Genomic DNA, 115,343 nt, shown 5'->3' with positions numbered 1-115,343 from the left:
ACGATGCGGGTGCGCCGGTGCGTGATCGTGGTGGGCATGATTATTGGTATTGACGCAGGTAGGCAAGCAGGTTGGCGATCTTGCGCTCGTCGGAATAACCCCACAGGCGCATCTTCGTGCCCGGCACGACGTCGTCCGGATCGCGCAGGAACGCGGCCAGGGTCTTGTCGTTCCAGACGACCGGCGACTTCTTCATCGCGGCGGAATAGGCATATTGCGTGCTGCCGGCGCGGCGGCCGAACAGCTGGTTGAGGTGCGGGCCGAACGCGTTGCGGGCACCGGGCCCCACCTGGTGGCACGAGGCGCACACCCGGAACGCGGCCGCGCCGGCCTTCGGGTCGGCGGCGGGGGCGGCGTTGGCATTCAGGGCAGGCAGCATGGCAATCAACAGCACAGGGACATGGACAAGGCCGGATCGTTTCATGGCGCGACGTTTCATGGCCTGATTATAGACCCGCCGGGGCCGCCCGTGCGCCGTCCAGCGGGTCCGGCTGCTACAGTTGGCATTCCTTCAACGAAGCGCACCGACCATGAATACGCACCGACTTGCCGACAACATCAAGCATCTCGCCGGCTGGCTGCTGGTCACCTTCGCCGCCGCCGCGCTGGGCACCTGGGCCTCGCAGGATGCGCCGCGCTTCTACGCGCAGCTGGACAAGCCGGATTGGGCACCGCCCGCCGGCGTGTTCGGCCCGGCATGGACGGTGCTGTACCTGCTGATGGCGATCGCCGCCTTCCTGGTGTGGCGCACCCGCGGCTTTTCGACGGCACCCCGCACGCTCGGCCTGTACCTCGTGCAGCTGGCCGCCAACGCGCTGTGGAGCTGGCTGTTCTTCGGCTGGCACCTCGGCGCCGCCGCATTCGCGGAAGTGCTGGTGCTGTGGGCGCTGATCCTGGCGACCACGGTCGCGTTCTGGAAGGCGCGCCGCATCGCCGGCATCCTGCTGCTGCCTTACCTCGCCTGGGTCACGTACGCCAGCGCGCTGACGTTCGCCTGCTGGCAGCGCAACCCGCAATTGCTGGGGTAGCGCCACCCCTGGACGGATGCGCCGCCGTTGTCTATGCTCCCCGGATTACATTGGAGAAGAGACATGAGCGGACCCCTGGCTGGCATCAAGGTAATTGAAATCGGCGCACTGATCGCGGCGCCGTTCGCGGCGCGGCTGATGGCCGAATTCGGCGCCGACGTGATCAAGATCGAGGCGCCCGGCGACGGCGACCCGATCCGCAAGTGGCGCAAGCTGCACAACGGCACGTCGCTGTGGTGGTACCTGCAGTCGCGCAACAAGCGCTCGATCGCGCTGAACCTGAAGAGCGCGGACGGCATCGCCATCGTCAAGCGCCTGCTGGAGGATGCCGATGTCCTGATTGAAAACATGAAACCCGGCGCGCTGGAAAAGCTCGGTCTCGGCTGGGACGTGCTCCACGCGCTGAATCCGAAACTGACGATGGTGCGCATTTCCGGCTACGGCCAGACCGGCCCCTATAAAGACCGGCCGGGCTTTGGCGCCATTGGCGAGGCGATGGGCGGTATCCGCTACACCACCGGCGAGGCGGGCGGCGTGCCGGCCCGTGTCGGCGTCAGCCTGGGCGATTCGCTGGCGTCGCTGCATGCGGTGATGGGCGCGCTGATGTCGGTGCTGCGCGTGAAGACGGGGCAGGGCGACGGCCAGGTGGTCGACGTGTCGCTCGTGGAGAGCGTGTTCAACCTGATGGAAAGCCTGGTGCCGGAATACGACCTGCTGGGCCACGTGCGCGAGCGCAGCGGCGGCGCCTTGCCGGGCATCGCGCCATCCAATACGTATCCCACGCGCGACGGCGCCTACGTCGTCATCGCCGGCAACAGCAACCCGATCTACAAGCGGCTGATGGCCGTGATCGGGCGGCAGGACCTGGCCGACGACCCGCAATTCGCGCAAAACGACGGCCGCGCCGCGCAGGCCGCGCTGATCGATGCCGCGATCGCCGGCTGGACGTCGCGCCATCCGATCGAGCGCGTGCTGGCGGAGCTGGAAGCGGCCGACGTGCCGGCCGGCCGCATCTATTCAGTGGCCGACATCGTCGCCGATCCGCACTACCAGGCGCGCGACATGATCCTGCGCCAGACGCTGCCGGACGGTGTCGAGGTGGCCATGCCGGGGATCGTGCCGAAGCTGTCGGCAACCCCGGGCGCGGTGCGCTGGCAGGGCCCGGCGCTGGGCGAACATACCGATGCCGTGCTGGCCCAGCTGGGCATGACGGCGGCCGATATTGCCCGGTTGCGGGAGAATGGCGCGGTGCAGTAGGTTACAGGGCCGGCGCGATGCCGGCCGGTTACGCGAATGGGTGCCTGATTGAAAGCGCATGCACTCACCCCCAACGGCGAAGGGCTGGGGTCAGGAAGGAATGCTGGCCTGCATGCCAGCACCGTTCCGCAGGCGCGAAGCATGCTTCGCGAAACCCCTGCTTCACCCCGGCGGGGCGTAGCCGGGGTTTCAAGGAGCATCGCTCCTTGCCGGCGTAGCGGTACTGGCCTACCAGCCAGTACTCCCTCCTGACCCCGGAATTTGCACTTGGGGGAAGCTTATTGAAGCGGCATCAGTGTCCGACATCGAAGGACCGGTGTCCGACACCAGGCCGCGAACGCCGCCAGCCGCATTGACCACTGCGGCTGGACGGCGTGGTCGTCCCGAACCCGGCGGGGCAGCTCAGTCCAGCAAATTGAGGATGCCGTCCAGCCCGACGTAGTTCAGCGCCACCGTGGCCTGCTCGCGCACGACCGGCTTGGCGCGGAACGCCACCGACATGCCGGCGATCCCCATCATCTTCAGGTCGTTGGCGCCATCGCCCATCACGATCGCCTGGTCCGGCGAAATGCCCAGCGTGGCGCAGACCTGCTCGACGGTCGCGCGCTTGGCCTCGGCGTCGACGATATCGCCCAGCACCTTGCCGGTCAGCTTGCCGTCGACGATTTCCAGCTGGTTGGCGCGGGTGAAGTCCAGGCCCAGCATCGGCTTCAGGCGGTCGGTGAAATAGGTGAAGCCGCCGGACACCAGCAGCGTCTTCAGGCCGGCCGCCTGCACGGCCTTCAGCATGCGCTCGGCGCCGGGCGAAAGGCGCAGCCGTTCCTCGAACACGCGCTCCAGCGCCGAAGCATCGAGTCCTTCGAGCAGCGCCACGCGGCGGCGCAGGCTTTCCGAGAAATCCAGTTCGCCGCGCATGGCCGCCTCGGTGATCGCCGCCACCTGCGGTTTCAGGCCCTGCATGTCGGCGATCTCGTCGATGCATTCGATCGTGATCAGCGTGGAATCCATGTCCATCGCCACCAGTTTGAAGTCGGCCAGGCGCTGCGCGCCCATCATGTACGTGGCGTCCAGCTCGGCCGCATGGGCGGCCACCTCGATGGTCTGGCGCAGCGCGGGCGAAAAGGCGATGCCCTCGCAGCGCAGCGCCGTATCGGAAATGCGCGTGACGCGCTGCGGCGCGGTCAGCGCCGCGATGCGCTCGAGGCGCGGATAACAGTCGTCGAGCCCTTGCAGGACGAGGTTCATGGTGACGTCTTGTACTTGATTCATCGGGCTGGATTGGTCCGGCTAGGTTCAGGGGGAAGTCAATTGTTTGATGGCGGTCTTGATCTGCGCGACGCGTGCCGCCAGGTCGGGCATGCTCGCGGTGATCTTCAGCTTGTCCTGCCCGTTCAGCTTGATGTGCTTGTGCTTCTGGATCAGGGTGATGATGCGCATCGGGTCGATGGGCGGCTGCGGCATGAATTGCAGGTTCGCTGCTTCTCCGTGGGCATCGATTTTAACAATACCGACGGTCTTTGCGGCAACCCGCAGCCGGTGCGTTTCCACCAGCGCCTTGGCCGGTTCCGGCAACTTGCCGAAACGGTCGATCAATTCTTCCTGCAGGCCGTCGAGCGCTTCCTGCGATTCGCAGTTGGCCAGCCGCTTGTAGATCGACAGGCGCTCGTGCACGTCGCCGCAGAAGTCGGCCGGCAGCAGCGCCGGCACGTGCAGGTTGATCTCGGTGGTGGTGGCCAGCGGCGCCGCCAGGTCCGGCTCCTTGCCGGCCTTCAGCGCGCGCACCGCTTCGTTCAGCATGTCGGTATACAGCTGGAAGCCCACTTCGAGCATTTCGCCCGACTGGCTTTCGCCCAGCACTTCGCCGGCACCGCGGATTTCCAGGTCGTGCATGGCGAGATAAAAACCGCTGCCCAGTTCTTCCATCTGCTGGATCGCGTCGAGCCGGCGCTGCGCCTGCTTCGACAGCGACTGCACGTCGTTCACCAGCAGGTAGGCATAGGCCTGGTGGTGCGAACGGCCGACCCGGCCGCGCAACTGGTGCAGCTGGGCCAGGCCGAACTTGTCGGCGCGGTGCATGATGATGGTGTTCGCGGTGGGCACGTCGATACCGGTTTCGATGATCGTGGTGCACAGCAGGATGTTGTAGCGCTGCGCCACGAAGTCGCGCATCACCTTTTCCAGGTCGCGCTCGTGCATCTGCCCGTGGGCGACGGCGATGCGTGCCTCGGGCACCAGCTCGGTCAGTTGCGCCAGCCGGTTCTGGATGGTCTCCACTTCGTTGTGCAGGAAGTACACCTGGCCGCCGCGCTTCAGTTCGCGCAGGATCGCCTCGCGGATGATCGAGCCATCCTCGCTGCGCACGAAGGTCTTGATGGCCAGGCGCTTTTGCGGCGCCGTGGCGATCACGGAAAAGTCGCGCAAGCCTTCCAGCGCCATGCCCAGCGTGCGGGGAATCGGCGTGGCCGTCAGCGTCAGTACGTCCACTTCGGCGCGCAGCGACTTCAGCGCTTCCTTCTGGCGCACGCCGAAGCGGTGTTCCTCGTCGATGATGACAAGGCCCAGGCGGGTGAACTTCACGTCTTCCGACAGCAGCTTGTGGGTGCCGATCACGATGTCCAGCGTGCCGTCGGCCATGCCCTTGATCGCGGTGGCGATTTCCTTGCCGGTGCGGAAGCGCGACATCTCGGCGATCTTCACGGGCCAGTCGGCGAAGCGGTCGGCGAAGGTCTGCGCATGCTGCTCGGCGAGCAGCGTGGTCGGCGCCAGGATCGCCACCTGCTTGCCGCCCATCACGGCGATGAAGGCGGCGCGCAGCGCCACCTCGGTCTTTCCGAAGCCGACATCGCCGCACACCAGCCGGTCCATCGGCTTGCCGGAGGTCATGTCGCGGATCACGTTGAGGATCGCGGCCGCCTGGTCGGGCGTCTCGTCGAAGCCGAAGCTTTCGGCGAAACGCTCGTAGTCGTGCGACGAGTATTCGAAGGCATGGCCCTGGCGCGCGGCGCGCCGGGCATACAGGTTGAGCAGCTCGGCCGCCGTGTCGCGCACCTGTTCGGCGGCCTTGCGCTTGGCCTTGTCCCACTGGCCGGAGCCGAGCGCGTGCAGCGGCGCGTCTTCCGGCGCACCGCCCGAGTAGCGCGAGATCACGTGCAGCTGCGAGACCGGCACGTACAGCTTGGTGTCCTTGGCGTATTCCAGGTGCAGGAACTCGGTCTCGCCTTCGCCCAGGTCCATGCTCACCAGGCCCATGTAGCGGCCGATGCCGTGGTTGATGTGCACCACCGGGTCGCCGATCTTCAGCTCGGACAGGTCGCGCACCATCGATTCGACCTGCGTGACGGCTTCCTGCTTCTTCTTGCCGACGCGGCGGCCCGAGCCGGCATAGATCTCGGTCTCGGTGATGAACACCAGCGTCTCGGCGCCGGCGTGCAGTTCGAAACCGGCCTGCAGCGGCGCCACGCCCAGCACGATGCGGTCGTGCGAGGCCAGGAAGCCGCCGAAACCGTCGACCAGGGCCGGGTGCAGGTCGAACTCGGCGAAGTACTGCTGCAGCGTTTCGCGGCGGCCCGCCGAATCGGCGCAGATCATCACGCGCAGGTCCGGCCGCATCACGTAGGCGCGCAGGTTGGTCAGCGGATCGTCCTGGTGGCGGTTGACGGCGATGTTCGGCACCGGCGCCGACAGCTCGGACGGCTCGCCGTCCAGGCTCTTGCCGATCGTGATGCGGGCATGCCGCTTGGCGCACGTGAAGAAGGCCTCGTCGCGCAGGAAGATCGCTTCCGGCGGCAGGATCGGGCGCTCGCGGTCGGCCTTGAGGAATTTATAGCGGCTTTCGGTATCGGCCCAGAAACGGCGGATCGCGCCATCGATATCGCCCACCAGCGCCAGTGCCGCGCCGTCCGGCAGGTAGTCGAACAGCGTGGCCGTCTCCTCGAAGAACAGCGGCAGGTAGTACTCGATGCCGGCCGAGGCGATGCCGCTCTTGATGTCCTTGTAGACCACCGAGCGCGAAGGATCACCCTCGAAGGTTTCGCGCCAGCGGCTGCGGAATGTGGTGCGCGCCGCTTCGTCCATCGGGAATTCGCGGCCCGGCAGCAGCCGCACCTCTTGCACCGGATACAGCGAGCGCTGGGTGTCGGCATCGAAGGTGCGGATGGTTTCAATGGTGTCGCCGAACAGGTCGAGCCGGTAGGGCAGGGCGGAACCCATCGGGAACAGGTCGATCAGGCCGCCGCGCACCGAGTATTCGCCCGGCGACATCACCTGCGTCACGTGCGTGTAGCCGGCCAGCGTCAGCTGGGCTTTCAGCCTGCCCTCGTCGAGCGACTCGCCCTTCTTGAAGAAGAAGGTGTAGGCGGCCAGGAACGACGGCGGCGCCATGCGCACCAGTGCCGTGGTGGCGGGCACCAGCAGCACGTCGCACTGGCCGCTGCGGATCTCGTGCAGCGTGGCCAGCCGCTCGGACACCAGGTCCTGGTGCGGCGAGAAGGCGTCGTAGGGCAGGGTTTCCCAGTCCGGCAGCAGGTGGCAGCGCAAGGCGGACGCGAACCAGGGAATCTCGTCGAGCAGCCGCTGGCCATCGCTGGCGCTGGCCACGATGACGGCCAGCATGCGGCCTTCGATCTTCAGTTGCAGCGCCGCCTGTGCCAGCGCGTAGGAATCGGCGGAACCATACAGCGCGGGCAGCGCGAAGCGGTTGCCGGGTTTGGGAAGTGCTCGTGTAAAGTCGAAGGGCATGCGGCGGGAGGGCTGGCGTGACTGCTGACTGTGGTGGCTGACGATGGTTGTGGACGAAGCTTATTGACGAAGCTAATTGACAAAGATTACTGACGAAGATTGCTCACGTGGATCGTACTGACGGTGCTGGCCAATGCTGCGGCGATCGCCGGCGTCACCGCCAGACCGCCGGGCGGCAAGGCAATATTATAGTCCAAGCACGCTCGCCCAGTCGCCCGTCAGGACCGCCGATGCTCAGCCGTGGCAGCGCAGCAGCACGGCGGTGATGTTGTCGCGGCTGCCGTCGCGCTTGGCCATGTCCACGAGTTCGGCGCAGCACGCGTCGAGATTGTCTTCCCGGGCCTGCGCCATCACGGCCGCGATGGCTTCCCGGCTGGATTCGCCGTGCAGGCCGTCGCTGCACAGCAGGTAGACGTCGCCCGGCGCCAGCGACCATGCCGACACGTCCGGCTGGACCGCCGGGCCCGGGCCCAGCGCCTGCAGCAGCAGGTTGCGGGGCGGCAGCGGCGGCGGCGCACCCAGGTCGAGTGCCTGCTGGTACAGCGTGTGGTCGCGGGTCAGTTGCAGCAGCTCCCCCTGCGCACCGCCGCGCCAGCAGTACAGGCGGCTGTCGCCGACATGGAACAGGTAGGCCGGGCCGTGGCGGACGGGATGCCACAGGCCCGTCAGCGTCGTGCCCATGCCCATGCCATCGGCGTGGTCGCGCTCCACGTTCGTCGCGTACAGCTGCGCGTTGGCGTACTCGATCGCGCTGCGAAGGGTGTGCAGCGCGCCGCCCGGCACGCCGGCCCAGGTGGCATCGGGATCGGCATCCGGATCGTGCGGCGCCGCGGGCGGCGCGTCCGACAGGTGGCTGCACAGCAGTTCGACGGCGCCGGCGCTGGCGATCTCGCCCCCTTCGTGGCCGCCCATGCCATCGGCCACCGCCAGCAGGCCCAGCTCCGGGGCCACGCGGAAGGTGTCCTGGTTCGAGTGGCGCACCGTGCCCACGTCGGTGATGCCGAACGCCACGCCGAAATCCAGCGTGTGGTACCGCGGCGACGATGGCTGCGAGCTGTTCAAGGTGACTCCCGTAGTGACGCTGTAGTGACGCTGTGGTGACGCCTGCCGTACTTCCTGAATCGATTCGCGCGGTGCTCCAGCGATCCGGTGCCGCGCTGGAAGTGAGCATACCAGCTTCACCAGCCCGGCGCCGCTGCGCTCACGCCACGGCCGCCCGCCATTTTCCCGCCGGGCGGAAGAGTCTTTATCTCAGCCATGGATTGTTCGCCGGGGAGGCAGCCGCTATGCTTGCCGGACGAAACCCGACAGTGGAGGATGGATGGAACGCAGGATTTTTCACGTGGACGCCTTTACCCGCACCCCCGGGCGGGGCAACGCGGCCGGCGTGGTGCTCGATGCGGATGGCATGAACGAAACGGCGATGCTGCGCATCGCCGCGCAACTGGGCTATTCGGAAACGGCGTTCGTGCTGGCGCCGTCCGATGGCGGCCACGACGTGCACGTGCGCTTCTTCACGCCGGCGGTCGAGGTGCCGGTATGCGGCCACGCGACGGTGGCGGCCCACTATGTGCGCGCGGCCGTGCTGGGCATCGAAGGCAGCTTCGTGCAGAAGACCGGTGCCGGCCTGCAGCGCATCACCGCGGCCCGGCACGAGGGCGACTGGCGCATCGCGATCCGCCAGGGCGCGCCTACCTTCGGCGAGCCGGTTGCGGAGGCCTTGCGCGGGCGGATCGCGGCGGCGCTGGGCATCCGCGCCGGCGATCTCGCGGCCGGCCTGCCCGTGCAGGTGGTGTCGACCGGCCACTCGAAAGTGCTGGTGCCGCTGGCCGACGGTGCCTTGCTGGACGGGCTGCAGCCCGATCCCGAGGCGCTGGCGGACCTGAGCGGGGAAGTCGGCAGCAAGGGCTGGTTCCCGTTCGCGGTCGGCGGCGGCCGCACGGACGGGCGCATGTTCGCCCCCGCCATCGGCATCGCCGAAGACCCGGTCACCGGCAATGCGAATGGCCCGCTGGGCGCCTATCTGGTACGCCATGGCCTGATGCCGCACGACGGAAAACGGCTGGCGTTCGAAGGCCACCAGGGCCGCGCGCTGGGCCGCGACGGCATCGTGCATGTCGCGGTGGACATCGCCGATGGCGCGCCCGCGGTGGTCACGATCGCCGGCGACGCGGCGATCCGGCTCGACAGCGGGGCAGCCGTGCGCTGATGCCGGCTGGAGCTAACCGAAACTCACTGACGCTTGGCGCGGCCGCCCGCGGATACCGGGGACTTCCGCTCAGTTGACGTACGGCGACGGCGGCGCCTCGAGTGGGGCCGGCTCGGCGCCCTCGACCGGTTCGGCCGGTTCGACGCCTTCCAGCGCGGCCGGGTCGATGTCGATGGTGCGCACGGCCGGATCGTTGGCGTATTCCTCGAGCATCCAGTCGTCGTTCACCTGTACCACGCCCTCGGGCACCGGCCGTTCGACGATCGGCCGGCCGGCCAGCGCGCTGCGCATGTAGTCGATCCAGATCGGCAGCGCCAGCGTGGAGCCGAACTCGCGGCCGCCCAGCGACTTCGGTTCGTCGTAGCCCATCCATGCCACCGCCACGATGCCGCCGCCGTAGCCGCCGAACCAGCCATCGAAGGCGTCGCTGGTGGTGCCGGTCTTGCCGGCGATGTCCGGCCGGCCGATGCGCTGTACCGCCGCCGCTCCCGTGCCGGTGCGGGCCACTTCGTGCAGCATGCTGTCCATGATGAAGGCGTTGCGCGGATCGAGCACGCGCGCCGAGTCGTCGGGCTGCGCCGGGCGCTGCGCGGCACGCAGTACCTTGCCGTCGGCATCCTCGATGCTGGCGATCAGCCAGGGCTGCACGCGGTAGCCGCCGTTCGCGAACACGGCATACGCGCTGGCCATCTGCGCGGGCGTGACGGCGCCGGTGCCGAGCGCCATCGTCAGGTTCGCCGGATGCTTCGAGCGGTCGAGCCCGAACCGGCCCAGGAATTCATGGGCGTACGGCACCGTGATGGCGCGCAGGATGCGCACCGACGGCACGTTCTTCGACTTGGCCAGCGAGATGCGCATCGAGATCGGGCCGTCGAACACGAAGTCGTCGTTCTGCGGCCGCCATGGCTCGCCGTTGGCGCCGCCCGGCAGTTCGAGCGGCACGTCGTCGATCAGGGTTGCCGGGCCATAGCCCTTCTCGACCGCCGCCGCATAGACGAACGGCTTGATCGCGGAGCCGGGCTGGCGCCACGCCTGCGTGACGTGGTTGAGCTTTTGCACGTTGTAGTCGAAGCCGCCGACCATGGCGCGGTAGGCGCCGGTGGCCGGGTCGATCGACGCGAACGCGGCCGCCACCTTCGGCACCTGCGTGATCGCCCAGCCTTTCTTGCCGGCCCGCGTCACGCGGATCACGGCGCCGGGGCGGATGCGCAAGCTTTCCTTTGCCTTCGCCGACAGCGCGGCCGTGGCCAGCTTCAGGCCGTCGCCGGTGATGGTCACCTCCGTGCCATCGGCCATTTCGGCGCGCACGGCACGCGGGCTGGCCGACAGCACCACCGCGGCGACCAGGCCGTCGCTGGTGATCTGTGCCGACAGCGCGCGGTCGATCTCCTCTTCGCGCTCGGCTTCGTCGTCGGGCAGTGCGACGAACGCTTCCGGCCCGCGGTAGCCGTGGCGCTGGTCATACGCGATCACGTTGCGGCGCACGGCCTGGTAGGCGGCTTCCTGGTCGGCGCTGAGGATCGTGGTGCGCACCACGATGCCGCGCGTGTACGCGGCCTCCTGGTATTCGGCGACCGCGGCCTGGCGCGCCAGTTCGGCCACGTACTCGGCATGCGTGGCGAAGTCCTGGCCCTTGCTGCTGATGCGCAGCTTTTCCGCCCGGGCCTTGCGGTACTGCGCTTCGGTGATATAGCCCACATCGAGCAGGCGGCGCAGCACCACCTGCTGGCGCAAGGTCGCCCGCTTGAAGTTGGTGATCGGATTATGGCGCGCCGGATTCTTCGGCAGACCGGCCAGCATCGCGATCTCGGCGACCGACAGGTCCTTCAGCGGCTTGTCGAAGTAGGTCTGCGCGGCCGCGCCGAAACCGAAGGTGCGCTGGCCCAGGTAGATCTGGTTCATGTACAGCTCGAGGATCTGGTCCTTCGTCAGCGCGTCCTCGATCTTGTAGGCCAGCATCACTTCATTGAGCTTGCGGGAGATGACCTTCTCGCGGGTCAGGTAGAAATTGCGCGCCACCTGCATCGAGATCGTCGAGCCGCCCTGGCGGAAGCTGCCCGACAGGTTGGCCTTGACCGAGCCTGGCACGCGCAGCCAGTCGACCCCGCCGTGTTCGTAGAAACGCGTGTCCTCGATCGCCAGCACGGCCTTCTTCATCATGTCCGGCATCTGCGCCACCGGCACGAAGTCGCGGTGCTCCTCGCCGAACTCGCCGATCAGCACCTTGTCCGCCGTGTAGACGCGCAGCGGAATCTTCGGCTTGTAGTCGATGACGGCATCGAGTTCCGGCAGGCGCGGGCGCACGATCAGGAACAGGTAGGCCAGCAGGAGAAGGGCCGCCAGCACGCTCGCGCCCAGGGTGGCGATGGCGGCGATGGCGGCGTTGCGGCGGTTCAGCCAGGAAGGGAGATTGCTCAAGACTTGGGTTTCCTCTATTGCGGGGCGACGAATGCGCGGGCCATTATAGACCAGCGTAATCGCGCCCCCGGCAGTGGCGCCGGCGCCACATCGCTTGTCGAAACTGCATGCCGGCTCTTGAAAATGGCCCGGCCGGATCGACGTACGCGCCATGCTCAAATCCAAACTCCACTGGAAGCGCCCGCTGTTCTACCTGCTGTTGCCGGTATTGCTGGTGATGGTCTTCCTCGGCTTTCCGCTGCCGCTGGCGCCGCCGCCCGCCCTCAAGCCCACGCAGGAACAGTCCGAGACCGTCAGGAAGCGCAAGGGGAAGACGGCCCGGGAGTGAGCATCGGCCTGGCACCGTGGCGCGTGGTGCTTGCCCAGTCCATGTAACTGTCGTATCTTCATAGAAATTGAGTGAGCCGGGGATCCGATGGCAGCGGCAAGGCAGGACGTCGATTGCGACGTGTTGGTGGTGGGAGGCGGCATCAATGGCGTGGGCATCGCCCGCGACGTGGCGGGCCGCGGCCTGTGCGTGGCGCTGTGCGAGCGCGACGACCTGGCCGCGCACACCTCGTCGGCCTCCACAAAGCTGATCCATGGCGGCTTGCGCTACCTGGAACATTACGAGTTCGGCCTGGTGCGCAAGGCGCTGGCCGAGCGCGAAGTGCTGTTGCGCGCCGCGCCCCACGTGATACGCCCGATGCGTTTCGTGATGCCGCATACGGGACAGCGTTCGGCGGCCCTGATCCGCGCAGGGCTGTTCCTGTATGACCGGCTGGCGCGCCGCGAGCTGCTGCCGGGTTCCGCCAGCGTGCAACTGGCGGACCACCCGGCCGGCCGCGCCCTGAAGCCGGCGCTGGGCCAGGCCTTCGTGTATTCGGATGGCTGGGTCGACGATGCGCGCCTGGTGGTGCTGAACGCGGTGGACGCGGCGCAGAAAGGCGCGTGCATCCTCACGCGCACCGCCTGCACCGAAGCGCGCCGCGATAATGGTGCCTGGCGTGTCACGCTGCGCAAGGCCGACGGCACGGCCAAGCAGATCGCCGTGCGCGCCATCGTCAACGCGGCCGGCCCATGGGCCGCCGCCTTCCTCGACAGCGCGCAGGGTTCGGTGAAACAGCCCACGCGGCTGCGGCTCGTCAAGGGCAGCCACATCGTGGTGCGCCGCCTGTTCGAGCACGACGATGCCTACCTGTTCCAGCACACCGATGGCCGCATCGTCTTCGCCATTCCCTACGAGCGGGATTTCACGCTGATCGGCACCACCGATGTCGAGTACAGCGGCGATCCCGCCGCCGTGGCGATCGCCCCCGAAGAGATCCGCTACCTGTGCGCGGTGGCCAGCCACTATTTCCGCACCCCGGTCGCGCCGGCGGACGTGGTGTGGAGCTTCGCGGGTGTGCGCCCGCTGCTGGACGACGCATCGGCCCGGGCCAGCGCGGTCACCCGGGACTACCGCCTGCAGCTCGATGGCGGCGCGCAGCCCGGCGATGCGCCGCTGCTGACGGTCTTCGGCGGCAAGCTGACCACCTACCGCAAGCTGGCGGAAGAGGGCGTGGACCTGCTCTGCAAGGCGCTCGATCACCGGGCCGGCGCCTGGACGGCGGATGCCTGCCTGCCGGGCGGCGACCTGTTCGGCGCCGTGCCGCAAAGCCGGTCGGTGCTCGAGTTCGACGGCTGGCGCTCGCGCCTGCAAGTGCAGTACGACTGGCTCGACTGCCCGCTGATCGCGCGCTATGCCAGGGCTTACGGCACGCGCATCCATACGTTGCTGCAGGGCCGGGCGTCGATGGCGGACATGGGCGAACAGGTCTTGCCCGGGTTGTACAAGGCCGAGCTGGATTACCTGCGCCGGCACGAATGGGCCGTGACGGCCGAGGATATCCTGTGGCGGCGCACCAAGCTGGGCTTGCACCTGCCGGCCGGTGCGGCGGCCCAGCTGGATGCCTGGCTGACGACACACCCGGCAGCGGCGCTGGCGAAAGCGCAGGCAGAATGAAGAACGGCGGCCCGCGGGCCGCCGTTCTCATACAGGGATGGCGAAGGTCACTTCACGCCATGCATCAGCTTCTGGATCAGCGGTGCCAGCAGGAACAGCAGCACGCCGCCGATCACCAGCGACCAGAAACCGAAGTTGTAGCCGGACAGCGCCGATTCCACCGACATGCCCGACTCGCCGGAGACGTGCGAGGCGAAGATGCCGGACAGGTTGTTGCCGATGCCGGTCGACAGGAACCAGCCGCCCATGCCCAGGCCGACCAGGCGGGTCGGCGCCAGCTTCGTCACCATCGACAGGCCGATCGGCGACAGGCACAGTTCACCGATGGACTGGATCACGTAGACCATGAACAGCGTCCAGAACGGGATCTTGCCGTCGACCACCAGGGTCTTCAGCGCGAACACCAGCAGCAGGAAAGCCAGGCCGTTGAAGATCAGGCCCAGGCCGAACTTGCGCGGGATCGACGGTTCCACGTTGCGGCGGGCGGTATAGATCCAGATCGCCGCGATGACCGGTGCGCAGGTGATGATGGCGATCGAGTTCACGCTCTGGAACCAGGCGGTCGGGAAGATCCATTCGCCGAAGGAGCGGTTGACGATGTTCTCGGCCAGGAAGGTAAACGAGCTGCCGGCCTGTTCGAAGAACATCCAGAACAGGATGTTGAAGGCGAAGATGATCATCATCGCCCACACCTTGTCGCGCGCCACGGGGCCGTTGCGGTAGCCTTCCACCAGCAGCATCACCGCCAGCAGGATGAACAGCACGGTCAGCACGCCCTGCAGCTGCTGCGCGCCCACGGCCAGCAGCGCGAACACTACGGGAATCGTGGCCAGGCAGCCGGCAATCACGTACAGCACGCGGGCCGGGCTGGCCGCCTGCGCTTCCGGCATGCCGATGCCCTGCAGGCCCTTGCGGCCGATGAAGAACCACACCAGCGAAATCAGCATGCCGATGCCGGAAGCGATGAACACCACCTTGTAGTCGGGGATGTCGCCGGTATTGAAGACATACTGGGCCAGGTACTGGGTCAGGATCGGGGCGACGAACGCGCCCGCGTTGATGCCCATGTAGAAGATCGTGAAGCCGCTGTCGCGCCGCGAATCGGCAGCCGCATACAGCTTGCCGACCATCGTCGAGATGTTCGGCTTGAACAGGCCATTACCGGTGATGATGGTGGCCAGGCCCACCTTGAAGATGGTGGGATCGGGCAGGGCGATCATGAACAGGCCGGCCGCCATGAAGGCAGCACCGACGAGGATGGAACGCTGGTAGCCGAGCACGCGGTCGGCTACATAGCCGCCGAACAGCGCCGCCGCATAGACGAGCGCGAGATACGAACCATAGGTGAGGTTTGCGTCGGCCTCACCGGAAGCCGCGCCACCGTGGAATTGGGCGACGATATACAGCACCAGCGCCCAACGGATGCCGTAGAACGCGAAGCGTTCCCAGAACTCCGTCATGAACAACATCCACAGTGGAGCGGGATGCCCCAAAATCTGTTTGAATTCGGGGATGGCCGTGTCTACTGCCTTGCTTGAACCGCTCATGCGGCATCTCCTGAAAAAAAGTCGCCATTGTAATGGAGCGCCCGGAATTGTCGACGGCTTCCTGTGCTGCGACGCAGCAATATGGTTCGTTTGAAAAGATTGCAATCCTCTTGGCGCCGCGATGTCGTATATTGACGCTAATAGAGGGGCAATACGTATTAATTCAATAAAGGATGGTCGCACCATGGAACAAGGTTTTGTCGATACTCTGATTTCACCGGAAGGCAAGCTCGAAGTACTGTCGAAAGCGGAAGTGGTCAAGCTGCTCGACACCGGCAAGGGCGGGCTGTACAAGACTTTCCGCCAATGCGCGCTTGCCGTGCTCAATTGCGGCAGCACCATCGACGACGGCAAGGAACTGCTGGATCGCTACCAGTCCTTCGATATCAACATCCTGCAGCGCGAGCGCGGCATCAAGCTGGAGATAAAGGGCGCGCCGGCCATCGCATTCGTGGACGGCAAGATGATCAAGGGTATTCACGAACACCTGTTCGCGGTGCTGCGCGATATCGTCTTCGTCAGTAACGAAGTTACCGATAACCCGAAATTCGACCTGTCGCGCACGGAAGGCATTACCGATGCCGTATTCCATATCCTGCGCAATGCGAACGTGCTGCGGCCGCAGACCAACCCGAACCTGGTGGTGTGCTGGGGCGGCCACTCGATCAACCGCGCCGAATATAACTATTCAAAGGAAGTCGGTTATCAACTAGGCCTGCGCGCACTGGATATCTGCACCGGCTGCGGCCCCGGTGCGATGAAGGGCCCGATGAAGGGCGCCACCATCGGCCATGCCAAGCAGCGCTTCGTCAATGGCCGTTACCTGGGCATCACCGAGCCGGGCATCATCGCCGCCGAATCGCCGAACCCGATCGTCAACGACCTGGTGATCATGCCGGACATCGAGAAGCGTCTCGAAGCCTTCGTGCGCACCGGCCACGGCATCATCGTGTTCCCGGGCGGCGCGGGAACGGCGGAGGAGATCCTGTACATCCTGGGCATCCTGCTCCATCCGGACAACGCCGAGATCCCGTTCCCGCTGATCTTCACGGGGCCTGAATCGTCGCGCGAGTACTTCGCGCAGATCAACGAGTTCATCGGCATCACGCTGGGCGAGCAGGCGCAGAAGCGCTACAAGATCATCGTCGACGATCCGGAATCGGTGGCCCGCGAAATGCAGGAAGGAATCAAGCAGGTGCGCGAGTACCGCAAGGCGCGCAGCGATGCCTACTACTTCAACTGGGCGCTGCACATCGACGAGGAATTCCAGCGTCCGTTCGCGCCCAGCCATGAAAACATGCGCAACCTGAAGCTGCACAGGAACCAGCCGGTGCACGTGCTGGCGGCGCACCTGCGGCGCGCGTTCTCCGGCGTGGTGGCCGGCAACGTGAAAGCCGACGGCATCCGCGCCATCGAGGCACACGGCAACTTCGAGATCCACGGCGACCCGTCCATCATGGAACCGATGGACCGGCTGCTGGCATCGTTCGTGGCGCAAAGCCGGATGAAGTTGCCGGGCAAGGCTTATGTGCCGTGCTACCGGGTGGTGATGTAGTCATTCGCCCTCTGAAGCCGGTATCCGGACCGGCGTCATTCAGGCATACCCCAGGCGCAAGTTCCGGGGTCAGACCCGCCGGGTCTGACCCCAGCCCTTCGCTGTTGGGGTGAATGCACGCGATGCCAACTGTTCCAGCAAACGCGGACGTGACGGCACTGGTACTTGACACCACTTTCTCAGGTATTTCCCCTTACAACGCGCGGTACCGGAAATCGCGCAGCGTCACCGCGCCATCGCCAACGCAATAGATGCCGATCTTCAGGCTGAGGAAGCCGCCGAACACGTTGTGGTGGATGCCGGATACCTCCATGCGCAGCCCGTGCAGCAGCCAGGTCTTACCCCCATCGTACGAGTAATGGAAAGTGACCACGTTCTCCACGTTGGTCAGCCGCACCCGTACGCTCCGCGTGACGCGCTTGACCCGCATCCACGGCTGTTCCTCGGCGTATTCCCAGGTCTTGATGGCATCCGGCGCGAAGCCGACGCCGACGAACGCCTTGTGGTTGTAGAACAGCAGCAGGCCTGCTTCGGCCTGGCCGTCCAGTTCCAGTGTGACGTCGGCCTGGTATGAACGGTCGCCCACGCCGCACGTCAGTGGCGAGCTGTCGGCCGGCGACGTGCCCTTGCCCTGGATGCGCAGGCCGGGGTTCAGGTAGCGCGCGCGGTCCATGTCGTCCGGCTTCGGGTCGTGGAAGCTCCACTGGATGCCGAAGCGGTCGCGCGTGAAGTCGTCGGATAGCGGCTGGCCGTTGCGGCCCGCCTTGACGTGCAGCCCGTCCTTGCCGCGTGGTTTCGGCAGCGGCTGCGACAGGTCGCCGCCCCGGGCGCGGAACCAGCCGTCGTCCGTCCATTCGACTGGTTCCAGCAAGGTCTGGCGGCCCAGCGTGCGGTAACCGTTTTCGTAGCCATGGTAGACCATCCACCAGTCGCCGGCCGGACCTTCGACCAGCGTGGCGTGGCCGCGCGACCACCATGGCTCGCTCGTGCTGGTGGTACGCACCAGCGGGTTGCGCGGGCAGTGTTCCCAGGGACCGTGCACCGACTTCGACCGCGCGGCAATCACCATGTGGCCGGTGACCGGGCCGGCGGTGCCGCCGACCGCCGTCACCAGATAGAACCAGTCGCCACGCCGCAGCAGCTTGGGTCCCTCCGGCGCGAAGTTCTCGACCACCCAGTCTTCCGGATAGCGCCACGGTTTATAGGCTTCTTCCAGCTTGCCGTCAGTGGCCAGGCCATCGTCGGTGAGCCGGATCTTGCGGATGCCGTTGACGAACAGGTAGCGCCTGCCATCCTCGCCGAGGATGTGGCCCGGGTCGATGCAGCCGGCGATCTTCAGGTCGACCGGGTCGCTCCACGGACCCTCGATGCGGTCTGCCCAGATCGCGTAGATCGACCAGGTATTGCCATCCGGCGCGGCGGGAATGTAGATGAAATAGCGGCCGTCGTGCTTGCACAGATCCAGCGCCCAGATCGTGCCCAGCGGCTTTCGCAGCGCTGGCCCCACCGGCGCCCAGTTCACCAGGTCGGTGGAATGCCAGATCACGATGCCGGGGTACGAGAAGAACGACGAGAACGTCATGTAGTAATCGTCGCCGTCCTTCAGGATCGTGGGATCCGGATGGTCGCCGGAGACGATCGGGTTGACGTACCGGCCGTCGCCAAGGTCGGCCTTGCGCTGGCCTTCGATGCCGCGTGCCCAGGTGGCCGTGGCGGTCGCCGTGGCCGGGTCTGGCCGGGACGGTGTGGATGGCTGGCCGAGCACGTGCGCGGCGGGGAGGGCGGCGGTGCTGGCGAGGATGGTCTTGAAGGCGTTGCGGCGGGATTGGTTCGTCACGTGCTGTCTCCGGAGCGTGATTGTCGAGGCTACGGCAGGCTAGCTGAAAACGATTTCAGGAGCAATGCGAAAACAGGGAAGAGGACGAATGGTTTTTGAGGAGGGAAGCGCGCGGGAGAACCGGTGTCAGACACCAATGCCGCTTAGATAAGCCCACCCCAAGTGCAAATTCCGGGGTCAGACCCGGCGGGTCTGACCCAGGCATCTGGCTGTTGGGGTGAATGCATGCGCTTCCAACATATCGGGTAACGCTTAACTTAGCGGCATTAGTGTCAGACACCATTTTCTGGAGAATTCGCCCAGGAAATGGTATCTGACACCGTAGCTTTGATAGCCGCGCCGGAATGAAAAACGCGCGGTGAAAACCGCGCGTTCCGAGGAGCAGGAAGACTCAGTCTTCCTTGCGCAGGTGCGGGAACAGCAGCACGTCGCGGATGTTCGGCGAGTCGGTCAGCAGCATGATCAGGCGGTCGATGCCGATGCCGCAGCCGCCGGCCGGCGGCATGCCGTATTCCAGCGCGCGGATGTAGTCGGCGTCGTAGTACATCGCCTCGTCGTCGCCGGCTTCCTTGGCCGCCACCTGCGACAGGAAGCGTGCTGACTGGTCTTCCGCGTCGTTCAGCTCCGAGAAGCCGTTGGCGATCTCGCGGCCCACCATGAACAGCTCGAAGCGCTCGGTGATGCCCTTGCGGGTGTCGGAGGCGCGCGCCAGCGGCGACACTTCTTCCGGATAGTCGATGATGAACGTCGGCTCCCACAGTTGCGCTTCGGCGGTTTCCTCGAACAGCGCCAGTTGCAGCGCGCCCAGGCCGGAGTGCGCATGCGGCTTCACGCCGAACTTCTTCAGTTCGGCCTTGATGAACTCCGCGTCATCGAGCTGCTCGTTCGTGTAGTGCGGAGCGAACTTGTTGATCGCGCCGACGATCGTCAGCCGGTGGAACGGTTTCGACAGGTCCAGTTCGCGGCCGCCGTAGGTCAGCACCGCCGAGCCATGCGCATCGACGGCCGCCTGGCGGATCACGGCCTCGGTGAAGTTCATGATCCACTGGTAGTCCGTGTACGCGGCGTAGAACTCCAGCATCGTGAACTCGGGGTTGTGGCGGATCGACACGCCCTCGTTGCGGAAGTTGCGGTTGATCTCGAAGACGCGGTCGAAGCCGCCCACGACCAGGCGCTTCAGGTACAGCTCCGGCGCGATGCGCAGGTACATTTCCATGTCCAGCGCGTTGTGGTGCGTGACGAACGGCTTGGCCGCCGCGCCGCCCGGGATGGCGTGCAGCATCGGCGTTTCCACTTCCATGAACTCGTTGTCCTGCATGAAGCGGCGGATCGACGAGATGGCGGCGGTACGGGCCTTGAAGGTGCGGCGGGTTTCCTCGTTCATGATGAGGTCCACGTAGCGCTGGCGGTACTTGGTTTCCTGGTCGGCCAGGCCGTGGAACTTGTCGGGCAGCGGGCGCAGCGACTTGGTGATCAGGCGCAGCTCGGAAACCTTGACCGTCAGTTCGTCGGTCTTGGTCTTGAACAGCGTGCCCTTCACGCCCAGGATGTCGCCCAGGTCGTAGCTGCGGAACGCTTCCATCGCGGCTTCGCCCGTCGCATCCAGCGTCACGTAGATCTGGATGCGGCCGTCGCAGGCCTTGCCGGAAGAATCCTGCAGCGTGGCGAAAGCGGCTTTCTTGCCCGCTTCGCGCTTGAGCATCATGCGGCCGGCCAGCACCACGGGCACGGGTTCGGCTTCCAGCTCTTCGCGCGACTTGCCGGCATATTGCGCCTGCAGGTCGGCGGCCTTGTGCTCGGGGCGGAAGTCGTTCGGGAAGGCGATGCCCTGTTCGCGGATGGCGGCCAGCTTGGCACGGCGCTCGGCGATGATCTTGTTATCGTCCTGGCCCGGCACCTGGTCCTGGGGTTCCGCTTGGTTTTCGGTCGTCATGGTTACTGTGCTTGTTGAATGTTGTTGGTGGTCTCGAACAGGGCGTCGATGTCCAGCTCCGTGAAGTCGCGCGCAATGCGGATCACGTTGTCGAACTCGGCGAACGCCTCGGCCGGCAGCGTGGTGGTCAGCACCACGGCGCGCATGCCGGCGCGGCGCGCGGCTTCCACGCCCAGCGGGGCATCCTCGAACACGATGCAGTGCTCCGGCGCCACGCCGCAGCGTTCGGCCGCCAGCAGGAACACGTCGGGATTCGGCTTGCCGCGTGCGACATCGGCGGCGCCGACCACGGCGTCGAAGTGGCGGCGCAGGTCCAGGCCATCGAGCGTGAACACGATGTTGGCGGGCGGCGCGGCCGTGGCCACGGCCAGGCGCACGTCCTGCTCCTGCGCGGTTTCGATGAACTGGTCGAAGCCGGCCACCGTTTCCAGGTGCGGCGCGTACAGCTCGCGGTACAGCTCTTCCTTCTCGGCGTCGAGCAGCACGGTGTCTTCGGTGGTCAGCCCGGCGCCCAGGTAGGTACGCATGATTTCATGGCCCTGGCGTCCGGCCGTCGCGCGGAAGAAGTCGTCCGCGTCGATCGCATGGCCGCGCCGCTCGAAGAAGGCCACCCACGATTTCGTGTGGAAGGCCATGTTGTCGACGATCGTGCCATCCATGTCGAAGATGAACGCGCGGGGCGCTTGGCGACTCATGCGTCACACCCCTTGCTTCAGCGAGGCGGCGATGAAGTCGTCCAGGTCGCCGTCCAGCACGTTCTTCGTGTTGCCCGTCTCGAAGCCGGTGCGCAGGTCCTTGATGCGGGACTGGTCGAGCACGTAGGAGCGGATCTGGTGGCCCCAGCCCACGTCGGTCTTGGAGTCTTCCAGCTTCTGCTGCTCGCTCATGCGCTTGCGCAGTTCCTGCTCGAACAGCTTGGCCTTCAGCATTTCCATCGCTTCGGCCTTGTTGCGGTGCTGCGAGCGGTCGTTCTGGCACTGCACGACGATGCCGGACGGCGCGTGCGTCAGGCGCACCGCGGAGTCGGTCTTGTTGATGTGCTGGCCGCCGGCGCCGGATGCGCGGTACGTGTCGATGCGCAGGTCGGCCGGATTGATCTCGATCTCGATCGAGTCATCCACTTCCGGATACACGAACAGCGAGGTGAACGACGTGTGGCGGCCGTTGGCGCTGTCGAACGGCGACTTGCGCACCAGGCGGTGCACGCCGGTCTCGGTGCGCAGGTGGCCATAGGCGTAGTCGCCTTCGACCTTCAGCGTGGCGGTCTTGATGCCGGCGACTTCACCGTCGGACTGTTCCATCACCTCGACCTTGAAGCCCTTGCGTTCGCAATAGCGCAGGTACTGGCGCAGCAGCATCGAGGCCCAGTCCTGCGCTTCGGTACCGCCGGCGCCGGCCTGGATGTCGATGAAGCAGTTGTTCGGGTCCATCGGGTTGTTGAACATGCGGCGGAATTCCAGGCCTTCGATGACCTTGGCGATTTCCGCGGTATCGGCGATCACCGCTTCGAGCGTGTCGTCATCGCCTTCTTCCTTGCCCATCGCGAACAGCTCGGCCATGTCGGCCAGGTCGCTTTTCGCCTTCGTCAGCGTGTCGACGATGGCTTCCAGGCCTTTCTTTTCGCGGCCCATGTCCTGGGCTTTCTTCGGGTCGTTCCAGACCGCCGGATCTTCCAGTTCGGCGTTCAGTTGTTCCAGTTTCTCCGACTTCACATCGAAGTCAAAGATACCTCCGAAGTTCGTTCTCGCGGGCCGTCAGGTCTGCGAGCTGGGCGGCGAGGGAATTGATGCGTTCTGCTTCCATGGTTTTTCTGTCTCTTTAGAGGGCGATCAAACCTTGGATTATACCTCACGCAAGGTATGGCGGCGCCGCCCGCGGGCCCGCACGGGGCTCGCCGGACGGCACCGCACGGAACTCAGCGCCAGAGCGTGAGCAGCCGCACCACGCCCCATACGGCAATCGCGTACACCGCGATCGCCAGCAGGCAGCCGATGTCGGTCGGCATGTCGAACCACCCGCCAGTGGTCAGCCCGAACGGTTTCAGCAGCGCGGCGCTGAAGATCAGCGCCAGCATGCCGGGCATCAGGATGGCGTCGACCAGCGGTCCGGACAGGTCGGAGCGGTCGAGCCAGTACACGGCGAGGGCATAGCACGGAACCCCCGCGGCGGCGATGCGCGGCCACCAGGTCTTGTCTGACATATAACCTCCATGAATTGATCGGCAAGCCGACGGGAGGCCGATTATGGTGGCATTGCCGGGTGAGACTGCTGAGCTGGCGCATACTTCATTTCTTCGTTGCAACAACGCCACGGCACTGCCCACCACCAGGCCATCTGGCGAAATTGGTCGTCAGTGCTGCCGGCGGCGCAGCGCGATGCCCAGGATGCCCACGCCGGCCAGGAGCATGGCGTAGGTCGCCGGTTCTGGTACCGCCGAGATCGTCAGTAGGGACGCGTTGTTGCCCTGGTAATCGGTCAGCGTGTACGTGCCGGGCTCGAACGACGCGGTAAAGCCGTTGCCGGTGTAGAGTTGCGGGCCATCCGTGATCAGCAGGTATTCTCCGTTCACGCTGTCCTCCAGGCTGAGGCCACCGCCGAAACCGAGATAGAAGAACGTGACGTGCGCATAGCCGGAAACCGCACCGCTGTACAGGCCGGCGACGTCACGGTAAGTGATGCCAAGTTCTTCGATATTCACGTCGGGTTCCACGTCGCTGTCGAGTTGCCAGCTCGCGGCATAGTTACCCGTGATGTTGAACTGGTACAGCTCGGCGTTTGCCGCCCCGCTGAACAGGAAAGCCGTTGCGACCGCGGTGGTGCCCAGAAGATGCTTCAGTGTCATGATGGCCTATGGGGTGGTAGTGCTGGTGGTGGATTGTCGACATGCAGCCTTGGGTGGTTCGGCGTCCAGAGTAACATGATGTAAAGGTTTTGCTGATCGGTTTTGTAACTGTTCGTCGTCGTACCGGTCGCGCCGTCGATGCCCCGGCCAGGCGTGCGTCCGGCAACCAGCCCGGCATCGACACCCCTTGTCCGGGCGCCCATCCCTTGCGTATGATGGCTGTTTTCCTACCTGTTTCAGCAATGAAAAACCTGGTCCTGATTTCCCTGCCGCTCCTGCTGGCCGGCTGCACGGTGCTGCCTTCCGGCGTGCCCGTGGGCAGCCGCGCCACCGTGGCCATCCTCGAGACGACGGACTTGCACGGCAATGTCGCCAGCTACGATTACTACAAGCTGGCGCCCGACCCGTCGATCGGGCTGGAGCGCACCGCCACGCTGATCGCCCGGGCGCGCGCGCAATTTCCGGACAACGTGCTGCTCGATAACGGCGACACGATCCAGGGCACCGCGCTGTCGGATTACCAGGCCGTCGTGCAGCCGCTCGACTGCGCCGCCACGCTGGCCATCTATAAAGCGTTCAACGCGCTGGGCTAACGACGGCAGCGGCATCGGCAACCATGATTTCAACTATGGCCTGGCTTACCTGAACCAGGTTTCCGGCAGCCAGTTCGATGTCGAGGGTGTCACGCCCGGCAAGCGCTGCGCCGGCCCGGCGTTCCCGCAGGTGCTGGCCAACGTGGTCAGCGTGAAGTCGGGCCAGCCGCTGTTCAAGCCCTATGCGATCATCGACAAGCGCATCACCGCCACTGCGCCGGACGGGCGGCGGGTGCCCGTCACGCTGCGGGTCGGCATCATCGGCTTCACGCCGCCCACCATCCTCACCTGGGACAAGCGCTGGCTGGAAGGCAAGGTGGTCACCGAGGGCGTGCGCGAAACGGCGCAGCGCTACATTCCGGCAATGCGCAAGGAAGGGGCGGACATCGTGGTGGCGATCTCGCATGGCGGCCTGGATGCCGCGCCGTATTCGCCGACCATGGAAAACGGCAGCTGGCACCTGGCCCGCGTGCCGGGCATCGATGCCATGCTGATCGGCCACTCGCACCAGGTATTCCCGAACGCGGCCAGTACCGTGCCGCAGTTCGACCTGCCCGGCGTGGACAAGGCCAGGGGCCTGGTGCATGGCGTGCCCACCGTGATGGCGGGGCTGTGGGGCAAGCACCTGGGCGTGATCGGGCTGTCGCTGGCGTGGGACGGCAAGGCATGGGTGGTCGACCGGGAACGCACCACGGTCGAGGCGCGGCCGATCGGCACGGGCCGCGACGCGGTCGCCGGCGATCCGGCCATCGCGCCGCTGGTCGAGGCCGAGCACCAGGCCACCATCGCCTATGTGAAGACGCCGGTCGGCAAGACCGACTTCCGCATGTCGACGTATTTCGCCGACGTGGGCGACGTCAGCGCGATCCAGGTCGTCAACCAGGCGCAGGCCGCCTATCTGCGCGACTATGTGAAGGCCAACCTGCCGCAGCTGGCGCAGCTGCCGGTGCTGTCGGTGTCGTCGCCGTTCAAGAGCGGCTCGGCCGGCGTGACCGACTACACGGACGTGCCGGCCGGCGGCATCGCGCTGAACAACGCGGCCGACCTGTACCTGTATCCCAACGCGCTGTACGGCGTGCAGGTGAGCGGCACCGGCTTGCAGGCATGGCTGGAAAAGGCGGCGGGGCGCTTCAACACGATCGACCCGCGCCGGACGGCCCCGCAGGAACTGGTCGATACCGGCTTCCCCGGCTATAACTTCGACATGCCGGCCAGCGACGAGCTGCGCTACGAGATCGACATCACGCAGCCGCCCGGCAAGCGCATCCGGAACCTGCGCTTCCGCGGTGCGCCGGTGGCGCCGGGCCAGCAGTTCCTGGTGGCGACCAACAATTACCGCGCCAGCGGCGGCGGCGCGTTCCCGGGGCTGGACGGCAGCAGCACAGTGGTGGCCGCGCCGGACAACAACCGCGATGTGCTGATCGAGTACATCCGCAAGCAGGGGCAGCTGACCCGCGCCACACACGGCAGCAGCCGCAGCTGGCGTTTCGCGCCGGTGGCGACGCGCGGCCCGGTGGTCTTCCATTCGGCGCCCGGCAAGGAAGCGCTGGCCCGCGAAGCCGGCCTGACGAACGTGCGCGAACTGCGCGCCGACGATGGCGGCGGCAAGGGCTACGCGCTGTACGCGATCGACCTGGCCCGATGAGGGTGCGAAGCATGATGGCGGCGGCGCTGCTGCTGGTGGTTGCCCTGCCAGCCGGCGCGGCCGACCTGGCCGCTGCCCGGGCCGCGCTGCTTGGGCCGCCCGCCGGCTGGCCGCAGGCGCTGGCCGATTTTACCGATGCCGCGCGCGCCGGCGATCCCCGCGCGGCGTGGTCGGCCGGGCTGATGGTCCGCAACGGCAAGGGCACCGCGCCGGACAGCATCGCCGCCGCTGCCTGGTTGGAACAGGCCGCGCGGGGCGGCGTGCCCGAAGCGATGTTCGTGCTGGCCAATATGCGCATCGCGGGCGAGGGCGGCGCCGCCGATGCCGCGGCCGGCCGTGCGTGGCTGGAGCGCGCCGCCGCGCTGGGCCATGCCGCGGCGTTGCAGCAACTGGCGCAGATGGCGCGCGACCAGGGAGCCGGCGAGCGCGCCAATGCGCTGCTGAAGGAAGCGGCGCATGCGCTGAAGCATGAGCGGTAAGTTCTCGGCTGGCCGGCGCGTGCTTGCCTGGCCAGTCCAGCGGACGCGGATTTCGGGAGAATCAAAAATTCCATAAGGAAATTATTTCAATTATAATTTCCAACTCGACAATACGCGTGTTGGACATCATGTTTCACTTCCTCGGCATACTGCTTGCCGCATTGACCCTGGCCCATGGCACTTCGGCCATCGGCGCCCCCGGCAAGCCCGCCCAGCAACAGGACCGCTCGTTCAGCCGGTTCACCCCCGTGCCGGCGTGGGTTCTGCCGATGCCACCGGTTTCCGAAAAGGTGCGCAAGGATGCGGCGGTCATCAGGCTGGCCGATACCCAGGTCAGGCTGGATCGCGAAGTGTCGACCCACATCACCAGCGCGATCCAGGTCAACGACCAGCAGGCGCTGCCGGCCATCGGGCAGTTCGGGATCGATTACCTGCCCAGCTACCAGCGCCTGCAGCTGCACCAGGTGGCCATCCTGCGCGATGGCAGGCAGCTCGACCAGGCCGGCAAGGTCGACCTGCGCTTGCTGGACAGCGAGAACTTGCGGGGCCAGGGCATGTACGGCGGCGTGCGCACGCTGCAGATGCTGCTGCCCGACGTCAGGGTTGGCGATACCTTGCTGCTTCGCTATACGGTCACGGGGCACAATCCCGTGTTCGGGGCGCGCTGGTTCGATAGCTTTGCCTGGGATGCGACCGTTCCCGCGGAACATCGCCGCCTGGTGATCACCCATCCGCGCAAGCGTGCCTTGTCCTGGCGCCAGAGCGGCGATTTCCGCACCGCTGCGGTGCCGGTCCGTATCGAACACGCCGGCGACGATGAAAGGCTGGTGTTCGAGCAACGCGCTATCGACGAACTGGAGTGGGAGCCCGGCATGCCGCCGGAGTACCAGCCGGGCAGGTCACTGCAATTCAGCGAATTCCAGGACTGGCGTGCGGTGTCCGAATGGGCGGCCGCGCTGTTCCCGGTGCCTGCGGCATCGCCCGGCTTGTCGGCGCTGGCGCGCGAGCTGTCGGCGGACCCATCGAAAGCCGTGCGTGCCGCCGCCGCGCTGCGCTGGGTACAGAACGAAGTACGCTACTTCAGCGTGGCGATCGGCGAGAACAGCCATCGCCCGCGCGCGCCGGACGCAGTCCTCAAGAGCCGCTTCGGCGACTGCAAGGACAAGGCCTATCTGCTGGTCAGCCTGCTGCGCCTGCAGGGCATCGACGCCATGCCGGTGCTGGTTTCCGCCGGCAGTCCGCTGGCACCGGCCCGGCTGCTGCCTTCGCCGGGCGCCTTCGATCACGTGATCGTTCGGCTCACGCTCGATGGCAAGGAGCATTACGTGGATCCGACGGCCACCGGGCAGGTCGAGGCGCTGGAAGCATTGCCGGTGCCGCTGCCGGATGCACATGGCTTGCTGGCCGCACCCGCGGCAGCGGCCCTGGTCACGCTGCCGCCGCGCCGCGATACCGTGGACTTCCTGGTCGACGAAGCGTTCGTGGTCGAACGGTTCGACGGCCCGGCAACCCTGCGCGCCCGGCGCGAGTACCGTGGCGATGCCGCCGCGGCGATGCGCCGCCACCTTGCGGCGATGAATGCGGCGTCGCTGCGCAGGCACGTGCTGGAGCTCTACGAAAAGCGCTATCCCGGGGTGGCCCTGCTGTCGGTTCCCACCTTGAAGGAATATGGCGACCGGTACGAACTGAACGCCGAACTGACGCTGCCGAAGCCGGTCACGCTGGTGGACGGGCACTATGAGCTCGCGATCGAGAACAAGCTCATTGCCGGCACGCTGGACATTCCGGACAAGCTCGTCCGCAACTATCCGTTCGTGCCGTCGGGGCCGTCGCATGGCCGGCATACGCTGAGCGTGACGTGGCCCGCGGCGGCACGGCTCAACGACATTCCCGGGGCGTTCGCCATCGATGGCCCGTCTTTCCGCTACCGGCATGACTATCTGTTGCGTGGCAATGTGCTGCGCTACGAAGCGGATTATCGGGTGACAGGCGCCCAGGTTCCGCCTGGCGGCATGCAGGCCCTGCACGAGCAGGCAACCCGGCTCGCCGAAGCGCAGATCACCTCCTTCTCCATCGGCAAGGCCTCGCTGGTGCCGGAGCCGCTGCAGGGCCTGGCCTACCGCGCCGCGCTGTCGGCCACGGCCGCCTCGAAAGCGCCGACGAAGCGTCCGTCGCGGAACGACGCGCTGGACGATGCCACCCTCTGTGCGGCCGCGGTCTCGCAGGCGCTGGCAGGCGAATATTCCTTCGACGGACAGGCGGAGGTGGCTGCGGCCGTGCGCGCCGAACTGGCACGCCGCGGCAACAGCGAGGAGGCGCGGCGCTGCCGCGCGATACTGTCGTTCATGGATGGCGCGGGGGCGCAAATTGCTGCGGCCGGTATCGCCGACATGCTGCGTGAGCCCGATGAACCCTTGCACCTGTATCTGGCATGGGGGCTGCTGTTCGCCGGGGACAAGGCCGCCGCGGTGACGGCCGCGTCAAGGTTCGCCGACGCCCTCGAATCCGCGGGCACCGCCACCATATCCAGCCGGTTGCGCCATGCGGCGCTGCTGCGGCGGGCCGGGCTGGCGCTGCCGGAAGCGCTGCGCAACAACCTGGCGTCCCCGGTCAACACGGGGTGGCCGGCGCCGATTGGCCGGCTGCTGGCGGGGGAAACGGACGCCGCGCAGTTGCTGGCCGCCGCCGAAACGCTGACGGGGCCGCTGCGGGAAATGGCGGTGGCGGAAGCGTGGTACTACATCGGCGCCGTACGGCTTGCCGCCGCCGACAAGGCGGCTGCGCGCCGCGCATTTCGCCAGGTGCTGGCTACCGGCCCGCGCAGCAGCTTCGAATACCAGCTCGCCGCCAATGAGCTGTCCGCCATGGCGAGTACCGATGCCGATTTCCTGGCAGGGCAAACCCACCAGGCGAACGAACGCTATCGCGACGCGCTGCGGCATTACCAGCTGTGCGCGGCACGTGCCGATGCCGAGTGCCGGAATGCGCTGGGCTTGTTGTACTACCAGGGACGGGGGACGGCGCGCGACCACGCCAGGGCCTTCGAGCTGTTCCGGCTGGCCGCCCTGCAGGGCAATTCGGACGCGCAAAACTCGCTGGGCCTGATGTATGACGAGGGCGAGGGCGTCGCCAGGGACCCGGCCGAAGGCCTGCGCTGGCTGCAGGCAGCGGCGGACAATCTGGATGCGCACGGCCTGCGGAATATGGGCGATCGCTATGTGCGCGGCATTACCGTGGAACCTGCTGTCGCGCGCGGCGTGGACTACCTGCGTCAGGCAGCCGCGCTGGGCAACATCGCGGCGCAGGATCAGCTGGGCGAGGTACTTCTCGGCATGGCACCGGAGGAGGCGGCCATCTGGAACCGCCTGGGTGCCGTGCGGGGTGAATCCGCGGCACAGGTACGCCTGATCGACCAGCTACGGTACGGCAAGGGCATGCCGGCCGATGCGAAGCGCGCGTTCGCGCTGGCGACACCGCTGGCGGAACAGGGCGACGCCGGCGCGCAAGTCCAGCTGGGCATGATGTACGAGAGCGGCAACGGTGTCGCGGAAGACCGGGATGCCGCCTTGCGCTGGTTCCGGAAGGCGGCGGCAAGCGGCTTCCCCGTCGCCAAATTGCGTATCGGCTTGTTGCTCATGTACGGCGACCGTACGCCGGAAGAGCTCCGCGAGGCGCGCCGGCTGCTGGAAGAAGCGTTTGCGGCGGATGTGCACTTCGCCGGCTACCTGCTCGGCAACATGTACCGCGATGGCCGGGGCGGTGAGGCCGATTTCTCCCGCGCCGCGTCGTACTATGAGCGCGCCGCCGCAGCCGGGGTCGGCAAGGCGGCTGAAGTGCTGGGGATGTTGTATGAGTTCAAGCTCCACGATCCGGCCCGCGCCGCGGAGTGGTATCGCAAGGCCGCGGACCAGGGCTACCCCAGCGCCATCAACAACCTTGGCGACCTGTACGAGCGTGGCGCCGGCGTGGCGCAGGATCTCGACCAGGCGGTCGCCCTGTATCGCCGGGCGGCGGGCATGGAACACGATTACGGATTCTTCAGCCTCTCCAGCCTGTACGCGGCGGGCAAGGGCGTCCCGCGCGACCCGGTGCTGGCCTTCACCTATCACGCGCTCGCCGTCCGCTTCGGCTTGGACAGCGACAGGGAGGCCGAGCTCGAACGGCAGCTGACGCCCGCGCAGGCGGCGGCGGCACGGGACGTGGCCGCGAAGTGGAACAAGTCGCTGCCGTTGCCGGGCATGTAAATCGCCTAGCAGCGCAGGCGCGGCAAACCGTTGAACCGCGAATCGTTGAACCGCGAACCGTTGAACCGCGAATCGTTGAATCGTTCCACCGCTTCATCGCGATTCGTGCACGGTTCGCCGCATGCCGGTCGACTGTCGGGCGCCTGCCGTTTACCCTGGGTCTTTCGCATCCGGACTTCCCCGTGGTTCACTTTACCTTCCCGCTCTTCACCGCGGCGCCGCACGACGGCGACCGCCATCCCGCATGATGCGCCGCGATCCCATGCCTGCCCGGCTGCCCGGCCTGGACACGCTGCGCGCGCTGGCCATCGCGCTGGTGCTGATGTCCCACTATCACGGCTTCGTCAGCCATGCGCCGACCTTCGGCTTCGTGGGCAGGATCGGCTGGGCCGGGGTCGACCTGTTCTTCGTGTTGAGCGGCTACCTGATCGGCAACCAGCTGCTGGCGCCCGCCAGTCGCGGCGAACCCATGTCGCTGAAGCGCTTTTTCGCACGCCGCCTGCTGCGCACGCTGCCGAACTACTACGCCGTGCTGGCGGTCTACCTGCTGCTGCCGGACAGTCCGAACGCCGGCACCGGCATGGCACCGCTGTGGCAGTTCCTGACCTTTACCCAGAACTTCGGGCTGGCGTACGGCGAAACCTTCACCCATTCATGGTCGCTGTGCATCGAGGAGCAGTTCTACCTGGTGCTGCCGCTGGCGGTGCTGGCGCTGGCCGGCACCCGGCGCTCGCCGTGGCTGCTTTGGGGTGCGCTGTGCGCCGCCATGGCGGCCGGCATGGCAGCCCGCGGCATGGCCTTCCTGGACGGCCAGGACGCCTTTGCCGCGCCCGTCTACTACTCGAGCTTTTGCCGGTTCGACGAACTGCTGCCGGGTGTCGCCATTGCCATGCTGAAGAATTTCCATCCGGCGGCGTTCGCGCGGCTGGTGCGGCACGGGAATGCCCTGCTGGCCGCCGGACTGGCGGGGGCTGGCGCGGTGCTGTACGGGGTGCTGAACGAGGCGCCGAGCGCCTTCGCCGCGTCGACCTTCGGGTTTTCGCTGGTGGCCGCCAGCTTCGCGCTGCTGGCCTGCGCGGCACTGGGGCCCGGATCGCTGCTGAACCGTGTCCGCATTCCCGGCACGGCCAGCCTGGCGCTGTGGTCGTATGCGGTGTACCTCGTGCACAAGCCCGTGTTCATGGCGCTGCGCCCTGAACTGCTGGCCCGGGGCATCGATCCGGGCGCGCCGTCGACCATCGCCGTGGTCATGGCCGCGGGCATCCTGGGCGGCTGGCTGCTGTACCGCGCCGTCGAGCTGCCGTTCATGCGCCTGCGGAACCGCTGGTATCCGGCGGCGGGGGAAGCGGCGCGCCGGCCCGCGGCACAGGCCCCCGGCGGCACGCTCGGCGGCATGGCCTGACGGCGCGTGGCCCGTCACTCGGGCACGTGCACCCGCGCCTTCACGTGCTTCAGGTTCGCCACGATGGTGAAGGTCATGATGACCAGCAGCGACCAGGCGCTCCACTTGCCGACGTGGACCGCGGACCAGGCACCGAGCTGGTTCGGGTAGCGCCACACGCCCAGCAGCGTGCCCAGGTTCTCGGCCAGCCAGATGAAGAAGCCGGTCAGCACGAAGCCCAGCAGCAGCGGCATCCTGCGGTCGCGGTCCAGTGGCCGGAAGATCACGGTGGTGCGGGCGTACAGGCCGAGCGCGCAGGCTGCCAGGTACCAGCGGTAATCGCCGATGTAGTGGTGGGTATAGAAATTCAGGTAGATCAGGACCGCGATCGCGGCGGCCATCGGGTAGGGCGGATGGTGGCGGATGCGCAGGTCGAGCAGCCGCCAGGCCTGGATGATGTAGCTGCCGATGGCCGCATACATGAAGCCGGAGAACAGCGGCACGCCCAGCACCTTGCTGTAGGCGAAGTCCGGGTAGCTCCATGCGCCGATGCTGGTCTTGAACGCCTCGAGGGCGAAACCGACCGCGTGGAACAGGCCGATGGCCTTCACTTCATCCCAGCTCTCCAGGCGGGTGGCCAGCATCCATGCCTGGATCGCCAGGGCGACGGCGAGCAGCACGTCGTAGCGGGGAATGCCGGCCAGGCCGGCGCGCGGCACGCAGAACATCGCCAGGAAGAACAGGCCCGCGAACAGGCAGGCGCGGGCTTCCTTGACGCCGAAATACAGCAGTTCGACGAGCGGGCGATGGATCGGCCGCAGCTGGCGGGGGCGGGCGTCGGTCAGGTGGGCGTCGAGCGGGGCCAGCATGGAGTGGGGCGGCATCAAATGTGGGCGGCATCAAGCGGGTCCGGTACTGGGCGAGGCCGGCATCAATGCCCCCTGCCGCTCAATGGGGTTTCTTCTGCTGCTGGACAAGGATGAACGGGCTGACCACGCAGGCCCACAGCGAGGCATCCGTCTCCAGCCATTCCTGCGCCTGCCGGTCCGATACCTTGGCGATCTGGCCGGCGGCCATCCACTGGCCCACGCTGGCCTTGTCGTCGTGGGCGATGCGGACGGCGACCTCGACCAGGTCCATCTCATCCGCGATCCACACCACGTTGCCGGAGGCGAAGTGGCGCATCAGTTCGCTCCACGGCAGGCGGCCGGTTTCGCGGTTGACCTTCTGGCGGAGTTCGGTATCTTTCTGGGGATCGAGTTGCATCGTGCTTTTCTCTACGGGTCTTGGCTTACTGGAAGCGGGGTTCGACGACGGGCGCCGGGCTGCCCTGCCATGTTAACCGATAGGCCTGCCCTTTGCGAACGTTGCCCACCAATGCCGGGCGGAAGCAGGCCAGGTTTGTACCGCCGGCGCGCCGCACGCTGGGGTAGATGATGCCCGTGGAACCGGCTGCCAGCAGCCGTTCGGCCAGCAGTTGCGAGGTCTCGTAGCTGTCCGGCGCCAGGCAGGGGGCGAATTCCGCCAGCCCGCGGATATCGTGGAACGCCGCGGTGAAGTCGGCCACCATGGCCTGGTAGCTGACGCTGTCGTCGAAGCGGCCGATTTCCGCATACTCGACGGTCTTGTGGAAGATCACTTCGGCCAGCGCCGTCTCGGTCTCGAAGGCGCAATACCACGCGCCCCGGTCGCCATCGTTGAAACGGCTGCCTTCCGGGCGGGGATACGTGTACGCGGCATTGACGATGCGGAAATTGGGCACGTGCGACAGCAGTTCATCGATGCCGATGCCGGGCGCGCCGCCATGCTCGGCCAGCAGCCGCGCGTTGGTGGCGTTATCGAGCTCGAACAGGTCGGCCAGTTCGGCATCGCTGTCGGCCAGCGGCGCCAGGACCGAGTCCTCGATATCGGCGAAACGGGAAGGAATCAGCCGGCAGGTATCGAACTGGCGCAGCTGCCGCAAGGGCGGCACGGGCAGCACCGGCACGGCTGTCGGCGGGTTCGGCGGGGTGGACGGGATGGGCGGCGGCAATTACAGGCCTCCCCGGCGGGCATCGACCAGCTTGCGCACGGTCTGCATGGCCGGCATGCCGCCGGCCAGCATGTAGGCCAGCGGGCTGCTGCCCTTGAAGATGATGTTGCGGTTGGGGAGACTGACCCATTCATCGGCGAGCTTGTCGCCATAGATGATGTGCAGGGATTTGTAGATGCCGAGAAGATAGGAGATGCGGGTGATGCGGTCGACCTCGAGCAGGCGGTCGGGGCTGCGCTTCCATTCGTAGAAGGCGCTCTTCGAGGGGCCGCCCAGCAGTTCGCGGGCGTCGTCCTCGCGCAGCTTCCAGGCTTCGCACAGTTTGAAGAAACCCTTCAGGGCCGACTGGGACAGGCGCTCGCGGGCTTCGCGCGAGTTCAGGTCGACCGGTGGCGCCGGTTCGTAACGCGACTTGGGGTAGACGTAGGGGAAAGCGGCTGGCTGGGCAGGGGAAGATTGCATAATACCTCCTTATGTGGAGGATTTATACTCCATTTCCGGACTGGTTGCAAGCGCCGCACCGGTGCCCGGGCCGGCTGGCGCCACGCCGGGCTATCGAAGGCCCGCCTTCGGTACTACCATGCAGTTTTGACCAGAAAGGGTGCCATGAAACGTCCAGCCGCCACCATCCTGCTTGCCGCATTGGCCCTGTCCGGCTGTGCAAGCGGTCCCGCCGTCGACAATGCCGCGCTGGCGGCGCAAGTCACCGCCGCCGAGCGGGCCTTCGCCGATTCGATGGCGCGGCGCGATTTCGCCGCCTTCCAGCGCTTCCTGGCCGACGACGCCGTGTTCTACGGTCCGGCCGCGGCGCAGCGGGGCAAGGCCGAAGTGGCCGGGTTCTGGAAACAGTATTTCACGGGGCAGAAAGCGCCGTTCTCATGGGCCCCGGACCGCGTGGATGTGCTGGAGTCGGGCCTGCTCGCCTACTCGAGCGGCCCGGTGCACGACGCCGAAGGCCGGCTGATCGCGCGCTTCAATTCCGTGTGGCGCCAGGAGGCGCCCGGCCAGTGGAAGGTGGTGTTCGACAAGGGCGAGCCGGTCTGCAACCCGGCGGGGCCGGCCCGGCAGTAGGCGCGGCGGCAAGCTTGGCTTTTACGTCAAAGTCGCTTGATCAAGCCCACCCCAAGTGCAAAATCTGGGGTCAGGGAGGAATGCTGGCATGCATGCCAGCATCGTTCCGCAGGCGCGAAGCATGCCTCGCGAAACCCCTGCTTCACCCCGCCGGTCTGACCCTGGCCCTTTGCTGTTGGGGTGAATGTATGGGCCGAAGCCTGGCTCTTACGCCGGTTCGGCGTGCTCCACCATCAACTGCACGCGCGTGGTGCCGTTGTATTCGTTGGCATCGAGCCGGAACGCCACGCGGGCCCGTTCGCCCAGCGCATCCGTGCGGCCGAACCAGATCGCGTCATAGCGCGCGCCATTGCGTTCCAGTAATAGTTTCAGGTGCTTGTCCTTCAGGATGCGCTGGCTGACGACGCGGAATTCATCGCAGAACACGGGCGGCGCGAAACCCTGGCCCCACACGATGCCATCCATCAGTTCGATGAATTGCGTGGTGAAATAGGCATCTTCCAGCGGGCCGTCCGTTTCGATGACCCGCTCCAGCTGCTGTTCCGTCAGCCAGGCCTGGCCGACCGCCTCGAAGGCCTGCGAGAACGCCTCGAAGGCGTCGGCGCGGATCGACAGGCCAGCCGCCATCGCATGGCCGCCGAACTTGTCGATCAGGCTGGGTGCCCGCTTCGACACCAGGTCGAGCGCGTCGCGCAGGTGGAAGCCGGCGATCGAGCGGCCGGAACCCTTGATCCAGCCATCGCCGGCCGGCGCGAACGTGATGGTCGGCCGGTAGAACTTTTCCTTCAGGCGCGAGGCAACGATGCCGATCACGCCCTGGTGCCAGGCATCGTCGAACACGCAGATCGTCGAACTGCGCGACGGCTGGAAATCGTCCAGGTGCAGCAGCGCCGCATCCTGCATCTCGGCCTCGATCTCGCGGCGCTTCAGGTTGATCTCGTTGAGCTGCTGGGCCAGCGCCCAGGCGCGTCCTTCATCGTCCGTGACCAGGCATTCGATCCCCAGCGACATGTCTTCCAGGCGGCCCGCCGCGTTCAGCCGCGGCCCCAGCGCGAAGCCCAGGTCGAATGGCGTGGCGCAGCGCGCCTGGCGCCCGGCCACGCGGAACAGCGCGGCCACGCCGGCATGCATGCGGCCGGCGCGCATCCGCTTGAGGCCTTGCGCCACGAGGATGCGGTTGTTCGTGTCCAGCTTCACCACGTCCGCCACGGTACCCAGCGCCACCAGGTCGAGCAGCGAATCGAGCTTCGGCTGGGTTTGCGCATCGAACACCCCGCGGCGGCGCAGTTCCGCGCGCAGGGCAAGCAGCACGTAGAACACCACGCCCACGCCGGCCAGGTTCTTCGACGGGAAGCCGCAGGCCGGCTGGTTCGGGTTGACGATCACGCGCGCGTCGGGCAACCGGTCGCCCGGCAGGTGGTGGTCGGTGACGACCACTTCGATGCCGCGCCGCCTGGCTTCTTCCACGCCTTCGATGCTGGCGATGCCGTTGTCGACGGTGAGGATGATGTCCGGCGCTTTCTCGCGCGCCGTCAGCGCCACGATCTCGGGCGTCAGGCCATAGCCATATTCGAAGCGGTTCGGCACGATGAAGTCGACATTCGCGCCCATCGCGCGCAGGCCGCGCAGCGCGACGGCGCAGGCGGTGGCGCCGTCGCAATCGTAGTCGGCGACGATGACCATGCGCTTGCTGGCGGCGATCGCATCGGCCAGGAACACGGCGGCGGCATCGATGTGCAGCAGCCCCGAGGGCAGGATCAGTGCCGACAGGTCGGACGACAGGTCTTTCGGATCGGTCAGCCCGCGCGAAGCGAACAGGCGCGCCAGCACGGGGTGGATGCCTCCCTGGCGCAGCATTTCCGATTCGCGGAACGGGCAGGGGCGGTGCGTGATACGGGTCATGGATTCAACTTTATCGTGCTTGTTAACTTGCTCAGGCAAGCAGGTTTTTAAAGTTCTCGGTACGCCAGAACTTGTTCAGCGCCAGTTTCGTGGTGGCCGTGTCGGTCCAGCCCAGCCGGTTTGTCAGGATCAGGCGCACGCCGCTCGCCTGGCCGGAACGCAGCGCGCCCAGCAGCGGTGCGAACCACTGGTCTTCCAGCTGTTTCATCGATTCCAGCCAGCCTGGCCAGTCTTCGGCCAGCCCGGCGCCGGCCAGGTGGCCCAGCACGGCCAGGCGATCGTTGCCCTTCGTGGCCAGCCATTGGACACACGTGGCATCGCGCAGTTCCGGCGTGGCCAGCGCATTGAGCCAGGCGGGGGCCGCGGCGGTCGCCAGTGGCGTGCCGACCCGGGGCTGCGCAGCCGGGGCGCCGGCCCACAGCCAGAACGAGTTGACGGGCTGCGCGCGGGCCGCGTTCACCGGATGGGCGTGCCACAGCATCTGCACCTCGTTGAGCAGCCGGCGGAAGTCCCGCGCGGCGGCGCCTGACGGCAGCCACGGGTGCAGGTTGTCGCCGGTGGCGGCATCCGGCGAAGCCGTGGCGAGGCCGGCCCAGTCGTCGGCGCGCAGGAACCAGGTCCGGGCGTCGCCGTACACCAGCGTCTTGCCCAGTTCCTCGCACAGCGGCAGCGCGGCGTCGAACAACGCGCGCGATTCTTCGGCGCCGATGCGCAGGCCGCGCAGGTCCGGCATCATCAGGTGCGTGCCGATCACCAGGTGCACCGGGTGGAACAGGAACCAGTGGCCGGCATCCGGGGCCAGGCCGAGGCCCCGCATCACCGCCGGCGCGAACGGCGCGGCCGGCTGCGCGGCGGGATCGCCGGCCACGCCCAGCGCATGCGCCAGCCATGCCTCATGCGGCAGCAGCCGCGAGTCGGCATCGAACGCGTGCGCCGTGTGCGTGGAATTGCGGGACAGGAGCGTCGCCAGGGCCGGGGCCTGCAGCGCGCGGACGAGATCCGGCGCCATTTCGGCCGGCGGCAGGCCGAAAGGTAGAACGAGGGTCGTGGAAGCCATGCGCCATTATAAAAGATCGGCGGCCGCGGCGCCCCGGCCGCCAGCGCCTGCCTGGCTACGCTGCTCAGCTGTATCTCCGGCAATGCTGTTTATATGGCAAACTGCGCACTTTGCACAGGAGTCATCTTCTCCATGCGTTCTTCGCCGGGTTCCACTCCATGAGTTTCACGCACAAGATGCCGTTCGAATGGCAGGTCGGGCTGCGCTACACGCGCGCCGGGCGCCGCAGCGGCCGCAACACCTTCATTTCCTTCATTTCCGCGATCTCGATGGCGGGGATCGGCCTGGGCGTGGCGGCGCTGATCATCGTCCTGTCGGTCTACAACGGCTTCCAGAAGGAAGTCACGGCGCGCATGCTGTCGGTGCTGGGGCATATCGAGATCTACCAGATGGGCGGCCCGATGACGGACTGGCATGCCACGGCGCGCAGCGCGTTCGCCAACCCGGAAGTGAAGGGCGCGGCGCCGTTCGTGGAACTGCAGGCACTGCTGGCCCACGGCGGCGACGTGCTGCGCCCGGCCATCGTGCGCGGCATCCTGCCGGAAGAAGAGGGCAAGGTATCGGACATTCCCCGCCAGGTGAAGCAGGGCTCCCTGGCCGGCCTGAAGGCGGGCGAACAGGCCATCGTGCTCGGCATCGAGCTGGCCCGGGCGCTGGACGTGAAGGTGGGCGGCAAGGTGGCGATGGCGCTGTCCGAAGGCGGCCTGTCGGGCGGCACGCCGGCCATGCGCACGTTTACCGTGGCCGGCATCTTCGAGGCGGGCCACAATGAATTCGACTCCTCGCTGGCCTACGTGCACCTGGCCGACGGCCAGCAGCTGCTGAACCTGGCCGGCCCCTACGGCCTGCGCCTGAAGATCGAGGACATGGACCAGGCGCCCGAGGTGGCCTTCCAGCTGAAGCAGTCGATGCCGGGCGACCTGCTGGTGCGCGACTGGTCGAAGCTGAACGCCAACTGGTTTGCCGCCGTGCAGACCCAGAAGCGCATGATGTTCATCATCCTCACGCTGATCATCGCCGTGGCCGCGTTCAACCTGGTGGCGACGCTGGTGATGACGGTGACCGACAAGCAGGCCGACATCGCCATCCTGCGCACGCTGGGCGCGTCGCCCCGTTCGATCATGAAGGTGTTCATGGTGCAGGGCGCGCTGGTGGGCGTGGTGGGCACGGCGCTGGGCGTGGCCGGCGGCGTGCTCATCGCCATGAACGTGGGCACGATCGTGCCCGCCATCGAGACCCTGCTGGGCTTGAAATTCCTGTCGAAGGACATCTATTTCATCAGCGCCGTGCCATCCGACCTGCGCTGGGGCGACGTCGCGGCGATCGGTGGCACGGCCGTCGGCCTGGCCTTCGTCGCCACGCTGTATCCCAGCTGGTGGGCGGCCCGCGTGAAACCCGCGGAGGCGCTGCGCTATGAGTGATATGAAGCTCTGCCGTGATGTCCAGCCCTGGTACGACAGGAAGCCCTGCAATGATGTGCCGCTCCGGAATGACGTCACGCATGTGCTTGATGTCATGCACCTGTCGCGCGGGTGCCGCCATCTGTGGCACACTTCGGCTCCCTCGTTAAGTGGTGAGCGATGAGCTTCCTGAAAAATCTTCCCTATGAATGGCAGGTCGGCCTGCGCTACACCCGCGCGGGCAAGCGGGGCGGGCGCAACCGCTTCATCTCGTTCATCTCGCTGATCTCGACGGCGGGCATCGCCCTCGGCGTCGGCGCGCTGATCATCATCCTGTCCGTGATGAACGGCTTCCAGAAGGATGTGACGAACCGCATGCTGTCGGTGCTGGCCCACGTGGAAGTGTTCGACAAGGATGGCGGCATGCCGGACTGGCGCCAGCAGGCCGCCAACGCGCAGCGCCATCCCGAAGTGAAAGGCGCGGCACCGTTCTCGGAAACCCAGGCGGGCCTGATGCACGGCGGCGAGGCGCTGCGCCCGGCCATGGTGCGCGGCGTGCTGCCGGAGCAGGAAGCGGCCGTCTCCGACGTGGAAAAACACATCAGGATGGGCAGCTTCGCGGCGCTGCGCCCTGGCCAGTTCAATATCGTGCTGGGCATCGACCTGGCCCGCTCGCTGAACGCCGGCATCGGCGAAAAGGTGACGATGGTGCTGCCGCAGGGCACCGTCACGCCGGCCGGGCTGGTACCGCGCATGCGCTCGTTCACGGTGGTCGGCATCTTCGCCGCGCAGCACCAGGAATTCGATGCCGGCATGGCCTTCATCCACCTCGAAGATGCCCAGCGCATGCTGCGCATGGCGGCGCCGGCCGGCCTGCGCCTGCGCCTGGCGGACATGCACCGCGCGCCGCAGGTGGCCGATGAACTGAAGAAGATCATGCCGGCGAACCTGGAAGTGCGCGACTGGTCGAAGCTCAACGCCAACTGGTTCGCCGCCGTGCAGACCGAAAAGCGCATGATGTTCATCATCCTCACGCTGATCGTCGCGGTGGCCGCTTTCAACCTCGTATCCACGCTGGTGATGACGGTGACCGACAAGCAGCCGGACATCGCCATCCTGCGCACGCTGGGCGCCTCGCCCCGCTCGATCATGCAGATCTTCGTCATCCAGGGCGCGCTGGTCGGCCTGCTGGGCACCGCCATCGGCGTCGGCGGCGGCGTGCTGGTGGCGCAGAACATCGACGTGATCGTTCCGTTTATCGAAAACCTCCTGGGAGTGCAGTTCTTGTCGAAGGATATCTATTACATCACCACGGTGCCATCCGACATGCGCTGGCCGGACGTGACGAAGATCGGCGTGATCTCCGTCGTGCTGGCCTTCCTGGCCACCGTCTACCCGAGCCGCTGGGCATCGCGCGTGAAACCGGCGGAGGCCTTGCGCTATGAATAACGTGAACCATCCGGCGGGCGAGCCGGTCCTGTCCTGCCGCAACCTGGGCAAGACCTTCACCCAGGGCAGCTATGCCGTGCAGGTACTGAAAGGCATCGACTTCGCGGTGCACCGCGGCGAACGGGTGGCCATCATCGGCGCCTCCGGCTCCGGCAAGTCCACGCTGCTGCACCTGCTGGGCGGCCTGGACACGCCGAGCACCGGCAACGTGGTCTTGCAGGGCAAGGATTTCGCCACGCTGTCGGAAGCGGCGCGGGGCGACCTGCGCAACCAGGCGCTGGGCTTCGTCTACCAGTTCCACCACTTGCTGCCGGAATTCTCGGCGCTGGACAACGTGGCGATGCCGCTGATGATCCGCCGCATGAAGCGCGCCCAGGCCGAGGAAGCGGCGCAGGCCATGCTGGCCCGCGTGAACCTGGCCAAGCGCGTCACCCACGTGCCGGGTGAATTGTCCGGCGGCGAACGGCAGCGCGTGGCGCTGGCCCGCGCCCTCGTCACGCAGCCGGCTTGCGTGCTGGCCGACGAACCGACCGGCAACCTGGACCACACGACGGCCGAGGCGATCTTCGACCTGATGCTGGAGCTGTCGCGCACGCTGGGCACGGCGTTCGTCATCGTCACGCACGATCCGGAACTGGCGCGCCGCTGCGACCGCGTGCTGCGGCTGACGGACGAAGGCCTGCGTCCGGAGTAAGCCATGTGGATCGACACGCACTGCCACCTGGATGCGCGCGAATTCGGCGGCGATTCGCTTGGCGTGGCGGCGCGCGCGCTCGACAAGGGTGTCGGCATGATCGTCATCCCGGCGATCGACCGCGGCAACTGGGAAGCCGTGCGTGTACTGGGCACGGCCGCCGGCAACGCGTCGTATGCAATCGGCATCCACCCGATCTGCGTGCCGGCCGCCACGGAGGACGACCTGGCGGCCATGCGCGACACGGTGCGCGAAGCGCTCGGCGATCCGAACTTCGTCGCCATCGGCGAAGTGGGGCTGGACTTCTTCCTGCCGCAACTGTGCACGCCGGAGATGCGCGACAAGCAGGTCCTGTTCTTCCGTGAGCAGCTTAAGATCGCCCGCGAATTCGGCTTGCCCGTGTTGACCCACGTGCGCAAGTCGCAGGACCAGGTGCTCAAGCACGTGCGACAGATCCCGCCCGCCGGCGGCATCGCCCACGCCTTCAACGGCAGCTTCCAGCAGGCACAGGGCTACATCGACATCGGCTTCAAGCTGGGCTTCGGCGGCAACCTGACGTTTACACGCGCCCTGCAGATCCGCCGGCTGGCCGAGCAGTTGCCGCTGTCGGCGATCGTGATGGAAACGGATGCGCCGGACATCGCGCCGCACTGGGTTCATCCGGGCGTGAACACGCCCGACCAGGTCCCCGGCATTGCCGAAGTGCTGGCGCAACTGCGCGGCATCGGCCTCGACGAACTGCGGGACGCGACGACGGCGAACGCCCACGCCGTGATGCCGCGGCTGGGCGCCTTGACGGGCATGCGTGGTCCATGAGCCACTTGGTATGAGCCACGCACCATGAAGCGATCAAGGATGGCCGTCGCGGCGCAGGCGGCGTTGCTGTGCTGTGCCATCGCCATGCCGGCCGCGGCGCAACCGCGCTGGCAGCCCTTCACGTGGCACGTCGACAGTTTCGCCGGCGGGCCGCCGGAGCGGCTGGCCCTGTTCCTGCCCGCGACCATCGACGGCGCGCCATGCCTGGTGCAGCTCGACACGGGCGCCAACGGCGAATGGATGTGGGCAGGGCAGGCGGCGCAGGGCGAGCAACTGCCGCAAAAGACCGTCACCATCGAACTGGCCGGCATCCGCAAGCAGATCCAGGCCGATGCACAGAACCTCCGGTACGTGAATCCGCAGGTGTGCGCGATCCGTGCGGTGGCCACCGTCGGCAATGCGTTCTTCGAACACGGCACCCTCACGCTCGACCTGGGCAAGGCGCGTTTCGCGTACACGAGTAAACCCCTGCTGGCCACCGATCCGGCGGCGCATCCGCTGTTCTATGCGCGCTGGGGGCAAACCGGCGGCCACACGCTGGTCGAGCTGCACCTGCAGGGCGCCCGGCCATCGTATGCGCTGCTCGATACCGGCGCCGCCCGCTTCGGCCTGGCCGCCACGGATGCCGGCGAATGGGTCGAACTGACGGGCGGTGCGCCGCTGGCCGCGGGCGGCAAGGTGCGGCAGTTCGGGCTGGAAAGCTGGGGCAAGCAGGTGCAGTGCTTTGAAACGTCGGCCGCGCACCGGCTCACTGTGGCCGGTGTCGCGCTGGAAGAGACCCGGGTTTCCTATTGCGTGGACCAGGGCTTCCGCTCGCCCGTCAAGCTGGCCGGCGTGCTGGGCCTGCGGCCGCTGGGCGACCGGGTGGTCACCCTCGATTACCTGTCGAGGCGGTGGAAGCTCGAGGATGGGCAGGCGGCGCCGCCTGACCGGAAACAGCCTTAAGGGGTTCGTACCGGACGGTATCGTCGACCGGGCCGTGGCGGGTTCCCGCTAGCGGGCGATGTCGGCGGGTACCAGGCTGCTCGTGTTCTTGAGCACCGTGACGTTCGCCGTGTCGATCCGGTTCCGTTGCAGCACCACGCTCTGGCTGTCGCTCAGCCCGATGCCGATCGTGCCTGAACGCGTGCCCTCCACGTTCACCGTATTTTCGCCGATCACCGCGCGGTGGCCCGCGCGGAGGTACATCGCATGGCCGGTCGATCCGGCAGCCTGGTTGCGCAGGACGATGGTATTGCGCTCGATGCGCGCCGAAGGACCATAGCTGAGCAGCGCGACGGGCGGGCGGCCGCCAGGCGCGGCGTCGCAGATCATGTCGATCCGGTTATCGCGGACCTCGTTATCCTTGCCGGAAAGCTCGATCGCGCCGTACACGCCGCTGAACTCCATGCGTTCCACCGCGAAGCCGGTGAGGGTCAGGACGTCTCCCGCGTCCGGTTGCGTGTCCGGATAGGCTTTCGCCGGGTCGGTGGTGCTGTGCGAAAGCGTGATGCCGATGCCAGCGCCTTCGATGCGGCCGTCATGGATCCGGATGTACTGGCCCGTTCCCCACACACCGCGGTAGCGGCGTGTACCGGACATGCGCAGCGCGTGACCACGCATATCCAGGTCGACATTGCTTGCGTGGATCTCGATCATCGTGCCGGTGCAATCCGGCGTGGTGGCCGCGCAGTCGACCTCGTAATCCTGGTCCAGGCAGTATCTGCCGGGATGGTAGATGCCCATCGACGGCGTGCCGGACATCGTGCGGTCCCAGCGCAGCAACTGGCAGCCGGTGGCATCCTTCTCCACCTGCATGCGGGCGTGCGCGGCGGGCACGGCTGGCACAGGACGCGGGATGAACTGCTCCTTGATGGCATGGGTGAGCAAGAGCCAGACGAGGCGCCCGCCACCGATTTCTTCCGCGCCCACGCGCGGTGGCAGGGCGAGGGCCATGAGCGCAGCCGCGCCGATCACATGCTTTGACACCAGATGCTTTGACACCACATGCTTTGACACTACATGCTTTGACACCATTGCCTGATTCCTTGTCGATGCGAAAGGGCGTTATTGTATTGGCGCTGTCAGCGCGGGCGAGGCATGACCTTCGCCACGAAGGTGGGCAAGTTCCATGTGCTGCCGAACCCCGCGGTCCCGCACCGGCCCGACGTGGCCTGGCGCGTCCGCGCAAAGCGGCGGCCATCCCATACCCATTCCGTGCTTTCCCAGCACCCGCTCATGCTGCGGTAAGCATGGATCTCGCCGGGCGCATGATCGCTGCCGTCGGTCGTCACGAGCGCCGGCTCGAAAGGGGCGGCGCTGCCGGTGACCCAGTAGGCGGTCCCGGTTCCCGCCGCACCGGCCCAGCATTGGCCGTAGACCAGCAGCCGGCCGGCGCTGAGGGGCAGGGCTGACAGATCGTCCGGCCCGAGAGCTTCGCAGTCGCCTTCTGCCAGCGTGCCGCGCAGCTCGCGCATCAGCGCTGCGCGCGTTGCGGGTGGCAGGACCACCTCGTCCTTGCCGGTCGCTGCCCGCCGCACTTCGGGCGGCGGCAGCGCCGGCAAAACACCATCCTCGGCACGGGAGCCCATGCGCAGCAGTGCCCCCGGGGTGCCCAGGCGTCCCTGCAACGCATCCATCTTGAGCAGCACGGCGGCCGCGCCCTGGCCGGACAGCGTCCATACCTGCTCGCCGTCATGCCATTGCACCACGCCCGTGCCGGCAACTGCCTCCACCAAGGCCCGTAACTGCGCAGCGCTCAGTGTGCCCTGCATGTCGTCGCCGCCGAGTGTTACGTCGCCCAGCGCGTGCCCGTCGGCGCGCATCGCCACGTTGCCCGTCTTCGGCACCCAATACTTTCCATCGAACCCGGTCAGCATCAGCGTTGCCGTCACGGGCCGGCCGGGTCCTGCCGCGCGTTCCAGCAACACGGTAGCAGCCGGGTTCCCCGGCTCCTCGGCCTGGTAGTAGCCGACGGCGCGGCAGGTGCGGGTGTTGTCGCAGGCGATTTCCCAGTCATGATGGGCAAAATGGATACCCTCCGGGGTATCCGCCAGTGCGGGGAGGGCACAGGCGCCCAGCAGCGCGGCGGTGATGGCGATTCTCATGCCGCGACGATAGCAAAACTTGAGCGGCGCGTCTTGCCTTCCGGCCCGGCTACCGTGATACCCTGTAAAAATTGCTCAGATAAAACATCTGCTACTCCATGTTATCCTGCGGGCTTGACGTGGCCTGGCCGAGCCGGACGCCGACCAGGTATCGCGGCCAGCCCTCCGCATGGCTGCGCGTCTACCCTTATGCATGAGGCACCCATTTGGACATTGCTGCGGCTGAAGAAACCATGATCATCAAGGCGAGCCTTCGCAAGCTGCTGTGGCTGCTTGTATTGCTCGGCAGCCTGTTACTCATGGCCGTGTCGGCACTCCCGGGCCTGGCCGGCTGGTTCGGAACGATCGTCATGGGCCCGCTGTTTTGCCTGGCTCTGTACATCTACCGGCCCGGCGCCACCCTCCTCAGACTTCACGCGAGCGGACTGGACATCGAAACCGCCGGGCGAAAACGGACGGTGGACTGGTCCCACGTGATCGGTTTCCATATCGGCATGAACCAGGGAGACAGGCACATCGGCATCCTGTACACCAACGATCACCTGGCCCACCTTCGCTTGCGACAGTCCCGGGCGCCGGATTCGGACATCGAATGGATCAGGGATCTTTACGTCATGCCGTTGGACGAGTTGTGCAGCACCTTGAACAGATGGGTTGCCAGAAAAAATCCGCTGGTCCACGGATCCGGGCGGAACACGATCGACTCTCGCTCGTTGATGGCATGACGTGGCAGGGTCAACGTAAGTTGCCACCGGCCCGCGCCAGAAGCCGAGCAATGTATCCGATTCCCGGGCCGTATCCGCATTCGGTTACACGGCGCTTGCAGCGCCCCTCTCGGCGGCGCTCCAGGCGAGGCCGCATCGCCGTCTGTTCAAATCGTGGGTTCCGTGTGCCAGTGCCGCTGGCCCGCTACTGCGCCGGCAGGTGCTGCAACTCCAGCCCCACGGCCGACCGCTTCGGAAACCCCTTCCACGCGGCGGTGTCCGGACCGGCCGTGCCGCCGGCGGGCAGAGGCGGCAGGTCCAGGTAGGATTGCAGCGGCTGTCCCTTCAGCGTGACGCCGAGGAACGCGGTCACGAAATGCTGGTTGATGTTGTTGATGCGCCGGCTGTCCCATGCCGGCTCGGCGTAGGCCATGAACTCTTCCAGCCCGGCGGCAGCGGCGGCCGGCGGCGGCGGATTCGGTGCCGTGTTGTGCCGCGCGCCGCGGTAGGTGAGCAGGTACCGGTCGGCGTGCACGAGGCCCTGGAAGAGGCGAAGCACGCCATCCTTGTAGCCAGAAATATCGTCCTGGTCGCCAGCGATGAACAATGTTGGCGTGCGCACCCCCGCCAGGCCCGCGTCGTCCCAGATCTTGCCGGCGCCGCCCCACGGTGCGAAGGCGACGACCGCCTTGATGCGTGGGTCGCGGCGTGCGTCATATTCAGGGTTACCGCGCTGGTGTACGGCCAGCCCGCCACCGGGCACGAAGGCCACCGCATCCGCGCTGAGCCCGGCGCCAACGACATTGAGCACGCCATAGCCACCCATCGAATAGCCGACCAGCGCGGTGCTGTCCGTGTCGACCAGGCCGGCGAGGAAATGGCCGCTGCCGGCTTCCGCCCACCTGGCCACCGATCGCAGCACGAAGAGATCGTCCAGCGGCCGGTTCAGCAGCGTGCTGGGGAAGCCCGCCTTGTCCGCGCGCGTGGATTCGGCATGGTCGATGGCCACCACCACATAGCCTTTTGACGCCAGGTTCTCGGTCAGGTAGCTCATTTGCAGGCGCGAGCCGGGGTAGCCGTGCGACACGATCACCAGCGGATAGCGGGCAGGGGCCGCGGCCGGCAGCGGTGCCGCGTCACGGGCGGCGCGGCCGGCGAACTGGAACGGCGTATTGGGGCGTGCCGGGTTGCCGGGCCCCGATCCCAGCACGTCGGTATACATCACATGTTCCCGCTCGCCCGGCGCCAGGCGGCCCGGATACCAGACTTCCAGCTTGAGCTTGCGGCTGTAGCGCGGGTCCGGCCGGCTCGCGCTGGCGTTCAGGATGTCCAGCTGGTCCTTGTTCTCGATGACCACCGTGCGCACGCCCACCGGCAGGCTGCCGCGCGCCGCCAGCTCCGGTGCGTCCGGCCGCGCATCGCCGTAGTACTCCACGGCCGGCGCCGGTGCCGGTTTCTTTGCCAGCGCTCCAGGCGGTGCCACACATGCCGCCATCATCATCACCACCACAGCCACCTTGCCGACCATCTCATTCCTCTCCATGTAGTTGGTACCGATACCATGGATGAGTGTCACGCGGCCGGGTGCCGGCGTCAATGAATTTTATAAGCCTTCGATATGTCGTTTACGGATATGCGGGAGAGACCAGGGCCTGCGTAGTCCCGGGCCCGCGGCGGGGCGCTGATGTCTGCCGCGTTGATGCATTTCAAGGCGGTGGGACCGTGGACGCGCCTATCGTAACGCCTCGGCTGCGCGCCGCGACGGGCGCAGAGATCCGGCGCCACGCGTGCCCGGTAGGCAACCAACTCCGGAGGCGGCATGCGCAGCGCGATTCTCGGCTTTGTCGGCGGTGCGGCGTTCCTGCAAACCCAGTCCGCCTTAACCGCCCATGCCCTGCACATCCTCCTGGCCCTGCTGATGCTTGCCGGTTTATTGGCTTGGCTGGCGCGCGGCCGGTGGCGCATTGCGGCCGGCGTGGCGTGCGGTGCGGCGCTCGGGTTTTATTGGGCGGCGGTACTGGCCAGCCACGCCCTGGCGCCGCAACTGGCGAAGGCCGACGAGGGCCGCGACATAGTCGTGACGGGCACCATCGACAACCTGCCGAACCGCACCGGCCAGTTCACGCGGTTCTTCCTCGCCGTCGAACGTGCCGAAGGCGTCAAGGTACCGCCGCGCATCGCGCTGTCCTGGTATGCCGGCTTCCGGGGCGAAGTGCGGGACGTGCCCGAATTGCGGCCGGGCGAACGCTGGCGCCTGACCGTGCGCCTGCAGCGGCCGCACGGCAACGCCAACCCGCATGGCTTCGACTACGAACTGTGGCTGCTCGAACAAGGCATCCGCGCCACCGGCTACGTGCGCCCGGCGGGCCGGCACGAGCGGCTGAGCGACTTTGTCCCTTCGGCCCGCAACGCCATCGAACGGCTGCGCCACGGCCTGCGCGAGAAGATCCGGCATGCGCTGGAGGGCCGGGAATATGCGCCCGTGATCGTGGCCCTGGTGGTCGGCGACCAGCGCGGCATCGACCAGGACGACTGGCAGCTCTTCACGCGCACCGGCATCGGCCACCTGGTGTCGATCTCGGGCTTGCACATCACGATGATCGCGGGACTGGTCGCCTGGGCCATGGCGGCACTGTGGCGCCGCTCGTTCTTCCTGCCCCGCGCGCAATTGCCGCTGCTGCTGCCGGCGCAGAAGGTGGGCGCGCTGGCCGGCATGCTGGCGGCGCTGCTGTACGTACTGTTGGCCGGTTTCGGCGTGCCCGCGCAACGCACGCTGTACATGCTGTGCGTGGTCGCGCTGGCCGTGTGGACGGACCGCATCGCCTGCGTGTCGCACGTGCTGGCGCTGGCGGCCGGGCTGGTGGTATTCCGCGATCCATGGGCCGTGATGTGGCCGGGATTCTGGCTGTCGTTCGGCGCCGTCGGCGTTATCTTATATGCCTCGGTCGGCCGCACGGCGGTGTGGAAGAACCCCGGCGACCCGGACTCCCTCGATCCGGATGAACGCCGCGCCACGCCTCTCACGCGCCTCCAGCGTTTGATGCACGTACTGCGCGGCGCGGCGCACACCCAGTATGCCGTCACCCTGGGGCTGGTGCCGCTGACGATGCTGCTGTTCGCCCAGGTCTCCGTGATCAGTCCCGTCGCGAACGCGATCGCCATTCCCGTCGTCAGCCTGCTGGTCACGCCACTGGCGCTGGCCGGTGGGCTGCTGCCCGAACCGCTGGCGACACCGCTGCTGGTGCTGGCGCACGAGCTGATGCGCTGGCTCGCCGTGGCGCTGCAATGGCTGGGCGCCGCGCCGCTGGCGGTGTGGCATGCGCCGGTGCCGTCCTGGTGGCTGTTCGCCTTCGCGCTGGCCGGCACCCTGTGGCTGCTGGCGCCGCGCGGCTGGCCCACGCGCTGGCTCGGCGCCTTCACCTGGCTGCCGCTGCTGGCCGCGCAGCCGGATGCGCCGGCACCCGGCACCGCGCGTATCGTCGCGTTCGACGTGGGTCAGGGCATGGCCGTGCTGGTCGAGACGGCCGGGCACCGGCTGCTGTACGACACGGGGCCGACGTACGGTACGGACGCGAATGCCGGCAGCCGGGTGCTCGTGCCCTACCTGCGGGCGCGCGGCATCGCCCGGCTCGACGGGCTCGTCGTCAGCCATGGCGATGCCGACCATGCCGGCGGCGCGCTGGCCGTGCTGCGGGACATCCGCGCTGGCTGGACGCTGTCGTCGCTGCCGCTGGCGCATCCCGTCGTGCTGGCGGCACCCGGGCACCGGCATTGCGTCGCCGGCCAGCGCTGGGAATGGGATGGCGTGCGCTTCGAGATGCTGCATCCGACCGCCGCCAGCTATGCCGACCCGTCGATCAAGACCAATGGCCGCAGTTGCACGCTGCGGATCGCCGCCGGCGGCAAGGTCGTGCTGCTGGCCGGCGACATCGAAGCACGCCAGGAAGCGGAACTGGTGGCGCGCGCCGCGCCCGCGTTGCGCGCGGACGTGCTGCTGGTGCCGCACCACGGCAGCGGCACGTCGTCCACCGAAGTGTTCCTGGATGCGGTGCGGCCGGCGCTGGCCGTGTTCCAGGTCGGGCACCGGAATCGCTACCGGCACCCGAAGCGGGAAGTCGTGGAGCGCTATGAACGGCGCGCGGTCGATACGCTGCGCACCGACATCGGCGGCGCCATCGGTATCGACCTCGCTAGTCCGATACGGGTGGACAGCTACCGCGTGTCGCGTCCGCGCTACTGGCACGATTGACCGACGCGCCTTCCGCTCAAGGCGTTGCGCGAAGCGGCCGCCGCCGATCAGGCGCGCCGCCAATCCAGTCATGCGGGCTGCCCGGAACGGTGGCGCGTAGCCCGCAACCGTCCCCGCCGATCAGCCGGATGATTGCCGTCACATTAGTCATGTCCTTGAGCGGTTGGTGGATTGACGCTCTGATCGGAAGGTTCCTACCATCGGTCCAGGTTCACGGTTGCAAGGCCATCAATGCGAGAGTGGCCGAAATGCGAGAACAGCCGGAACGTCGGATCGGTAAACACTTCATTTCGATTGGGGACGACGAATGCGACATCCGCAGCGCAGCAGCAAGAACCGAATCCGGCGACACCGGTCCATTTCCGCGGCACTCGCGGCCAGTTGCGTCACCTGCATCGCCGGGGCGCAGGAAGCGCCCGCCGCGGCGCCGGCGGAGACCACCGTCGTCATCACCGGTACCCGACTGGTGAACCGCGGCTTTCTCGCGCCCACCCCCGTCACCGTGCTCGATGCGCAGGAACTGAAGGTGACCGGCACGCAGAACCTGGAAACGCTGCTGACGGATACGCCGCAATTCACCGCCAACCAGTTGAGCAGCCCCACCGCGAATACCATGCAGGCCGGCCAGCCGTCCGGCACGGCCACGCTGAACCTGCGCAACCTGGGGCCGACCCGCAACCTGGTGCTGGTGAACGGGCGCCGCTTCGCGATCACCGGTCCCGACCTCACCACCGACATCAACGCGATTCCCGCCGCGCTGGTGCGGCGCATCGAAACCGTGACCGGCGGTTCCTCCGCGGTGTACGGGTCGGACGCGATATCCGGTGTCGTCAACTTCATCCTGCGCGACAATTTCCAGGGCGTGGAAATCAATGCCCAGCATACCCGGGACCAGCCTACCGGCACGCCGACCAACAGCGTCGACCTGACGGTGGGCGGCAATTTCGCCGGCAACCGCGGCAACGCGGTCCTGTCGCTGAACTACATGGACCGGGAGGGCATGACGCGCGGCGAACTGGGCGGCTACTCGCTGCCATCGATGGGCGACGGCTGCGTCACCGCCGCTTCGTGGTCGGCGACCCGCCCTGGCACACCGCTCGCGGTGCCGGGTGGGCAGACCTGCCTGTCCGCCGGCGGCCGGCCTGGCCTCGTCTACAGCGGCTCGTCCACCGTGCCGACAGGGCGCATCGGCAACCTGCCGGTTGTCGGTTCGGCGGCGTCGAACCCGGCACTGGAGGCCGCGCTGCGCGCTGCCGGCCTGCAGGGCATGGGCACGCTGGGCGCCATCTTCGACGCCAGCGGGAAAGCGGTGCGGCCCTATGTCGCGCCCGACGACGGCTATGACCTGGGGCCGTTGTCGTATGTGGTCACCCCGCAGAAGCGCTGGATGGGCAACGCCTTCGCGCACTACGATTTCAATGAGCGCGCCACCGGCTACCTGGAACTGCATTACAGCAGCAACATCGCCAAGGTGCAGATCGGGCCGACCAGCGCGAGCGGAAACTTCCTCGTCAACGCCAACAACCCGTACCTGAGCACGCAGATGCAGGAAGTGATGCGCCAGCTCGACCTGCGCGAGTCGGGCACGCTGCGCGCGACCAACGGGTCGCAGACGTTGACGACGGTGGCGGGTGACGGCCTGGCGCTGGTCAACCTGAACCGGCGCCTGTCCGACCTCGGCACCCGGCTGGCCGAGACGGACCACAGCGTATTTCGCGCCGCCATCGGCCTGCGAGGCGAGCTGCCCGCCGTGTCCGAAAACTATTTGAGCGACCTGAAATACGACATCTACTACACGCACGCGCGCACCACCGAATCGCAGTACCAGGCGGGCTCCATCTCGCTGAGCCGCTTCCAGAATGCGTTGCTGGCACAAAACGGCGCGGCGCCGGTGCTCAATCCCTTCGGCCAGAACCTCAGCGACGCGGCACGCGAGGCGATCCTGATCTCGTCCAATTCCGATATCGTCGCCGAGCAGCAGGTGGTGGCCGGCAACGTGACGGGCAAGCTGGCCGAATTGCCTTCCGGCCCGGTCGACTTCTCGGCGGGCTTCGAGCGTCGCCATTCGTACAGCAAGTACACGCCGGACGCGTTCCTGTCGTCGGGCGACGTCTCGGGCTGGAATGCCGCGCGGCCCACCGAAGGCGAAGCCACCGTCAAGGAATTCTTCGGCGAGGCGCGCGTCCCGCTGCTCAAGGACCGGGCATTCGCGAAAAGCCTGAGCGTCAGCGGCGCGTTTCGCCGTTCCGACTACGACGTGGAATCGGTTGGCAAGGTGTGGACCAGTTCCATCGGCACCGAATGGGCACCGATGGACAGCCTGACCTTCCGCGTGCAGAAGCAGAAATCGATCCGCGCGCCGAACGTGGGTGAACTGTTCGGTGGCCAGGGCCGCAACGGCCCGACCGCCATCGATCCCTGTTCCAGCCGTGCCCCGGCCGGCCAGCAGACCGCCGCCGTGCGCGCGCTGTGCGAGGCCACCGGCGTGCCGGGCGGCCTGGTGTTCGATCTTTCGGTGCAGCCGACCCAGTTCCTCACGCAGATCCTGGGCGGCAATCCGGACCTGACGGCGGAGACGTCGCACACCACCACCATCGGCGCTGTCTTCGCGCCGACGGCCGTGCGCGGCCTGCAGGTGAGCCTGGACTTCTACCGGATCACGCTGGACAACGCCATCTCGACGCTGGGCGGCGGCGGCATCCAGTCCGTGCTGGACCTGTGCTACCTGACCATCCAGAGCGCGGACAGCGTCTACTGCCGGGCGATCAACCGCGATCCGGTGACCGGCCAGATCGCCGCGCCGACCTATGTGATGACCACCGCCGCGAACATCGGCGGCATCCGCACCCGGGGCGTCGACCTGGCGGCGAACTACGGCTTCCGCACCGGCTGGGGCCTTGGCGGCGGCGGAACGCGGTGGAGCGTCGACACCAACTGGACCTACGTGGATGAACTGACCTTCACGCCGATCCAGGATATCCCGGACGTGACCAACGAATGCGTGGGTACCTGGGGCGGCACGTGCGGCCAGCCCGTGGCGAAGTGGAAGGGCACGGCGCGGGTGACGATGAACAGCGGGAAGCTGATGCTGTCGGCGCGGGCCCGCTACAGCGGCAGCGTGACCACCGATGCGTACCTGGTCCCGCAGCGCCGGGGCGTGGCGCCGCCGGCCTTCGAATCGCTGACCAATCCGCGCATCGGCTCGTACACCTACCTCGACCTGACGGCCGGCTACGATTTCAGCAAGATGGTCAACCTGACCGCCGGCGTGCGCAACGTCACCGACCGCGCCCCGCCGGTGCTGGGCTCCACCCAGCTGCCGTCGAACAATTCGGTGTCGGCCACGTACGATCCGCTGGGGCGCGTGTTCTTTGCCACGTTGAATGTGCGGCTGTAGCGCAGCGTGTGCCTGCAACCGGGGTTAAGGGAGCGCTAGAGGCTGTCACCTGTGCTGGGGTCAGGAAGGAATGCTGGCCTGCATGCCAGCACCGTTCCGCAGGCGCGAAGCATGCTTCGCGAAACCCCTGCTCACCCCGGCGGGTCTGACCCCGGGGCTTGCACCTGGGGTAAACGGACCATAAGATCCAGGCCGGTCTTTTCGTGCCCATGTCGCCACTTTCACCATGAGCTTCCCGCCTCCGTTGTGTCTACCTCGCCACCTTCACCCGGAACCAGTCCACGTCGATGTAATTACGCTGGATCTGGCCAGGGGGCGCGCTTGCCTTCGCCTCGTCACTGTCCGAGCGGAGGTAAGTAAACACCGCTGGCCGGCTGCCTTTCCACCACGAGAACTTCGCCAGCTCGGTAGCGGGGCCGAATTCCTTGAATGGCCCGCCTTCCCGCAACGCATGGGAAAACTGCACCGTCTGGTCGGCACGCACGCTGGCGCGCAGGACGACGGCGCCGGCCGTGAGCGCCGGCCCGCGCAACTCCCGGCCTGCATTGGCGTACGTGAGGTAACTGGCGCCGCCCTCGCGCACGACGCCGATCCACGGCACCCTGACGCCGAACAGCGCCAGGCCGGCGCGCTGGCCTTCCGCCATTCCCCCCAGCTCGATGCGGGTGGTGATCTCGGCGGCCGGCCCCTGCAGGATCTGCGTCAGCGTATTGCGCGCGCGGACCAGGTGCCTGGCCCGGTTGCCTTCGATGCGCAGGAAGCCCGGGCGCTGCGCGAGGCTCCAGCGCGCCGGGTCCGGGTTGTGGTTCCATGACCATTGCAGGCCGAGCGCACCGTTGGAGAACTCGTCGGAATCCTGCAGGCTATAGTCGGGCGAGCGGGCCGCCGTGCGCGGCGCCGCATGGTCGCGCACCGGCAAGCCGGCTTCGCCCATCACCGGCCAGCCATCCTTCCACGCCACCGGTTGCAGGTGCGCGATGCGGCCGAACGCGCCGGTGCTGTTGAAGTGGATGAACCAGCCTTCGCCGGACGGCGTTTCCACGTAGCCGCCCTGGTGCGGCCCGGCCAGGCCATTGCCGGGATGGAGTACCGTGCGGTGTTCGTACGGCCCCTGGATCGTGCGGGCGCGCAGCACGGCCTGCGGGCCGGTGCCCACCCCGCCGATGGGCGCGAAGATGTAGTACCAGCCTTCGCGCTTGTAGACCTTCGGGCCTTCCAGCACGGGCAGGTTGACCTTGTCCTCGATGATCGTCGTGCCGGCGTCGAGCAGCTTCGTCCCGTCCGGCGTCATCGCATGCAGGATGATCGGGCCGGCGCCCACCTTCGAATGTACCAGCCAGGCCTTGCCGTCGTCGTCCCAGAACGGGCAGGGATCCTCGTAGCCGGCGCCGGCCAGCACTGTCACCGGCGCCGACCATGGCCCGGCCGGGTGGTCGGCGGTGCTCATGAAGATGCCTTCATCCGGCGTGGCCCAGTACACGTAGAAGCGCGCGTTGTGATAGCGGATCGCCGGCGCCCACACGCCGCCGGCGTAGCGCATGCCAGGACCCACCGGCTTGGAGATGCTGTCGGTGAGGGTGTATGGCGGCACCATGTCGTAGGACGGGTGGAACGGCAGCGCCGGCAGCACGTGGCCGGCGATCTTCCAGTGCACCAGGTCCTTCGATTGCAGCACCGGCAGGCCTGGGGAGAAGTGGAAGCTGGACGCCACCAGGAAATACTCCTCGCCGACGCGGATCACGTCGGGATCGGAGTAGTCGGCGTGGATGACCGGGTTCTTGTAGCGCTGCGCGGGCGCCTCCGCCATGGCGGACAGCGCCACGCAAGTTCCTCCGAGCAGCCCGGCAAGGGCCGCCTTCCCACCAATCCGCATGGCCATCCGGTCTCCGTATGATTGTGACGTCGCCGCCCAGTAGATGCCGGGCGGGGCGCCGCTGTCAAGACGGAAACGATCAAGCTGGTGAGCGAAAGACAGTGAAGGACAGTCAAACCCGCGGTCAGCGGGCGCCGCGGTGCGCCCAGGCCGTGGAGCGCCGCTCGACGATGGCGAACAGTTCGTACATCGCCATCGCCATCGCGCCGATCACGCCCAGGCCGGCGAACGCCAGCGGCATCTTCATCGACGAACCGGCCGACACCAGCAGGTAGCCGATGCCTTCGTTGGCCGCGTTCATTTCCGACACCGTGGAGCCGACGAAGGCCAGCGTGATGGCCACCTTCAGCGATGCAAAGAAGTACGGCATCGAGCGCGGCAGGCCGACTTTCAGCAGTACATCGAGGCGGCGCGCGCCGAGTACCCGCAGCACGTCTTCCAGTTCCGGCTCCAGCGTGGCCAGTCCGGTGGCGATGTTGACCATGATCGGGAAGAACGAGATCAGGAAGGCGGTCAGGATCGCCGGGCCGGCGCCGATGCCGAACCACACCACCAGGATCGGCACGAAGGCGGCCTTCGGCAAGGCGTTGAAGGCGGTCATCAGCGGATAGGCGGCCGCGTACAGCAGCGGCGACGAGCCGATCAGCACTCCGAACGCGACGCCGACGGCGACGGCGATGGCGAAGCCCGCCATCGTCACCCAGAACGTTTGCCAGGCATGCCCGGCGATGGGGCCGGCGTACTCGACCAGCGCGACGGCGATCGCGTACGGGCTTGGGAAGATGAACTCGGAAATGTCGAACAGGGCGCAGGCGGCCTGCCACAGCAGCACGATGGCGGCGAGCAGGGCCCACGGGGCGAAGGTCTTGATGGTTTTACGGTGCATCATGTTGGTTCCATGGCGGGTGCCGGACAGGTAAAGATTCAGGTACCGCGGACCCGGCCGATGTGCTCGCGCAACTCGTGCACGAGCGCGCTGAACGGTTCGGTGTAGGTGATGTCGATATCGCGCGGCCGCGGCAGCGGGTTGTCGCGCCGGGCGACGATGCGGCCCGGCCGCTTGCTCATCACGTAAACCGTATCGGCCAGGAAGGCCGCTTCGCGCAGGTCGTGCGTGACGAGGATGACGTTGAAGCGGCGTTCGGTCCACAGGTCGCGCAGCACGCACCACAGTTCTTCGCGTGTAAAAGCGTCCAGGGCGCCGAACGGTTCGTCCAGCAGCAGCATCTTCGGTTCGTGGATCAGGGCCCGGCAGATCGACGCCCGCTGCTGCATGCCGCCGGACAGCTGCCACGGGTACTTGTCCGCGTAGCCGTCCAGGCCCACTGTCTTCAGCAGCGCCAGCGCGCGTTCCACATGCGCCGCGCGGTCCTTGCGGAACGTGCGGCGGTACGGTTCGACGATTTCCAGTGGCAGCAGCACGTTGTCCAGCGTCGTGCGCCACGGCAGCAGCGTGGGTGCCTGGAACGCCATGCCGACGATCTTCAGCGGTCCGGTCACCGGCTGCCCGTCGATATGGACCGTGCCGCGGGTGGGCGCCTTCAGGCCCGTGGCCAGCTTCATGAAGGTCGACTTGCCGCAGCCGGACGGGCCGACGATGGCGATGAATTCGCCCGGCCGCGTCTGCAGCGTGATGTCTTCCACCGCATATTCACCCGAGTCGTCGTAGGCGAGGAAGACGTCGCGGAAGTCGACGAAACGATCGGCGACGGACTTTTCCGCCGCCAGGATGTCGGTCATCGCCGTCATTTCGGGAACACGTTCAGTTCGGCCGCGGACGGCAGGAAGGTGGACACCCAGACCGTTTTCGGATCGACCCGCGTCTTCGTGGCGTACACGTCGGAGACCTGCGACGCCATCAGCGACAGCCGCGGCGCCGAGACCTGGCCGAAGCCTTCGGCCTTGGCGCTCGGCGTGGCGATCGCGGTGGCGATGGCCAGCTTGAGGCGGCGCAGTTCGAGTTTTTCATCGATCAGGCCATCGCGCTCCTTGACGCTCTTGATCGCCGCTTCCGGATTGGCCATCACGTCGCGCGCGGCCTTGGCGAAGGCGCGCAGGAAGCCCTTGACCGCCTCGGGCTTCTGCTTCACCAGCGCGTCGGAGGCGATGATGGCATTGCCGTACAGCCGCACGCCATACTTCGGGTAAGGCAGCACGACGACATCCTCGTCCTTGATGCCGCGCGCGTTCAGGTTGAGCAGCGAGGTGAAGGTAAAGCCGGTGATCGCATCCACGTCGCCGCGCACCAGCATCGTCTCGCGCAGGGCGGGCTCCATGCTGGTCCAGGCGGCGGCCGCGGGATCGAGGCCGTTGCTGCGAGCCAGGATCGGCCAGGCGCGGCGGCCCGCGTCGAACACCGGGGCGCCCAGCTTCCTGCCTTTCAGGTCGGCCGGCGAGCGGATGCCGGATTTCTTCAGCGCCAGCACGGCCGCCGGCGTGTCGTTATAGACCATCATCACGCCGACCGGCTTGCCCGGCGCGGACGGATTGTTGGCGGTGAATTCCATCAGCGCGGCCAGGTCCGCGAACCCCATGTCGTAGGTGCCCGATGCCACCCGGTTGACGGCGTTGCCGGAGCCGTTGCCGGCGTCGATCGTCACGTCCAGCTTTTCCTGGGCAAAGTAGCCCTTGCTCCTGGCGACCAGGAACAGCGCGGACGGTCCTTCGAAACGCCAGTCCAGCTGGAACTTGATCTTCGTATCCTGCGCCAGCGCCGGCAGGGCCAGCACGGCCACCGCCACGCTGGCGGCGAGCTGGCGGAAACGCGATGAGCGGAGAGTGAAATGCATGGAACATCCTTTCTGGGGTGAAGGCGGCGGAGCCGCCGTGAAAATGGTCATGCCTTGCCCAGCGCGCTGCGCAGGTCGAAGCGGGCCGGGGACCGCGCCAGCAGCCGGCAGGCGCACTGGCCGAGGTGCCGCGCCATCTGTGCCTGGGCGCGGGCGCTGTCGTGGTGTTGCAGGGCGTCGACCACGGCGGCATGCTCGTCGAAGGAGCAGGGCTGCTGGCCGGCGTTGTCGAGATTCGAGATGAGCAGCGTGGTGCGCGACACCAGCCGGCGCAGCGCATCGACCAGCAAGGCGTTGCCGGCCAGTTTCGCCAGCTCGATATGGAACTCGGCCGACAGCCGGATCCACAGCGGCCGGTCGCCGCGCATCCAGGCATCGCGTTCGCGGGCGATCAGGTCGCGCAGCGCGCGGCCGTCCGCTTCGGTGAGCCGGCCGGCCAGCTTGTCCATCACCTTCGCTTCCAGCACCTGGCGCAGCTCGAACATGTCGTCCGCCTCGCGCGCGCCGGGGCTGGCGATGCGGGCGCCGCGATTGCGTTCCAGGTCGACCAGGCCGTCCGCCGCCAGCCTGGCCAGCACGCGCCGCACGTGGTGCCGCGCCAGGCCATAAATGTCGCCCAGGCCCTGCTCGGTGAGCTTGGTGCCGGCGTGCAGGCGGTGCGACATGATCGCGTCGTACACGTCGAGGTACATGCGTTCTTCCGGCGCGATGGGGCTGGCCGGCGCGTCGAGCAGGGATGTGGGGGGCAATGCTGGTGCAAGGGACATGGGGCTGACAGGTGATTGGGCTCAACCATGCTTAGCAAGGCGCGTGCCACCGGTCTGAAAATGTCGACAATCCGCGCGGCGGCTTGTGCCGGAAAGCGCGCTGCCGCGCGGTTCCGGGCCATTCGCGGCGGTCCCGCGAGCACGCGGAACGGCCGGGAAACAGGGCGGATTGTCGACAATCCGGACGCCATCGTTGCCCCAAAACAGGCGCCGCGTGCACCGAAGCGATGCATCACCATGGCTGAGCGGCGCCGCCGCGGGGTGCCCGGCCCCAGCGTCGCCGCGCTCCTGCGCGGCCGTTCCGGGCGCCGGTGACGGCGCGCCGGTGCCACAATCGGGCCTTGCCAACCGATCGGGTCCACGATGGATGCGCTTTTCACCGCCGCCTTTCACCGCTCGCCGATCGGCCAGTACCTGCTGGCGCCGACCGACAAGCTGGAGATCATCGCCGTCAACGATGCCTTCCTCGGCTACGTCGGGCGTCGCCGCGAGGACCTGCTGGGACTTCCCCTGTTCGAGGCGTTCGCCGAAGACCCCGGCGACGCGGGCGATACCGGTGTCGGCCCGCTCGGGCGCTCCATCGCCAGGGCGATCGAAACCCGCGCGCCGCAGACCATGTCGGCGCAGCGCTATCCGATCGGCATGACCAGGGATGGCAAGACATGGTTCGAGGACCGCTACTGGAGCGCCACCAACACGCCGATCTTCGACGAGGCGGGCCAGCTCATCTGCATCTCGCACACGACCATCGACGTCACGGCCGAAGTGCTGGCGCAACGCGCGCTGCGCAGTGCGCGCGAGGAGGCGATGCGTAGCGCGAGGAGCGCGGAAGCCAACCGCGCCTACCTCGCCTCGGTGCTGCGCTCGGCGCCAGTGGGGATCATCATGCTGGACGAGCGGGGCAAGCTGCTGCACGCCAATCCGGCTCACGAGGCGCTGTTCGGCGCCGCGCTCCCGTGCATCGACGGCACGCTGGACTTCGCCGCCTGGCATGGCTGGGCCGCCAGCCCCGGCGGCGAAGGCGCCAGGCTGCGGCCGGAGGAATGGCCGCTGTACCGCGCGCTGGCGGGGCAGACGGTCGACAAGTGCCTGCTCGAGGTGGAGTCGTTCGGCCCCGGCCGGCCGCACCGCATGGTGCTGCTGTCGGCCGCGCCGATCGTCGACGCGGCCGGCAAGCCGGCCGGCGCCACCGCCATCGCGATGGATATCGCCGACCGGGTCGAGGCGGAAAAGGCGCTGATCGTGGCGGACCGCCGCAAGGACGAGTTCCTGGCCATGCTGGCCCACGAGCTGCGCAATCCGCTGGCACCGATCAGTGCCGCGGCGGCGCTGCTGTCGCTGGGCCGGCGCGACGAAAAGCAGGTGGAGCACACGCTGGCGGTGATCCACCGGCAGGTGGCGCACATGAGCGCCCTCGTCGACGAACTGCTCGACGTGGCGCGCGTGACGCGCGGCCTCATCACGCTCGACACGAAGCCGCTGGACATGAAGCGGGTGGTGTCCCAGGCCACCGAACAGGCCCGGCCCGCGCTGGAAGCGCGCCGCCACACGCTGCACGTGCGCCAGCCGCAGTCCGCGGCTTTCGTGACGGGCGATGAAAAGCGGCTCGTGCAGGTGATCGCCAACCTGCTCAGCAATGCCGCCAAGTTCACGCCCGAAGGCGGCATCATCGAGGTCGAACTGGCCATCGACGAGCGCCATGTGCGCACCGCCGTCACGGACAACGGCATCGGCCTGGCGGCGGACATGATCGAACCCGTGTTCGGCATGTTCGTGCAGGGCGAGCGCAGTCCGGACCGCAAGCAGGGCGGGCTGGGGATCGGCCTGGCCCTGGTGCGCAGCCTGGTGGAACTGCATGGCGGAACCGTGCATGCGCGCAGTGCCGGGGCGGGGCGGGGCACGTGCTTCACCGTGTGCCTGCCGCTGGCGGACACGCCGCAGCTGGCCGCGCCGGCGCACACCTGGGTGCCGCCGCCCGGCGCCACGGCGCTGCGCGTGCTGGCGGTGGACGACAACGAGGATGCGCTGGCCATGGTGGAGATGCTGCTGTCGTCGCTCGGGCACCGGGTGATCAGCCTGGCCAGCTCGCGCGACGCGGTGCGCCGCGCCGCCGAACTGCAGCCCGACGTGTGCCTGCTCGACATCGGCCTGCCGGATATCGACGGCCTCACGCTGGCGCGGCAGCTGCGGGCCGATCCGCGCACCCGCGGCGCGTGGCTGATCGGCATGTCCGGCTACGGCCAGGCCTCCGACCGGGCGGCCGCCATCGAAGCGGGTTTCGATCTGTACTTCGTCAAGCCGGTCGATGTCGGCCGGCTGGTGGCGGCGCTGGCGGAAGTCACGCCACGCCACGCCGAACCCTAGTCGCGTGGGCGGGCGCGGGCCGTCCAGTTCCTGCGAATGTCTATCCTGGCTTACGCTGGCGCCGGAGATTGCGCTATGCTCGCCGGATGATCGACGAAGAAATCACCCTGAAAAAACTGGAAATCTTCCTGGCCTTCATGCGCCTGTCCAGCCTTGCGCGGGTCTCGGAAGAGGTCGGGCAAAGCATCGTCAGCGTGCACCGCGCCCTGCATTCGCTGGAACAGGGCCTGCGCTGCCAGCTGTTCCAGCGCGAGGGCCGCAAGCTGACGGCGCTGCCGGCTGCGTTCGCGTTTGCCAGCCACGCGCAGCGGGCGGTGGCGGAGACCGAGGAAGGCATCCGCAAGGTGCGCGAACTGGCCGGGTTCAACAGCAACCGGCTGCGCATCGGCTCGCTGTACTCGCTGACCTTGCGCTGCATCCCGCACCTGCTGATGGGCCTGAAGCTGCGCCGGCCCGACCTGCACATCGACCTGACGCTCGGTTCCAACAAGGACCTGTTGCAGGGCCTGGTCGATGGCCGGCTCGACGCTGTCGTGATCGGCCTGCAGGCGCCATCCGACAACGCCGCCCTGGTCGCGGTGCCGCTGTTCGAGGACGAAGTGCGGCTCGCCGCTCCGCTGCAGTCGCCCTATGCAGGCATGGCGCAAGTCGACCTGAAGGCCCTGCGCAGCGAGCAGTTCATCACGCTGGGCGATGGCTTCGTCACGTCGGACAGTTTCAACCACGCCTTCCGCCAGGCCGGCTTCGTGCCGGAGACGGCGATGCGGGTCGGCGATATCTTCTCGCTGATCAACCTGGTCGGCAGCGGCATGGGCTACAGCCTGCTGCCGGCCCGGGTGGCCGAGTACAGCGGGCGCATCGAACTGATTCCGCTGGCCGAGCCGTATGCCTCCCACCAGGTGATCACCTTGCTGCTGTCGAAGTCGCGCGAGCGGGATCCGAACCTGCTGGCGCTGGCGGCGGAATCGCGGATGTTCGGCAAGGGCGGGTCGGCCCGGGCGTGAGGTCAATGCCGTTAAGTTAGGCCGACCCCAAGGGCAAATTCCGGGGTCAGACCCGGCGGGTCTGACCCCAGCCCTTCGCCGTTGGGGTGAATGCATGCGCTTTCAATGTGTCAGGTGACGCTTAACTTAGCGGCATCAAGGCTGCGAGCCAGTATTCCTCCCTGACCCCGGAATTTGCACTTGGGCTGGATTTATCTAGTCCGCATCAGGTCCGAGCCCAAACCCAAGGGCCCTACAGGCTCGCCCGCCCAACGTGCTTGCCCACTGTACTTCACTCACCTGCCATCGATCTCCTCGACATACCAGCGCGTGATCGGCAGGTTCTCGCCCGGCCGCAGCTTGGCCCCGTCGGCCGGAGAAATGTAGTACTGCGTGCCGCCGCCGGCGCCGAACTGCTTGTTGGCCCTGGCGATGCCCCGGGCGGCGCATACGTGATCGGTGACGTGGAAGGTCCGCACCAGCTCGCGCAGCGTGCGCGGCTTGCCGTCGGCGTCCTTGCCGGGATCGGTGGTGACCTGCACCAGCGCGTAATACCTGTCCCACTGGCCGGCCGCATCGCGCAGTGTCTGCTCGGCGACTGCGAAGCGCGGCGGCGCGCCCGGCGTCAGCGAATACAGTACCGTGCCCGGTGCCAGCACCACGTTGGCATAGGTATCCTTGCCGAGATAGGGACTGTCCGGCCAGGCGGGCGACCGGCCTTGCGTGGCGCTGGCCTCGGCCGCGGGATCGCGCTCGCAGCACGGGCCGCAGGTGCCTGGCGCTGCCACGGCGGCTGTGCCGTGCTGGCCTGTCGGCGGCATGGCGCAGCCGGCCAGCAGCGCCCCCAGCACGAGCAGCGGGTATGCCGCGCGGGGCAGCGGCTTCATGGATGCGTTCATCGTGGAGACCTCCGGTGGCGTTGGGCCAGCCGCCGGTGTTCCTGCCACGATAGCGGGAACCCGGGCGGCGGGGGGCTCCATGATATCCGGGCCGTTTCCGGAAAAGTTTCGTAAATTTGTCGCCAGGTGCGGATCAACGGCGTGCGGGCGACATCGCCCGGCTTAGCGCTCGGACCACAGCTTGCCGGCCGTGGCCCAGTGCTCGCGCTTAACCTCGTGGATCAGGATGTCGACCGATTCGGGCGACGCGCCCAGGGTTTTCACGGTGGCTTCCGTGACGGCTTGCACGAACGCGCGTTTTTCTTCCGGCGTGCGGCCCTCGAACAGCTGGACATTAATGGTGGGCATCGTGTATCTCCTTCGTGGCGGGTTCAGGTGCGGTAGCGGGGGCGTTCGGCATCCAGGCGGCGCAGCAGCGACGGCCATTCGAGCGCGCCTTCGGGAGCGCCGTCGCCCACCAGCTGCGCGTGGGCGGTCCGGCAGATCGCCTCGGGCGGCTGGCGCAGCGGCACGCCGGCCGCCTGGGCACGCCATTGCGCCTCGCACGCGCGGTCCAGGGTTTCCATCAGGACGAACGCCTCGGCGATGGTGCGGCCCACCGTCAGGGTGCCGTGGTGGCGCAGCAGCATGGCCTGGTGGGTACCCAGGTCGCGCACCAGGCGCGCCTGCTCGTCCGGCATCATCGCGATGCCTTCGTAGTCGTGATAGGCCAGCGCGCCGTGGAACCGCAACGCGTAGGGCGACAGCGGAAGCAGGCCATCGTCCTGCATGCCCACGGCCAGGCCGGCCATGTTATGCAGGTGCAGCACGCAGGCCGCGTCCGGGCGCGCCGCGTGCACCGCCGCGTGCAGGCGGAAGCCCGACCGGTTGACCGTGTACTGGGACGGGCCGACCGGATTGCCGTCGCAGTCGACCTTGACCAGGTTCGACGCCGTGACTTCCTCGAAGCGCATGCCGAACGGGTTGATCAGGTAACAGCCCGGTTCGCCCGGTACGGCGGCCGAGATATGCGTGTAGATGCCGTCGTCCCAGCCATGCAGCGCGCACAGCTGGTAGCAGGCCGCCAGGTCGACGCGGGTTTGCCATTCGGCGGGGGAGGCGATGCCGGGGCGCACGAGTGCCGCCTGGCCGGGTGTCGAGAGTCTGTCCATGGCGAAAGCGTAGCAGGGTTTGCGCCGTCCGATACCTCACTGCCTGTATAGGCTGTCCGTACGATCCGCCTCCCAGGCAACGGTCGAGGTTTGCCTTATGTTAAGATTCATTACTATTCTTGAAGTAAGACAATCATAAGTTTTCGCCGCTACCATCGCCACGCCGAAATTCCCGGCGCCCTGGCGCCGCCCACAATGAAACCGATCCTGCATTTCGCCCACGCCAACAGTTACCCCGCCGGAACCTATCGCCAGCTGTTCGCCCAGCTCGGCAGGGAGTTCGACGTCGGCGCGCTGGACATGCATGCCCACAATCCCGCGTTTCCCGTGCGGGACGGCTGGCATGAACTGGTGGACGAGCTGATCGCCGAACTGGTGGCCCGCTACCACGGCGAGCCGGCGATCCTGGTCGGCCATTCGCTGGGCGGGATGCTGAGCCTGATGGCGGCGGCGCAGCGGCCGGACCTGGCGCGCTGCGTGGTGCTGCTCGATTCGCCCGTCGTGGCGGGCTGGCGCGCGCTGGCCTGGCGGCTCATCAAGCGGTTCAACGCGGAAGACCGCTATTCGCCGGCGCGGCTGTCCGCCCGGCGCCGGAACGTGTGGCCCAGCGAGGCCGATGCGCTGCGCCACTTCGCCAGCAAGGAACTGTTCGCGGCATGGGCACCCGGTGTCCTGCAGGATTACCTGGCCGCCGGGCTGGCGCCGCATCCCGACGGCGTGCAGCTGCGTTTCTCGCGCGAGGTGGAAACGGCGGTCTACCGCACCCTGCCGCACCACGTGGGGCGGCTGGTGGCCGGCGAATTTCCCGTGCCGGTGGGGTACCTGGCCGGGCGCATTTCGGTGGAAAACCGGCAGGCCGGCCTGGCCGCCACGAAGGCGCTGGTGGGCCGCCATTTCCAGATGATGCCGGGCGGGCACCTGTTCCCGATGGAGTTTCCCGTGCTGACGGCCCAGGCGATCCGCGACATGGCGTGCGACCTGCTGGGTGCCGGATTGCCGCTGTGCGCCGATGCGCGCCATGGCTGAAATGTTGTAAAACCCTTCAGGCCGGAAGCGGGATCGCGTAAAATCGCCCCCACGCGGCGCGGCCGCATCACCCACCCACAGAATTGAAGCCTTTGCGATGACGATTAAAAGCGACAAATGGATCCGCCGGATGGCGGAATCGACCGGAATGATCGAACCCTTCGAGCCCGGCCAGGTCCGGGCCGTGGACGGCCGCAAGGTGATCTCGTTCGGCACGTCGTCGTACGGCTACGATATCCGCTGCGCCGACGAGTTCAAGATCTTCACGAACATCAACAGCACGATCGTCGACCCGAAGAACTTCGATTCGAATTCCTTCGTCGACGTGAAGAGCGATGTCTGCATCATCCCGCCGAATTCGTTCGCGCTGGCCCGCACCATCGAATACTTCCGCATCCCCCGCGATGTGCTGACCGTCTGCCTCGGCAAGTCGACCTATGCGCGCTGCGGCATCATCGTCAACGTCACGCCGTTCGAGCCGGAATGGGAAGGCTACGTGACGCTGGAGTTCTCCAACACCACGCCGCTGCCCGCCAAGATCTACGCCGGCGAAGGCTGCGCCCAGGTGCTGTTCTTCCAGAGCGACGAGGAATGCGAGACCTCGTACAAGGACCGCAACGGCAAGTACCAGGGCCAGCACGGCGTGACGCTGCCGAAGGCCTGATGTAGCCGGCGCGCCATCGGCACCTCCGCAAGGCCTCCCCGCTGCCAGCCGGGAGGCCTTGTCGTTTGCGGGGAACCACGAGCCGCGCGCCACGATCGCAGTGTTCCCGCGGCACCGCCCGGACAGTCCGCCTAACGCCGTGCCAGCACGATGGGCTCCACCTTGCCGGACTGCCCGGCGACGACGGTATGCGTGGCGCGGTAGGGGTGGTAGCCCGGCGCGGTGATCGTCAGCGCGTAGTCGCCATCGGGCAGGCCGACGAAGGAGAACATGGCCCTAGCCGCGTCGTCCTTGCCGGCCAGGTAGCTGTCGATGCCCAGTTCCGTGCGGCCGCGGTCGGGCACGAGGGTGCGTTCGATGCCCGCGCCGGACAGCGTGATGGCCTCGATGTCGATGCCCGGATGCGGCTCGCGGAAGCTCCCCGCGGGATTTCCTCCCGGTGCGACGTCCGCGCCGATATAACCGAACAGCGTGCCCACGGGCTGGAGCTCGATGTCCAGTTCCGGTACCTGGCCGGCGGCGATCGCGACCTTGCGCCGGGCCGGCTGCGCGCTGAAGCCGGGCGATACGACGGCCACGTCGTAGACACCGGGAGCGAACGGCCCCAGGCGGCGGCCCCGGTCGCCGGCCAGCAGGGGCACGACGATGCGCCCCTGCGCGGCATCGGCGGGCGTCAGCACCAGCAGGGGTTCGGCCGGGGCCAGCGCGCCGGCGCCGCGATGGCGCAGCGCCACGCGCAGGTGGCCGCCCGGCGCGGCCGGGGCGGTGCCGGGCCTGGCCATGGCCGCGTCGAGCACCGCCGCGTAGCGGGCGAACACCTGCGGCGAGCGCAGGATGCTCGTGTGGTCCTCGTCGAAGCCGTAGATCATGCGCGCCTCGGCCTGGGCTTGCGGGCGCAGTTCGCTGGCCAGCGTGACCGCGCCGTCGGTATTGGCCGAATGCAGCAGGCTGTAGCGGCCGGCGTGGCCGAAGAACAGGTAGTAAGCCGTATCGCCCGGCAGCGCGCGCCGGTACAGCGACTGGATGAAGCGCCCGCCGGCCTGCATGTCGTTCCATGACGGGACCACGGCCGGGGAGTGCGCCACGCCCTGGTCGGCCATGGCATCGCCGCCCCACGGCGTCGACAGCGACACGAAGGTTTTCTCCACCGGCAGCTGCGAGCCGTGGTTCGACAGGAAATTGCGCGCCACGAGTCCGCCCATGCTGTGCGCGGTGAGGACGATGCGCTCGAAGTGGTACTGGCGCTGGAGATTGATCAGCTTCCAGTACAGCAGGTAGGAGACGGAATCGAGCGCGGCGCCGGACGGATAGTAGAAGAACCAGGGCTGGTAGCGCTTGCGGTCCAGCTTGTCGAAGAAGTAGCGCCAGTCCTGCGGCGAGCCGCCCACGCCGTGGATGAACAGCACGGGGATCCTGGCCGGGTCGTATTTCTCGAGGAAGTACACGTTGCCGCCGGCGTTGCGGAAGAATTCCGTGGGCGTCCAGTAGCCGATGCGGGCGAACTCCGGTGAAAACACCGGCGCGTCGAGGTCGGCGATGGCACCGGCCTGCGTGCTGTGCAGCGTGGCCGGCGGCGTCTCGCTGACGGCCGTGCCGACCGGGATATCGGTGGCCTGGCCGGCCACCGTGAAATTGAGCTCGATGACGGTGCCGGTACCGTTCGCGACGACCGGCCCGGGGCGGAACTGGCCGGCCTGTTCGCCCGCGTCGAGCCGCAGGTTGCCGTTGGCATCGGCGAACGCGGCGACCACGTGTTCGCCGCGCGGCACCAGCAGCTCATAGCCGCCCGGCTCGTGCAGCACCGTGTGGTGGACCGGCACCAGCGCACCGTCCTGGCGGGTGAAGGCCGCCACCACCAGCGGCGTGCCGGGCGGGGCGGCACTGGCGACACGGCCGACCAGCACGGTCGAGGAATAAAAGGTCCGGGCATCGCCATTGACCTTGACGAGGCCGCAGGCACCGAGCAGGCAGCACGACAGCGCGGCGGCAACGGTCTTCAGCCGGGCAGCTGGCGCGGGCGCCGTGGGGGAAGAAACAGCGGGCAGAGGAAAGAAGGACATGCGGCGACTCGCGGTGGGGTTCGACGGCGATGATCGGCATTTTGCCACTTTTGCAACTTTTGCGGAAGCCTGCCGCTTGCGGCAGGGCGCCGGCGCTCAATCCAGCGGCAGCGCGATCTCCACGCACAGGCCGCCGCCATCCCGGTTCGCGGCGCCGATCGTGCCGCCGTGCTGCTGCACCACCTGCCGTGCGATGGCCAGGCCCAGGCCATGGCCCTCCACGTCCTTCTCGGTGCCGCTGCTGCGGAAGAAGGGCTCGAAGATGGTCCGCAGGTCCTGCGGGGCCACGCCGGGCCCGCGGTCCAGCACGCGGATGCGCAGCGTGCCGCCCTCCACGGTGCCCTCGACAACGATGTTTTCCCCCGCCGGGCTGTGCTTGATCGCGTTGCGCACCACGTTCTCGATGGCGCGCGCCAGCAGGTCCGGCTGGCCGAGCAGCACCACGTCGGCCATGCCCTGCGCGGCCACCGTGCGGCCCTGGGCCGTGGCCTCGAATTGGGCGTCGCCGACGATTCCGTGCAGCAGTTCGGCCACGTCGATTTCCTCGCGCGTGCCGGACAGCGCGCCCGCCTCCAGCCGCGACAACGTAAGCAGTTCATCGACCAGCTTGTCCATGCGCACGCTCTCCCGTTCGATGCGCCCGAACGACGCCGCCATCCGCGCCGGGTTCTGGTGCGCCAGCCCGATCGCCGCCTGCAGCCGTGCCAGCGGCGAGCGCAGCTCGTGCGACACGTCGTGCAGCAGGCGGCGCTGGCCATCCATCAGGTTGCGCAGCCGCGCCGTCATGCGGTCGAAATCGCGGCCCAGGTCCGCCAGTTCGTCGCCGCGCCGGCCCGCGCCGGCGAAGCGGGGCGCCAGGTCACCCTGCGAGGCGGCTTCGAAGGCCTGGCGCAAGGCGCGGATGGGACGGGAAAAATACCAGGCCAGCAGCGCGGCGAACAGCAGGCTGGCCACCAGGGCGGCGGCCAGCGGAATGAAGGGCGTCAGCGGCTGGAAGCGGCCGCGCGGACCGTCCGGACCCGGCATCGGGCCCGGCGTGCCCGATGCCGGGTCCGGATACGGGCGTGCCGCTCCCTGGGGGAAGCCCGGCCGCAGGCCCGGGGGGCGCGGGCCGACTTCCGGCATCGGCATGCCCGCGCCGGCCAGCAGGGGCCGCGCATCGCCGCTGTACAGGGGCGTCATCCGGTCCTGCGCGGGCAGGAACAGCAGGTAGCGCCGGCCGTTGGGCAGCGTGATCCGGCGCACTACGCGGGTATCGCCATTGTCGAGCACCGCCCGCGCCGCTGCCACCTGCACCGGGTTGACGATGCGCCCCAGCAGTTCCTTGCCCAGGTCGTCCACGGCGAACACGCGGTGGCGGTCCATGTTCTCCAGCAGGCGGCCGAGCGCCTGCGGCCCGCCGAATTCCAGCGTGGCGGCGGCCGATTCGATCGCCATCGCGGCGGGCGGGCTGGTGTCGATGGCGGGCCGCCGTTCCTGTTGCGCGGCGCGGTTCTTCAGCCAGAGGGCGCCGCCGATGCCCACCGTGGCAGCCACCTGTGCGAGCAGGATCGACAGGAAGAATTTCCAGAACAGCCGGCCCACGTCAATCCTTGATCAGCTGGTAACCCATCCGGTAGACGGTCTGCAGGCAGGAGCGGCCGTCGGCCAGCGTGCCCAGCTTGTGGCGCAGGCTGGACAGGTGCACGTCGATATTGCGGTCGAAGCGCGCCATCGGCCGCCCCAGGCCCTGCTCGGACAGGATGTTCTTGCTGACCGGCTTGCCGGCATGGCGGGCCAGCACTTCGAGCAGGTTGAATTCGGTGCTGGTCAGTTCCACCGTGGTGCCTGCCCAGGCGGCGCGGCGCTGTTCCGGCCACATGGTCAGCTGGCCGACCACCAGCGGGGCCGATGCCAGCTGGTCCATCGGGGTACCGGCCGTGCGGCGCAGGATCGCGCGGATGCGCGCCGTCAGCTCGCGCGGCGTGCATGGCTTGGTCACGTAATCGTCCGCGCCCAGTTCCAGGCCCACGATGCGGTCGGTATCGTCGCCGCGCGCGGTCAGCATCAGGATCGGCATGCGGCTGGCCGCGCGGATGCGCCGCAGCGTTTCCAGGCCGTTCATCCGGGGCATCATCACATCGAGGATGGCGATCGCGTGCTGCCCCGTCAGGGCCGCCGCCGTGCCGGCTTCGCCATCGTGGGCGGTCGTCACGTCGAATCCTTCCTGTTCCAGGTATTCCTGGAACATGCTTACCAGTTCGACATCGTCGTCGATCAACAGGACCTTGCTCATCGCTTCTTCATCAGGCTGCAAAACGGCCATGATAGCAGTCCAAGCTGCGCAACCGGCGGCGCCGCGGCGGCTTTTACCCGCTTTTACAGCCGCGTTCTCCAGGGCTCTTTACGCGGTTTTACCCCTGCCTTACCGCGCTTTACATGGCGCCCTCGCAGAATGGCGGCTTCCCTGTCACCGAAGGAGCGCTGATGAATAACACAACACCAAACCTGCAACGATTCCTGCTTGCCGCCGTGCTGGCCCTGCCGCTGGCGGCGCTGGCCCAGGGCAGCGGCGACGAACGCCCGGAGGACAGCCGGCACGATGGTCCACGCGACGGCCCGCGCGCGGACGAGCAACGCGGTCCCGGCCCGGCCATGCATGGCGAAGACGGGCCGCGTGGCGGCGGCCCAGGCGATGGCCCGGATGCCGGCCGGGGCTTCGACGGCGTGCCGCCCTACCTGCGCGGCATCGCCCTGAGCGAGGCGCAACAGGACAAGATCTTCGCCATCGTCCATGGCCAGGTGCCGTACCTGCGCGAACAGGCCAGAGCGCGCGACAAGGTCGACCGCGCGCTGTCCGGCCTGCACGGTGCCGTCCGATACGACGATGCCGCCGCCGTGAAGCTGGCCCAGGCCGCGGCGCAGGCGGACGCCAACATCACGCTGTCGCACCTGCGCACCGAACAGAAGGTGCTGGCCGTGCTGAGCGCCGAACAGCGCAAGACGCTGGCACAGCGCCGCGACGGGCGTGGACCGCGGCCAGCCGAGCAATAACACCCGATAACGACAAGGAGCAAGCCATGGCACATCACGGCCACAGCCTGGAAGAAGACCTGCAAACGATGCTGCACACCACGGCCGGCCGGCGCCAGTCGCTGCGCTGGCTGCTGGCCGGCGCCGCATCGCTGCCCATCCTCGGATGCGGCGGTTCTTCGGACACGGCAGCCAGCACTACCGACACCGGCACGAGCGGCACGATCGCCACCGGCACGACGACCACGGGTACGACGACCACCGGTTCGGGCAGCACGACCACCAGCGGCAGCTGCACGGTCATTCCCGAGGAAACCGGTGGCCCGTACCCGGCCGACGGCACCAACAGCAACGGCAGCGGCGTGGTCAACGTACTGACGCAGAGTGGCGTAGTGCGCAGCGACATCCGCGCCAGCTTCGGCGGCATGAGCGGTACGGCGGCCGGCGTGCCGCTGACCATCAAGCTGCACATCGTGAACGCCAACAACAGCTGCGCCGCAGCCGACGCGTTCGCCGTCTACCTGTGGCATTGCGACCGCGACGGCAACTACTCGCTGTATTCCAGCGGAGTGACGAACCAGAACTACCTGCGCGGGGTACAGGAAGCGGATGCCGACGGCGACATCACCTTCACCACGATCTTCCCCGGCTGCTATGCGGGGCGCATGCCGCACGTGCACTTCGAGGTGTACCCCACGCTGGCGCGGGCGTCCAGCGCGTCGAACCGCATCAAGACGTCGCAGTTCGCCTTCCCGACCGACATCTGCAACCAGGTCTATGCCACCGCCGGCTACAGCGCCAGCGTGCGCAACCTGGCGCAGATCAGCTTCGCCACCGACAATATCTTCAGCGACGGCTACACGCTGCAGCTTGCCACGGTAACGGGCAACGCCACCGATGGCTACGTGGCCACGCTGACGGTCGCCGTCGTCGCCTGATGCCCCAGCCTGCCTGACACCCTCCCGGCGAACCCCGTTTCGCCGATTTCGCCCCGCGCCCGCCGCGGGGCGAAGCCATTTTCGCCCTACTGCGGCATCGCCTCCCCGGAAACGCCTGGCATGGCGCTTGCACTTACCCGTGGTACGTGCGGCATCGGGCCGCACTCCACGGGGAGCCCGCCATGGACCACCGACTTGCCGTCTCACGGATTGCCTGGCAGGGACCGGCCGACCGCCGCCTGCTCGACTTCAAGCCCGAACTGGAGTTGCCGTCCGACGGGGAAGCGCAGGCGCCATGGCCCGACCGCATTGGCGGCGGCGAATTCGGCGAACTGGATTTCGCCGCGCGTTTGCTGGAGGCGCGCACGGCCGATGAGCTGGCGCCGGTGCTGGCCGATCTCGTCGGGCCGGCCACGGATACGCGGCAGCGTGCCTTGCGCGAACCGGTCCTGCGTGTGCTGCATCGCGCCGCCCGAATGGTCTTTCCGCTGGACGCCACGCGCGCCCCGGCCGACCTGAAACGCAAGGCTGCCGGCGTGTTCGGGCTGGAGCTGGAAGGCCTGTCGCCCGAGGACAAGGAATTCGAGGTGGCCCGGCAGTTCGTGCGGCTGGCCGTGGATGCCACGCGGCAGGCGCTGGCGCGGGTGGGCCAGCCAGCCGGGCAGGCCACGCAGCAGGGCCTGATGCAGGCCGCGCGCCGCAATGCGCCGGGGCTGCTGCGGCAGCGTGCCGCCGCGCCGCTGTCCGGCAACTGGCGGCGGCGGGGCCGGCGCATCCAGGTGATCGATTTGTAGGCGGGGCGGTGTGGCCGTTCCGGTATTGATGTGTTGTATCTGATGTTTGGCGGGACGGAAGGGGAATCAGGCGGGAAGCAAGCGGGAAGCAAGCGGCAATTCATTGGGGAACCAAGCGGGATCAACTGGATCAACGGGAGCTCATCATGCATGACATCGATCGCACGACCCTGGAATACGGCCAGGAATTTGGCGGCGGCAGCGGCTATGAAATGGAACAGTACGAATTCGGCCAGGGCGAATGGACCGGCGAGGGCGGCGGCCTGCTGTCCGAGGCGGATGAAATGGAACTGGCCAACGAACTGCTGTCGGTCACCAACGAACAGGAACTGGACCAGTTCCTCGGCAGCTTCCTGAAAAAAGCCGCCTCGGTGGCCGGCAACATCATCAAGTCGCCTGTCGGGCAAGCTGTTGGCGGCGTGCTGAAAGGCGTGGCGAAGAAGGCGCTGCCGATGGCCGGCGGCGCGATCGGCGGCTATTTCGGCGGCCCGCTCGGAGCGAAGATCGGCAGCGGCCTGGCCTCGGCGGCCGGCAATGCGCTGGGGCTGGAAGCGGAAGGCGAGATGTCCGGCGAGGACCGTGAATTCGAAGGCGCCAAGACCTTCGTGAAGATCGCCGCCGACACGGTCAACCGCGCCGCCCAGGCACGCGGCGGCGACCCGCGCCAGATCGCCCAGCAAGCCGCCACGGCGGCGGCGAAGCAGTTCGCGCCGGGTTTGCTGACTCAGGGACAAGCGCAGGGCCAGGGGCAGGGGCAGGGGCGCGGCGGGCAGGGCGGCCAGGGCATGGGCTCGGGGCAAGGGCGCGCTGGCGGCAGCGGCGGACGCGCCAATACCGGCCGCTGGATGCGCCAGGGCCGCAAGATCGTGCTGTACGGCGCCTGACGGCCATGGCCATCGGTGCCTATGCCGCCTGGATGCTGGCGCAGGAAGCGCGCTCGCTGCTGAACCGGGTCGACCGCATGCAGCCCTTCGTGCTGATCGAGCCGATGGTGCCGGCGGCGGCATTGCCGGCCGCGGCGCAGGCGGCGATCGAACGGCACCTGACGCTGGGCCGGCGCGAGCTGCGCCAGATGGTGCGGCGCTTCCTGGAATGGCTGCGCGGGCCGGCGGCAAGGCGGGTCTCGGTGGCGGACGCGCAGCGGCGCTTCACTTTCCTGCGCCTGAAGTTCAATGCCGCGCTGACGCAGTTCGACCTGTTCATCGATGTGGTCACCCAGCGCAGCGAACACGGCAACGGCGTCTGGCTGGCGGGGCTCGATACCGTGTCGCGCGATGCGCTGCGCCTGCCCGGCGGCTACTTCGACTCCCCGCCGCTGGTGTGCTACCTGGACCGGGGGCCCGGTGCCGCCATCCGGCGCGCCCGGACGCGGCTGCCGGGCGGCGGCGAGAACCCGGTCGCCATCATCCGTGTGCCGCGCGAGCGGATGATCGGCAGCAGCATCGCCTCGTCGCTGGTGCATGAAGTCGGGCACCAGGGCGCCGCGCTGCTCGACCTGGTCAACTCGCTGCGGCCCGTGCTGCAGGCGTTGCAGCATGGCGGAAGCGGCCCGGGGCATGTCTGGCGACTGTGGGAACGGTGGATTTCCGAAGTAGTGGCCGATTTCTGGTCGCTGGCGCGGGTCGGCGTGGTCGCCACGCTGGGACTGATCGGCGTGCTGTCGCTGCCGCGCGTGTTCGTGTTCCGGCTGAACGGCGACGATCCGCACCCGGTGCCCTGGCTGCGCGTGAAACTCAGTTGCGCACTGGGCCGGCTGCTGTATCCGCACCCGCAATGGACGCGCATCGAGCGGCTGTGGGACGCGTTCTATCCGCTCGACGGCCTGGCGCCGCCGGACCGGCTGCTGCTGGAACAGCTGACGGCGAGCCTGCCGGCGATGGCCGGCCTGCTGGCGCATCACCGGCCGCGCGCGCTGGGCGGCGCCTCGCTGAAGGAAGCGATGGCGGTGGGCGAGCGGCAGCCGGCACGGCTGGCGCGGCTGTTCCGCTGGTGGCACGCGGCGCCGCAGCGCATGTACGACAGCGCGCCGTCGCTGGTGCTGGCGGTGATCGGCCAGGCGCGGGCGGATGGCCTGCTGGCGCCGGAGGATGAAAGCGTGCTGCTGGCGCGCCTGCTCACGCACTGGGCGATGCGCAGCGCGCTGGAGGATGGAGGACGGCGCGCAATCACGGTAAACGGCGCGGTGCAGTCCTCGGTGAGAACGGCGGTACGGGGCGCCATGGTGGGCTTGGCCGGACGCAGCGGCGCGGCACTGACGACAGGTGAATCACGTTTCTAGGAGAGCGACATGAGTACGAGGAAATTGGCGAAGGGTGCCCCTGCCGCGGTGGCCGCCGTGACGGTGGTGGCGATCGTGGAAGGCCGGGGCACGATTGAAGTGAAGGTAACGGACCAGGTCAGCGGCCGGCCGCTGGTGGGCGCCACGATCCGGCTGTTTCGTGCCCGGGACGTGGACGGCCCCACGTTCCGTTCCTGGACGCGGGACGAGTGCGCCGACTGGCGGCCGCAGGATCACGACCAGCTGATCGATGTGCCGACCGGGCCGCAAGGCATCGTCACGTTCGAGGGGCTGGAACCCGGCCTGTATTTCGCGCTGTACGACCACGTCACGCCGGCCGACGGCCCGGATGTGTACCGCTTCGAGGGCGGCGAGGTCGACGCCGATACGGTGCTGAAAATGGATATCCGCCTGCCGATCGGCCCCGCGGTCACGTTCGAGTTCGAGCAATCGGCCACCTGCGCGCGCACCAGGGACCCGGTCGTCGGGAGCCGGGCCATTGCGGTCGTGCGCTTCCAGGGCAGCGACGGCAGCAGCGCCGTCACCGACCGTGTCGGGCTGGAAGCGGATGGGCCGTGGCAGCCGGAGGATGGCAACCTCTATTCCGCCGGCCAGATGATCCGCAAGCCTGGGCGCCATGACTTCATCGGCCGGCTGGTGTTTGCCCGCCGCGCCGGCCAGGTGATCGGCACGCCGAGCCTGGTACCTTCCGGCATCACGGGTGGCGCCAAGCTGGGCGTGAGCGGCGCGTTCGTGGCCGAAGAACGGCCGGCGCAGCCCATCTCCGGCAATATCGGCGTGGCGCTGACGCGGACCGAGACCGAGGCCACGCCGGACCTGGCGCTGTGGACGCTGATCCGCAACAGCACCGAGGCGCTGTCCTTCAACAACTACATGGACTTCCTCGACCAGCTGTTCTGCGTGCCGCCCGCCGATCCGGCCAACGCGCCGTTCGAGCGCACCCGCTTCGGCAAGAAGTCTTCCGTGTTCCAGTCGCTGAAGCACCGGCGCGCGCTGCCGTTCACGGACTCGGAATCGTACCGGGTGCTGAAGGCGGCCACCGAGGCTTTCGTGATGGTCAACTGCGGCGTGCTGCGCGAACCGTTCGCGTTCGATCCCGTCAACGACAACGCCTACCTGGACCGGCGCGATATTCCGGCCAGCGGCGACCTGCGCGACACGCTGGTGCAGGATTACCTGGAATCGGTGGGCGGCACGGAAATGCTGCCGTACCTCGCCGTGATCCGGCGCAAGCTGCCGGACGTGCCGGTGATCCCGTCCGGTTCGGGCCACTGCGACGAGGCGGAACTGTGCTTCGGCATCATCCAGGACCGGCTGTCGAACCCCTGCCTGATCGAGCTGATCTGGAGCTACTGGCAGGAAGAAGGCATGCTGGTGCAGACCATGAACGTGATCACGCAGCGCTTCCAGAACCTGCGCTCGCCACTCGCCACGGACCCGCTGGCCAATACCGAGATCGACATGCTGCGCCCGCTGAACAACCTGCTGTGGGGTTACACGCAGGATGAACAGCACCGGCTCACCGTGGTGCGGCGCAACTACGAGTACGACCATCACTATGGCATCCGGCTCGACGGCAAGGCGGTGCGCAACATGCGCCCGGCCGACAGCCGCTCGAAGTTCCTGGAAGCCTTCCATCACCTGCTGCGGCTGCTCACCAGCTTCTACCGGCAGGATGACGACACCACCGTCAAGGCCGATGCGTTCCCGATCCTGAACGCGCTGAAGGAAGTGCACCTGATCCTGTCGCAGGGTGCGCACAACCAGTATGGCGACCTGCCGTCGACGGCGCGCATCGAGATGCTGATGCAGCAGTGGCTGCTGGCGCGGCCGGAGTTCCGCGAATTCCTGCCGACCCGGGTGATGGTGGCCTATCCGGAACCGTGGATGGACCGGGTCGACGCGATGAAGAAGCTGCAGCTGTGGAGCGATACCAGCGTGATGCACTTCCGTAACCTGGCGATCTTCGGCGAGCAGCTGCTGCTGTCGATCCGCTTCGGCCACTGGAGCGACGTGTACGAAGCCACGCAGGCCTTCAACTGGGCGCGCTTCTGGCGGCCGCAGGCGCAGGGCTACATCCACGCCTACCGCGCCGCCACCGGGGTCGACCTGTCGATCGACGCGGCCAATCCGGCCGAGGAAGCCACGCTGCCATCGGTCCTGCTGCGCCAGCGGCTGGCGCGGCAGCAACAGCGCTCGGCGATGTGAGCGGCGGGTGGGCGCGGCGGCGGCGGATTTTACCAGTGCCCTCTACCTGGGCCTGCGGCATGGCCGGGCCGCACTGGACGACTGGCCGGCGCTCACGCTGGGCAAGCCGGCGGCGCTGGCCGAAGTGCCGGGCGCGCGTGCAGTGGCGCGTGACCTGGCAGCCTTGCAGGGCTGCGCGGCGGCGACCTTGCTGCCGTCGACACTGCACCTGTTCTGGGATGTGTTCGGCATGCTGGGCCGGGAACGGGATGGCAAGCCGTACATGGTGCTGGTCGACGGCGCGGCCTACCCGGTGGCGCGCTGGGGTGGCGAACGGGCTGCCGGCATGGGCCTGCCGCTGCGGGTGTTTCGCAGCGGCGCCCTGGCCGAGCTGGCAAGCCTGGTGGGATTGGCGCGGCAGCTTGGCCGCCGGCCGCTGGTGCTGGCCGATGGCTACTACCCGGACCGTGCCGGCGCGCCGCCGCTGGCAAGCTACGCGGCGCTGGCGGCAGGCGCCGATGGCCTGCTGCTGCTGGACGATGCCCAGGCGCTTGGCGTGCTGGGGCCGCGCGGCGGCGGTTCCATCGTCGCGCACGGCCTGGCCGGTGCCCCGGTGCTGATGGGCGCATCGCTGGCGAAAGGTTTCGGCGTGCCCCTCGCGGTATTGGCCGGCAGCGCGGCGCTGGTGCGGCATTTCGAAGCTGTCAGCGACACGCGCCTGCATGCCAGTCCGCCGCCGGTGGCGACCGTGGTCGCGGCCCGCCATGCGCTGGAACTGAACAGGGTATGCGGCGATGCGTTGCGCGCCGCGCTGCGGCAGCGGATCGGACAGTTCCGCGCCGCGCTGGCGGAGCAGGGCATCGCCACCGAGGGCGGCGCGTTTCCCGTGCAGGCGGTGCGGCTGCCGCGCTGGCTGGACCTGGCGGCGGCGCACGGGGCGCTGCGGCGCGACGGGGTGTTGGCGGTACCGCAGTGCAGGGGCGGCGCGGCGCTGCTGGCCTTCCTGCTGCGCGCGGACCACACGAAGGCGGACATCGCACGGGCGGCACACGCCCTGCGGCATCACGTGAAGGAGCTGGCATGAACGGGCAATCGATGAACGAGGAGTTCGAGACCCTGCCGTTCGCGGCGGGCGAACTGGCCGGAGGAGCGGCGGGAGAAGGCGCAGGCGGGGCAGGCCTGGCCGGCGAATGGATGGGGGAAGACGAAGGCTGGGGCGGCGAGTTCGAGGAAGAGCGGGGCCGCATGTCGATGGGGGGCAGGGGCGGCGGCGGCCGGGGCAGCACGGGGCGCGGTAACACGGGCCGGGGCAGCAGCGGACGCGGAAACACGGGGCGGGGGAATGCCCGGCCGGTCTACCGGGCCGGCGGCCGGCCGGGGCAGGGACCGGTGGCGCGGCCTTCGCGACCGCAGGGGCGGCCGGCGCCTCCTCCCGGTCCCCGCCCCGGGCCGCGACCGGGACCCAGGCCGGGGCCCAGGCCGGGCCGCTGGCCGCGCGGGCCGTACTGGGGGCCGTTCTACGGTGGCTGGCCGGGTGGCGTGATGGTCAGCGAACCGATGGGCTATCCGCTGCCGGTGCAGGATGCGGGCCCGCAGGACGAACCGGCCGGGGACGAGCCGGCGCCCGCCTTCGAGCCGATCGACCTGCCCGCCACCGATGATGGCGGCGGCGATGCCGGCCCGCAGGACGAGATGCCCGCCACGCTGCGCAGCGTGATCCGGTCGCTGGCGACGGAGGCACCCGCCTTCCAGCACAAGGGCACCCTGGACAACGTGCGCAACCTGGGGCTGCCGAGACGGCCCGGCTTCTACCTGATCACGTTCAGGAAGGGCAATGCGTGGAAGGCCTACAGCGGCCAGACCGGCAACCTGCATGAGCGGATCTCCCGGCACAGGCTGGGTGCGACGGTGCTGGGATTGCCGGTGTCGGGGCACCACGTGTACATCGCGGAGAGCACCCGGCCGGAGGCGGTCCGGCGCAACATCGAAATGGCGATCAACCGGTCGATGCTGCGCAATCACCCGGGCGTGCTGACGAACCAGAACGCGGAACTGGAAATGGAGCTGATGGGATGGGGCTAGCCGCAGGGGCGGCCGGCCAGCAATGCAAGCAGCAGCGGAACACGGACGATGGAGGCGGACATGGGTGCATCACAATGCAGTTGCGGCACGTGCGGCAAGTGCCGGTCACAGGGAGCGTTCGAGGTGTTGCCGTTCGCGGCCGGACTCGGCGCGGAATTCGGCAGCGGCTTCGCCGGGGAATTCAGTGGGGAGTTCAGTGGGGAGTTCAATGGTGAGTTGAATGACGAATTCAACGGTGAGTTCAACGGCGAATTCAGTGGTGAATCCGGTGCCTTCGGCGAGTACGAAGGGCCGTTCTCGGAAGTGGAGGAGATGGAGCTGGCGATGGAGCTGCTGTCGGTCGCCAGCGAGGAAGAACTGGACCAGTTCATCGGCGGCCTGTTCAAGAAAGCGTGGAAGGGCATCAAGAAGGTCGGTTCGGCGGTGGCCAAGGTGGCCAAGCCGCTGGGCGGCGTGCTGAAGGGCATTGCCAAGACGGCGCTGCCCTTCGTCGGCGGCGCGCTCGGCTCGATGATCCCGATCCCCGGCGTCGGCACGATGATCGGCAAGGCGGCCGGTTCCGCGCTGGCCAAGGCCCTGGAGATGGAGGCGGAAGGCATGGAACCGGAACAGGCGGAACTGGAAATGGCGCGCCGCTTCGTGCGCGTGGCCGGCAGCGCCGCGCAGCACGCCGTGGAAGGCGATGGCAGCCCGGCGGCTGTGCGCGCCGCGCTGCTGTCGGCGATGCGGCAGCATGTGCCATCGGCGCGGCTGTAGCGTGGCGCGATGATCATCGACTGCCATTGCCATGCCGGCCCCGGCGACGGCCTCACGGGGCCGTGGGACAGCGACCTGGCCCTGGCGCGCTATACCCGGCGCGCCGCCAAGGCGGGCATCGACCGCACCGTGCTGCTGGCCGCGTTCCACTCCGACTACGCCAGCGCCAACGAGGCCGTGGCGGCCCTGGTCGCCGCGCAGCCGCAGCGCTACTACGGGCTCGCCTTCGTGCACGCGGGGCGCGACCGGGGCCGCATCAACGCGATGGTGCGCACGGCTGTCGAACGGTACGGCTTCGTCGGCATCAAGGTACACCGGCACGACGCGCCGATCAGCGGCGAGATCTGCGACGCCGCGCGCGCCTTCGGCATCCCCGTGCTGTACGACCCGATGGGCGACGTGCACGTGGCCGAACTGCTGGCCACCCAATACCCGGACGTGGATTTCATCCTGCCGCACCTGGGCAGCTTCGGCGACCAGTGGTCGTCGCAGCTCGCGCTGATCGACCACCTGGTGCGGCATCCGAACATCTACACGGACACCTCCGGTATCCGGCGCTTCGACCTGCTGTGCGAGGCCGTGCGCCGCGCCGGGCCGCACAAGGTGCTGTTCGGGTCGGACGGCCCCTGGCTGCACCCCGGCCTGGAACTGCACAAGGTGCGGCTGCTGGGGTTGAACAAGGAGGACGAGGCGCTCGTCACCGGCCTGAACTTCCTGCGCCTGATCGGCAAGCGCGGCTGATGGAAAACCAGTGACAGGCTCCGATTACTAAAGGCGCGACAGGAAAAACGGTGACAGGCACCATTTTCCGGGAAATGTTGCAAATTAAATGGAGCCTGTCACCGGTTTCGAGATGCCGCTTTGGCGAACTAATCCTAAGTGCAAGGTCCGGGGTCAGACCCGCCGGGTCTGACCCCAGCAGTTGGGTCTTGGGGTAAATTAAATGGAGCCTGTCACCGGTTTTGAGATGGAGCCTGTCACCGTTTTTCGGCGGCTCGCTAGCTCCGGCTTTCGGTCTCGCCTTCCCGGGCGGCCTTGCGCCGGATCTGCAGGGCGCGGTCCGTGACGCCGAGTCGTTGCGCGGCGCGCTGGTTGTTGTCGCCTTCCTGCTCGAGCACGAGGCGGATCGCCATGTCGGTGGCGGCTTGCCCGATGCGCGCCAGCGACATGCCGCGGTCGACGGCGTGGCGGATGGCGTCGCAGAAGGGCGCATCGGGCCAGGCGGGGGCGCGGTGCAGGCGTTCGTCCGGCGGCACGTCGCCGATCGTGATGGGCCCGGGGCCGGTGTGGCGGTACCAGATGCGCGCGACGGTCTGGCGCAGGTCGCGCACATTGCCCTTGTAATCGCGCGTCAGCAGGTAGTCGCGCACCGCCCGGTCGAGCGGGCAACCGCGGCCTTGCGGGTCGAGCTGGCGCAGGAAATGGTCGACCAGCGGGAGGATGTCGGCCTGCCGTTCGCGCAGCGGCGGCGGGCGGCAGCGCCACGCGGCGATCCGGTAGTACAGGTCGGCGCGGAATGCGCCGGTGGCGACGTCCGCCTCCAGGTCGCGGTTGGTGGCGCACACGAGCCTGAACCTGCTGGGCTGCCACTGGTTGCTGCCGATCCGTTTGTATTGCTGCTCCTGGATGACTCGGAGCAGCTGTGCCTGCAGCGGCAGCGGCAGTTCACCCACTTCGTCGAGGAACAGGATGCCGCCATTGGCCATCGCGAAGGCGCCGTCGCGCGCGCTGACGGCGCCCGTGAACGCGCCGCGCTCGTGGCCGAACAGTTCCGAACCGGCCAGTTCGGGCGACAGGGTGGTGCAGTCGAGCACCGTCAGCTCGCCGGTCGCGCCGGACAAGCGGTGGATCAGCCGGGCAATCAGGTCCTTCCCGGTACCCGTCTCGCCCGTGATCAGCACGGGCGACTGGGTGAACGCCGCCACCTCGACCACGCCGCGCACCAGGGCACGCCAGGGCGCGCTGTCGCCGACCAGGCAGCCCTGCACGGCATGCGATCCCATCAGCTTTTGCAATGCATCCCATCGGTGCAGGCGGGCCGCGACCTGCTGCGCGCACAGCTCGGCGCTCGACCACGGCAGCAGGTCGGTGGCGCCCGCCTCGAGCAGCGCCCACATGGCGTCCGGCGACAGCGGCTCGGCCGCGCAATCGATGGCCAGCACGGCGGCGTTGAGGGCCAGCGCCTGGATGGTCTGCAGCAGGGAACCGTCGCATCCGCCGCAGAGCACCACGCCGAAGCCGGTGGCCGACGCCGATGCGGCGATGGATGCGGCCGTGGGGGTTGAAGCAGAGGTTGAGGCAGAGGTTGAAGCAGCGGTCGAAGCAGAGGCAGAGGCGGAGGTCGAAAACGCGGCATCCCGCACGGTCACACCGGCGCCGCCGAGCGCGGCGCGCAGGGCCGACGCGGCTTGTGCACCGCCCTGGCCCAGCGCCTGCATCCAGATCGACAACGCCATGGCTACCTCATGCGTGAAGACCATAGCCGCATGCAATCATTGCGGCGCATCGACCAATATAGCAGCGCAAGGTGCCGGTTGCTTGTATTAATTAAAACCTTGACGGGGAACTATCGGTCGCTGGACGACTCTCCGGGAACCGCCACGCCGTCGGCCATGGTGTCGGACACCCGGGGTGTGGGTGTCGGACACCGGTTTTCGTTGATCAGGTAGCTGGTCGGCGAACACCGGTGTCCGACACTTTTTCGGATGAAGCGCCCGAAAAAATGTCCGACACCAGCGGCACGGACACTGGTGGCTTCGACACCAGCCGCTCAGGCATCGCCAATGAAAGCCGAGGCCTGGTGTCGGACACCCGGGGTGTGGGTGTCCGACACCGGTTTTCGGTGATCAGGTAGCTGGTCGGTGAACACCGGTGTCCGACACTTTTTCGGGTGAAGCGCCCGAAAAAATGTCCGACACCAGCCGCGCGGGCACCGATGGCTCCGACATCTCCGGCTAAACATTGTGAGCGCAAAAACTCACCCCAACGGCGAGGGCTGGGGTCAGACCCGTCGGGTCTGACCCCGGTATTAGCATCTGGGGTTGGTTGACCTGAACGGCATGGGTCGCAAGGGCCGCTTCATCGCAGTAGAACCGGCGGGACCGCGGAGGCGGCGCCGGTGATTTCCGCTTATTCGGCTTATTCCTTCACGCAATCGACGAAGTAATCGCGCTTGCCGTTCACTTCGCGCTTGACCAGCCCGTGCACGTCCGTCTCGAAGCCGGGGAAGCGCTCGTTGAAGTCGCGCGCGAAGCGCAGGTAGTCGACGATCGTGCGGTTGAACTGTTCGCCCGGGATCAGCAGCGGGATGCCCGGCGGGTACGGCGTCAGCAGGATCGACGTGATGCGGCCTTCCAGTTCGTCGATCGCCACGCGCTCGATTTCGCGGTGCGCCATCTTGGCGAACGCGTCGGACGGCTTCATCGCCGGCACCATGCTCGACGTGTACATCTCCGTCGTCAGGCGCGCCACGTCGTAGGCCTTGTAGAAATCGTGGATCTGCTGGCACAGGTCGCGCAGGCCCATCTTTTCATAGCGCTGGTTGTTCGCCGAGAACTCCGGCAGGATGCGCCACAGCGGGGCGTTCTTGTCGTAGTCGTCCTTGAACTGCTGCAGCGCGGTCAGCAGCGTGTTCCAGCGGCCCTTGGTGATGCCGATCGTGAACATGATGAAGAACGAATACAGGCCGCACTTCTCGACGATCACGCCGTGTTCGGCCAGGTACTTCGTCACGATCGACGCCGGGATGCCGGTCTCGGCAAAGTGGCCGTCCAGGGACAGGCCCGGGTTGACGATGGTGGCCTTGATCGGATCGAGCATGTTGAAGCCCGGCGCCAGCTTGCCGAAGCCGTGCCATTCCTCGCTCTCGGCCTTGAAGATCCAGTCCTCGCGCGAGCCGATGCCTTCCTCGGCGAAGGTATCCGGACCCCACACCTTGAACCACCAGTCGCTGCCCCATTCCTCGTCGACCTTCTTCATGGCGCGGCGGAAGTCCAGCGCTTCCAGGATCGATTCCTCCACCAGCGCGGTGCCGCCCGGCGCTTCCATCATGGCGGCGGCCACGTCGCACGAGGCGATGATCGAATACTGCGGCGAGGTCGAGGTATGCATCAGGTAAGCCTCGTTGAACATGTCCTTGTCCAGCTTGACGGTCTCGGAATCGCGCACCAGCACCTGCGAGGCCTGCGACAGGCCGGCCAGCAGCTTGTGGGTCGACTGGGTCGAGAAGATCAGCGATTCCTTGGCGCGCGGGCGGTCCTTGCCGATCGCGTGCATGTCCTTGTAGAAGTCGTGGAAGGTGGCGTGCGGCAGCCATGCTTCATCGAAGTGCAGCGTGTCGATCTTCCCGTCCAGCATTTCGCGCAGCACCTCGACGTTGTACACCACGCCGTCGTAGGTCGATTGCGTGATCGTCAGGATGCGCGGCTTCTTGTTCTTGGCGTCGCGCGCGAACGGGTTCGAATCGATCTTCTTCTGGATCGACTCCATCGAGAATTCTTCCAGCGGGATCGGCCCGATGATGCCCAGGTGGTTCCGGGTCGGCATCAGGAACACGGGGATCGCGCCGCACATGATGATCGAGTGCAGGATCGACTTGTGGCAGTTGCGGTCGACGACGACGATGTCGCCCGGCGCCACGGTGGAGTGCCACACCATCTTGTTCGACGTCGAGGTGCCGTTGGTGACGAAGTAGCAGTGGTCCGCGTTGTAGATGCGCGCCGCGTTGCGCTCGGAGGCGGCGACCGGGCCGGTGTGGTCCAGCAGCTGGCCCAGCTCTTCCACGGCGTTGCAGACGTCCGCGCGCAGCATGTTCTCGCCGAAGAACTGGTGGAACATCTGGCCGATCGGCGACTTCAGGAAGGCCACGCCGCCCGAGTGGCCCGGGCAGTGCCACGAGTACGAGCCGTCGTTCGCGTAGTGCACCAGCGCGCGGAAGAACGGCGGCGACAGGCCGTCCAGGTAGCTCTTCGCTTCGCGGATGATGTGGCGCGCCACGAATTCCGGCGTGTCCTCGAACATGTGGATGAAGCCGTGCAGTTCGCGCAGGATGTCGTTCGGGATGTGGCGCGAGGTGCGCGTTTCGCCGTACAGGTAGATCGGGATATCGGCGTTCTTGTAGCGGATCTCTTCCACGAACGCGCGCAGCGACTTCAAAGCGTGGTCGGTTTCTTCCTTCGAGCCGGCGCCGAATTCCTCGTCGTCGATCGACAGGATGAAGGCCGAGGCGCGCGACTGCTGCTGGGCGAACTGCGACAGGTCGCCGTAGCTGGTCACACCCAGCACTTCCATGCCTTCCTTCTCCATCGCCGCGGCGAGGGCGCGGATGCCCAGGCCGGAAGAGTTCTCGGAACGGAAGTCCTCGTCGATGATGACGATGGGGAAACGAAATTTCATGATGTCTCCAAAAAGAAGAACCGCCCGGGATCGGTGTTGTCCAGGGCGGGCGGGGTGCCAATAAGGAAAAGTCCGCGATTCTCGCAGAATTCGCACCGCTCAGGTGGAAAAATCTTACGCAATGTGCATGGGCGGCGGCGCCACCATGAGCGGGGCAGAAAAACTCATCGGCGCTGGCGCCGGAAAAGCACGATATCGAATGCCAGGCCATTGGCGGACTGGTGCCGCGTGCGTTCGCTTTCCTGCCAGCTGGCCGGGTCGATCGGCGGGAAGAAGGTGTCGCATTCGAACTCGCCGTCGATCTCGGTGACGATCAGCTGGTCCGCCACGGCCAGCGCCGCATCGAACACCTGGGCGCCGCCGATGATGAAGGCCGGCGCATCGCCCACCAGGGCCACCGCCTCGTCGAGCGAATGCACGGTGTCGACGCCTTCACGCCGCCAGTCCGTATCGCGCGTGATTACGATGCTGCGCCGGTTCGGCAGCGGCCGGCCGATCGAATCGAAGGTCTTGCGGCCCATGATGATCGGGTGGCCCGTGGTCAGGCGCTTGAAGTGGGCCAGGTCTTCCGGCAGGTGCCACGGCAGCGTGTTGCGCATGCCGATGCCGCGCTGGCGATCGATGGCGACGATGATGGAAAGTTGCGTCATGGTGTGTTTTCTGAAAGTGCGCCATTATCGGCGATTTTTGCTTCAGCCGTGTGACGCAGCGGTGCAGCCGCGCGGCATACCACCAAGCTGCGGCCTCGCGGTTTGCGCGAGTTGTTCACCTGGTCTTGCCCGGTCTTCGCTCAACCTTCGCTGAGCGCGCGCACCGCGCCCCGCAGCGCACCGTGCAGCGCCGCGCGCTCGCCATCGGACAGGCCCGCGAACATCAGCGCCTCCACTTTCACCACCTCGGCGTCGCAGCGTTCCATCACCGCGTGGCCGGCGATCGTCAGGCTGATCTGGATGATGCGGCCGTGGGACGGGTCCGGACGGCGTTCGATCCAGCCCTGCGCTTCCATCGCCTTGACCATCTCGTTGGCCGACTGCGGCGACACCATGGTGCGCTCGGCCAGCTGCGCGTTCGACAGCGAGCCCTGGGCGCGGAACACCGACAGGGCCGTGTACTGGGTCACGGTGAGGCCAAGCGGCGCGAGGCTCTCGCGCAGGCGGCGGCTCAGCACGTGGTCGAGGCGGCCGACGAGGTAGGCGAGGCCGGAAGGGCGGCCGGGCGTGGCTTCTTTCAATGGCATGGGCAAGGTGAAGAGTGAATGGTGAAGAGTGAATGGTGAAGAGTGAACGGTGAAGAGTGAACGGTGAAGAATACGGCTGGCCGCATATTGTAAGATCAATCCCCGGGGCACTTGCCGTACCCGGCCGTCGCGTGCGCCGCCATCCGCACAAGATTATGCGGATCGATCATATTTACTTATGATAAATAATTAGTTTTAACATAATCATCGGCACCCTAAGATCGTTTCCATCTTGTTCATTCCGGGAGCGTTCGATGACGGTGACACGCAGGTCTTTCCTGATGCGGCTGGCGGCCAGCGGCGGTTACGCGGCGGCGCGCGCGGCGATGGCGACGCTCGGCCTGGGCGCGATCGACGTGGCCGGTGCGCGCACCAACCCGCCGCTGAACCTGGCACCGGGCTCCGGCAACGGCCGCAGCGTGCTGGTGCTCGGTGCCGGCATCGCCGGGCTGGTGTCCGCCTGGGAAATGCGCAAGGCCGGCTATTCGGTGCGCGTGATCGAGGCGCGCGACCGGGTCGGCGGCCGCAACTGGACCATCCGCGACGGCACCCGCATCGAGTTCACCGACGGCACCGTGCAGGTGGCCGACTTCGCCCCGGGCCATTACTTCAACGCGGGCCCGGCCCGGCTGCCCAGCCACCATCGCACGATCCTGGGCTATTGCCGGGAATTCGGCGTGGAACTGGAGGCGGAAGTGAACTCCAGCCGCAGCGCCTACTTCCTGCCCGACGCCGCCAAGGGCGGCCAGCCGGTCCAGCTGCGCCGCGCCGTCAACGATGCGCGCGGCCGCGTGTCCGAGCTGCTGGCCAAGGCCGCCGATCGGGGCGCGCTCGACCATGAACTGAGCCGGGAAGACCGGGCCAGGCTGGTCGATTTCCTGAAGATCTATGGCGACCTGGATGGCCAGCTGACCTTCAAGGGCAGCGAGCGTTCCGGCTACACGGTGTATCCCGGCGCCGATGCGCAGACCGGCGAGCGCCCGGAACCGCTGTCGCTGGAAGCGCTGCTGGACCCGGACCTGTGGAGCGCGCTGGTCTTCGACGAACTGCTGATTTTCCAGCCGACGATGCTGCAGCCGGTCGGCGGCATGGACCGCATTCCCGCCGCGTTCCAGGCGCGCCTGGGCGACGCGATCATCCTCAATACCGAAGTCGCCGCCATCCACAACAAGGAAAACAGCGCGGGAGACGGCGCCGGGAAGGGCGTCAGCGTGGCGGTGCGCGACCGGAATGGCGGCAACGCGCGCACGCTGGAAGCGGATTTCGCCATCGTCACGTTCCCCCTGCCGGTGCTGGCCCGGGTCGACACCAATTTCTCGGCCGACGTGAAGGAAGCCATTGCGTCCGTCGAATACGACGCGGCCAGCAAGATCGCCTGGCAGTCCGCGCGGTTCTGGGAAACCGGCAGCAATATCTACGGCGGCATTTCCGTCGTCAAGCACCCCACGGCACTGATCTGGTATCCCAGCGGCGGCTTCCACCAGCCGACCGGCGTGCTGGTGGGTTGCTACAACATCGGCCAGGCCGCGCGCGACTTCACCGGCCAGCCGCTGCAGGCGCAATTCGACGCGTCGCGCGCCGTGATCGACCGCGTGCATCCCGGCAGTGCCGCGCTGCTGAAGAATCCTGTCAGCGTGGCCTGGCACAAGGTGCCGTATTCGCTGGGCCCATGGGTGCATTGGGCCACGCCGCACGAGCGGCAATACGTGCGGCTGAACCGGCCGGAAGGGCGCGTGCACTTTGCCGGCGAGTACCTGAGCCAGATCGGCGCCTGGCAGGAAGGCGCCGCGCTGTCGGCCCACCATGCCGTGGCCGCGATCGCCGCGGCGGTTGCCGGCACCTCCTCGAAAACCACCTCCACCACTGAAAGAGCCTGATGAAGAATCCCGTCGCCACGCTGGCCGCCATGGCCGCCCTGACCCTGTTCGCCGGTGCCGCCGGTAACGCCGCCGCCGCCGATCCCCAGTTGCGCCGCACACCGATCCCGAACTCGAACTTCCCGATCTCCGTCGCCGTCACCGTGCCGGCCGGCGCCGAAACCATCTACTTCAGCGGCGTGCTGCCCGACGTCGGCGACCCCGCCGCACCCAAGGGCACCCCCGCCGCCTATGGCAACACGCAGGCGCAGACGCATTCGGTGCTGCGCAAGCTGCAGGCGGCGCTGGCCGCCGAGGGACTGGCGTTCGGCGACGTGGCGCAGCTGCGCGTGTTCCTCGTCGGCGACCCGCAGCTGGACAACAAGCTTGATTTCAATGGCTTGAACGCGGCGTTCGGCCAGTACTTCGGCACCGCCGCGCAACCCGGCAAGCCGGCGCGTACCGCCGTGCAGGTGGCGGCGCTGCCGGCCCCCGGTGCACTGGTGGAGATCGACCTGGTGGCGGTTCGCACCAAGACTCGGCAATGAGCCTCGGCAATGAGCCGCGGCAATGAGCCTCGGCAATCAGCCACGGCAGTCAGCCAGAACTTCAATCACGACAGGATCCGCATGACCAATAAAAACAGATTACCCATCGCCGCCGCCTTGTCGCTGGCCGTTTCCGGCGCCGCGCTGGCGCAGCAGGCCGCACCGGGCGGCAGTGGCGCCCTGGCCAACAGCGCAGCCGGCGCCGCGCTGATCCAGGATGTCGTCGTCACCGGTACGCGCGACACCACCCGTTCCGCCGGCCAGAGCCTCAGCCCGATCGACGTGATCGGCGCCAAGGAATTGCAGCGCACCGGCGCGACCGACCTGCGCGATGCGCTGGTCAGGCTGCTGCCGTCGGTCAGCCGGCTGGCCATCGCCGGGGACGCCGCCAACCTCACCAGCGCACTGACCCTGCGTGGCCTGAGTCCGAACCACGTGCTGTTGCTGGTCAACGGCAAGCGGCGCCACACGTCCGCCAACATCTCGGCGGACCCGGGCTCGCAGCAGGGCTCGACGCCGGTCGACATCGACCTGATCCCCGTCAGCGCGGTCGACCACATCGAAGTGCTGCGCGACGGCGCCGCGGCGCAATACGGTTCCGATGCGATTGCCGGCGTGATCAACGTGATCCTGAAATCGTCATCCAGCGGCGGCACGCTGTCCGGCACGTCGGGCCGCTACTACAAGCGCGATGGGCTGACCGTGGGCGCGGCGGCCGATGCCGGCCTGGCGCTGGGCGCGGACGGCTTCCTGCACCTGTCCGCGGAATTCCGCCGGCACGAACACAGCGTGCGCAGCGGGCCGGACGAACGCACCGGTACCTATGCGAACCGCATCGTCGGCGATCCGGCCAGCAAGCGCACGTCGGTGGCGGCCAATGCCGGCCATGACCTGGGCGGCGCCGAACTGTACGCGTTCGCCACGGCCGCCCACCGGGCCGGCGCCACCGTGCAGAATTACCGCTTGCCGAGCCGCTTGCCGGCCGTGCACCCGGACGGTTTCAGCCCCGTCGAGACCAGCAACGAGAACGACGGCGGCATCACCGCCGGCGCCCGTGGCGGCGGCGACGGCGCATGGCGCTGGGATGCCAGCGTCAGCTACGGCATCGACAACGTGAACATCGGCATGGAAGATTCGGCAAACGTCGACCTGTATGCCGCCACCGGCGCCACGCCGACCAGCTTCCACCTTGCGCGCTACAGGAACAGCCACACCGCGGCCAACGGCGACGTGTCGCGCGCGTTCGACACGGGCCTGCTGCCGGCCGCGTTGCAGGTCGCGCTGGGCGCGGAATACCGGCGCGAAACCTACCAGGTGAGCGCGGGCGACCCGGCGTCGTCGTATGGCAGCGGCGCCCAGGCCTTGCCCGGCCTGTCGGAGATCAGCGCCGGCAAGCACTCGCGCAACATCGGCGCGGGGTACATCGACCTGACGACCCGTTTCACGCCGCAGTGGGAAGCCGCGCTGGCCACGCGCTACGAACACTACAGCGATGCCGGCAGCACCACCAATGCCAAGCTGTCCAGCCGCTACGAATTCACGAAAAAGGCGGCGCTGCGCGGCACCGTGGGCACCGGCTTTCGCGCACCGTCGCTGGCCCAGGAAAACTACACCAGCCTGATGGTGTCGCCCACCACGGCCGGTGGGCAGCTGGCGGTGAACTCGCCGGCGGCCCGCACCCTCGGCGCGCAGCCGCTGAAACCGGAAAAGTCGCGCAGCATCAACCTGGGCTTCGTGGCCGAGCCGCTGGACCGGCTGCACATCACGGTGGACGCCTACCGTATCCGCATCCGTGACCGCATCATCCAGGGCGGCACCTATACCGGGCAACGGGCGGTGGATGCGCTGCGCACCGCCGGCATCACGCTGCCGGCCGGCCTGGTCTCCGTCAGCGCCAGCTACTTCGCCAACGGTGTCGATACCCGCACGCAGGGCGTCGACTTCGTCCTCAACTACACCACGCCGCTGGGCGGCGGCGGCCGGATCGACTGGGATGCCGCCGCCAACATCAACAACACGAAAGTGGAGCGGATCGCCTTCGATACCAACGGCAACCCGCTGCTGAACGCCCAGCAGGTCAGCTACATCACCAGCACGTCGCCGAAGAACAAGCTGATCGCGGGCGGCGCGTGGACCCGGGGCCCGTGGAGCGTGAGCCTGCATGCGAGCCGCTACGGCAAGACATCGAGCGAAGCCACGCTGTACAAGGGCCCGGACGCGTATTCGACGACAGTGTTCCGGCACGTGGAAAACGCCCCGAAGACGCTGACCGACCTGGAGCTGCGCTGGCAGGCCACGCCGGACTGGCAGCTGGCGCTGGGCGCGCAGAACCTGTTCGATGAAACGCCGACCGAGATGCCGCCCGAAACCCGCTACCTGGGCGTGTACCGGTACAACAACCAGGCGGCGCAGATCGGCTTCAACGGCGGCTACTACTATGCGCGCGCCAGCTACAAGTTCTAGCGGGTAAAAAATGTTACGCGACCACGGTGGCAAAGGTAAGATGGCGGTCTTCCAGGACAGCCAGCCCGATACCTTCATGAAGATAGACGACATCGCCGCCTTCGTCGCCGTGGTGCGCAACCAGTCCGTCAGCGCCGCCGCCGAGGCGCTGGGGCTGACCCAGTCGGCCATCACGCGGCGCGTGCAGAACTTCGAGCAGGAACTGGGCTCGGAATTGCTGGACCGCAGCGTCAAGCCGCCGCGCGCCAGCCCGATGGGCCGCAAGGTGTTCGAGCAGTGCGCCCGCGTGCTGCTGGAGGTGGACCGGCTGCGCGACCTGGTGCAGCACGACCAGTCGCCGACCGGGGTGTTCCGCGTCGGCGTGATCCAGACCATCGGCGACGTGGTGCTGCTCGATGCGTTGCAAGGCTTGAATGGCGCGTTTCCCGGCCTGCATACCGAAGTGGCATCCGGCTGGGGCGCCCAGCTGGTGGAGCGGGTCGCCAACGGCGAACTCGATGCCGCCGTCGGCCTGTTTCCCGCCACCCGGGTACTGCCCGACGGCCTGGCGGGCCGCACGCTGGGCCGCATCGAGCTCGCGGTGGTGGCGAAGAAGGGCACGTTGCCGCGGCGTTCGTACAAGCTGCGCGACATCTTCGAGGGCGGCTGGGTGCTCAATCCGGATGGCTGCGGCTTCCGCGCCGGCCTGGCCCGCGCGCTGGCCGAGCAGGGCCTGTCGTTCCGCATCAACCTGGAAACCTTCGGCGCCGACCTGCAACTGGGCCTGGTCGCCAGCGGCGTCGGCCTCGGCCTGATGCCGCGCCCGATCCTCGAGCGCAGCCGCCATGTCGACGCGCTGGACGTGGTGCCGGTGTCCGACTTCAAGCCCGTGCTGGATATCTGGCTGATCCAGCCGCACCTGGCCGGGCCGATGCAGCATGCCATCGATCATTTCGCCGGCACCGTGGAAGAGGCGTTTGCCACGTCGCGCCGGCTGTGATCGCGGTGCCTACGCAGCCGGCCGCGCGCCCAGGGTGCGCCTGACCAGGGGTTCGGCCAGCAGCATGCCCAGTGCCAGCCAGATCGCGGCAAAGCACAGCAGGGTATTGGCCGACACGGCCTGGCGGTAGAAAACCAGCGCCACGAACAACTGGGTGGTGGGCAGCACGAACTGGAAGAAGCCCATCACCGACAGCGGCAGGCGCGCCGCGGCCAGCGAGAACAGCCAGAGCGGCAGGACGGATACCAGGCCGGACAGCGCCAGCAGTACCGGCACGGCCGGCCACGGTATGGCTGCCGGCAGGCGCATGGTGGTGGCCGACGCCGCCAGCGACACCGCCAGCAGGGCGGCCAGCACCACGGTTTCGCACAGCAGGCCGCTGAAGGCATCGAGCGTGGTGAGTTTCTTCAGGCAGGCATAGCCGCCCCACGTGGCGCCGATGACCAGGTAGACCCAGTGCTGCAATTCACCGCTGCGCAGGACCATCGCCAGCACGGCGGCGATGATGACGGCCAGCGCGCCCTTGCGCAGCCAGGTCATCGGATCGCCCAGCGCCAGCGCGCCCACGGCGATGGCGACGAACGGGGCGATCAGGTAGCCCAGTCCGCTCTCGACGACATGGCCATGGATGGATGCCCAGATGAACGTGCCCCAGTTCCCCGCCACCAGCAGGGCGGCCGCCGCATGGATCGCCACGACCCGCCCGGTGAGCCGGGTTCCGAGTCCCTGGAAGCGCCCCAGCAGCGCCATGACGGCCACCAGCGTCGCCAGCGACAGCACGATCCGGTAGCCCAGCAGCGTGGCCGGGGCCACCGAGGCCAGCTCCTTCCAGAACAGCGAGGAGAAGCCGAGGAACAGGTTGGCGGCGACGCCGGCGATCATGGCCGGCAGCGTGCCGGTTCCTGCGCTTGTGGAGATCATCGACGGTGCCGCTCCCTTGTGCTTGACGATCGATGCTAGCACGGCGGCACGGCCCGAATCCTCTCCAAAACTCTCCGGACACGCACCTTCATGGTGCCTCGACATGACATGGCAGGGCCGCAAGATTATTCTCAAATTTCATATATCCTTGTGCTAAACAATTAGTTTTAACATAATCTTCGCCTCCCTATACTTGTTTTCAACGGCCGCATCCGGCCCTGGCAAGGAGGGAAGATGAACAATGTGTTGAGGCGCGCGGCCGGTCCGCTGGCACTGCTGCTGCTGTGGGAAGCGGCGTCGCGTACCGGCGTGCTGCCGGAACGGATCCTGGCGGCGCCGTCGCAGATCTTCGTCACGCTGGGCGAGCTGGTCGTCTCCGGAGAAATCGGCGGCAACGTGCTGGTCTCGCTGCAGCGCGTGCTCACGGGCCTGGCGGTATCGCTGACGCTCGGCACCTCGCTGGCCCTGGTGGCCGGGCTGACGCGCCAGGGCGAAGTGGCCGTCGATTCGACCATGCAGATGGTGCGCACCCTGCCATTCCTCGGCCTGGTGCCCCTGTTCATCCTGTGGTTCGGCATCGGCGAATTCACCAAGATCGCCCTGATCGCCTTCGCCACCACGTTCCCCATGTACCTCACGCTGTACAGCGGCATCCGCGGCATCGACGCCAAGCTGGTCGAGGCGGCACGCCTGTTCGGCCTGTCGTATCCGCAGCTGATCGTCCACGTCATCCTGCCCGGCGCACTGCCATCGTTCCTGGTCGGCCTGCGCTACTCGCTGGGCGTGGCCTGGCTGTCGCTGGTGGCCGTCGAGCAGATCAACGCCACCGCCGGCCTGGGCTACCTGATCAACAATGCCCGCGATTTCATGCGCACCGACGTCATCGTCGTCTGCCTGCTGATCTACAGCCTGCTGGGGCTGGCCACCGATGCGCTGGTCCGCGCCATCGAACACTACGCGCTGGCCTGGCGTCCGTCCTTCATCAAGGGGTAAGCATGCAGATCCTTCCACTGAACCTGGTCGGCGCCGTGCGCCGGTCCGGCTCGCCGGCGCCGGCCGATGAGCAAGCAGGTCCGCAGCACGCGGCGGCCGGCGTGGCCGTGCGCGCCGCCGCCGTCACCAAGCGCTTCGGCCAGAACGTGATCCTCGACGGGCTCGACCTGGAAATCCGTCCCGGCGAATTCGTCGCGCTGCTGGGCCGCAGCGGCTGCGGCAAGACCACGCTGCTGCGCACGCTGGCCGGCCTGGACGGCATCACGTCCGGCTCGCTGCAAGTGCCGCGGGCGCTGGCGGCGGCGTTCCAGGAACCGCGGCTGATGCCATGGAAGCGTGCCTGGCGCAACGTCACGCTGGGCCTGCGGATTCCGCAAGCCCGTGAACGGGCCCGCGAAGCGCTGGCCGAAGTGGGGCTGGCGCACCGCGAGAACGCGTGGCCGGCCACGCTGTCTGGCGGCGAGGCGCAGCGCGTGGCGCTGGCCCGGGCCCTGGTGCGCGAACCGCAACTGCTGCTGCTCGACGACCCGTTCGCCGCGCTGGACGCGCTGACCCGCATCCGGATGCACCGCCTGATCCTGCAGCTGTGGGCGCGGCACCGCCCGGCCGTGCTGCTCGTCACGCACGACGTCGACGAAGCGATCCTGCTGGCCGACCGCGTGCTGGTGCTGGAACAGGGCCGTTTCGTCGCCGATATCGCGGTGCGCGAAGCGCGCCCGCGCAGCGCCGAGCGCCACGGCTTCCAGCAACTGCGCGCCCGGCTGCTGCATCTGCTGGGCGTCGAGGCCGACGAGCCTGCCGACCCTGCCGCCGGCGCCGGCGCCGAACCCGAACTCCACTACGCCCACCACTGACCATGGCACCTTCCATCCTTCGCCTGCCGCCGGCCGCACTGCCGCAGCATGACCTCGACAGCCCCGCCTTCGCGGCCTTGCTGGCGCAACTGGGCGCCGAATTCGCCGCCACCGCCGCGGTCCACGACCGCGACGGCACGTTTCCCCATGCGAACTTCGAGCGGCTGCAGGAACTGAACCTGACCGGCCTGACGGTGCCGCGCGCGCTGGGCGGCGCCGGTGCCACGCTGGCGCAAACAGCCCGGGTGATCGCCGCCGTGGCGCGCGGCGAACCCTCCACCGCACTGGTGCTGGCGATGACATACCTGCACCATGCCTCGCCGAAGCACGCGAAACGCTGGCCCCGCCACCTGCTGGAGCGGGTCGCCCACGACACGGTGGCCAACGGGGCGCTGGTCAATGCGCTGCGCGTTGAACCGGAACTGGGCACGCCGGCCCGCGGCGGGCTGCCCGGCACGGTGGCACGCCGCACGCCCGAGGGCTGGCGCATCAGCGGGCGCAAGATCTATTCGACCGGCATCCCGCGGCTGACGTGGCTGGCCGTGTGGGCGCGCAGCGACGATGACACGCCGCTGGTGGGCAGCTGGCTGGTGCACCGCGACACGCCGGGCATCCGCGTCATCGAGAACTGGGACCACCTGGGCATGCGCGCCACCGGCAGCCATGAAGTGGTGTTCGACGATGTGCTGGTGCCGCTGGAGCACGCGGTCGACGTGGCGCCGGCCGGCAGCACGCCGGACCTCGATTCGGCGCTGCTGCTGTGGATGTCCGTGCTGCTGTCGGCGCTGTACGACGCGGTGGCCCGCAACGCCCGCGACTGGCTGGCGCAATGGCTGGCCGGGCGTGTGCCGGCCAACCTGGGCGCGCCGCTGGCCAGCCTGCCGCGTTTCCAGGAAGCGCTCGGCCAGGTCGACACGTGGCTGTTCTCGAACCGCGTGCTGATCGATACCGCCGCCACGGGCGGCATCGACCCGGCCGATGCGTTCCGCGTCAAGTACCTGGTCACCGGCCAGGCCATCGCCGCCGTCGAAAAAGCCGTGGAACTGGCCGGCAACCCGGCGCTCGCCCGCGGCAATCCGCTGGAACGCCATTACCGCGACGTGCTGTGCAGCCGCATCCACACGCCGCAGAACGACACGATCCTGGCCGGCGCCGGCAAGGCCGCATTCGCCGCGCTGGCGGCCGCCACACCCTCTCCCTCACTGTAGTCACAACCTTCAAGGACCCATCATGAGCATCGAATTCATCGGCTTCTCCGCCACCCAGGAAGTGACCGAAACCATCCTGGCCAGCGGTCCCGTCGTCAACAAGAGCTATCTCGGCGCGGTGGCTCGCGCCCATGAATACGCCGGCTTCGACCGCGTGCTGGTGGCCCACAGCAGCGGTTCGGTGGACGGCTTCCAGGTGGCCGCCTACATCGCCCATGAAACGGAGAAACTGGGCATCCTGCTGGCGCACCGGCCCGGTTTCGTGGCGCCCACGCTGGCGGCGCGCCAGCTGGCCACGCTCGACCATTTCTCGGATGGCCGCCTGGCGGTGCACATCATCAGCGGCGGCGACGATACCGAACAGCAGCGCGATGGCGATTTCCTCACGCACGACGAGCGCTATGCGCGCAGCGACGAGTTCCTCGACGTGGTGAGGAAGACCTGGACCTCGGAAGGCGCGTGGAACCATGAGGGCACGCACTACCGCCATGTCGGCCAGAACGCCGGCGTGCGCCCGGTGCGCGGCCAGCACCTGCCGATCTACTTCGGCGGTTCGTCGGACGCGGCGATCGAGGTGGCCGGCAAGCATGCCGACGTGTACGCGCTGTGGGGCGAATCGCTGGCCCAGGTGGCCGAGACGATCGGCAAGGTGCGCGCCGCCGCGGCGCGCCACGGCCGGGCCGACCAGATCCGCTTCAGCCTGTCGCTGCGCCCGGTGCTGGCGGCGACCGAGGAAGCGGCATGGGCCAGGGCGGAGGCGATCGTGGCCCGCGCCGGCGAGCAGATCCAGCACAACAAGTTCTACAGCTCGCGGCCGAAGCAGCCGGCCAACGCCGGGTCGCAGCGCCTGCTGGAGACGGCGGCGCAGGGCAAGGTGGTCGACGAGCGGCTGTGGACCGGCATCGCCGCCCTGACGAATGCGGCCGGCAATTCCACCGGCCTGGTGGGCACGCCGGAACAGGTGCGCGATGCGCTGCTGAAGTACTGGGAACTGGGCGTGACGACTTTCCTGATCCGCGGCTTCGACCCGATCCAGGACGCGCTGCAATACGGCCGCGAACTGATCGCGCTGGTGCGCGAAGCCGTGGCGGCGCGCGAGGCGGCTGGAGAACAAGACCGGCTGGCGGCCTGAGGGAAAACCGATGAGCGAGCGTAGCGAATTGATCATCGCCAGCCAGTTCAGCCCGGCCGTCAACGCGCTGCTGTCCGAGCGCGCCGGGCTGGCCGTGCGCGACGTGCCGCCCGGCCCGCTGCACGACTTGCCGGATGCCGACGTGCTGTTCGCGCTGCCGGCGCCGAAAGGGCAATCGCTGAAGGTGGCGCCGCCGCCGCCCAACTGGCCCTCGGTGCGCTGGGTGCAGCTGGCGTCGGTGGGCATCGATTACTACCCGGACTGGCTGTTCGACGGCCCGGTCGTCACGTCGGCGCGCGGCACGGCGTCGGTCGCCATCGCCGAGTATGTGCTGGCGGCGATCTTCAGCGCGGCCAAGCGCATCCCGGAGATCTGGCTGTCGCAGGCGGCCGACTGGCGCCGCATGGAACTGGCGGTGGTGCACGGCGGCACGCTGGGCCTGTACGGCTTCGGCTCGATCGGGCAGGAAGTGGCGCGCCGCGCGGTGGCGCTGGGCTTGCGCGTGCTGGCGGTGCGCCGCTCGGAAACACCGTTCGACGTGCCCGGCGTGGAAGCCGTGCGCTCGATCGAGGAACTGCTGGAACGCTCCGATCACCTGGTACTGGCCGCGCCGTCCACGCCGGCCACGCGCCATGCGATCAACCGCGCCACGCTGGCGCACGCGAAACCCGGCCTTCACCTGATCAATATCGCGCGCGGCAACCTGGTCGACCACGATGCACTGCATGCCGCGCTGGACGAAGGACGGGTGGCGCTGGCGACACTGGACGTGACGGAGCCGGAACCGCTGCCGGCCGGGCATCCGTTCTACGGCCATCCGAACGTGCGCCTGTCGCCGCATATTTCGCCCAGCTCTGACCGCATCGTGCCGGCGCTGGTCGAGAAATTCCTGTCGAACCTGGACCGCTTCCGCAGCGGCCGGCCGCTGGCCGATGTCGTCGATACGGCGCGCGGCTACTGACCACCATCACAAGGAAAAACCCATGAGCAGTCCCGCACCATTGCATTCCGCGCCGTTGTCCCGTCCCCACCTGCGCCAGGTGGGCCGCGGTGGGGATACCTATCCGCGCCCGGCGATCTACAACGCGCCGCGCGATGCGGAAGGCAGGATCGTGTTCGCCGTGCCGCCGCCGCAGCCCACCGTGGAAGCCGAGCGCCGCCACCGCAAGGAGCGGCTGGCCGTGTCGTTCCGGCTGTTCGCCCGCTATGGCTTCGACATGGGCGGTGCCGGCCACATCACGGCGCGCGATCCCGAATTCCCGGACCATTTCTGGGTCAATCCGGCCGGCGTGTATTTCGGCCATGTGCGCGTGTCGGACCTGCTGCTGGTCAGCCACGACGGCAGGGTCGTCGAAGGCGATGGCCTGCTGAACCGGGCCGCCTTCGCGATCCACTCGGAATTGCACAAGGCCCGGCCGGACGTGATTGCCGCCGCCCACTCCCACGGCCTGTGGGGCAAGGCGTTCGCCGCGCAGGGCCGCCTGCTGGCACCGCTGACGCAGGATTCCTGTGCCTTCTACGAGGACCATGCCATCTTCTCCGACTTTTCAGGCGTGGTGCTCGACGCCAGCGAGGGGCAGCGCATTGCCGAAACGCTGGGCCCGCGCAAGGCGGTGATCCTGCAGAACCACGGCTTGCTGACGGTGGGGCAGACGGTGGAATCGGCCGTCTGGCGCTATATCGCCTTCGAGAACGCGGCCCAGGCGCAATTGCTGTCCGAGGCAGCCGGCACGCCGCGGCCGATCCCCCACGAGGTGGCGCTGCACACCGCCGGCCAGATGGGTTCCGAGGCGGGCGGCTGGTTCAGTTTCCAGCCGCTGTGGGACGTGATCACGCGCGAAGAACCCGACCTGTTCGACTGAAAGGAGACACCATGTCCACTGCTACCGTGTCCCAAGCCACACTGTCGCCGAGGGAAAATCTCCGGGTGCAACGGCCGGCGCCGGCGGCGCTGAAGGGCGGCGCGCTGGCCGGCGTGTCGCATGCACCGGATGGCGGCTGGCTGCGCGGGCGCGGCGTGGCCGCTTCGGCGGCGCTGCATGGCGCGGCGCTGCTGGCCGCGTGGGCGCTGTCGGGCACCGCCAGCGACGCGCCGCCACCCGCGCCGGTGGTGGAGCTGATCCGGCTGCAGCCGGAAGCGCTCAAGCCGCCACCGCCGCCGCCACCCGAACCGGAACCGGAACCGGAAAAACCGAAGCAGCTGACGGCGGCCAGGCCAGCCCCGGTGCCGCTGCCGGTGCCGAAGACAGTCGCCGCTTCGGCCGACGAAGCGGAAACCACGCCGCCGCCGGACCCGCCGCGCCAGGTCGCGCCGATCGGCCCGGTCACGCCGGCGCCACCGGCGCCCGTCGCCCAGGTGCCCGCGCCGCCGTCCGCGCCGCCCGCGCCCAGGCAGATCGCCACCGACGGCATCCCGACCGACTACGTGAACCAGGTGTACGCGCGCATCAACCGCAGCACCGAGTATCCGCGCGAAGCGAAGATGCGCCGCCAGCAGGGCAGGGTGGGGTACCGGCTGACCCTGAGTCCGCAGGGCGCGCTGCTCGGCGTGGACATCCAGACGTCCGGGAACGATGTGCTGGACGAGGCGGCCCGGCAAGCCATCCAGCGCGCGGCGCCTTTCCCGGCATTGCCGGACCTGGGCGGCAGCAGCTACCTGCTGGCCGGGAACATCGTCTTCAAGCTGAACTAAACACGAACGACCGAAGCACACAACCGAGGCACGCACAACCGAAGCACGCAGAACCGAAGCACATACAACGCGCAAACCAAGACAAGGATCCATCATGCAGATCGCCAACCACCTCGGTCCGCTGGAACTGTTCCAGCAGGCCGACATCATCGTCAAGTCCATCATCGTGCTGCTGGTCGTCGCTTCCGTGGCCAGCTGGGGCGTCATCGTCGACAAGCTGCTGCGTTTCGCCAGCCTGCGGCGCCACGCCGCCAACTGGTCCGCCGCGCTGGCCGGACAACGCTCGCTGGGACGCCTGGCCAACGAGCTGCGCCAGCATGCGCAAGACCCGTTCGCCCGTATCTACCACGCCATCGCCGATGAATGGCATGCCAGCCACCACCAGCATTTACACGCCACGCCAGCGGGCAAGGACAGCCTGAAGGAGCGCATCAACCGGGTCGGCCAGATCGCCACCAGCGGCGAAGCCGAGCAGCTTCAGAAGGGCTTGCAGCTGCTGGCGACGATCGGTTCGGTGGCGCCCTTCGTCGGCCTGTTCGGTACCGTGTGGGGCATCATGAACGCGTTCCAGGGCATCGCCGCCAGCAACAACACCAGCCTGGCCGTCGTCGCGCCCGGCATCGCCGAAGCGCTGTTCGCCACGGCGCTGGGCCTGGTGGCGGCGATACCCGCGGTGGTCGCGTACAACCGCATCTCCGGCGACCTGAATCACTACGCCGGCCGGCTGGCCACGCTGGTCGGGCTGGTCGAAGTGCAGCTGTCGCGCCAGCTGGAATCGGGCGAGCCGCTGCCGGACCTGCCGGAACCGGCCACCCGAAATGAGCGCGCCGCCACGCTGGCCGTGCAGGGAGCCTGAGCATGGGCGCGAAACTCCAGACAGGACCGGCCCACCGCGTGGGCCCTGTCAGCGACATCAACGTGACGCCGCTGGTGGACGTGATGCTGGTGCTGCTCATCATCTTCATGGTGGCCGCGCCGATGATGGCGGCCGGCGTGAAGGTCGACCTGCCGACGTCGAACGCCCGGCCGCTCGAGGAACCGAAGGCGCCGGTCGTGGTCAGCATCGACGCCGCCGGCACGGTGTACGTGAACCAGACCGCCGTCGCCGCCGGCAGCGCGGACGATGCCGGCAACCTGGTCGAACTGGTGGCCAGGGAAGCGGGCGGCGACAAGGAACGGCGCGTGCACCTGCGTGGCGACCAGGCGCTGGCCTACGGGAACATCGTCAGGACGATGGGTACCCTCAACGATGCCGGCTATGCGCGCATCGCGCTGGTCTCGGAACCTCCCCAACAATAACCTTCCCTGCGGAGCAAGACCATGGATTCGATGGATTCGAAGGGCGGCGCACGCCGCGCACTCCTGAAAGCAGCGGCGGGCACGGGGCTCGCCGCGCTGGCCGGGGCATCGGCCGCCTCGCTTGCGTGGGCCGCTCCGGCGCCACGCGACACCGTGCTGCGCATCGGCTCCTACAAGGGCGGCGACACGTATTACTTCAACGAAGCCGGCGTGGCGCAGCTGCCGTACCGCACGGACGTGGCGGAATTCGCGGCCGGCAACCTGATCGTCGAGGCACTGGCATCGGGCTCGCTGGATTTCGGCGGCATGAGCGAGATACCGCCGATCTTCGCGCTGGCCGGCAATGCGCCGATGAAGGTGATCGCCGTGCTGAAAGGCGACGTCAACAACCAGGTGGTCCTGGTGCCGAAGGACTCGACGCTGGCCGACGCGGCCCAGTTCAAGGGCAAGCGCATCGGCTTCGCGCGGTCGACCACGTCGCACTATTTCCTGCTGCGGCTCCTGCAGGAGCGGGGCCTGACGTTCAAGGACATCACGCCGGTACCGCTGTCGCCCCAGGATGGCCTGGCCGCGTTCCGCAGCGGCCAGCTGGACGCGTGGGTGATCTTCGGCCTGGTGGTGGAACTGGCCAAGCAGGGCGGCGCGCGCGTGTTCCGCACCGCCGACGGCTATTTGTCGGGCAACTATGTGTTGAGTGCCGCAACGAAGGCGATCGCCGACCCGGCCAAGCACGCCGCGATCGGCGACTACCTGACCCGGGTCGCCAGGGTCTACGACTGGATGAACCGCAACCCGGAAAAGTGGGCGGCGAAAAGCGGCCGGATCGCCGGCGTGTCGCCGCAGCTGTTCCTGGCCCAGACCAGGAACCGCAGCCAGCCCTACCGGCTCGTGCAGGTGAACGACGCGGCGATCCGCTCGCAGCAGCAGGTGGCCGATACCTTTGCCTCGGCAGGCCTGCTGGACCGGCGCCTCGATGTCGCGCCCGTGTGGGACCGCAGCTTCAGCCGGTACCTCGTCCCGGCCTGACCATTTTCACAAAATCAGAACAGGAACAACGCATGCATCGAACCAACAAGAAGACCGCCCTTCACCTTGCCCTGCTTGCCGCCGGGCTGGCCGGTGGCGGCACGGCGTGGGCGCAGCACCTTGGCCAGGTCCAGGACGTGGTGGTGACGACCGGGGTCCGCGGCGAAGCGCGCACGGTGGCGGACAGCCCGGCGCCGATCGACGTGATCAGCGGCGAACAGCTGATCCACACAGGGCGCGCCGAGCTGGCCGAGGCGCTGGCCCGGCTGCTGCCATCGTTCAATTTCGGCACCAACCAGGCGGGCGTGAACTCGGTGGTGCGCCCGGTGAGCAACCGGGGGCTGGGGCCGGCCTACACGCTGGTCCTCGTCAACGGCAAGCGGCGCCACAACGGCGCGCTGCTGACCAACGGCGGCGGCGACACGAGCGGCGTGAATGCGATCGACCTGGACACCATCCCGCTGGCGGCGATCGACCATGTCGAAGTGTTGAAGGACAGCGCCGCGGCCCAGTACGGGTCCGACGCGGTGGCCGGCGTCGTCAACGTGATCCTGAAAACGGCCGACCACGGCGGGCAGGTGCAGGTGGGCTATGGCGAACTGGAACACGGCAGCGGCGACACGCGCAACCGCAAGATCGAGGGCAATGCCGGTTTCCGGCTGGGCGAGGCGGGCTTCCTGCACCTCGGCGGCGCGGCGCGCAAGCGCGGCCAGAGCTGGGACAACTTCCCGGCCACCAACCTGGTCGCGTATTCTCCCGCGTCGAACCCGAAGAACGCCACGTGGAACCGCGATGGCGCGCACAACGGCGACCCGGGCATCGAAGCCTATGACGTCGGCTTCAACGCCGAGCTGCCTTACAACGCCGACGTGGTGCTCTATGCATTCGGCACGGCCGGCCACCGCAACACCGTGGCCGGCAACAATTTCCGGCGGCCGAACGGCCTGGCCACCATCGGCCAGCTCTTCCCCGACGGCTATTTCGCCCTCAATAACATGAGCGCCTACGATTACCAGCTCAACGTGGGGGCGCGCGGGCGCACGGCGGGATGGAACTGGGACCTGTCCAGCGGCTATGGCCGCAACCACGCGCGCCAGTACAGCAACCGGACGATCAATCCATCGCTGGGCCCGGCGTCGCCCACGCATTTCGACAACCTGGCCACCTACCGCTTCGAGCAGTGGACCAACAACCTCGACGCGACCCGCCAAGTGGCCATCGGCCAGGCAAAACCGCTGCAGTGGTCGTGGGGCGTGGAGCACCGCGTGGAACGGTTCTCGACATTTGCTGGCGACCCGCTGGGCTATGTCAATGGCGGCTACATTTTCCGCCCCGGCGACCAGGAAGGCGATCCGAACGTGGGCAAGCCGGCCGCCGTGGGCGCCCAGGCGGGCGTGGCGCTGTCGCCGGCCGACGCCACGCGGGTGCGGCGCACCGTGCTGGCCGCCTATAACGACCTGGGATTCCAGCCCACGGCGGCATGGTTCGTCGGCGGCGCGGTGCGCTTCGAACACTACGACGACAGCGCCGGCAACACGGTGAGCGGCAAGATCAACACCCGCTACGACCTCACGCCGCAGGTCGCGCTGCGCGGCACGGCCGGCTCGGGCTTCCGCGCACCGTCGCTGACGCAGGCCGGCTACTCGCAGACCGACAACCGCACCAACATCAACCCGGTGACGGGCGTGGTGGCGCCGAGCCTGTCGAAACTGCTGCGCAACGATTCCGCCCTGGCCCGCGCGTTCGGCGCGCGCGACCTGGAACCGGAGGAATCCGTGAACTTCGGGCTGGGACTCGTGTTCAAGCCGGCCGACAGCGTGAATGTCACGCTCGACGCCTACCAGGTGAGCGTCAAGGACCGCATCGTGCGCACCGGCTACATGTTCGGGCCGGCCTTCGCGCCGACGCTGCTGGCCGCGGGGCTGACGGGTTCCGAGTGGGTGCAGTACTTCGCCAACGGCGTCGATACCCGCACGCGCGGCGTCGACCTGGTGGCCGATGCCACGGGCGACTACGGCCGCTTCGGCGTGGTGCGCTGGGGCGCGGCGCTGAACTGGAACAAGACCACCATCACCAGCATCCATGCCGCGCCTGGCGCGATCACGGCGCTGGGCGCCAATCCGGGCGGCAGTTCCGTGTGGTTCGGCTATTCGGCCGGCGGCGGCATCGGCGACCTGACCGCCACGCCGCGCACCAAGCTGATCCTGTCGGCCCGCTGGTTTGCCGGACCGTTTGAAACCAGCCTGCAGACCACGCGCTACGACTCGTTCACGTGGCAGACCACGGCGAACCGCGCGCAGGACTACCACTTCGGCGCGAAGTGGCTGACGGACCTGGATGTCAGCTACGCGCTGACGAAGAAGGTCAGGCTGGTGGTGGGCGCGGCCAACCTGTTCGATGTCCGGCCGGACAAGAACGGTCCGGGCGACGCCAATACCGGCTCGAGCGGCTTTACCTATGGCCCGGCACCGTTCGCCCCGTCGGGCGTCTATTACTACGCCAAGGTGAGCCATGACTTTTAAACCGCAACGCCGCCGCGTGCTCGCGCTGCTGCCCGCTGCCGCGCTGGCCGCATGCAGTCCACGCGAGGCGGCGCAACCGGGTGCCGGCGCCGCGCCGCCCGACCTGTCCCGCGTGACCGTGGTGCTGGGCGACCAGGTCAACCTGCTGCGCACGAAAGCCGAGGCGGCCAATGTCCTGCAAGGCACGCCCTACACCATCCAGTGGGCCAGCTTCCAGGGCGCCGCGCCGCTGTTCGAGGCGGTGGTGTCGGGCGATGTCGATACGGCGATGGCCGCCGATACCCCGGCGCTGGCCGCGGCGGCCGGCGGCGCGCGCGTGAAAGTGGTGGCGGCCAGCGTGTCGTCGCCGTCGCTGGTGGCGATTCTCGTGCCGCCGGGTTCCCCGATCAAGTCGGTCGCCGACCTGAAAGGCCAGCAGGTGGTGGTTTCGTCGGCACGCGGCAGTGTCGCGCACTACCTGCTGTTCGGTGCGCTGCGCGAAGCGGGGCTGGGACCGGAAGCGGTGACCACCGGCTTCATGTTGCCCAGCGATGCGGCGGTGGCCTTTGCCGGCGGCCAGATCGAGGCCTGGGCCACCTTCGGCGTGTACCAGGCGGCGGCCGAGTTGCGCGGCGCCCGCGTGCTGCGCGACGGCGTGGGCATCAATTCCGGCATCGGCGTGATCGCCGCGTCCGACGCGGCGCTGGCCGATCCGGGCAAGCGTGCCGCGCTGGCCGACGTGCTGCAGCGCCTGGCCCGGTCGAACACCTGGGCCAATGCCCATCCCGAAGAGTATGGCCGGGTGTTCCAGAAGATCACCGGCCTGCCGCCGGAAGTCGTGCGCCGCGTCGTTGGCCGCGAGAAGCCGCAGCTGCGCGCCGTGGACGCGGCGATTGTCGCCCAGCTGCAGCAGGTGGCCGACGCGTTCTACGCGGCCAAGCTGTTCCCCCGCCGGGTCGACGCCGCAGCGCTGGTCGACCCGACCCTGTTCAACCCCAACCTGGGAGTTTCCGCATGAGCGACCGTCAATTGAAACTGGGCTTCATCCTGCATGGCGTGGGCCCCGGCTGGGGCGACTGGCGCCACCCCGACGCCAATCCCCGTGCCAGCACCGACATCGACTTCTACCTGCGCCAGGCCAAAGTGGCCGAAGCAGCCAGGTTCGATTTCCTGTTCGTGGCCGACAGCGTGCACATCACGGAGAAATCCAGCCCCCACTACCTGAACCGCTTCGAACCGCTGACGATCCTGTCGGCGCTGGCCACGCACACGCGCCATATCGGCCTGGTGGGCACGCTGACCGTCAGCTACAGCGAACCGTACACGGTGGCCCGGCAATTCGCCTCGCTGGACCATATCAGCCGGGGCCGGGCCGGCTGGAACGTGGTCACGTCGTGGCTGTCCGGCAGCGCGGAAAACTACGGCAAGCCCGTGCACCCGCCGCACGAGGTCCGCTACCGCATCGCCGCCGAGCACTTGCAAACGGTGCGGGGACTGTGGGATTCCTACGAGGACGACGCGCTGGTGCACGACAAGGCCAGCGGCCGCTTCATCGACCCGGGGAAATTGCATGCGCTGCACCACAAGGGCGAGTTCTTCTCCGTGCGGGGTCCGCTCAACATCGCCCGTTCGCCGCAGGGGCAGCCGGTGATCTTCCAGGCCGGCGCCTCGGAAGAAGGGCGCAACTTCGCCGCCCGGCATGCGGAAGCCATCTTTACCGAAGGCGCGTCGTTCGACGGGGCGAAGGCGTATTACGACGACATCAAGGCACGCGCCGCCGCGTTCGGCCGCGATCCTGCGCGGCTGGCCGTGCTGCCCGCGCTGCGCGCCATCGTCGGCCGCACGGAACAGGACGCCGAACGCCTGTATGGCGAAGCGGTCGGCCTGGTGCGCGTCGAGGATGCGCTGGTGGCGCTGGCGCGGGCCTTCAACGAACACGACCTGTCGCAGTATCCGCTGGACGGCCCGTTCCCCGATATCGCCGCGCACGGTGCGCAGAGCAACCGCAGCACGTCCGAACGGATCGTGGCGGCGGCCCGCGCGGAACAGCTGACGCTGCGGCAGGCGGCGTTGCGTTTCGCCAGCCCGCGCCGCGAGTTCGTCGGTACCGGCGCGCAGGTGGCCGATGCGATCGAACGCTGGTTCGACGGCGGTGCCGCCGACGGCTTCATCTTCTTCGAGACGCTGCCGTACCAGCTGGAAGCCTTCGCGGCCGAGGTGGTGCCGATCCTGCAGGAACGCGGACTGTTCCGGCGCGAGTACGAACACGCGACGCTGCGCGGCAACCTGGGCCTGGCCGTGCCGGAAAACCGCAACACCGCGGCGCGCCGGCGCCAGGCTGCCTGACGGGAGGATGCCATGACGAATCAAGAACCCGCGAATCAAGAACCCGCGAATCATGACCCCGCCAATCATGACCCCTCCAGTCACGAGCTGGCGACACCGCACCTGCCCGCGCCGCTGCGCGATTTCGTCGCCGGCTTCGACGTGCTGCTCGAGAGCGGGGCCGATGAGGCGGCGATCGTGGCGGAAGGCGGCGCGCTGCTGCGCGACCTGCTGCGCACCGATGGCTGGCTGTCGGCGGACGCGGCCCGGCCCGACCCCCAGTATTACCGGCAATACCTGCTGTACCTCGACCCGGAAGCGCGCTTTTCCATCGTCAGCTTTGTGTGGGGGCCGGGGCAGTCGACACCGATCCACGACCATACCGTGTGGGGCCTGGTCGGGCTGCTGCGGGGTGCCGAAGTGTCGCAGGCGTGGCGGCGGCTGGACGACGGCTCGCTGGTACCGGATGGCCCGCCGGTGCGGCTGGAGACCGGTTCGGTGACGGCGGTCTCGCCATCGCTGGGCGACATCCACCAGGTTTTCAATGCATACGAGGACCGGGTGTCCATCGGCATCCACGTGTATGGCGCCGATATCGGCGCCGTGGATCGCTCGGTGTACACGAGGGAAGGCGGCCGCAAGCCTTTCCGCTCCGGCTATGCCAACGCGGCTTGACCATTCAAGGACACCATGAGCAAACAAGTTACCGAAACCGGCGCAGCGGGCTTCCCGGCACGCTCCTTCGCCGAGGTGCGCGAGGCGCTGCTGGCCGGCCGCGAGATCGCGCTGCTGGACGTGCGGGAAGAAGATCCCCACGCGCAGGCCCACCCGCTGTTCGCCGCCAATTTTCCCTATGGCCGCATCGAGCTGGACGCCTGGACGAAACTGCCCCGGCGCGACGTGCCGGTGGTGGTGCTGGACGACGGCGAGGGCCTGGCCGGCGCCTCGGCGGCGCGCCTGCGTGAACTGGGCTACACGGATGTCGCCGTGCTGGAGGGCGGCATCGCGGGCTGGCGCGCGGCGGGCGGGGAGCTGTTCCGCGACGTCAACGTCCCGAGCAAGGCGTTCGGCGAACTGGTCGAAGCCAGGCGGCACACACCGTCGCTGTCCGCGCAGGAGGTGCAGGCACTGATCGACAGCCGCGCCGATATCGTCATCCTCGATGCGCGCCGCTACGACGAGTACCAGACCATGAGCATCCCCGGCAGCACCAGCGTGCCGGGCGGCGAGCTGGCGCTGCGCGCGCGGGAGCTGGCGCCGGATCCCCGGACGCGGGTGATCGTCAATTGCGCCGGGCGCACGCGCAGCATCATCGGCACGCAGTCGCTGATCAATGCCGGCTTGCCGAACCCCGTGGCGGCACTGCGCAACGGTACCATCGGCTGGACGCTGGCGGGCCAGCAGCTGGAACACGGCCAGTCGCGCCGCCATCCGCCCGTGACGGAAGCGAACCGGCTCAAGGCGGCCGCGGATGCCCGCGCGCTGGCCGACCGGGCCGGGGTGCGGCGCGTCGATACGCACGGCCTCGCGCTACTGCGCGGCGATGCGACGCGTACCACGTACTGCTTCGACATCCGCACCCCCGAAGAGTACGCGGACGGCAGCCTGCCGGGCTTCCGTTCGGCGCCGGGCGGCCAGCTGGTGCAGGAAACCGAGCAGTTCGCGCCCGTGCGGGGTGCCCGCTTCGTGCTGGCCGACAGCGACGGGGTGCGCGCCAACCTGACCGCTTCGTGGCTGCGGCAGCTGAATAACGAGGTGTACGTGGTCGATGGCCTGGCGCCGGCCGACTTCCGCGCCGCGCCGGCCTGGCAAGCCGAGGTACCCGCGCCGCCGGCCACGCCGGAAGTGGCGGCCGCCACGCTGGCCCGCTGGATCGACGACGACCCGCAAGGCACCGTGGTGCTGGATTTCACGAGCGGCGCCAACTACGTGAAGCGGCATATCCCGGGCGCGTTCTTCGCGCTGCGCTCGCAGCTGGCCGATGTGCTGGCGGGCCTGCCCGGGTCGGCGCGGCGCCTGGTGCTGACCTGCGGCAGCAGCCAGCTGGCCCGCTACGTGGCGGCGGACCTGCGGCCGCTGACGGCGCTGCCGGTGCAGGTGCTCACCGGCGGCACGGCGGCGTGGATCGGCGCCGGGCTGCCGGTCGAGGAGGGCGCCACCCGCCTGGCATCGCCGCTGATCGACCGCTACCGCCGTCCCTACGAAGGCACCGACAACCGGCAGGAAGCCATGCAGGCCTACCTGGACTGGGAATTCGGACTGGTCGACCAACTGGCGCGCGACGGGACGCACGGCTTCCAGGTCCTGGACGCAGACCCGGCGGACTGACCCTTCGGCAGGCTGCGGTATCAGTTTTACAACACTCTTGGCGCGACAGCCAACCGGGGACAGTCCCCTTTTCGAGGGAATATTTTAGAAGCCACCCCAAGTGCAGATTCCGGGGTCAGACCCGCCGGGTCTGACCCCAGCCCTTCGCTGCTGGGGTGAATGCATGCGCTTTCAATGTCTCGTGTGACCGTTAACTTTACGGATTCAAGGACTATCCCCAGTGGTTTTGGTGTGTGAACGGGCGCTTGTCACCACAAGCTTTCCGGAGTTACCATGACGTTAATATCAGGTCACCTGATATCGACACCATAATAACCGGAGACCCCATGCACACATCCTTCCGTACGTCCCTGACGGCGATAGCGCTCGCCGCGGCGCTGGCCGCGTGTGGCGGCAGCAGCACCCAGGCCACGTCCACGCATCTCGCCGCGGCCACCGGCGCCACGCTGTCCAGCTGCACCGACCTCGCCGCGAAGGCGGCCTTCGCCAACACCTCGATCACGTCGGCCACGCTGGCGCCGGCCGGCAGCGTGACGCAGACCCTGAACGGCGTGGCCACGCCGATGCCGGAGCATTGCGTGGTGCTCGGCAAGATGAACGAACGCACGGGCGTGGATGGCCGGCCGTATGCGATCGGCTTCGAGATGCGCCTGCCGCGCGACTGGAACGGCCGCTTCTTCTACCAGGCCAATGGCGGCAACGACAGCAGCATCAGCGGCGGCAACGCGGCGTTCGGCAACCTGCCGGGTGGCGGCCCGTCCAGCAATGCGCTGCTGCAGGGCTATGCGGTGATCAGTTCCGACGCCGGCCACGTGCCCGATGCGACCCGGCCGGGGGCGATCGCCGGGCAGGTGTATGGCCTCGACCCGCAGGCGCGCCTCGACTATGGCTACAACGCGGTGGGCCAGCTGACGCCGATGGCGAAGAACCTGATCAAGGCGGCCTATGGCAAGGGGCCGGACCGCTCGTACATCGTCGGCTGCTCGAACGGCGGCCGGCACGGGCTGGTGGCGGCCAGCCGTTTCGGCGACCAGTACGACGGCGTGCTGGCCGGCGCGCCCGGCTACAACCTGCCGCAGGCGGCCGTCACGCAGATGTGGGATGCGCAGGCCCTGGCCAGCGCGGCGCCGCGCGGTGCCGATGGCCGGCCGAACATCGGCGCCGGCTTCTCCGACCTCGACCTGCGCCTGGTCGCCGGCAAGATTCTGGAACGCTGCGATGCGCTCGACGGTGCCACCGACGGCATGGTCGCGGACACCGCGCGCTGCCAGGCCACGTTCTCGCTGGCGAAGGATGTGCCCACGTGTACCGCGTCGCCGGACGGCACGTGCCTGACGGCCACGCAGAAGGCGGCGCTGCAGAAGGTCTACGATGGCCCGAAAGACTCGGCCGGAAAGGCCCTGTATGCGCGCTGGTCGTGGGACCCGGGACTGGCGGCCGGCGGCTGGCGCGTGTGGAAGCTGGGTTCGGCGACCGCCCCGGGCTTGACGGCCACGCTGGGCGCGCCATCGATGGCACTGATTTTCTCGACGCCGCCAGCCGATCCCGCCGCGCTGACCTCCAGCGGCACGGCGCTGCTCGACTACGCGCTGAACTTCAGCTTCGACACGGATGCCGCGAAAATATACGCCACCACGGACCGGTTCAAGGAATCGTCGATGTCGTTCATGACCCCCGCCACGCCGGGCCGGCTCGACACGCTGCGTGGCCGCGGCGGCAAGGTGCTGGTGTTCCACGGCGTGAGCGACCCGGTGTTTTCGTTCGACGACACGGTAAAGTGGCTCGACGCGCTGAAGGCGAACTACGCCGACACGCCATCGTTCGCCCGCGTGTTCGCCGTACCCGGCATGAATCACTGCTCCGGCGGCCCGGCAACCGACCAGTTCGACATGCTGACCCCGCTGGTGGACTGGGTGGAGAAGGGCGTCGAACCGGAGGCGATCCGCGCCACGGCGCGCACGGCCAGCGCCAATCCGGGCCTCGGCACCATCCCCGCAGGCCGGTCGCGGCCACTGTGCAGCTGGCCGAAAGTGGCGACCTACGCCGGCGGCAATATCGACGACGCGGCCAGCTTCGCCTGCAAATAAGCAGGCAGAAAAACAGGCAGAAAAAAATACTTGTCAGGCTACCTGATTAGGGCTAGTATGAACTTCATATCAGGTAGCCTGATAAAGCAGACAAACCAGACAAACCAGACAAAGCAATGACACCGAGGAGACAGGCATGAGCAACTACGAAGGACGCTGGCAAACCGTGAAAGTGGACGTGGCGGAAGGCATCGGCTGGATCACGCTGAACCGTCCGGAAAAGCGCAACGCGATGAGCCCCACGCTGAACCGCGAAATGATCGACGTGCTGGAAACGCTGGAACTGGACGACGACGCGCAGGTGATCGTGCTGACGGGCGCCGGCGAATCCTGGTCGGCCGGCATGGACCTGAAGGAGTACTTCCGCGAGACCGACGGCAAGCCGGAAATCACCCAGGAACGGATCCGCCGCGATTGCTCGCAATGGCAGTGGAAGCTGCTGCGCATGTACAGCAAGGCCACCATCGCGATGGTCAACGGCTGGTGCTTCGGCGGCGCGTTCTCGCCGCTGGTGGCGTGCGACCTGGCGATCGCCGCCGACGATGCCGTGTTCGGCCTGTCGGAAGTGAACTGGGGCATCCCGCCGGGGAACCTGGTCAGCAAGGCCGTGGCGGACACGATGGGCCACCGCCAGGCGCTGCACTACATCATGACGGGCGAGACCTTCACCGGCAGGCAGGCGGCCGAGATGGGCCTGGTCAACCGCAGCGTGCCCAAGGAAGAACTGCGCGACGCCGTGATCGCGCTGGCGCGCAACCTGCTCGAAAAGAATCCGGTGGTGCTGCGCTACGCCAAGCAGGGCTTCAAGCGTGCCCGCGAGCTGACCTGGGAGCAGGGCGAGGACTACCTGTACGCGAAGACCGACCAGTCGAACTACCGCGACCCGGAAAAGGGCCGCAAGGAAGGCCTGAAGCAGTTCCTGGACGACAAGACCATCAAGCCGGGCCTGCAAGCCTACAAGCGCGGCTGATCGCGCGCCGCGCAAGCCATCCTTTATAGTACGGGCCGGCCACAAGAGTCACGACGACCTGCCGGCCCACGAGAATACCGAGGAGACACCATGTTCGAGACCGATCTGCTGGTGGACGGCCGCCCGTCCGCCGCTTCGAACGGCGCCGCATTCGAGCGCCGCAACCCCGCCAATGGCGACACCGCCACCCGCGCGGCGGCAGCCACCGTCGACGACGCCCGGCGCGCCGCCGATGCCGCCCAGCGCGCCTTCCCGGCCTGGTCGGCCATGCCGCCGGCCGAACGCCGCGCCCTGCTGCTGAAGGCGGCCGACACGATGGAAAAATACCGCGCCGAGTTCGTGGCGCGCGGCGTCGCCGAAGCGGGCGGCAGCCCGATCTGGTACGGCTTCAATGTGACGCTGGCGGCCAACATGCTGCGCGAGGCGGCCGGCATGACGACGCAGATCGCCGGCGAAGTGATTCCGTCGGACGTGCCGGGATCGCTGGCGATGGGCGTGCGCCAGGCCTGCGGCGTGGTGCTGGGCATCGCGCCGTGGAATGCGCCGGTGATCCTGGGCACGCGCGCGGTAGCGATGCCGCTGGCCTGCGGCAATACCGTGGTCCTGAAAGCCTCCGAACAATGCCCGGCCCTGCACCGGCTGATCGGCACCGTCTTCGAGGAAGCGGGCTTCCCGGCCGGCGTCGTCAACGTGATCACCAATGCGCCGCAGGATGCGGCTGCCGTGGTGGAAACGCTGGTCGCCCACCCGGCGGTGCGGCGCATCAACTTCACTGGGTCGACCCACGTGGGCCGCATCATCGCGCAGCAGGCGGCGAAACACCTGAAGCCGGTGCTGCTGGAACTGGGCGGCAAGAACCCGGTCGTGGTGCTGGACGATGCGGACATCGATGCCGCCGTGGAAGCGGCGGCGTTTTCGTCGTTCTTCAACCAGGGCCAGATCTGCATGTCGGCCGACCGTATCCTGGTCGACCGCAAGATCGCCCCGGCCTTCCTGGAAAAATTCGCCGCCAAGACGGCGACGCTGAAGGCGGCCCACGCCGATGCGCCGCTGGCCGGCATGGTCGACCCGGCTGCCGCGCAGCGCGTGGCGGCGCTGGTGCGCGATGCGGTGGAGCGCGGCGCGACCGTGCTCCCGGCGGTGCCGAGCGCGGACGGCAACCTGCTGCAACCGGCGATCATCGACGGCGTGACGCCGGACATGGCCGCGTACCGCGAGGAAGCGTTCGGGCCGGTGGTCTCGATCGTGCGTTTCGATGGCGACGAAGAGGGCATCCGGCTGGCCAACGACAGCGAATACGGGCTGTCCGCCGCGGTGTTCAGCCGCGATATCGGCCGTGCGATAACGGTGGCGCGCCGCATCGAATCGGGCATCTGCCACATCAACGGGCCCACCGTGCACGACGAGGCGCAGATGCCGTTCGGCGGCGTGAAGGCCAGCGGCTACGGGCGCTTCGGCGGCAAGGCCGCGATCGCCGAATTCACGGACCTGCGCTGGATCACGGTGCAGACCACGCCGCGCCACTACCCGATCTGAGGAGGGCACATGATCGCATCTCAGATGCCGGGGCGCTGCCGCCCCGTGGCGATCGGCCGCCCGCAGGTTGCCGTGCGCCAGGCCGGAGAAGCCTGGTACGTGGATGCCGAAACACCGCTGGGCGAGGTGCCGCGCCGCTTTACGGATTGCCTGGTGCGCGGCGCCCGCGAGTTCCCCGAGCGCACGCTGGTGGCACGGCGCGGGCCGGATGGGGCGTGGATCCGCATCACGTACGCCGGCATGCTCGACCGGGTACGCCGCATCGGCCAGGCCTTGCTGGAGCGCGGCCTGTCCGCCGAGCGGCCGCTGGTGATCCTGTCCGGGAACGACCTGCAGCACTACCAGCTGGCGCTGGGCGCCATGTATGCCGGCGTGCCGTACGTGCCCGTGTCTCCCGCCTACTCGCTGGTCGCCACGGATTTCGGCCGGCTCGGTGAACTGGTGGCGCACCTGACGCCGGGCGCCGTCTACGCATCGGATGGCAACGCCTTCGGCCGGGCGATCGCCGCCGTTCTTCCTCCGGATGCGGAACTGATCCTGGATAGCGGCGATGTCCCCGGGTTCGCGTCCACCCGCTTCGCCACGCTGCTGGAAGCGGAACCATCGTCCGTCGACGCGGCCAATGCCGCCGTCGGGCCGGACACGATCGCCAAGTTCCTGTTCACCTCCGGGTCGACGAAAAAGCCGAAGGCGGTGGTGACCACGCACGGCATGTGGAGCAGCAACCAGCAGATGCTGCTGCAGACCTTTCCGTTCTTCGGCGAGGAACCGCCGGTGCTGGTGGACTGGCTGCCGTGGAACCAC

The 115,343-nt window shown here is 67.9% G+C and carries 93 protein-coding genes and 1 pseudogene (2 of these 94 running past the window's edge); 56 read left to right on the top strand and 38 right to left on the bottom strand.

All coding sequences use genetic code 11. The features are described 5' to 3' along the window. Positions 1-38, bottom strand: the beginning of a protein-coding gene (locus tag EYF70_RS14240; RefSeq protein ID WP_131146001.1) for a hypothetical protein. It extends 202 nt beyond the left edge of the window; 38 of the gene's 240 nt are visible here — the first part of the coding sequence; the start codon lies at positions 36-38; its stop codon lies beyond the left edge, outside the window. A gap of 2 nt (positions 39-40) precedes the next feature. Beyond that, entirely contained in the window at positions 41-379 is a 339-nt protein-coding gene (locus EYF70_RS14235) for a c-type cytochrome (protein ID WP_229420859.1), read from the bottom strand. A gap of 151 nt (positions 380-530) precedes the next feature. On the opposite strand from EYF70_RS14235, the gene EYF70_RS14230 reads away from it, so the two are divergent. Together EYF70_RS14230 and EYF70_RS14225 are read left to right on the top strand one after the other, a co-directional pair. Further along, positions 531-1,028, top strand: coding sequence for a TspO/MBR family protein (locus tag EYF70_RS14230; protein ID WP_131145999.1), 498 nt, complete (start codon positions 531-533; stop codon positions 1,026-1,028). Between the two features lie 63 nt (positions 1,029-1,091). Beyond that, positions 1,092-2,285 (top strand): CaiB/BaiF CoA transferase family protein, encoded by a 1,194-nt coding sequence (locus EYF70_RS14225; protein ID WP_131145998.1) that lies wholly within the window; start codon positions 1,092-1,094, stop codon positions 2,283-2,285. Positions 2,286-2,687: 402 nt separating this feature from the next. Here the strand turns inward: EYF70_RS14225 and serB are convergent, their stop codons facing one another. The 3 genes from serB to EYF70_RS14210 form a co-directional block, all read right to left on the bottom strand. Further along, the gene (gene serB / locus EYF70_RS14220; protein ID WP_131145997.1) at positions 2,688-3,530 is read right to left on the bottom strand and encodes a phosphoserine phosphatase SerB; all 843 of its coding nucleotides are present in this window, start codon (positions 3,528-3,530) and stop codon (positions 2,688-2,690) included. 48 nt (positions 3,531-3,578) lie between these two features. Beyond that, entirely contained in the window at positions 3,579-7,022 is a 3,444-nt protein-coding gene (mfd, locus tag EYF70_RS14215; protein WP_131145996.1) for a transcription-repair coupling factor, read from the bottom strand. A 234-nt stretch (positions 7,023-7,256) separates the two neighbouring features. Continuing rightward, positions 7,257-8,084, bottom strand: coding sequence for a PP2C family protein-serine/threonine phosphatase (locus EYF70_RS14210; RefSeq protein ID WP_131145995.1), 828 nt, complete (start codon positions 8,082-8,084; stop codon positions 7,257-7,259). Positions 8,085-8,343: 259 nt separating this feature from the next. Between EYF70_RS14210 and EYF70_RS14205 the strand changes: the two genes are divergently transcribed. Further along, positions 8,344-9,231, top strand: coding sequence for a PhzF family phenazine biosynthesis isomerase (locus tag EYF70_RS14205; RefSeq protein WP_131145994.1), 888 nt, complete (start codon positions 8,344-8,346; stop codon positions 9,229-9,231). A gap of 69 nt (positions 9,232-9,300) precedes the next feature. Here the strand turns inward: EYF70_RS14205 and EYF70_RS14200 are convergent, their stop codons facing one another. Next, the gene (locus tag EYF70_RS14200) at positions 9,301-11,649 is read right to left on the bottom strand and encodes a penicillin-binding protein 1A (protein WP_371861725.1); all 2,349 of its coding nucleotides are present in this window, start codon (positions 11,647-11,649) and stop codon (positions 9,301-9,303) included. Between the two features lie 151 nt (positions 11,650-11,800). Here EYF70_RS14200 and EYF70_RS31085 point away from each other — a divergent pair, with 151 nt between their 5' ends. Both EYF70_RS31085 and glpD read left to right on the top strand, forming a co-directional pair. Beyond that, positions 11,801-11,977, top strand: a complete 177-nt coding sequence (locus EYF70_RS31085; RefSeq protein ID WP_165497667.1) for a hypothetical protein — start codon at positions 11,801-11,803, stop codon at positions 11,975-11,977. Positions 11,978-12,064: 87 nt separating this feature from the next. Then, on the top strand, positions 12,065-13,633 hold the full coding sequence (gene glpD / locus EYF70_RS14195) for a glycerol-3-phosphate dehydrogenase (RefSeq protein ID WP_131145992.1): 1,569 nt from the start codon (positions 12,065-12,067) through the stop codon (positions 13,631-13,633). A 47-nt stretch (positions 13,634-13,680) separates the two neighbouring features. Here glpD and EYF70_RS14190 read toward each other — a convergent pair whose 3' ends face one another. Beyond that, positions 13,681-15,093, bottom strand: a complete 1,413-nt coding sequence (locus EYF70_RS14190) for a peptide MFS transporter (protein WP_443094098.1) — start codon at positions 15,091-15,093, stop codon at positions 13,681-13,683. Positions 15,094-15,364: 271 nt separating this feature from the next. Between EYF70_RS14190 and ppnN the strand changes: the two genes are divergently transcribed. Then, on the top strand, positions 15,365-16,735 hold the full coding sequence (gene ppnN, locus EYF70_RS14185; protein WP_131145990.1) for a nucleotide 5'-monophosphate nucleosidase PpnN: 1,371 nt from the start codon (positions 15,365-15,367) through the stop codon (positions 16,733-16,735). A gap of 193 nt (positions 16,736-16,928) precedes the next feature. Here ppnN and EYF70_RS14180 read toward each other — a convergent pair whose 3' ends face one another. The 6 genes from EYF70_RS14180 to EYF70_RS14155 form a co-directional block, all read right to left on the bottom strand. Next, on the bottom strand, positions 16,929-18,572 hold the full coding sequence (locus EYF70_RS14180) for a family 43 glycosylhydrolase (RefSeq protein ID WP_131145989.1): 1,644 nt from the start codon (positions 18,570-18,572) through the stop codon (positions 16,929-16,931). Between the two features lie 391 nt (positions 18,573-18,963). After that, positions 18,964-20,505: a lysine--tRNA ligase gene (gene lysS, locus EYF70_RS14175; RefSeq protein WP_131145988.1), complete on the bottom strand. Its 1,542-nt coding sequence runs from the start codon at positions 20,503-20,505 to the stop codon at positions 18,964-18,966. Between the two features lie 2 nt (positions 20,506-20,507). Next, complete coding sequence (locus EYF70_RS14170) at positions 20,508-21,200, bottom strand: HAD family hydrolase (RefSeq protein WP_131145987.1); 693 nt, start codon at positions 21,198-21,200, stop codon at positions 20,508-20,510. Positions 21,201-21,203: 3 nt separating this feature from the next. Then, positions 21,204-22,308 (bottom strand): peptide chain release factor 2 gene (prfB, locus tag EYF70_RS14165; RefSeq protein ID WP_131145986.1). Its coding sequence is split into 2 segments (ribosomal slippage): positions 21,204-22,226 and positions 22,228-22,308, totalling 1,104 coding nucleotides; the frame shifts between segments, so codons are not numbered across the junction. A 112-nt stretch (positions 22,309-22,420) separates the two neighbouring features. Next, positions 22,421-22,705 carry a hypothetical protein gene (locus EYF70_RS14160; RefSeq protein ID WP_131145985.1) on the bottom strand — a complete coding sequence of 95 codons (285 nt, stop codon included), beginning with the start codon at positions 22,703-22,705 and terminating at the stop codon, positions 22,421-22,423. A gap of 150 nt (positions 22,706-22,855) precedes the next feature. Further along, a complete protein-coding gene (locus tag EYF70_RS14155) occupies positions 22,856-23,347 on the bottom strand; it encodes a PEPxxWA-CTERM sorting domain-containing protein (protein WP_131145984.1) in 492 nt (163 codons plus the stop codon). A gap of 242 nt (positions 23,348-23,589) precedes the next feature. Between EYF70_RS14155 and EYF70_RS14150 the strand changes: the two are divergent. The 4 genes and pseudogenes from EYF70_RS14150 to EYF70_RS14135 all read left to right on the top strand — a co-directional run bounded on the left by EYF70_RS14150 (position 23,590) and on the right by EYF70_RS14135 (position 31,710). Continuing rightward, a pseudogene (locus EYF70_RS14150) lies at positions 23,590-25,585 on the top strand (bifunctional 2',3'-cyclic-nucleotide 2'-phosphodiesterase/3'-nucleotidase). After that, positions 25,582-26,064, top strand: a complete 483-nt coding sequence (locus tag EYF70_RS14145; RefSeq protein ID WP_131145983.1) for a sel1 repeat family protein — start codon at positions 25,582-25,584, stop codon at positions 26,062-26,064. Before EYF70_RS14150 ends, EYF70_RS14145 begins: the two are co-directional and overlap by 4 nt. A gap of 128 nt (positions 26,065-26,192) precedes the next feature. Next, positions 26,193-30,308, top strand: coding sequence for a DUF3857 domain-containing protein (locus tag EYF70_RS14140; protein WP_131145982.1), 4,116 nt, complete (start codon positions 26,193-26,195; stop codon positions 30,306-30,308). Positions 30,309-30,570: 262 nt separating this feature from the next. After that, entirely contained in the window at positions 30,571-31,710 is a 1,140-nt protein-coding gene (locus EYF70_RS14135) for an acyltransferase family protein (protein ID WP_131145981.1), read from the top strand. Between the two features lie 14 nt (positions 31,711-31,724). On the opposite strand, the gene EYF70_RS14130 is transcribed toward EYF70_RS14135, so the two are convergent. From EYF70_RS14130 to EYF70_RS14115, 4 genes are all read right to left on the bottom strand, one after another. Then, entirely contained in the window at positions 31,725-32,573 is an 849-nt protein-coding gene (locus EYF70_RS14130; RefSeq protein WP_371861724.1) for a DUF817 domain-containing protein, read from the bottom strand. Positions 32,574-32,637: 64 nt separating this feature from the next. Next, positions 32,638-32,955, bottom strand: coding sequence for a DUF2288 domain-containing protein (locus EYF70_RS14125; protein ID WP_131145980.1), 318 nt, complete (start codon positions 32,953-32,955; stop codon positions 32,638-32,640). Between the two features lie 25 nt (positions 32,956-32,980). After that, positions 32,981-33,676, bottom strand: a complete 696-nt coding sequence (locus EYF70_RS14120; protein WP_131149092.1) for an RES family NAD+ phosphorylase — start codon at positions 33,674-33,676, stop codon at positions 32,981-32,983. 45 nt (positions 33,677-33,721) lie between these two features. Then, positions 33,722-34,183: an antitoxin Xre/MbcA/ParS toxin-binding domain-containing protein gene (locus tag EYF70_RS14115; protein ID WP_131145979.1), complete on the bottom strand. Its 462-nt coding sequence runs from the start codon at positions 34,181-34,183 to the stop codon at positions 33,722-33,724. A 144-nt stretch (positions 34,184-34,327) separates the two neighbouring features. Here EYF70_RS14115 and EYF70_RS14110 point away from each other — a divergent pair, with 144 nt between their 5' ends. After that, positions 34,328-34,792 carry a YybH family protein gene (locus tag EYF70_RS14110; protein WP_131145978.1) on the top strand — a complete coding sequence of 155 codons (465 nt, stop codon included), beginning with the start codon at positions 34,328-34,330 and terminating at the stop codon, positions 34,790-34,792. Positions 34,793-34,999: 207 nt separating this feature from the next. Here the strand turns inward: EYF70_RS14110 and recJ are convergent, their stop codons facing one another. Together recJ and EYF70_RS14100 are read right to left on the bottom strand one after the other, a co-directional pair. Continuing rightward, positions 35,000-36,694, bottom strand: a complete 1,695-nt coding sequence (gene recJ / locus EYF70_RS14105; protein WP_131145977.1) for a single-stranded-DNA-specific exonuclease RecJ — start codon at positions 36,692-36,694, stop codon at positions 35,000-35,002. A 31-nt stretch (positions 36,695-36,725) separates the two neighbouring features. Further along, a complete protein-coding gene (locus EYF70_RS14100) occupies positions 36,726-37,751 on the bottom strand; it encodes a hypothetical protein (protein ID WP_131145976.1) in 1,026 nt (341 codons plus the stop codon). 158 nt (positions 37,752-37,909) lie between these two features. Here EYF70_RS14100 and EYF70_RS14095 point away from each other — a divergent pair, with 158 nt between their 5' ends. From EYF70_RS14095 to EYF70_RS14075, 5 genes are all read left to right on the top strand, one after another. Next, complete coding sequence (locus tag EYF70_RS14095) at positions 37,910-39,172, top strand: lipoprotein-releasing ABC transporter permease subunit (protein WP_131145975.1); 1,263 nt, start codon at positions 37,910-37,912, stop codon at positions 39,170-39,172. Positions 39,173-39,331: 159 nt separating this feature from the next. Next, complete coding sequence (locus tag EYF70_RS14090) at positions 39,332-40,600, top strand: lipoprotein-releasing ABC transporter permease subunit (RefSeq protein WP_131145974.1); 1,269 nt, start codon at positions 39,332-39,334, stop codon at positions 40,598-40,600. Then, positions 40,593-41,294, top strand: a complete 702-nt coding sequence (gene lolD / locus EYF70_RS14085; protein ID WP_131145973.1) for a lipoprotein-releasing ABC transporter ATP-binding protein LolD — start codon at positions 40,593-40,595, stop codon at positions 41,292-41,294. Before EYF70_RS14090 ends, lolD begins: the two co-directional genes overlap by 8 nt. A 3-nt stretch (positions 41,295-41,297) precedes the next feature. Then, on the top strand, positions 41,298-42,110 hold the full coding sequence (locus tag EYF70_RS14080) for a TatD family hydrolase (RefSeq protein ID WP_131145972.1): 813 nt from the start codon (positions 41,298-41,300) through the stop codon (positions 42,108-42,110). A gap of 24 nt (positions 42,111-42,134) precedes the next feature. After that, positions 42,135-43,055 (top strand): hypothetical protein, encoded by a 921-nt coding sequence (locus EYF70_RS14075; RefSeq protein WP_131145971.1) that lies wholly within the window; start codon positions 42,135-42,137, stop codon positions 43,053-43,055. Between the two features lie 48 nt (positions 43,056-43,103). Here EYF70_RS14075 and EYF70_RS14070 read toward each other — a convergent pair whose 3' ends face one another. Together EYF70_RS14070 and EYF70_RS14065 are read right to left on the bottom strand one after the other, a co-directional pair. Then, positions 43,104-44,045: a right-handed parallel beta-helix repeat-containing protein gene (locus tag EYF70_RS14070; RefSeq protein WP_165497666.1), complete on the bottom strand. Its 942-nt coding sequence runs from the start codon at positions 44,043-44,045 to the stop codon at positions 43,104-43,106. 128 nt (positions 44,046-44,173) lie between these two features. Further along, positions 44,174-45,196, bottom strand: a complete 1,023-nt coding sequence (locus tag EYF70_RS14065) for a DUF1176 domain-containing protein (RefSeq protein ID WP_131145969.1) — start codon at positions 45,194-45,196, stop codon at positions 44,174-44,176. A 233-nt stretch (positions 45,197-45,429) separates the two neighbouring features. Here EYF70_RS14065 and EYF70_RS14060 point away from each other — a divergent pair, with 233 nt between their 5' ends. Beyond that, positions 45,430-45,921 carry a hypothetical protein gene (locus EYF70_RS14060; protein WP_131145968.1) on the top strand — a complete coding sequence of 164 codons (492 nt, stop codon included), beginning with the start codon at positions 45,430-45,432 and terminating at the stop codon, positions 45,919-45,921. Between the two features lie 184 nt (positions 45,922-46,105). Here the strand turns inward: EYF70_RS14060 and EYF70_RS14055 are convergent, their stop codons facing one another. After that, entirely contained in the window at positions 46,106-47,476 is a 1,371-nt protein-coding gene (locus EYF70_RS14055; RefSeq protein ID WP_229420858.1) for an alpha/beta hydrolase family protein, read from the bottom strand. A gap of 243 nt (positions 47,477-47,719) precedes the next feature. Here EYF70_RS14055 and EYF70_RS14050 point away from each other — a divergent pair, with 243 nt between their 5' ends. Together EYF70_RS14050 and EYF70_RS14045 are read left to right on the top strand one after the other, a co-directional pair. After that, entirely contained in the window at positions 47,720-50,149 is a 2,430-nt protein-coding gene (locus EYF70_RS14050) for a DNA internalization-related competence protein ComEC/Rec2 (RefSeq protein ID WP_131145967.1), read from the top strand. Between the two features lie 307 nt (positions 50,150-50,456). Next, positions 50,457-53,546: a TonB-dependent receptor domain-containing protein gene (locus EYF70_RS14045; protein WP_131145966.1), complete on the top strand. Its 3,090-nt coding sequence runs from the start codon at positions 50,457-50,459 to the stop codon at positions 53,544-53,546. Between the two features lie 250 nt (positions 53,547-53,796). Here the strand turns inward: EYF70_RS14045 and EYF70_RS14040 are convergent, their stop codons facing one another. The 5 genes from EYF70_RS14040 to EYF70_RS14020 form a co-directional block, all read right to left on the bottom strand. Further along, on the bottom strand, positions 53,797-55,425 hold the full coding sequence (locus EYF70_RS14040; RefSeq protein WP_131145965.1) for a glycoside hydrolase family 43 protein: 1,629 nt from the start codon (positions 55,423-55,425) through the stop codon (positions 53,797-53,799). 118 nt (positions 55,426-55,543) lie between these two features. After that, positions 55,544-56,305, bottom strand: coding sequence for an ABC transporter permease (locus EYF70_RS14035; protein WP_131149090.1), 762 nt, complete (start codon positions 56,303-56,305; stop codon positions 55,544-55,546). A gap of 38 nt (positions 56,306-56,343) precedes the next feature. Further along, the gene (locus tag EYF70_RS14030) at positions 56,344-57,159 is read right to left on the bottom strand and encodes an ABC transporter ATP-binding protein (protein WP_131145964.1); all 816 of its coding nucleotides are present in this window, start codon (positions 57,157-57,159) and stop codon (positions 56,344-56,346) included. Positions 57,160-57,164: 5 nt separating this feature from the next. Continuing rightward, entirely contained in the window at positions 57,165-58,208 is a 1,044-nt protein-coding gene (locus tag EYF70_RS14025) for an ABC transporter substrate-binding protein (protein ID WP_131145963.1), read from the bottom strand. A gap of 47 nt (positions 58,209-58,255) precedes the next feature. Next, positions 58,256-58,957 (bottom strand): GntR family transcriptional regulator, encoded by a 702-nt coding sequence (locus tag EYF70_RS14020; protein WP_229420857.1) that lies wholly within the window; start codon positions 58,955-58,957, stop codon positions 58,256-58,258. A 381-nt stretch (positions 58,958-59,338) separates the two neighbouring features. Between EYF70_RS14020 and EYF70_RS14015 the strand changes: the two genes are divergently transcribed. Both EYF70_RS14015 and EYF70_RS14010 read left to right on the top strand, forming a co-directional pair. Next, positions 59,339-61,339: a PAS domain-containing hybrid sensor histidine kinase/response regulator gene (locus EYF70_RS14015; RefSeq protein WP_131145961.1), complete on the top strand. Its 2,001-nt coding sequence runs from the start codon at positions 59,339-59,341 to the stop codon at positions 61,337-61,339. Positions 61,340-61,425: 86 nt separating this feature from the next. Then, complete coding sequence (locus EYF70_RS14010) at positions 61,426-62,343, top strand: LysR family transcriptional regulator (RefSeq protein ID WP_131145960.1); 918 nt, start codon at positions 61,426-61,428, stop codon at positions 62,341-62,343. Positions 62,344-62,618: 275 nt separating this feature from the next. Here the strand turns inward: EYF70_RS14010 and EYF70_RS14005 are convergent, their stop codons facing one another. The 3 genes from EYF70_RS14005 to EYF70_RS13995 form a co-directional block, all read right to left on the bottom strand. Beyond that, the gene (locus EYF70_RS14005) at positions 62,619-63,221 is read right to left on the bottom strand and encodes a hypothetical protein (protein ID WP_131145959.1); all 603 of its coding nucleotides are present in this window, start codon (positions 63,219-63,221) and stop codon (positions 62,619-62,621) included. Between the two features lie 162 nt (positions 63,222-63,383). Beyond that, positions 63,384-63,569, bottom strand: coding sequence for a 4-oxalocrotonate tautomerase (locus EYF70_RS14000; RefSeq protein ID WP_131145958.1), 186 nt, complete (start codon positions 63,567-63,569; stop codon positions 63,384-63,386). 23 nt (positions 63,570-63,592) lie between these two features. Next, complete coding sequence (locus EYF70_RS13995) at positions 63,593-64,372, bottom strand: class II aldolase/adducin family protein (protein ID WP_131145957.1); 780 nt, start codon at positions 64,370-64,372, stop codon at positions 63,593-63,595. A 195-nt stretch (positions 64,373-64,567) separates the two neighbouring features. Here EYF70_RS13995 and EYF70_RS13990 point away from each other — a divergent pair, with 195 nt between their 5' ends. Together EYF70_RS13990 and dcd are read left to right on the top strand one after the other, a co-directional pair. Continuing rightward, positions 64,568-65,398 carry an alpha/beta hydrolase gene (locus EYF70_RS13990; protein WP_131145956.1) on the top strand — a complete coding sequence of 277 codons (831 nt, stop codon included), beginning with the start codon at positions 64,568-64,570 and terminating at the stop codon, positions 65,396-65,398. 97 nt (positions 65,399-65,495) lie between these two features. Continuing rightward, on the top strand, positions 65,496-66,062 hold the full coding sequence (gene dcd, locus EYF70_RS13985; RefSeq protein ID WP_131145955.1) for a dCTP deaminase: 567 nt from the start codon (positions 65,496-65,498) through the stop codon (positions 66,060-66,062). Between the two features lie 131 nt (positions 66,063-66,193). On the opposite strand, the gene EYF70_RS13980 is transcribed toward dcd, so the two are convergent. The 3 genes from EYF70_RS13980 to EYF70_RS13970 all read right to left on the bottom strand — a co-directional run bounded on the left by EYF70_RS13980 (position 66,194) and on the right by EYF70_RS13970 (position 70,397). Beyond that, positions 66,194-68,122 carry a PGAP1-like alpha/beta domain-containing protein gene (locus EYF70_RS13980; protein WP_131145954.1) on the bottom strand — a complete coding sequence of 643 codons (1,929 nt, stop codon included), beginning with the start codon at positions 68,120-68,122 and terminating at the stop codon, positions 66,194-66,196. 96 nt (positions 68,123-68,218) lie between these two features. Beyond that, a complete protein-coding gene (locus tag EYF70_RS13975; protein ID WP_131145953.1) occupies positions 68,219-69,706 on the bottom strand; it encodes a sensor histidine kinase in 1,488 nt (495 codons plus the stop codon). A 1-nt stretch (position 69,707) separates the two neighbouring features. Continuing rightward, positions 69,708-70,397 carry a response regulator transcription factor gene (locus tag EYF70_RS13970; RefSeq protein WP_131145952.1) on the bottom strand — a complete coding sequence of 230 codons (690 nt, stop codon included), beginning with the start codon at positions 70,395-70,397 and terminating at the stop codon, positions 69,708-69,710. Positions 70,398-70,588: 191 nt separating this feature from the next. On the opposite strand from EYF70_RS13970, the gene EYF70_RS13965 reads away from it, so the two are divergent. The 10 genes from EYF70_RS13965 (at position 70,589) to EYF70_RS13920 (ending at position 80,931) form a co-directional block, all read left to right on the top strand. Next, positions 70,589-71,155 (top strand): Spy/CpxP family protein refolding chaperone, encoded by a 567-nt coding sequence (locus EYF70_RS13965; protein ID WP_131145951.1) that lies wholly within the window; start codon positions 70,589-70,591, stop codon positions 71,153-71,155. Positions 71,156-71,181: 26 nt separating this feature from the next. Then, a complete protein-coding gene (locus EYF70_RS13960) occupies positions 71,182-72,072 on the top strand; it encodes an intradiol ring-cleavage dioxygenase (protein WP_131145950.1) in 891 nt (296 codons plus the stop codon). A 182-nt stretch (positions 72,073-72,254) separates the two neighbouring features. Further along, positions 72,255-72,866 (top strand): hypothetical protein, encoded by a 612-nt coding sequence (locus EYF70_RS13955; RefSeq protein WP_131145949.1) that lies wholly within the window; start codon positions 72,255-72,257, stop codon positions 72,864-72,866. Between the two features lie 146 nt (positions 72,867-73,012). Continuing rightward, on the top strand, positions 73,013-73,750 hold the full coding sequence (locus EYF70_RS31080; protein ID WP_165497665.1) for a hypothetical protein: 738 nt from the start codon (positions 73,013-73,015) through the stop codon (positions 73,748-73,750). 5 nt (positions 73,751-73,755) lie between these two features. Further along, on the top strand, positions 73,756-75,144 hold the full coding sequence (locus tag EYF70_RS13945) for a hypothetical protein (protein WP_218943782.1): 1,389 nt from the start codon (positions 73,756-73,758) through the stop codon (positions 75,142-75,144). A 9-nt stretch (positions 75,145-75,153) separates the two neighbouring features. Further along, entirely contained in the window at positions 75,154-77,373 is a 2,220-nt protein-coding gene (locus EYF70_RS13940) for a carboxypeptidase-like regulatory domain-containing protein (RefSeq protein WP_131145948.1), read from the top strand. Between the two features lie 7 nt (positions 77,374-77,380). Beyond that, entirely contained in the window at positions 77,381-78,436 is a 1,056-nt protein-coding gene (locus EYF70_RS13935) for an aminotransferase class I/II-fold pyridoxal phosphate-dependent enzyme (protein WP_131145947.1), read from the top strand. Then, on the top strand, positions 78,433-79,434 hold the full coding sequence (locus EYF70_RS13930; protein WP_131145946.1) for a GIY-YIG nuclease family protein: 1,002 nt from the start codon (positions 78,433-78,435) through the stop codon (positions 79,432-79,434). The genes EYF70_RS13935 and EYF70_RS13930 overlap by 4 nt, the downstream gene beginning before the upstream one ends. Before the next feature lie 60 nt (positions 79,435-79,494). Further along, positions 79,495-80,190 (top strand): hypothetical protein, encoded by a 696-nt coding sequence (locus tag EYF70_RS13925; protein WP_131145945.1) that lies wholly within the window; start codon positions 79,495-79,497, stop codon positions 80,188-80,190. Positions 80,191-80,199: 9 nt separating this feature from the next. Continuing rightward, positions 80,200-80,931: an amidohydrolase family protein gene (locus tag EYF70_RS13920; RefSeq protein WP_131145944.1), complete on the top strand. Its 732-nt coding sequence runs from the start codon at positions 80,200-80,202 to the stop codon at positions 80,929-80,931. 257 nt (positions 80,932-81,188) lie between these two features. On the opposite strand, the gene EYF70_RS13915 is transcribed toward EYF70_RS13920, so the two are convergent. From EYF70_RS13915 to EYF70_RS13900, 4 genes are all read right to left on the bottom strand, one after another. Further along, positions 81,189-82,646 (bottom strand): sigma-54-dependent transcriptional regulator, encoded by a 1,458-nt coding sequence (locus EYF70_RS13915; RefSeq protein WP_229420856.1) that lies wholly within the window; start codon positions 82,644-82,646, stop codon positions 81,189-81,191. A 682-nt stretch (positions 82,647-83,328) separates the two neighbouring features. Further along, positions 83,329-85,584 carry an arginine/lysine/ornithine decarboxylase gene (locus EYF70_RS13910; protein WP_131145943.1) on the bottom strand — a complete coding sequence of 752 codons (2,256 nt, stop codon included), beginning with the start codon at positions 85,582-85,584 and terminating at the stop codon, positions 83,329-83,331. Positions 85,585-85,748: 164 nt separating this feature from the next. Next, entirely contained in the window at positions 85,749-86,234 is a 486-nt protein-coding gene (locus EYF70_RS13905) for a dihydrofolate reductase (RefSeq protein WP_131145942.1), read from the bottom strand. Between the two features lie 140 nt (positions 86,235-86,374). Further along, entirely contained in the window at positions 86,375-86,821 is a 447-nt protein-coding gene (locus tag EYF70_RS13900; RefSeq protein ID WP_131145941.1) for a MarR family winged helix-turn-helix transcriptional regulator, read from the bottom strand. A gap of 254 nt (positions 86,822-87,075) precedes the next feature. Between EYF70_RS13900 and EYF70_RS13895 the strand changes: the two genes are divergently transcribed. The 4 genes from EYF70_RS13895 to EYF70_RS13880 all read left to right on the top strand — a co-directional run bounded on the left by EYF70_RS13895 (position 87,076) and on the right by EYF70_RS13880 (position 92,667). Continuing rightward, entirely contained in the window at positions 87,076-88,698 is a 1,623-nt protein-coding gene (locus tag EYF70_RS13895; protein WP_131145940.1) for a flavin monoamine oxidase family protein, read from the top strand. Further along, positions 88,698-89,225, top strand: a complete 528-nt coding sequence (locus EYF70_RS13890; protein WP_174800402.1) for a RidA family protein — start codon at positions 88,698-88,700, stop codon at positions 89,223-89,225. Before EYF70_RS13895 ends, EYF70_RS13890 begins: the two co-directional genes overlap by 1 nt. An 81-nt stretch (positions 89,226-89,306) precedes the next feature. Further along, a complete protein-coding gene (locus tag EYF70_RS13885; RefSeq protein WP_131145939.1) occupies positions 89,307-91,688 on the top strand; it encodes a TonB-dependent receptor plug domain-containing protein in 2,382 nt (793 codons plus the stop codon). Between the two features lie 76 nt (positions 91,689-91,764). After that, the gene (locus tag EYF70_RS13880; RefSeq protein ID WP_131145938.1) at positions 91,765-92,667 is read left to right on the top strand and encodes a LysR family transcriptional regulator; all 903 of its coding nucleotides are present in this window, start codon (positions 91,765-91,767) and stop codon (positions 92,665-92,667) included. Positions 92,668-92,676: 9 nt separating this feature from the next. Here EYF70_RS13880 and EYF70_RS13875 read toward each other — a convergent pair whose 3' ends face one another. Next, a complete protein-coding gene (locus tag EYF70_RS13875) occupies positions 92,677-93,630 on the bottom strand; it encodes an EamA family transporter (RefSeq protein WP_229420855.1) in 954 nt (317 codons plus the stop codon). A gap of 192 nt (positions 93,631-93,822) precedes the next feature. Between EYF70_RS13875 and EYF70_RS13870 the strand changes: the two genes are divergently transcribed. The 19 genes from EYF70_RS13870 to EYF70_RS13780 all read left to right on the top strand — a co-directional run. Next, the gene (locus EYF70_RS13870; RefSeq protein WP_218943781.1) at positions 93,823-94,581 is read left to right on the top strand and encodes an ABC transporter permease; all 759 of its coding nucleotides are present in this window, start codon (positions 93,823-93,825) and stop codon (positions 94,579-94,581) included. A 2-nt stretch (positions 94,582-94,583) separates the two neighbouring features. Then, positions 94,584-95,435, top strand: coding sequence for an ABC transporter ATP-binding protein (locus tag EYF70_RS13865; RefSeq protein ID WP_131145937.1), 852 nt, complete (start codon positions 94,584-94,586; stop codon positions 95,433-95,435). A gap of 2 nt (positions 95,436-95,437) precedes the next feature. Beyond that, entirely contained in the window at positions 95,438-96,643 is a 1,206-nt protein-coding gene (locus EYF70_RS13860) for an acyl-CoA dehydrogenase family protein (RefSeq protein WP_131145936.1), read from the top strand. Between the two features lie 22 nt (positions 96,644-96,665). Continuing rightward, complete coding sequence (locus tag EYF70_RS13855; RefSeq protein WP_131145935.1) at positions 96,666-97,775, top strand: LLM class flavin-dependent oxidoreductase; 1,110 nt, start codon at positions 96,666-96,668, stop codon at positions 97,773-97,775. Positions 97,776-97,785: 10 nt separating this feature from the next. Continuing rightward, positions 97,786-98,736 carry a D-isomer specific 2-hydroxyacid dehydrogenase family protein gene (locus EYF70_RS13850; RefSeq protein WP_131145934.1) on the top strand — a complete coding sequence of 317 codons (951 nt, stop codon included), beginning with the start codon at positions 97,786-97,788 and terminating at the stop codon, positions 98,734-98,736. Between the two features lie 22 nt (positions 98,737-98,758). Next, positions 98,759-99,637: a class II aldolase/adducin family protein gene (locus tag EYF70_RS13845; RefSeq protein WP_131145933.1), complete on the top strand. Its 879-nt coding sequence runs from the start codon at positions 98,759-98,761 to the stop codon at positions 99,635-99,637. A gap of 11 nt (positions 99,638-99,648) precedes the next feature. After that, the gene (locus EYF70_RS13840) at positions 99,649-100,467 is read left to right on the top strand and encodes a TonB family protein (protein WP_131145932.1); all 819 of its coding nucleotides are present in this window, start codon (positions 99,649-99,651) and stop codon (positions 100,465-100,467) included. A 94-nt stretch (positions 100,468-100,561) separates the two neighbouring features. Continuing rightward, entirely contained in the window at positions 100,562-101,323 is a 762-nt protein-coding gene (locus tag EYF70_RS13835) for a MotA/TolQ/ExbB proton channel family protein (RefSeq protein WP_131145931.1), read from the top strand. Between the two features lie 2 nt (positions 101,324-101,325). Then, positions 101,326-101,766: a protein TolR gene (gene tolR, locus EYF70_RS13830; protein ID WP_131145930.1), complete on the top strand. Its 441-nt coding sequence runs from the start codon at positions 101,326-101,328 to the stop codon at positions 101,764-101,766. A 21-nt stretch (positions 101,767-101,787) separates the two neighbouring features. Continuing rightward, positions 101,788-102,792, top strand: coding sequence for an ABC transporter substrate-binding protein (locus EYF70_RS13825; protein WP_131145929.1), 1,005 nt, complete (start codon positions 101,788-101,790; stop codon positions 102,790-102,792). 32 nt (positions 102,793-102,824) lie between these two features. Continuing rightward, on the top strand, positions 102,825-105,314 hold the full coding sequence (locus EYF70_RS13820) for a TonB-dependent receptor plug domain-containing protein (protein WP_131145928.1): 2,490 nt from the start codon (positions 102,825-102,827) through the stop codon (positions 105,312-105,314). Next, complete coding sequence (locus EYF70_RS13815) at positions 105,304-106,311, top strand: ABC transporter substrate-binding protein (RefSeq protein ID WP_131145927.1); 1,008 nt, start codon at positions 105,304-105,306, stop codon at positions 106,309-106,311. The genes EYF70_RS13820 and EYF70_RS13815 overlap by 11 nt, the downstream gene beginning before the upstream one ends. Next, on the top strand, positions 106,308-107,639 hold the full coding sequence (locus EYF70_RS13810) for an LLM class flavin-dependent oxidoreductase (RefSeq protein ID WP_131145926.1): 1,332 nt from the start codon (positions 106,308-106,310) through the stop codon (positions 107,637-107,639). Before EYF70_RS13815 ends, EYF70_RS13810 begins: the two co-directional genes overlap by 4 nt. 12 nt (positions 107,640-107,651) lie before the next feature. Beyond that, positions 107,652-108,293, top strand: coding sequence for a cysteine dioxygenase family protein (locus EYF70_RS13805; protein WP_131145925.1), 642 nt, complete (start codon positions 107,652-107,654; stop codon positions 108,291-108,293). A 15-nt stretch (positions 108,294-108,308) separates the two neighbouring features. After that, entirely contained in the window at positions 108,309-109,946 is a 1,638-nt protein-coding gene (locus EYF70_RS13800; protein WP_131145924.1) for a rhodanese-related sulfurtransferase, read from the top strand. Positions 109,947-110,272: 326 nt separating this feature from the next. Further along, entirely contained in the window at positions 110,273-112,033 is a 1,761-nt protein-coding gene (locus EYF70_RS13795) for a tannase/feruloyl esterase family alpha/beta hydrolase (RefSeq protein ID WP_131145923.1), read from the top strand. A gap of 136 nt (positions 112,034-112,169) precedes the next feature. Further along, on the top strand, positions 112,170-113,003 hold the full coding sequence (locus tag EYF70_RS13790) for a p-hydroxycinnamoyl CoA hydratase/lyase (protein WP_131145922.1): 834 nt from the start codon (positions 112,170-112,172) through the stop codon (positions 113,001-113,003). Between the two features lie 90 nt (positions 113,004-113,093). After that, positions 113,094-114,539, top strand: a complete 1,446-nt coding sequence (locus EYF70_RS13785) for an aldehyde dehydrogenase (RefSeq protein ID WP_131145921.1) — start codon at positions 113,094-113,096, stop codon at positions 114,537-114,539. Positions 114,540-114,548: 9 nt separating this feature from the next. After that, positions 114,549-115,343 carry the 5' portion of a feruloyl-CoA synthase gene (locus EYF70_RS13780; protein ID WP_131145920.1) on the top strand. It continues 1,065 nt past the right edge of the window, so only the first 795 of its 1,860 coding nucleotides appear in the window; it begins with the start codon at positions 114,549-114,551; the stop codon falls past the right edge of the window.

This window comes from Pseudoduganella albidiflava (assembly GCF_004322755.1).
Classification (GTDB): Bacteria; Pseudomonadota; Gammaproteobacteria; order Burkholderiales; family Burkholderiaceae_D; genus Rugamonas; species Rugamonas albidiflava.
This window is presented reverse-complemented; position numbering and strand designations above follow the sequence as displayed.

Excerpts from the sequence above, each read along its gene's own strand:
- EYF70_RS13865 (WP_131145937.1), top strand. The coding sequence starts at position 94,584 with ATGCAGATCCTTCCACTGAACCTGGTCGGCGCCGTGCGCCGGTCCGGC.
- EYF70_RS13795 (WP_131145923.1), top strand. The coding sequence starts at position 110,273 with ATGCACACATCCTTCCGTACGTCCCTGACGGCGATAGCGCTCGCCGCG.
- EYF70_RS13995 (WP_131145957.1), bottom strand. The coding sequence starts at position 64,372 with ATGGACAGACTCTCGACACCCGGCCAGGCGGCACTCGTGCGCCCCGGC.
- EYF70_RS13845 (WP_131145933.1), top strand. The coding sequence starts at position 98,759 with ATGAGCAGTCCCGCACCATTGCATTCCGCGCCGTTGTCCCGTCCCCAC.
- mfd (WP_131145996.1), bottom strand. The coding sequence starts at position 7,022 with ATGCCCTTCGACTTTACACGAGCACTTCCCAAACCCGGCAACCGCTTC.
- EYF70_RS13980 (WP_131145954.1), bottom strand. The coding sequence starts at position 68,122 with ATGTCCTTCTTTCCTCTGCCCGCTGTTTCTTCCCCCACGGCGCCCGCG.
- EYF70_RS14075 (WP_131145971.1), top strand. The coding sequence starts at position 42,135 with ATGAAGCGATCAAGGATGGCCGTCGCGGCGCAGGCGGCGTTGCTGTGC.
- EYF70_RS14155 (WP_131145984.1), bottom strand. The coding sequence starts at position 23,347 with ATGACACTGAAGCATCTTCTGGGCACCACCGCGGTCGCAACGGCTTTC.
- EYF70_RS14145 (WP_131145983.1), top strand. The coding sequence starts at position 25,582 with ATGAGGGTGCGAAGCATGATGGCGGCGGCGCTGCTGCTGGTGGTTGCC.
- serB (WP_131145997.1), bottom strand. The coding sequence starts at position 3,530 with ATGAACCTCGTCCTGCAAGGGCTCGACGACTGTTATCCGCGCCTCGAG.
- EYF70_RS14160 (WP_131145985.1), bottom strand. The coding sequence starts at position 22,705 with ATGTCAGACAAGACCTGGTGGCCGCGCATCGCCGCCGCGGGGGTTCCG.
- lolD (WP_131145973.1), top strand. The coding sequence starts at position 40,593 with ATGAATAACGTGAACCATCCGGCGGGCGAGCCGGTCCTGTCCTGCCGC.
- EYF70_RS14065 (WP_131145969.1), bottom strand. The coding sequence starts at position 45,196 with ATGAGAATCGCCATCACCGCCGCGCTGCTGGGCGCCTGTGCCCTCCCC.
- EYF70_RS14035 (WP_131149090.1), bottom strand. The coding sequence starts at position 56,305 with ATGCACCGTAAAACCATCAAGACCTTCGCCCCGTGGGCCCTGCTCGCC.
- EYF70_RS14115 (WP_131145979.1), bottom strand. The coding sequence starts at position 34,183 with ATGCAATCTTCCCCTGCCCAGCCAGCCGCTTTCCCCTACGTCTACCCC.
- EYF70_RS14225 (WP_131145998.1), top strand. The coding sequence starts at position 1,092 with ATGAGCGGACCCCTGGCTGGCATCAAGGTAATTGAAATCGGCGCACTG.
- EYF70_RS13860 (WP_131145936.1), top strand. The coding sequence starts at position 95,438 with ATGGCACCTTCCATCCTTCGCCTGCCGCCGGCCGCACTGCCGCAGCAT.
- EYF70_RS14050 (WP_131145967.1), top strand. The coding sequence starts at position 47,720 with ATGCGCAGCGCGATTCTCGGCTTTGTCGGCGGTGCGGCGTTCCTGCAA.
- EYF70_RS14060 (WP_131145968.1), top strand. The coding sequence starts at position 45,430 with ATGATCATCAAGGCGAGCCTTCGCAAGCTGCTGTGGCTGCTTGTATTG.
- EYF70_RS13890 (WP_174800402.1), top strand. The coding sequence starts at position 88,698 with ATGAAGAATCCCGTCGCCACGCTGGCCGCCATGGCCGCCCTGACCCTG.
- EYF70_RS14235 (WP_229420859.1), bottom strand. The coding sequence starts at position 379 with ATGCTGCCTGCCCTGAATGCCAACGCCGCCCCCGCCGCCGACCCGAAG.
- tolR (WP_131145930.1), top strand. The coding sequence starts at position 101,326 with ATGGGCGCGAAACTCCAGACAGGACCGGCCCACCGCGTGGGCCCTGTC.
- EYF70_RS14100 (WP_131145976.1), bottom strand. The coding sequence starts at position 37,751 with ATGGCTTCCACGACCCTCGTTCTACCTTTCGGCCTGCCGCCGGCCGAA.
- dcd (WP_131145955.1), top strand. The coding sequence starts at position 65,496 with ATGACGATTAAAAGCGACAAATGGATCCGCCGGATGGCGGAATCGACC.
- EYF70_RS14135 (WP_131145981.1), top strand. The coding sequence starts at position 30,571 with ATGCCTGCCCGGCTGCCCGGCCTGGACACGCTGCGCGCGCTGGCCATC.
- EYF70_RS13990 (WP_131145956.1), top strand. The coding sequence starts at position 64,568 with ATGAAACCGATCCTGCATTTCGCCCACGCCAACAGTTACCCCGCCGGA.
- EYF70_RS14230 (WP_131145999.1), top strand. The coding sequence starts at position 531 with ATGAATACGCACCGACTTGCCGACAACATCAAGCATCTCGCCGGCTGG.
- EYF70_RS13955 (WP_131145949.1), top strand. The coding sequence starts at position 72,255 with ATGGACCACCGACTTGCCGTCTCACGGATTGCCTGGCAGGGACCGGCC.
- EYF70_RS31080 (WP_165497665.1), top strand. The coding sequence starts at position 73,013 with ATGCATGACATCGATCGCACGACCCTGGAATACGGCCAGGAATTTGGC.
- EYF70_RS13825 (WP_131145929.1), top strand. The coding sequence starts at position 101,788 with ATGGATTCGATGGATTCGAAGGGCGGCGCACGCCGCGCACTCCTGAAA.
- EYF70_RS13940 (WP_131145948.1), top strand. The coding sequence starts at position 75,154 with ATGAGTACGAGGAAATTGGCGAAGGGTGCCCCTGCCGCGGTGGCCGCC.
- EYF70_RS13800 (WP_131145924.1), top strand. The coding sequence starts at position 108,309 with ATGAGCAAACAAGTTACCGAAACCGGCGCAGCGGGCTTCCCGGCACGC.
- EYF70_RS14010 (WP_131145960.1), top strand. The coding sequence starts at position 61,426 with ATGATCGACGAAGAAATCACCCTGAAAAAACTGGAAATCTTCCTGGCC.
- EYF70_RS14070 (WP_165497666.1), bottom strand. The coding sequence starts at position 44,045 with ATGGCCCTCGCCCTGCCACCGCGCGTGGGCGCGGAAGAAATCGGTGGC.
- EYF70_RS13840 (WP_131145932.1), top strand. The coding sequence starts at position 99,649 with ATGTCCACTGCTACCGTGTCCCAAGCCACACTGTCGCCGAGGGAAAAT.
- EYF70_RS14140 (WP_131145982.1), top strand. The coding sequence starts at position 26,193 with ATGTTTCACTTCCTCGGCATACTGCTTGCCGCATTGACCCTGGCCCAT.
- EYF70_RS14045 (WP_131145966.1), top strand. The coding sequence starts at position 50,457 with ATGCGACATCCGCAGCGCAGCAGCAAGAACCGAATCCGGCGACACCGG.
- EYF70_RS14030 (WP_131145964.1), bottom strand. The coding sequence starts at position 57,159 with ATGACCGACATCCTGGCGGCGGAAAAGTCCGTCGCCGATCGTTTCGTC.
- EYF70_RS14005 (WP_131145959.1), bottom strand. The coding sequence starts at position 63,221 with ATGAACGCATCCATGAAGCCGCTGCCCCGCGCGGCATACCCGCTGCTC.
- EYF70_RS14130 (WP_371861724.1), bottom strand. The coding sequence starts at position 32,573 with ATGCCGCCCCACTCCATGCTGGCCCCGCTCGACGCCCACCTGACCGAC.
- EYF70_RS13905 (WP_131145942.1), bottom strand. The coding sequence starts at position 86,234 with ATGACGCAACTTTCCATCATCGTCGCCATCGATCGCCAGCGCGGCATC.
- EYF70_RS14170 (WP_131145987.1), bottom strand. The coding sequence starts at position 21,200 with ATGAGTCGCCAAGCGCCCCGCGCGTTCATCTTCGACATGGATGGCACG.
- EYF70_RS14080 (WP_131145972.1), top strand. The coding sequence starts at position 41,298 with ATGTGGATCGACACGCACTGCCACCTGGATGCGCGCGAATTCGGCGGC.
- EYF70_RS13850 (WP_131145934.1), top strand. The coding sequence starts at position 97,786 with ATGAGCGAGCGTAGCGAATTGATCATCGCCAGCCAGTTCAGCCCGGCC.
- EYF70_RS13925 (WP_131145945.1), top strand. The coding sequence starts at position 79,495 with ATGGGTGCATCACAATGCAGTTGCGGCACGTGCGGCAAGTGCCGGTCA.
- EYF70_RS14110 (WP_131145978.1), top strand. The coding sequence starts at position 34,328 with ATGAAACGTCCAGCCGCCACCATCCTGCTTGCCGCATTGGCCCTGTCC.
- EYF70_RS13960 (WP_131145950.1), top strand. The coding sequence starts at position 71,182 with ATGGCACATCACGGCCACAGCCTGGAAGAAGACCTGCAAACGATGCTG.
- EYF70_RS13820 (WP_131145928.1), top strand. The coding sequence starts at position 102,825 with ATGCATCGAACCAACAAGAAGACCGCCCTTCACCTTGCCCTGCTTGCC.
- EYF70_RS13815 (WP_131145927.1), top strand. The coding sequence starts at position 105,304 with ATGACTTTTAAACCGCAACGCCGCCGCGTGCTCGCGCTGCTGCCCGCT.
- EYF70_RS13880 (WP_131145938.1), top strand. The coding sequence starts at position 91,765 with ATGAAGATAGACGACATCGCCGCCTTCGTCGCCGTGGTGCGCAACCAG.
- EYF70_RS14125 (WP_131145980.1), bottom strand. The coding sequence starts at position 32,955 with ATGCAACTCGATCCCCAGAAAGATACCGAACTCCGCCAGAAGGTCAAC.
- EYF70_RS13835 (WP_131145931.1), top strand. The coding sequence starts at position 100,562 with ATGCAGATCGCCAACCACCTCGGTCCGCTGGAACTGTTCCAGCAGGCC.
- EYF70_RS13930 (WP_131145946.1), top strand. The coding sequence starts at position 78,433 with ATGAACGGGCAATCGATGAACGAGGAGTTCGAGACCCTGCCGTTCGCG.
- glpD (WP_131145992.1), top strand. The coding sequence starts at position 12,065 with ATGGCAGCGGCAAGGCAGGACGTCGATTGCGACGTGTTGGTGGTGGGA.
- EYF70_RS14040 (WP_131145965.1), bottom strand. The coding sequence starts at position 55,425 with ATGGCCATGCGGATTGGTGGGAAGGCGGCCCTTGCCGGGCTGCTCGGA.
- EYF70_RS13810 (WP_131145926.1), top strand. The coding sequence starts at position 106,308 with ATGAGCGACCGTCAATTGAAACTGGGCTTCATCCTGCATGGCGTGGGC.
- EYF70_RS13920 (WP_131145944.1), top strand. The coding sequence starts at position 80,200 with ATGATCATCGACTGCCATTGCCATGCCGGCCCCGGCGACGGCCTCACG.
- EYF70_RS13915 (WP_229420856.1), bottom strand. The coding sequence starts at position 82,646 with ATGGCGTTGTCGATCTGGATGCAGGCGCTGGGCCAGGGCGGTGCACAA.
- EYF70_RS14090 (WP_131145974.1), top strand. The coding sequence starts at position 39,332 with ATGAGCTTCCTGAAAAATCTTCCCTATGAATGGCAGGTCGGCCTGCGC.
- EYF70_RS13900 (WP_131145941.1), bottom strand. The coding sequence starts at position 86,821 with ATGCCATTGAAAGAAGCCACGCCCGGCCGCCCTTCCGGCCTCGCCTAC.
- EYF70_RS13895 (WP_131145940.1), top strand. The coding sequence starts at position 87,076 with ATGACGGTGACACGCAGGTCTTTCCTGATGCGGCTGGCGGCCAGCGGC.
- EYF70_RS13790 (WP_131145922.1), top strand. The coding sequence starts at position 112,170 with ATGAGCAACTACGAAGGACGCTGGCAAACCGTGAAAGTGGACGTGGCG.
- EYF70_RS14095 (WP_131145975.1), top strand. The coding sequence starts at position 37,910 with ATGAGTTTCACGCACAAGATGCCGTTCGAATGGCAGGTCGGGCTGCGC.
- EYF70_RS31085 (WP_165497667.1), top strand. The coding sequence starts at position 11,801 with ATGCTCAAATCCAAACTCCACTGGAAGCGCCCGCTGTTCTACCTGCTG.
- recJ (WP_131145977.1), bottom strand. The coding sequence starts at position 36,694 with ATGACCCGTATCACGCACCGCCCCTGCCCGTTCCGCGAATCGGAAATG.
- EYF70_RS14025 (WP_131145963.1), bottom strand. The coding sequence starts at position 58,208 with ATGCATTTCACTCTCCGCTCATCGCGTTTCCGCCAGCTCGCCGCCAGC.
- EYF70_RS13970 (WP_131145952.1), bottom strand. The coding sequence starts at position 70,397 with ATGAGCAAGGTCCTGTTGATCGACGACGATGTCGAACTGGTAAGCATG.
- EYF70_RS13805 (WP_131145925.1), top strand. The coding sequence starts at position 107,652 with ATGACGAATCAAGAACCCGCGAATCAAGAACCCGCGAATCATGACCCC.
- EYF70_RS13855 (WP_131145935.1), top strand. The coding sequence starts at position 96,666 with ATGAGCATCGAATTCATCGGCTTCTCCGCCACCCAGGAAGTGACCGAA.
- EYF70_RS14190 (WP_443094098.1), bottom strand. The coding sequence starts at position 15,093 with ATGACGGAGTTCTGGGAACGCTTCGCGTTCTACGGCATCCGTTGGGCG.
- EYF70_RS13785 (WP_131145921.1), top strand. The coding sequence starts at position 113,094 with ATGTTCGAGACCGATCTGCTGGTGGACGGCCGCCCGTCCGCCGCTTCG.
- EYF70_RS13885 (WP_131145939.1), top strand. The coding sequence starts at position 89,307 with ATGACCAATAAAAACAGATTACCCATCGCCGCCGCCTTGTCGCTGGCC.
- EYF70_RS14205 (WP_131145994.1), top strand. The coding sequence starts at position 8,344 with ATGGAACGCAGGATTTTTCACGTGGACGCCTTTACCCGCACCCCCGGG.
- lysS (WP_131145988.1), bottom strand. The coding sequence starts at position 20,505 with ATGACGACCGAAAACCAAGCGGAACCCCAGGACCAGGTGCCGGGCCAG.
- EYF70_RS14000 (WP_131145958.1), bottom strand. The coding sequence starts at position 63,569 with ATGCCCACCATTAATGTCCAGCTGTTCGAGGGCCGCACGCCGGAAGAA.
- EYF70_RS13945 (WP_218943782.1), top strand. The coding sequence starts at position 73,756 with ATGGCCATCGGTGCCTATGCCGCCTGGATGCTGGCGCAGGAAGCGCGC.
- EYF70_RS13910 (WP_131145943.1), bottom strand. The coding sequence starts at position 85,584 with ATGAAATTTCGTTTCCCCATCGTCATCATCGACGAGGACTTCCGTTCC.
- EYF70_RS13965 (WP_131145951.1), top strand. The coding sequence starts at position 70,589 with ATGAATAACACAACACCAAACCTGCAACGATTCCTGCTTGCCGCCGTG.
- EYF70_RS14015 (WP_131145961.1), top strand. The coding sequence starts at position 59,339 with ATGGATGCGCTTTTCACCGCCGCCTTTCACCGCTCGCCGATCGGCCAG.
- ppnN (WP_131145990.1), top strand. The coding sequence starts at position 15,365 with ATGGAACAAGGTTTTGTCGATACTCTGATTTCACCGGAAGGCAAGCTC.
- EYF70_RS13870 (WP_218943781.1), top strand. The coding sequence starts at position 93,823 with ATGAACAATGTGTTGAGGCGCGCGGCCGGTCCGCTGGCACTGCTGCTG.